This window comes from Pseudomonas sp. RC2C2, assembly GCF_018390435.1.
Lineage (GTDB): Bacteria > Pseudomonadota > Gammaproteobacteria > Pseudomonadales > Pseudomonadaceae > Aquipseudomonas > Aquipseudomonas donghuensis.
The window spans coordinates 3,341,390-3,456,732 of the sequence record NZ_JAHBAX010000001.1 but is presented as its reverse complement, the minus strand read 5'-3'; the positions used below and the strand labels follow the sequence as shown (position 1 = coordinate 3,456,732).

The 115,343-nt window shown below is 63.3% G+C and carries 96 protein-coding genes and 1 pseudogene (2 of these 97 running past the window's edge); 48 read left to right on the top strand and 49 right to left on the bottom strand.

From position 1 onward, the window contains the following. The 6 genes in view from gspG to KHO53_RS15880 are tightly spaced (at most 14 nt apart) and all read right to left on the bottom strand, a layout consistent with a single transcriptional unit that may run on beyond the window. Positions 1-32, bottom strand: partial view of a type II secretion system major pseudopilin GspG gene (gspG, locus tag KHO53_RS15905; protein ID WP_010220266.1) — the 5' end (the start) only. 403 nt of this gene lie to the left of the window's left edge; only the first 32 of its 435 coding nucleotides appear in the window; its start codon is at positions 30-32; its stop codon lies off the left edge, out of view. Between the two features lie 14 nt (positions 33-46). Continuing rightward, a complete protein-coding gene (gspF, locus tag KHO53_RS15900) occupies positions 47-1,249 on the bottom strand; it encodes a type II secretion system inner membrane protein GspF (protein ID WP_010220267.1) in 1,203 nt (400 codons plus the stop codon). A gap of 3 nt (positions 1,250-1,252) precedes the next feature. Continuing rightward, positions 1,253-2,701: a GspE/PulE family protein gene (locus KHO53_RS15895; protein ID WP_026001142.1), complete on the bottom strand. Its 1,449-nt coding sequence runs from the start codon at positions 2,699-2,701 to the stop codon at positions 1,253-1,255. A 5-nt stretch (positions 2,702-2,706) separates the two neighbouring features. Then, positions 2,707-4,659 carry a type II secretion system secretin GspD gene (gene gspD, locus KHO53_RS15890; protein ID WP_010220270.1) on the bottom strand — a complete coding sequence of 651 codons (1,953 nt, stop codon included), beginning with the start codon at positions 4,657-4,659 and terminating at the stop codon, positions 2,707-2,709. A 3-nt stretch (positions 4,660-4,662) separates the two neighbouring features. Next, entirely contained in the window at positions 4,663-5,088 is a 426-nt protein-coding gene (locus KHO53_RS15885; protein WP_010220271.1) for a pilus assembly protein PilZ, read from the bottom strand. After that, a complete protein-coding gene (locus tag KHO53_RS15880) occupies positions 5,085-6,716 on the bottom strand; it encodes a bifunctional UDP-sugar hydrolase/5'-nucleotidase (RefSeq protein WP_159388173.1) in 1,632 nt (543 codons plus the stop codon). The genes KHO53_RS15885 and KHO53_RS15880 overlap by 4 nt, the downstream gene beginning before the upstream one ends. Before the next feature lie 236 nt (positions 6,717-6,952). Between KHO53_RS15880 and KHO53_RS15875 the strand changes: the two genes are divergently transcribed. Further along, positions 6,953-9,001, top strand: coding sequence for a PhoX family protein (locus KHO53_RS15875; protein WP_010220274.1), 2,049 nt, complete (start codon positions 6,953-6,955; stop codon positions 8,999-9,001). A 39-nt stretch (positions 9,002-9,040) separates the two neighbouring features. Here the strand turns inward: KHO53_RS15875 and gspK are convergent, their stop codons facing one another. Further along, positions 9,041-10,006 carry a type II secretion system minor pseudopilin GspK gene (gene gspK, locus KHO53_RS15870; RefSeq protein WP_213570500.1) on the bottom strand — a complete coding sequence of 322 codons (966 nt, stop codon included), beginning with the start codon at positions 10,004-10,006 and terminating at the stop codon, positions 9,041-9,043. A gap of 143 nt (positions 10,007-10,149) precedes the next feature. Between gspK and tatA the strand changes: the two genes are divergently transcribed. The 9 genes from tatA (at position 10,150) to KHO53_RS15825 (ending at position 20,786) form a co-directional block, all read left to right on the top strand. Next, positions 10,150-10,374 carry a twin-arginine translocase TatA/TatE family subunit gene (gene tatA, locus KHO53_RS15865; protein WP_010220276.1) on the top strand — a complete coding sequence of 75 codons (225 nt, stop codon included), beginning with the start codon at positions 10,150-10,152 and terminating at the stop codon, positions 10,372-10,374. Beyond that, positions 10,374-10,652, top strand: a complete 279-nt coding sequence (gene tatB / locus KHO53_RS15860) for a Sec-independent protein translocase protein TatB (RefSeq protein ID WP_036994011.1) — start codon at positions 10,374-10,376, stop codon at positions 10,650-10,652. Before tatA ends, tatB begins: the two co-directional genes overlap by 1 nt. Continuing rightward, entirely contained in the window at positions 10,652-11,407 is a 756-nt protein-coding gene (gene tatC, locus KHO53_RS15855; protein WP_213570499.1) for a twin-arginine translocase subunit TatC, read from the top strand. The genes tatB and tatC overlap by 1 nt, the downstream gene beginning before the upstream one ends. 70 nt (positions 11,408-11,477) lie before the next feature. Then, complete coding sequence (locus KHO53_RS15850) at positions 11,478-12,209, top strand: GntR family transcriptional regulator (protein ID WP_010220279.1); 732 nt, start codon at positions 11,478-11,480, stop codon at positions 12,207-12,209. Positions 12,210-12,219: 10 nt separating this feature from the next. Then, positions 12,220-13,317 carry an N-acetylglucosamine-6-phosphate deacetylase gene (nagA, locus tag KHO53_RS15845; protein WP_036994008.1) on the top strand — a complete coding sequence of 366 codons (1,098 nt, stop codon included), beginning with the start codon at positions 12,220-12,222 and terminating at the stop codon, positions 13,315-13,317. Beyond that, positions 13,307-14,329 carry an SIS domain-containing protein gene (locus KHO53_RS15840; protein ID WP_213570498.1) on the top strand — a complete coding sequence of 341 codons (1,023 nt, stop codon included), beginning with the start codon at positions 13,307-13,309 and terminating at the stop codon, positions 14,327-14,329. Before nagA ends, KHO53_RS15840 begins: the two co-directional genes overlap by 11 nt. Positions 14,330-14,348: 19 nt before the next feature. Then, positions 14,349-16,889, top strand: a complete 2,541-nt coding sequence (gene ptsP, locus KHO53_RS15835; protein WP_213570497.1) for a phosphoenolpyruvate--protein phosphotransferase — start codon at positions 14,349-14,351, stop codon at positions 16,887-16,889. Positions 16,890-16,901: 12 nt separating this feature from the next. Continuing rightward, positions 16,902-18,569: an N-acetylglucosamine-specific PTS transporter subunit IIBC gene (nagE, locus tag KHO53_RS15830; RefSeq protein WP_213570496.1), complete on the top strand. Its 1,668-nt coding sequence runs from the start codon at positions 16,902-16,904 to the stop codon at positions 18,567-18,569. A 192-nt stretch (positions 18,570-18,761) separates the two neighbouring features. Beyond that, a complete protein-coding gene (locus KHO53_RS15825) occupies positions 18,762-20,786 on the top strand; it encodes an HET-C-related protein (RefSeq protein WP_213570495.1) in 2,025 nt (674 codons plus the stop codon). 76 nt (positions 20,787-20,862) lie between these two features. Here KHO53_RS15825 and KHO53_RS15820 read toward each other — a convergent pair whose 3' ends face one another. Both KHO53_RS15820 and purL read right to left on the bottom strand, forming a co-directional pair. Continuing rightward, entirely contained in the window at positions 20,863-21,174 is a 312-nt protein-coding gene (locus tag KHO53_RS15820; protein ID WP_213570630.1) for a YqfO family protein, read from the bottom strand. Between the two features lie 2 nt (positions 21,175-21,176). After that, entirely contained in the window at positions 21,177-25,076 is a 3,900-nt protein-coding gene (gene purL / locus KHO53_RS15815) for a phosphoribosylformylglycinamidine synthase (RefSeq protein WP_213570494.1), read from the bottom strand. A 246-nt stretch (positions 25,077-25,322) separates the two neighbouring features. Here purL and mltF point away from each other — a divergent pair, with 246 nt between their 5' ends. Beyond that, positions 25,323-26,783, top strand: coding sequence for a membrane-bound lytic murein transglycosylase MltF (gene mltF / locus KHO53_RS15810; protein ID WP_213570493.1), 1,461 nt, complete (start codon positions 25,323-25,325; stop codon positions 26,781-26,783). 86 nt (positions 26,784-26,869) lie between these two features. On the opposite strand, the gene tadA is transcribed toward mltF, so the two are convergent. The 3 genes from tadA to KHO53_RS15795 all read right to left on the bottom strand — a co-directional run bounded on the left by tadA (position 26,870) and on the right by KHO53_RS15795 (position 31,482). Beyond that, on the bottom strand, positions 26,870-27,352 hold the full coding sequence (gene tadA, locus KHO53_RS15805; protein ID WP_213570492.1) for a tRNA adenosine(34) deaminase TadA: 483 nt from the start codon (positions 27,350-27,352) through the stop codon (positions 26,870-26,872). Continuing rightward, positions 27,352-28,728, bottom strand: coding sequence for a multicopper oxidase family protein (locus KHO53_RS15800; protein WP_010220146.1), 1,377 nt, complete (start codon positions 28,726-28,728; stop codon positions 27,352-27,354). Before KHO53_RS15800 ends, tadA begins: the two co-directional genes overlap by 1 nt. 132 nt (positions 28,729-28,860) lie before the next feature. Beyond that, entirely contained in the window at positions 28,861-31,482 is a 2,622-nt protein-coding gene (locus KHO53_RS15795; RefSeq protein WP_213570491.1) for a membrane-targeted effector domain-containing toxin, read from the bottom strand. A gap of 210 nt (positions 31,483-31,692) precedes the next feature. On the opposite strand from KHO53_RS15795, the gene KHO53_RS15790 reads away from it, so the two are divergent. After that, the gene (locus KHO53_RS15790; RefSeq protein WP_213570490.1) at positions 31,693-34,623 is read left to right on the top strand and encodes a membrane-targeted effector domain-containing toxin; all 2,931 of its coding nucleotides are present in this window, start codon (positions 31,693-31,695) and stop codon (positions 34,621-34,623) included. 65 nt (positions 34,624-34,688) lie between these two features. On the opposite strand, the gene guaA is transcribed toward KHO53_RS15790, so the two are convergent. From guaA to KHO53_RS15770, 4 genes are all read right to left on the bottom strand, one after another. Continuing rightward, positions 34,689-36,266 carry a glutamine-hydrolyzing GMP synthase gene (gene guaA, locus KHO53_RS15785; RefSeq protein ID WP_010220149.1) on the bottom strand — a complete coding sequence of 526 codons (1,578 nt, stop codon included), beginning with the start codon at positions 36,264-36,266 and terminating at the stop codon, positions 34,689-34,691. 126 nt (positions 36,267-36,392) lie between these two features. Further along, positions 36,393-37,862, bottom strand: coding sequence for an IMP dehydrogenase (gene guaB / locus KHO53_RS15780; protein WP_010220150.1), 1,470 nt, complete (start codon positions 37,860-37,862; stop codon positions 36,393-36,395). 85 nt (positions 37,863-37,947) lie between these two features. Beyond that, positions 37,948-38,505 (bottom strand): hypothetical protein, encoded by a 558-nt coding sequence (locus tag KHO53_RS15775; RefSeq protein WP_026001132.1) that lies wholly within the window; start codon positions 38,503-38,505, stop codon positions 37,948-37,950. Between the two features lie 18 nt (positions 38,506-38,523). Continuing rightward, positions 38,524-39,294 carry a sulfite exporter TauE/SafE family protein gene (locus tag KHO53_RS15770; RefSeq protein ID WP_213570629.1) on the bottom strand — a complete coding sequence of 257 codons (771 nt, stop codon included), beginning with the start codon at positions 39,292-39,294 and terminating at the stop codon, positions 38,524-38,526. A 114-nt stretch (positions 39,295-39,408) separates the two neighbouring features. On the opposite strand from KHO53_RS15770, the gene KHO53_RS15765 reads away from it, so the two are divergent. From KHO53_RS15765 to KHO53_RS15735, 7 genes are all read left to right on the top strand, one after another. Further along, positions 39,409-40,290, top strand: a complete 882-nt coding sequence (locus KHO53_RS15765; protein ID WP_213570489.1) for a LysR family transcriptional regulator — start codon at positions 39,409-39,411, stop codon at positions 40,288-40,290. Positions 40,291-40,375: 85 nt separating this feature from the next. After that, a complete protein-coding gene (gene xseA / locus KHO53_RS15760) occupies positions 40,376-41,755 on the top strand; it encodes an exodeoxyribonuclease VII large subunit (protein ID WP_213570488.1) in 1,380 nt (459 codons plus the stop codon). A 3-nt stretch (positions 41,756-41,758) separates the two neighbouring features. Beyond that, positions 41,759-42,583, top strand: coding sequence for a peptidoglycan DD-metalloendopeptidase family protein (locus tag KHO53_RS15755; RefSeq protein WP_213570487.1), 825 nt, complete (start codon positions 41,759-41,761; stop codon positions 42,581-42,583). Between the two features lie 311 nt (positions 42,584-42,894). Beyond that, a complete protein-coding gene (leuA, locus tag KHO53_RS15750) occupies positions 42,895-44,568 on the top strand; it encodes a 2-isopropylmalate synthase (RefSeq protein WP_010220156.1) in 1,674 nt (557 codons plus the stop codon). A 165-nt stretch (positions 44,569-44,733) separates the two neighbouring features. Beyond that, positions 44,734-45,873, top strand: coding sequence for a hypothetical protein (locus KHO53_RS15745; protein WP_010220157.1), 1,140 nt, complete (start codon positions 44,734-44,736; stop codon positions 45,871-45,873). Beyond that, positions 45,873-47,312, top strand: a complete 1,440-nt coding sequence (locus KHO53_RS25620; protein WP_249684319.1) for a DUF6384 family protein — start codon at positions 45,873-45,875, stop codon at positions 47,310-47,312. Before KHO53_RS15745 ends, KHO53_RS25620 begins: the two co-directional genes overlap by 1 nt. A gap of 4 nt (positions 47,313-47,316) precedes the next feature. After that, positions 47,317-48,663, top strand: coding sequence for a coiled-coil domain-containing protein (locus tag KHO53_RS15735; RefSeq protein ID WP_036993989.1), 1,347 nt, complete (start codon positions 47,317-47,319; stop codon positions 48,661-48,663). Between the two features lie 66 nt (positions 48,664-48,729). Here KHO53_RS15735 and KHO53_RS15730 read toward each other — a convergent pair whose 3' ends face one another. The 5 genes from KHO53_RS15730 to zwf all read right to left on the bottom strand — a co-directional run bounded on the left by KHO53_RS15730 (position 48,730) and on the right by zwf (position 53,268). Further along, positions 48,730-49,440: a monalysin family beta-barrel pore-forming toxin gene (locus tag KHO53_RS15730; RefSeq protein WP_213570486.1), complete on the bottom strand. Its 711-nt coding sequence runs from the start codon at positions 49,438-49,440 to the stop codon at positions 48,730-48,732. Between the two features lie 56 nt (positions 49,441-49,496). Continuing rightward, positions 49,497-50,231 carry a monalysin family beta-barrel pore-forming toxin gene (locus KHO53_RS15725; RefSeq protein ID WP_036993986.1) on the bottom strand — a complete coding sequence of 245 codons (735 nt, stop codon included), beginning with the start codon at positions 50,229-50,231 and terminating at the stop codon, positions 49,497-49,499. 175 nt (positions 50,232-50,406) lie between these two features. Continuing rightward, positions 50,407-51,081, bottom strand: a complete 675-nt coding sequence (locus KHO53_RS15720) for a bifunctional 4-hydroxy-2-oxoglutarate aldolase/2-dehydro-3-deoxy-phosphogluconate aldolase (RefSeq protein WP_010220162.1) — start codon at positions 51,079-51,081, stop codon at positions 50,407-50,409. A gap of 17 nt (positions 51,082-51,098) precedes the next feature. Continuing rightward, positions 51,099-51,812 (bottom strand): 6-phosphogluconolactonase, encoded by a 714-nt coding sequence (gene pgl / locus KHO53_RS15715; protein WP_010220163.1) that lies wholly within the window; start codon positions 51,810-51,812, stop codon positions 51,099-51,101. Further along, positions 51,799-53,268, bottom strand: coding sequence for a glucose-6-phosphate dehydrogenase (gene zwf, locus KHO53_RS15710; protein WP_010220164.1), 1,470 nt, complete (start codon positions 53,266-53,268; stop codon positions 51,799-51,801). Before zwf ends, pgl begins: the two co-directional genes overlap by 14 nt. Before the next feature lie 213 nt (positions 53,269-53,481). Between zwf and hexR the strand changes: the two genes are divergently transcribed. Next, a complete protein-coding gene (gene hexR, locus KHO53_RS15705; RefSeq protein WP_174242320.1) occupies positions 53,482-54,342 on the top strand; it encodes a DNA-binding transcriptional regulator HexR in 861 nt (286 codons plus the stop codon). On the opposite strand, the gene KHO53_RS15700 is transcribed toward hexR, so the two are convergent. From KHO53_RS15700 to edd, 10 genes are all read right to left on the bottom strand, one after another. After that, positions 54,335-55,189 carry a D-hexose-6-phosphate mutarotase gene (locus tag KHO53_RS15700; RefSeq protein WP_010220167.1) on the bottom strand — a complete coding sequence of 285 codons (855 nt, stop codon included), beginning with the start codon at positions 55,187-55,189 and terminating at the stop codon, positions 54,335-54,337. The genes hexR and KHO53_RS15700 overlap by 8 nt on opposite strands. A 143-nt stretch (positions 55,190-55,332) precedes the next feature. Further along, positions 55,333-56,679, bottom strand: coding sequence for a carbohydrate porin (locus KHO53_RS15695; protein ID WP_010220169.1), 1,347 nt, complete (start codon positions 56,677-56,679; stop codon positions 55,333-55,335). A gap of 54 nt (positions 56,680-56,733) precedes the next feature. Continuing rightward, positions 56,734-57,894: an ABC transporter ATP-binding protein gene (locus tag KHO53_RS15690; RefSeq protein ID WP_010220170.1), complete on the bottom strand. Its 1,161-nt coding sequence runs from the start codon at positions 57,892-57,894 to the stop codon at positions 56,734-56,736. 5 nt (positions 57,895-57,899) lie between these two features. Beyond that, positions 57,900-58,745 carry a carbohydrate ABC transporter permease gene (locus KHO53_RS15685; protein ID WP_100781976.1) on the bottom strand — a complete coding sequence of 282 codons (846 nt, stop codon included), beginning with the start codon at positions 58,743-58,745 and terminating at the stop codon, positions 57,900-57,902. Continuing rightward, positions 58,738-59,646, bottom strand: a complete 909-nt coding sequence (locus KHO53_RS15680) for a carbohydrate ABC transporter permease (RefSeq protein WP_010220172.1) — start codon at positions 59,644-59,646, stop codon at positions 58,738-58,740. The genes KHO53_RS15685 and KHO53_RS15680 overlap by 8 nt, the downstream gene beginning before the upstream one ends. Before the next feature lie 121 nt (positions 59,647-59,767). Next, on the bottom strand, positions 59,768-61,030 hold the full coding sequence (locus KHO53_RS15675; RefSeq protein ID WP_213570485.1) for an ABC transporter substrate-binding protein: 1,263 nt from the start codon (positions 61,028-61,030) through the stop codon (positions 59,768-59,770). Positions 61,031-61,164: 134 nt separating this feature from the next. Next, positions 61,165-62,559 (bottom strand): ATP-binding protein, encoded by a 1,395-nt coding sequence (locus KHO53_RS15670; protein ID WP_269467562.1) that lies wholly within the window; start codon positions 62,557-62,559, stop codon positions 61,165-61,167. 43 nt (positions 62,560-62,602) lie between these two features. Then, positions 62,603-63,301 carry a response regulator gene (locus KHO53_RS15665; protein ID WP_036994276.1) on the bottom strand — a complete coding sequence of 233 codons (699 nt, stop codon included), beginning with the start codon at positions 63,299-63,301 and terminating at the stop codon, positions 62,603-62,605. A 75-nt stretch (positions 63,302-63,376) separates the two neighbouring features. Continuing rightward, complete coding sequence (locus KHO53_RS15660; RefSeq protein WP_036993980.1) at positions 63,377-64,330, bottom strand: glucokinase; 954 nt, start codon at positions 64,328-64,330, stop codon at positions 63,377-63,379. Then, positions 64,327-66,153, bottom strand: a complete 1,827-nt coding sequence (gene edd / locus KHO53_RS15655; protein WP_213570484.1) for a phosphogluconate dehydratase — start codon at positions 66,151-66,153, stop codon at positions 64,327-64,329. The genes KHO53_RS15660 and edd overlap by 4 nt, the downstream gene beginning before the upstream one ends. 269 nt (positions 66,154-66,422) lie before the next feature. Here edd and gap point away from each other — a divergent pair, with 269 nt between their 5' ends. From gap to KHO53_RS15615, 9 genes and pseudogenes are all read left to right on the top strand, one after another. Then, the gene (gap, locus tag KHO53_RS15650; RefSeq protein ID WP_010220178.1) at positions 66,423-67,424 is read left to right on the top strand and encodes a type I glyceraldehyde-3-phosphate dehydrogenase; all 1,002 of its coding nucleotides are present in this window, start codon (positions 66,423-66,425) and stop codon (positions 67,422-67,424) included. A gap of 126 nt (positions 67,425-67,550) precedes the next feature. After that, entirely contained in the window at positions 67,551-68,063 is a 513-nt protein-coding gene (locus KHO53_RS15645) for an RNA polymerase sigma factor (RefSeq protein WP_010220179.1), read from the top strand. Between the two features lie 93 nt (positions 68,064-68,156). After that, positions 68,157-69,119: a FecR family protein gene (locus KHO53_RS15640; RefSeq protein ID WP_026001135.1), complete on the top strand. Its 963-nt coding sequence runs from the start codon at positions 68,157-68,159 to the stop codon at positions 69,117-69,119. A gap of 119 nt (positions 69,120-69,238) precedes the next feature. After that, a complete protein-coding gene (locus KHO53_RS15635; protein ID WP_249684318.1) occupies positions 69,239-71,833 on the top strand; it encodes a TonB-dependent receptor in 2,595 nt (864 codons plus the stop codon). A 132-nt stretch (positions 71,834-71,965) separates the two neighbouring features. Continuing rightward, a complete protein-coding gene (locus tag KHO53_RS15630) occupies positions 71,966-72,580 on the top strand; it encodes a biliverdin-producing heme oxygenase (protein ID WP_010220183.1) in 615 nt (204 codons plus the stop codon). Positions 72,581-72,640: 60 nt separating this feature from the next. Next, positions 72,641-73,066: a YbaN family protein gene (locus KHO53_RS15625; RefSeq protein WP_213570483.1), complete on the top strand. Its 426-nt coding sequence runs from the start codon at positions 72,641-72,643 to the stop codon at positions 73,064-73,066. 31 nt (positions 73,067-73,097) lie between these two features. Next, positions 73,098-74,435 (top strand): annotated as a pseudogene (locus KHO53_RS26035) (methyl-accepting chemotaxis protein); the annotation flags it as partial. A 102-nt stretch (positions 74,436-74,537) separates the two neighbouring features. Further along, positions 74,538-75,293, top strand: a complete 756-nt coding sequence (locus KHO53_RS26030) for a methyl-accepting chemotaxis protein (RefSeq protein WP_371128687.1) — start codon at positions 74,538-74,540, stop codon at positions 75,291-75,293. Between the two features lie 49 nt (positions 75,294-75,342). Then, a complete protein-coding gene (locus KHO53_RS15615) occupies positions 75,343-76,701 on the top strand; it encodes a CoA transferase (RefSeq protein WP_213570481.1) in 1,359 nt (452 codons plus the stop codon). Between the two features lie 105 nt (positions 76,702-76,806). On the opposite strand, the gene arcD (KHO53_RS15610) is transcribed toward KHO53_RS15615, so the two are convergent. Then, positions 76,807-78,234, bottom strand: a complete 1,428-nt coding sequence (gene arcD / locus KHO53_RS15610; protein ID WP_036993970.1) for an arginine-ornithine antiporter — start codon at positions 78,232-78,234, stop codon at positions 76,807-76,809. A 443-nt stretch (positions 78,235-78,677) separates the two neighbouring features. Here arcD (KHO53_RS15610) and arcD (KHO53_RS15605) point away from each other — a divergent pair, with 443 nt between their 5' ends. From arcD (KHO53_RS15605) to KHO53_RS15550, 12 genes are all read left to right on the top strand, one after another. Next, positions 78,678-80,105 carry an arginine-ornithine antiporter gene (gene arcD, locus KHO53_RS15605; protein WP_036993969.1) on the top strand — a complete coding sequence of 476 codons (1,428 nt, stop codon included), beginning with the start codon at positions 78,678-78,680 and terminating at the stop codon, positions 80,103-80,105. 33 nt (positions 80,106-80,138) lie between these two features. Next, the gene (gene arcA, locus KHO53_RS15600) at positions 80,139-81,395 is read left to right on the top strand and encodes an arginine deiminase (RefSeq protein WP_213570480.1); all 1,257 of its coding nucleotides are present in this window, start codon (positions 80,139-80,141) and stop codon (positions 81,393-81,395) included. An 80-nt stretch (positions 81,396-81,475) separates the two neighbouring features. Next, a complete protein-coding gene (locus KHO53_RS15595) occupies positions 81,476-82,486 on the top strand; it encodes an ornithine carbamoyltransferase (RefSeq protein ID WP_010220190.1) in 1,011 nt (336 codons plus the stop codon). A 131-nt stretch (positions 82,487-82,617) separates the two neighbouring features. Then, entirely contained in the window at positions 82,618-83,547 is a 930-nt protein-coding gene (arcC, locus tag KHO53_RS15590; protein ID WP_010220191.1) for a carbamate kinase, read from the top strand. 55 nt (positions 83,548-83,602) lie between these two features. Then, positions 83,603-83,971 (top strand): DUF5064 family protein, encoded by a 369-nt coding sequence (locus tag KHO53_RS15585; protein ID WP_010220192.1) that lies wholly within the window; start codon positions 83,603-83,605, stop codon positions 83,969-83,971. Between the two features lie 143 nt (positions 83,972-84,114). Next, positions 84,115-85,623, top strand: coding sequence for a transcriptional regulator GcsR (gene gcsR / locus KHO53_RS15580; protein WP_213570479.1), 1,509 nt, complete (start codon positions 84,115-84,117; stop codon positions 85,621-85,623). 274 nt (positions 85,624-85,897) lie between these two features. Beyond that, positions 85,898-86,281: a glycine cleavage system protein GcvH gene (gcvH, locus tag KHO53_RS15575; RefSeq protein WP_010220195.1), complete on the top strand. Its 384-nt coding sequence runs from the start codon at positions 85,898-85,900 to the stop codon at positions 86,279-86,281. A 9-nt stretch (positions 86,282-86,290) separates the two neighbouring features. Next, positions 86,291-89,146, top strand: coding sequence for an aminomethyl-transferring glycine dehydrogenase (gene gcvP, locus KHO53_RS15570; RefSeq protein WP_213570478.1), 2,856 nt, complete (start codon positions 86,291-86,293; stop codon positions 89,144-89,146). 120 nt (positions 89,147-89,266) lie between these two features. After that, on the top strand, positions 89,267-90,643 hold the full coding sequence (locus KHO53_RS15565) for an L-serine ammonia-lyase (RefSeq protein WP_036993965.1): 1,377 nt from the start codon (positions 89,267-89,269) through the stop codon (positions 90,641-90,643). A 28-nt stretch (positions 90,644-90,671) separates the two neighbouring features. Then, on the top strand, positions 90,672-91,796 hold the full coding sequence (gene gcvT, locus KHO53_RS15560) for a glycine cleavage system aminomethyltransferase GcvT (RefSeq protein ID WP_010220198.1): 1,125 nt from the start codon (positions 90,672-90,674) through the stop codon (positions 91,794-91,796). Between the two features lie 348 nt (positions 91,797-92,144). Beyond that, on the top strand, positions 92,145-92,357 hold the full coding sequence (locus KHO53_RS15555; protein WP_010220199.1) for a cold-shock protein: 213 nt from the start codon (positions 92,145-92,147) through the stop codon (positions 92,355-92,357). Between the two features lie 149 nt (positions 92,358-92,506). Then, positions 92,507-92,995 carry an RDD family protein gene (locus tag KHO53_RS15550; RefSeq protein ID WP_010220200.1) on the top strand — a complete coding sequence of 163 codons (489 nt, stop codon included), beginning with the start codon at positions 92,507-92,509 and terminating at the stop codon, positions 92,993-92,995. A 51-nt stretch (positions 92,996-93,046) separates the two neighbouring features. Here KHO53_RS15550 and lptG read toward each other — a convergent pair whose 3' ends face one another. Both lptG and lptF read right to left on the bottom strand, forming a co-directional pair. Next, positions 93,047-94,108 (bottom strand): LPS export ABC transporter permease LptG, encoded by a 1,062-nt coding sequence (gene lptG, locus KHO53_RS15545; protein WP_010220201.1) that lies wholly within the window; start codon positions 94,106-94,108, stop codon positions 93,047-93,049. Further along, on the bottom strand, positions 94,101-95,216 hold the full coding sequence (gene lptF, locus KHO53_RS15540; protein ID WP_010220204.1) for an LPS export ABC transporter permease LptF: 1,116 nt from the start codon (positions 95,214-95,216) through the stop codon (positions 94,101-94,103). Before lptF ends, lptG begins: the two co-directional genes overlap by 8 nt. Positions 95,217-95,502: 286 nt before the next feature. Here lptF and KHO53_RS15535 point away from each other — a divergent pair, with 286 nt between their 5' ends. From KHO53_RS15535 to rlmF, 5 genes are all read left to right on the top strand, one after another. Continuing rightward, positions 95,503-96,996 carry a leucyl aminopeptidase gene (locus tag KHO53_RS15535; RefSeq protein ID WP_213570477.1) on the top strand — a complete coding sequence of 498 codons (1,494 nt, stop codon included), beginning with the start codon at positions 95,503-95,505 and terminating at the stop codon, positions 96,994-96,996. A gap of 51 nt (positions 96,997-97,047) precedes the next feature. Then, positions 97,048-97,476, top strand: a complete 429-nt coding sequence (locus tag KHO53_RS15530) for a DNA polymerase III subunit chi (RefSeq protein WP_010220206.1) — start codon at positions 97,048-97,050, stop codon at positions 97,474-97,476. A gap of 5 nt (positions 97,477-97,481) precedes the next feature. Beyond that, positions 97,482-97,829 carry a hypothetical protein gene (locus tag KHO53_RS15525; RefSeq protein ID WP_010220207.1) on the top strand — a complete coding sequence of 116 codons (348 nt, stop codon included), beginning with the start codon at positions 97,482-97,484 and terminating at the stop codon, positions 97,827-97,829. A gap of 135 nt (positions 97,830-97,964) precedes the next feature. Continuing rightward, positions 97,965-100,811, top strand: a complete 2,847-nt coding sequence (locus KHO53_RS15520; RefSeq protein WP_010220208.1) for a valine--tRNA ligase — start codon at positions 97,965-97,967, stop codon at positions 100,809-100,811. A gap of 99 nt (positions 100,812-100,910) precedes the next feature. Next, positions 100,911-101,873 (top strand): 23S rRNA (adenine(1618)-N(6))-methyltransferase RlmF, encoded by a 963-nt coding sequence (gene rlmF / locus KHO53_RS15515; RefSeq protein WP_010220210.1) that lies wholly within the window; start codon positions 100,911-100,913, stop codon positions 101,871-101,873. 50 nt (positions 101,874-101,923) lie between these two features. Here rlmF and KHO53_RS15510 read toward each other — a convergent pair whose 3' ends face one another. Next, positions 101,924-102,205, bottom strand: a complete 282-nt coding sequence (locus tag KHO53_RS15510; protein ID WP_009398256.1) for an HU family DNA-binding protein — start codon at positions 102,203-102,205, stop codon at positions 101,924-101,926. Between the two features lie 408 nt (positions 102,206-102,613). Between KHO53_RS15510 and yejK the strand changes: the two genes are divergently transcribed. Beyond that, positions 102,614-103,621 carry a nucleoid-associated protein YejK gene (gene yejK / locus KHO53_RS15505; protein WP_010220565.1) on the top strand — a complete coding sequence of 336 codons (1,008 nt, stop codon included), beginning with the start codon at positions 102,614-102,616 and terminating at the stop codon, positions 103,619-103,621. Here the strand turns inward: yejK and KHO53_RS15500 are convergent. From KHO53_RS15500 to KHO53_RS15435, 14 genes are all read right to left on the bottom strand, one after another. Then, on the bottom strand, positions 103,602-103,901 hold the full coding sequence (locus tag KHO53_RS15500) for a GIY-YIG nuclease family protein (RefSeq protein ID WP_010220564.1): 300 nt from the start codon (positions 103,899-103,901) through the stop codon (positions 103,602-103,604). The two genes, yejK and KHO53_RS15500, sit on opposite strands and share 20 nt — an antisense overlap. Before the next feature lie 39 nt (positions 103,902-103,940). After that, positions 103,941-104,411 (bottom strand): nuclear transport factor 2 family protein, encoded by a 471-nt coding sequence (locus KHO53_RS15495; protein WP_036993960.1) that lies wholly within the window; start codon positions 104,409-104,411, stop codon positions 103,941-103,943. A 197-nt stretch (positions 104,412-104,608) separates the two neighbouring features. Beyond that, a complete protein-coding gene (locus tag KHO53_RS15490; protein ID WP_010220562.1) occupies positions 104,609-105,892 on the bottom strand; it encodes a CynX/NimT family MFS transporter in 1,284 nt (427 codons plus the stop codon). A 15-nt stretch (positions 105,893-105,907) separates the two neighbouring features. After that, positions 105,908-106,558 carry a FadR/GntR family transcriptional regulator gene (locus KHO53_RS15485; RefSeq protein ID WP_010220561.1) on the bottom strand — a complete coding sequence of 217 codons (651 nt, stop codon included), beginning with the start codon at positions 106,556-106,558 and terminating at the stop codon, positions 105,908-105,910. Between the two features lie 115 nt (positions 106,559-106,673). Then, positions 106,674-107,720: a histidinol-phosphate transaminase gene (gene hisC, locus KHO53_RS15480; protein ID WP_010223369.1), complete on the bottom strand. Its 1,047-nt coding sequence runs from the start codon at positions 107,718-107,720 to the stop codon at positions 106,674-106,676. A gap of 2 nt (positions 107,721-107,722) precedes the next feature. Then, positions 107,723-109,051 (bottom strand): histidinol dehydrogenase, encoded by a 1,329-nt coding sequence (hisD, locus tag KHO53_RS15475; protein ID WP_213570476.1) that lies wholly within the window; start codon positions 109,049-109,051, stop codon positions 107,723-107,725. Positions 109,052-109,187: 136 nt separating this feature from the next. Further along, positions 109,188-109,823: an ATP phosphoribosyltransferase gene (hisG, locus tag KHO53_RS15470; protein WP_010223371.1), complete on the bottom strand. Its 636-nt coding sequence runs from the start codon at positions 109,821-109,823 to the stop codon at positions 109,188-109,190. A gap of 107 nt (positions 109,824-109,930) precedes the next feature. Beyond that, positions 109,931-111,196, bottom strand: a complete 1,266-nt coding sequence (murA, locus tag KHO53_RS15465; RefSeq protein WP_010223372.1) for a UDP-N-acetylglucosamine 1-carboxyvinyltransferase — start codon at positions 111,194-111,196, stop codon at positions 109,931-109,933. Between the two features lie 23 nt (positions 111,197-111,219). Beyond that, complete coding sequence (locus KHO53_RS15460) at positions 111,220-111,459, bottom strand: BolA family protein (protein WP_010223373.1); 240 nt, start codon at positions 111,457-111,459, stop codon at positions 111,220-111,222. Between the two features lie 115 nt (positions 111,460-111,574). Further along, entirely contained in the window at positions 111,575-111,880 is a 306-nt protein-coding gene (locus KHO53_RS15455; RefSeq protein ID WP_010223374.1) for an STAS domain-containing protein, read from the bottom strand. Further along, positions 111,877-112,527 carry an MlaC/ttg2D family ABC transporter substrate-binding protein gene (locus tag KHO53_RS15450; RefSeq protein WP_036993958.1) on the bottom strand — a complete coding sequence of 217 codons (651 nt, stop codon included), beginning with the start codon at positions 112,525-112,527 and terminating at the stop codon, positions 111,877-111,879. Before KHO53_RS15450 ends, KHO53_RS15455 begins: the two co-directional genes overlap by 4 nt. Before the next feature lie 9 nt (positions 112,528-112,536). Beyond that, positions 112,537-113,004: an outer membrane lipid asymmetry maintenance protein MlaD gene (gene mlaD, locus KHO53_RS15445; protein WP_010223376.1), complete on the bottom strand. Its 468-nt coding sequence runs from the start codon at positions 113,002-113,004 to the stop codon at positions 112,537-112,539. Further along, positions 113,004-113,801, bottom strand: coding sequence for a lipid asymmetry maintenance ABC transporter permease subunit MlaE (gene mlaE, locus KHO53_RS15440; RefSeq protein WP_010223377.1), 798 nt, complete (start codon positions 113,799-113,801; stop codon positions 113,004-113,006). The genes mlaD and mlaE overlap by 1 nt, the downstream gene beginning before the upstream one ends. Continuing rightward, a complete protein-coding gene (locus KHO53_RS15435; protein WP_010223378.1) occupies positions 113,801-114,610 on the bottom strand; it encodes an ATP-binding cassette domain-containing protein in 810 nt (269 codons plus the stop codon). Before KHO53_RS15435 ends, mlaE begins: the two co-directional genes overlap by 1 nt. A gap of 244 nt (positions 114,611-114,854) precedes the next feature. Here KHO53_RS15435 and KHO53_RS15430 point away from each other — a divergent pair, with 244 nt between their 5' ends. Beyond that, on the top strand, positions 114,855-115,343 hold the 5' portion of the coding sequence (locus tag KHO53_RS15430) for a KpsF/GutQ family sugar-phosphate isomerase (protein WP_010223379.1). It continues 486 nt past the right edge of the window; the window shows 489 of its 975 coding nt (coding positions 1-489); its start codon is at positions 114,855-114,857; its stop codon lies off the right edge, out of view.

Here is a 115,343-nt window from a genome sequence, read left to right as displayed (position 1 = left end):
AAACCGCGCTGACGCGCGCGTGGGCTGTGCATGGTCTTGCTCCTTTTCAAAGTGTCAGGCCCTGGTTGAGCTGCATGATCGGCAACAGCACGGCGAGGACGATGAACAACACCACCGCGCCCATGACCAGAATCATCAGCGGTTCGAACAGCGCCATGGCGCTGTCCACCTGGCGGGCGAAGCCGCGCTCCTGGTTGTCGGCGACCCGTTCGAGCATGTCCGGTAGCGTGCCGCTGGCCTCGCCACTGGCGACCATGTTCAGCAGCAACGGCGGGAAGTGGCCGCTGGCATCCAGCGCCCGGTGCAGGCTGACCCCGCCCTGCACATCAGTGCTGACCCGTTGCAGGGCCAGGTGAATGCGCCGGTTGTTGACCGTGGCCGTGGCCACTTGCAGGGCTTCGAGCAACGGTACGCCGCTGCCGGCCAGAATCGCCAGGCTGCGCGACAGGCGCGCGCTCTCCAGCACCGCCAGCAGGTTGCCGATCCGTGGCAGGCGCAGCAGCAGGTCGTCGCGGCGCAAACGCCAGTGCGGGCGGCGCAACAGCCAGGCGCCGAGCAGGGCCGCCAGCGCCCCGCCGATCAGCAACCACGGGCCGAGCAGCACCAGCAGGTCGCTGATGCCGATCAGCAGCGAGGTGATCCACGGCAGGCTCTGCCCCGAGTGGGCAAACTGTTCAGTGAGCTTGGGCACCACGAAAGTCATCAGGCCAACCACCACCGCCAGCGACACGCCCATCAGCACACAGGGGTAGATCAGTGCCGTACGTGCCTTGTGCTGCTGGCGCTGGACCTGCTCCAGGTGTTCGGCCAGCCGTTCCAGCACCTGGGCCAGGCGCCCGGAGCGCTCGCCAGCCTCGACCAGCGCGCAATACAACCCGGAAAACAAGCCCCCCTGGCGCGCCAGGCTGCGGGCCAGGCTAAGGCCTTCGGCGAGCGAACCGCGCACCGCTACCAGCACGTTGCGCAAGGCCGGCTCCACCAGTTGCCGCTCCAGGGTCGCCAGGGCATCCACCAGGGGAATGCCGGCGCCGGTCAGGGTCGCCAGTTGCCGGGTCAGTTCACACAACTGGGCGCGGTTGACGCGCTGGCGTCGCGGCTGGGCGTTGCCGGTTTCGTGGCGTTGCAACTGCCGGGTGAACAGCCCCTGCTCACGCAGTAACTGGCGGGCATGGCGCTCGCTGTCGGCCTGGATACTGGCCTTGTGCGCCCGCCCGCTGAGGTCCACTGCCTGGTAGCGAAAAGTCGGCATGGCTCAGCCCTGCACCGCGCGCAGCACTTCGGCGAGGCTGGTGTCGCCGCGGCGCAGGCACTCGCTGGCCATGCCGGCCAGGCTCTGCCGACGCCCGGCCAGGTGTTCGTGCATGGCCACTTCGCTGGCGCCGTCGTAGAGCAAGGCGATCAAGCCGGCGTCCAGTTCGATGAATTCATAAAGGCCGAGCCGACCACGATAGCCCGTGCCCTGGCACTGCTCGCAACCCACGGCATGAAATGTCTCACTCAACTCGGCCAGCTCCGGCCACAGCTGCCGCTCGGCCGCCTGTAAGGGCTGCGCTCGGGCACACGGGCACAGACGCCGGACCAGACGCTGGGCCATGACCCCGCGCAGGCACGAGGCAATCAGGAACGGCTCGATGCCCATGTCGCGCAGACGCGTCACCGCGCCGACGGCGCTGTTGGTGTGCAGGGTCGAAAGTACCAGGTGGCCGGTAAGGCTGGCCTGCACGGCGATCTGCGCGGTCTCGCGGTCGCGGATCTCGCCGAGCATGATCACGTCCGGGTCCTGGCGCAGGATCGCCCGCAGGCCGGTGGCAAAGGTCAGCCCGGCACGCGGGTTGATTGCGGTCTGGCCGATACCGGCAATGGCGTATTCGACCGGGTCCTCGACGGTGAGGATATTGCGGCTGCCGTCGTTGAGGCTGTTGAGGCTGGCGTAGAGGGTGGTGGTTTTACCCGAGCCGGTCGGCCCGGTGCTCAGGACGATGCCATTGGGCCGCGCCAGGCAAGCGCGCAAGCCCTGCTCCACGGCCTGCGGCATACCGAGGTTGGCCAGCGCCAGCAAGCTGGCCTGCTTGTCGAGCACACGCATCACCACCCGCTCGCCATGGATGCCCGGCAGGGTCGACACCCGCACGTCCACTTCACGCCCAGCCGAGCGCAGGGTGATACGGCCATCCTGGGGCTGGCGCTTCTCGGCGATGTCCAGCCGGGCCATGACCTTGATCCGCGACACCAGCATCGCCGACAGCGCTCGCGGTGGGCGCAGCACTTCGCGCAAATGACCGTCGACGCGCAGGCGCACCACCAGGCTCTGCTCGAAGGTCTCGATATGAATGTCCGATGCCTGCAAGCGCAGGGCCTGGGCGAACAGGCCATTGATCAGGCGGATTACCGGCGCTTCGTCATCGCTTTCGAGCAGGTCTTCAATGCGCGGCATTTCGCTCATCAGGCCGTCGAGGTCGACCTGCTCGCCGATGCCTTCGATCAGCGCTGCGGTGGCGCCTTCGCCGGCCTGGTACAACTGCCCCAGCTGGCTGTCGAAACTGGCGCTGTCCAGGTGGCAGACCTGATCCGGTTGGCCCTGTACGCGCAGCAGTTCCTGCAATTGATCGCTATCGGCATCACTGCGCAGCCACAAGCTCCAGCCAGTCGCCGAAGGCGCCACGGCAAGGCCGGCCTGGCGGGCCAGGCGATAGGGCAACAGTTCCATCACCAGACACCCTCGTCCAGGCGCTGGCGGCTGGCCGGGAAGGCCTGCAACAGCTTGCCGTCGTCACTGATGGCCGGCAGCTTGAGGGCGGTGTCCTGTTGCAGGTTGCGGTACTTCTCGGTGCTCAGGCTGGCCAGGCTCGGGCCGTCACGCAGGATCCGCGGGCGAATGAACACCATCAGGTTCTGTTTCACGCCCTGGTGCCCGGAGGAGCTGAACAGCCGCCCCAGCCAGGGAATATCGCCGAGCAACGGCACCTTCTGTTTGCTCGACGTGACCTCGTCACTGATCAGGCCGCCGAGGATCACCAGGCCGTTGTCCTCGACCATGACCTTGGTCTTGATCTCGCGCTTGTTGGTAATCACGTCGCTGGCCGAGGCGTTGTCGGCAATCGAGGAGACCTCCTGGACAATATCCAGGCGCACGGTGTTGTCGATGTTGATCTGTGGCTTGATGCGCAGCTTGACCCCGACCTCCTTGCGCTCGATGGTCTGGTAGGGGTTGGTGTTGTCCTGGGTCACGGAGCCGGTGACGAAGGGCACCTCCTGGCCAACCAGGATCGATGCCTCGGCGTTGTCCAGGGTCAGCAAGGTGGGGGTCGACAGCAGGTTGAAACCGCTTTTGCTTTTCAGCGCGTTGACCAGCACGGCGAAGTTGAAGCCGCCGCCGAAGTTGCCAAAGCCTGCGGTCAGGCCGTTGGTCCCGGACAGCAGCTTGCCCAGTGCGGCATTGTCCTTGGCTGCGGCGGCGCCCGCGATGGCGGCGATACTCGCGCCGCCGGTGCCGAAATTGACCGTGCCGGCGCCGAAGTGCTCATCGGCGAACAGCCACTGCACGCCCAGCTCTTCGGCGCGTGAATCCGAGACTTCGGCAATGATCGCCTCGACCACCACCTGCGCCCGGCGCACATCCAGTTGCTCGACGATGTTGCGATAGGCCGCCAGCTCACTGTCGGGGCCGACCATGACCACGGCGTTGGTGCCTTCTTCGTACTCCAGGCGGATACCCGAGCTGCTCACTGGCGGCGGCGCCTTGTCATCCTTGCCACCTTCGCCCGTTCCGGCTGGCAGGCTGTCCTGGCTGAGGCTACGCAGCACCTTGACCACTTCGCTGGCGTTGGCGTGGCGCAGGTAGATCACCTGGGTGTTGGAACTGCGCAGGTTATCGCCGGGGCGATCCAGTTGCGCGAGCAAGGCCCGCACCCGCTCACGGCTGTCGGCACTGCCGCGCACCAGCAAGGCATTGCTGCGCGGATCGGCCACCACCTGGGCGCTGTCGGCGCCCTGCTCGCGGGCCAGCAACTGGCTGATCAACTTGCTGGTGTCGTTGGCGCTGGCATGTTGCAGCGGCATCACCTGCATCGGTTCGTCACTGACCTGGTCGAGCTGCAGCAACAGGCTGTCGATGCGCTCCAGGTTGCTGCGCCAGTCGGTGATCACCAACAGATTGGCCGCCGGATACGGAGTGATCACCCCAACCCGTGGATCGATCAGCGGCTTGAGAATCCCCAGCAGTTGCTCGCTGGCGGCATTGCGCACATTGAACACCCGGGTGGCGACACCGTCGCTGCCTTGCGCCGATTTGCCCGCGCGCTCCACCGGTACCGGCTCAAGCCGTGCAGCCTGGTCGGGGACGATCTTGACGCTGCCGTTGGGCAGGTCGACGGCGGCAAAACCCTGGGCCCGCAGCTGGGCCAGGAAAATGTCGTAGATCGCTTCGCTGTCGTGACGATCGACGGTGCGCACAGTGACCTTGCCCTTGACCCGCGGATCGACGATGAAGGTGGTGCCGGTGATCTGCGAAACACTGTCGATGAACTCGCTCAGTTCGGTGTCGACGAAATTGACTTCGTACAACGGCGTCTCGTTGTCATCCAGCGCCACCGGCTCTTCGGCCCATGCCAGGTTGAGGCCCAGGCTCAGCACGCTGGCCAGGCAGAGTCTTGCGATCATCATTCATCCTTGGCGCTTGAAGCCGGTCACGGCGGGCCGTGGCGGCCAGGGCAGGCGTTCGCGCCGCCCCTGGTTGTCGAAAATCAGGCCCTGGTCGTCGATGCTCTCAAGGACGATGCCCGGGGCCAGGCGCTGGCCACGGCGCACGGTGCGCGTGGCCTGGCCGTAACGCAGCACCACCACGGTGGCGCTCAGCGGCACGGCCCTGAGGCCGCCCAGGTACTGCAGCGGTAAACGGGTCAGCGGCACGCCGCCGCTGTCGGCCTCGGCCTGCCAGTGGCCGAGCATCAGGCCCGGCAATGGCGTAGCGTCCTGTACCTGGGCCACTGCCGGCACAGGTGCCCGGCTGAGCTGCAGCACGCACTGGGCGGCGAGCCAGGCGGCCAGGGTCAGCAGTGCGCCGCTGAACAGGCGCGAGACGCTGATCACGCGTTCAACTCACGCGGATGCCAGCCGGGATGGCCCTGGACATAGCGCAGCTGCGGCAATTGCAATGCCGGCAGTTGCCAGTCGGCTGGCTGTTTCGACAGCCAGGCTTCGACCCGTTGCCACAGTGGCTCGCCGCTGCTGGAGGCGTACTGCAGGCCGAAGGTACGGCACTGTCCTTGCACTTCGCTGAAACCGGACACGCGCTTGCCGCTCGGGCTGTAGCTGAGCTGCCAGGGCTGGCCCAGCCAGCGCGGCAGGTCCTGGCTGTTGTCGAGTAACAGCGGGTCGCCAAACAGTTGCTCGGCGGCGTTTTCCAATACCTGTTCGACTTGCCGGGCGGGCGCTTCGACCACCGGCGCCGGGTAGCTGCCGGTCAGGCTGATCAGGTGTTCGCGAGTGATGGCCTGGCCGGCGGCCAGGGGGCTGTCGTAACGCAGGCCTGGCAACAGCACCGGGTAGTCGCTGTCGGCCGACAGCGCTTGATGCAGCACGCGGTCCCAACTGCCGCCACGCGTATCGCGGCGCCACAGTGCCTGCGGTGCCCGGGCCAGGGGTTGATCGAGCCAGGCGGCGTGACCGGCGCGTTGCTGCGCCAACAGCCCACGCAACTGCGCCGCACGGGCCTGGGCGGTGGGCGTCAGGCTGCTGTCGAAAGCTGGGTGAAAGTGAGCGCTGAACTGCCATTGCCCGCCAGCGCGTTGGCAGCGGACTTGAAAGGCGCCGCTGGCCCGGCTGCCGGCAAACAGCACTGGCACCCGTTTGCCACTGGCTTGCAGCACGCTGACCGGTTCGGGCCAGAAGTCCTGGCCACGGGCGCAGAGCAACAGGTCGGCGTCGCTCAAACGCTCGGCCAGCCACAAGCCCGGGCCGGTGCCGACATCGGCCAGGGCGATCACCAGTTCGGCTTGGCCGCGGGCCTGCTCGAAGGCCGGCAACAGCGATTGGTACCACTGTTTGAGCGAGGCTTTCTGGTCCTGGGCATAGGGGTCGGTGATGCCGACCACTGCAACCCGTACCCCGCCACGGCGAATGACCGTCAACGGCGTAACACCCAGCGCAGCGGACTGCTCCGGGGCAAGACCTGCGCCCAGCACAGCCTGCCCATATTGCCGATAAAGCCCGCTGCAACGCTGCGGCCAGAGCACCCGCTCATCGCTGCTGACGCGCACGTCGCTGGCCAGCAATTGGCTGCCTTCAACACCACTGCCACCCTGGGTCAGGTAGGCCAGGCCACTGCCGTTCCAGCCCTGGCCGTTCTCCAGGGTCAGGCAGTTCCCGGCCCCGGCGGTTTGGCGCAGTTGCTCCAGCACAGCCGCCAGCACCGCATAGCCACCGGTGCGCACGCCATCGGCCAGGTTGGCATCGAGCAGCGGGTTGAGTTCGGCTCGCGCCTGGCGGGCGCTGGCGCCGGTCATCCAGGGTGCCTGGCCCAGGTGGGTCACCGGCCCCAGGCGCGTGGCCGGGACCACCGGTTTGCCCGCCTGGCGGGCGTCGAGGGTGTCGGCGAAATACAGCACATCCAGCCAAGCATCGTTGCCGGTCGACGTCCCGCCCAGACCCGCACAGGCCGTGAGCAGCGGCGCCGCAGCGCCAACGCCAATCCAGTTCAACACTTCCCGTCTGTGCATGTTCAGCCTGTCCCGTCGCCTTCGCGCTTGTTGGTTGTCGGGCCGGGATATTGGGGCGCCTGGATTACAGTTTGATGGCAGTTAATCGACAGCCCAGGCAAAACCTCAGGCAAATCAGGTGGTAACGATTTATTTCTTCAACGCCTTTTAACAAAACTGCCAATCAATCATCACACTTGCTCACTAAAGTCCCGGTTTCTTTCACGCCGCATCATTGAACAAAAGGAACTGAACTGATGAGTCGAGACACCGGCGACAACCTGAACCGCAACCCAAGTGGCAACCTGCCCATGGACAGCGTTCTGGAGTCTTACCTGAGCCGCCGCAGCGTGGTACGCGGTGGCCTGGGCGCCGCGATCGCGATGATTGCCGGGACTGGCCTGACGGGCTGCTTTGACAGCAGTGATTCGGATGACGACGATCCGGTGGTCGAGCCGCCAACCCCGCCGAAACTGAAACTGGGCTTTACCTCCATCCCCGGCTCGCGCACTGACGCCTGCGTGGTCGCCGCCGGTTACACCGCCTATGTCCTGGCGCCCTGGGGCACACCGCTGAACACCAGCGCCAACCCGTGGAAAGCCGACGGCAGCAACACCGCCGCCGACCAGGCCAACTCGGTGGGCATGCACCATGACGGCATGCATTTCTTCCCCATCAACGGCAGCTCCGAAGACGGTCTGCTGGCGATCAACCACGAGTACATCGACGCCGACGCCCTGCACCCCAACGGCCCGACCAGCGACGGCAGCGGCAAGCGTCCGGTCGAGGAAGTACGCAAGGAGATCAACGCCCACGGCGCCGGGGTGATCCGCCTGAAGAAAGTCAGCGGCCGCTGGCAGGTGGTCGACAATGACCCACTGAACCGCCGCTTCACTACCGCCACGGTGATGAACATCGCCGGCCCCCTGCGCGGCAGCGACCACGTCAAGACGCGCTTCTCGAAGAGCGGCACCCAGGCCCGCGGCACCAACAACAACTGCGGCAACGGCTACACCCCGTGGGGCACCTACCTGACCTGCGAAGAGAACTGGCCGGGGATTTTCGTCAACACCAGCACCACCCTGCCGGCCGACCAGAAGCGCATCGGCGTAAGCACCAAGGCCGGTAACTACAAGTGGGAAAGCGTGGCGGGCGATCCGACCGAAGTGGATGGCGAGTTCAGCCGCTTCAACGTCACCCCGAGCGGCGCCAGCGCCACCGACGACTTCCGTAACGAGGCCAGCACCTACGGCTACATTGTCGAGATCGACCCGTACAACGCCAGCACCCTGGCGGTGAAACGCACGGCGCTCGGCCGTTTCCGCCATGAAGGCTGCTGCCCGGGCCTGCCGGTAGTGGGCAAGCCGCTGGTCTGGTACATGGGCGACGACTCGAACAACGAATATTTGTACAAGTTCGTCTCCACCGCGCTGTGGGAAGCGGCCGATGCCACCCCGGCCGACCGCCTGGCCACCGGCAACAAGTACATGGACCAGGGCAAGCTGTATGTCGCCCGCTTCAATGCCGACGGCTCAGGGGTGTGGTTGCTGCTCGACGTCAACACCCCGACCAGCAGCGGCAAGACCCTGGGTTCGATCTACGGCGACCTGCCGGGCATTATCCTCAACACCCGCGGCGCTGCCGACGCGCTGGGCGCAACGCCGATGGACCGCCCGGAATGGACCACGGTCAACCCGCTCAATGGCGACGTCTACCTGACCCTGACCAACAACAGCGCGCGCACCGCCGCCAAGGTCGATGCCGCCAACCCGCGCGGGCCGAACCGCCATGGTCATATCATCCGCTGGCACGACAGCGACAATCACCTGAGTTTCACCTGGGACATCTTCGTGTTTGGTGCCAACGCCGCCGGTACCGCCGACATCAACCGCTCGGGCCTGACCGAACTCAACCAGTTCGCCAGCCCCGACGGCATGAGTTTCGATAGCCGCGGCATCCTCTGGTTCCAGACCGACAACGGCGAAAAAACCCTGACCGACTACACCAACGACCAGATGCTGGCGGTGATCCCTACCGACCTGGTGAATGCCGCTGGCAAGCAGGTCCCGGTCAACGCCCAGAACCAGGTCGACCTGCGTCGCTTCTTCGTCGGCCCCAACGGCTGCGAAGTCACCGGCATTGCCTTCACGCCGGACAACAAGTCGATCTTCGTCAACATCCAGCACCCGGACAACTGGCCGTCCACCGATGTTGCCACCACCGTTACCCCGGCCGGCACCAAGGTGCGCCCACGGGCATCGACCGTGGTGATCCAGCGTGCCGATGGCGGTGAGATCGGCGTGTAACTCCAGAGCGGGTAACCTAAGCGTTGCGCAGCGCAGCCCTTACCAAGGCTGCGCTGTACGGCTGATCACCTGCACCTGCTGGGCCGGCACCAGCGCGTGCCATTGCACGATCCCTCGTGCCCGCAGCTGAAACTCGCTGCGCATCTTCTGCCCGTCCTGTTCGAACTCCAGTTGCAAGGCAAAGTCACCGCTGTTAAGCAACAAGCCTTCACTCAACCGCGCGAATGTTGCGTCGTCCATCGCCCCCAGTGCCTGGCGCAACGCCCCTGCATCGTGATAACCGCCAGCAGGCCGGCCAGTGATAATCCGGGTCAGCAGCGAACGCGACACCTCGCCTTCGTACAGCGCTTCAAGCAATGGCAACTGCTCCAGACTCAAGGCATTGGCGTTAAGGCGCCAGCCGCTGGTCTGAGGCAAGACGCACAACTGCGGATAGCGTTGCTGCCGGCTGGCATCGGGCTCAAGCAAAAGGTTCAGTTCACTCATGTCGACCATCATCTGGTTGGCCGCCAGGCGCGCAGGTGACTGGCGCAGGTACTGGTCGCTCTCGGCGCCGCTGAGTCGGGCTTGCCCGTCGCTGTCGATCCAGTCGGCCAGGGCATCGGTCAAGCGTTGCGCGGCCATGTCATCGCCAAGCAGGTAGCGCAATTGCCGCGCGGCACGTTCGCTCTCTTCGCCAATCAGCGCGTTGACGTTGAAGCAGCTGTGCAGGTCGCGGATGCGCAAGGCCGCCGAACCGCCGGCAAAGGCATAGGCCAACGGCTGCCCGCGCAGCGCTTGCCAGAACAGCGGGCTGGCGCGCCAGGCCGGGTCTTTCAGCGCCTGCTCGGCAAAGGCCAGGCCGGCGGTTTCCATGGCCCTGGCCTGCACCCGTTGCTGCACCAGGCGCACGCTGTCGATCTGCTGACGGCCGTCCTGCACCAGCCAGGTCAGGCCGCCTGCGAGCATCGCCAGCACCACCAGCACCATCAACAGCGCCGCCCCTTGTTGCCGCTTCGCACTCATGAACTGCACATCCCGAACCAATGAGCCGTCAGTCAACACAACGGATGTTGCAGGCACATGGCAAATACATCTGCACGTCACTTTTGCGTCACAAAGCGCAGGCAGGATAAGGCCTTCTTTTTCATGAGCTTGGAGCGTTTTTCATGGGTGGTATCGGGATCTGGCAGTTGCTCATCGTTTTGGTGATCGTGTTCATGCTGTTCGGCACCAAGCGCCTCAAGGGCCTGGGTGCGGACGTCGGTGATGCGATCCAGGGTTTTCGCAAATCCATGGGCAACGGCCCGGCCACGGACGAAGCCGTAAGCCCGGTCAAACCCCAGGCGCCGCTGCAGGCCGACAGCGTGCAGCACACGGAACGCCAGCGCTGATGTTCGAAGTCGGTTTTACCGAGCTGCTGCTGGTGGGCATCGTCGCTTTACTGGTGCTCGGCCCCGAGCGCCTGCCGACGGCGGCGCGCACCCTGGGCCGCGGCCTGGGCCAGGCCAAGCGCACCATGGCCGCGATCAAGGCCCAGGTCGACCGCGAACTGGACACCCAGGCCTTGAGCCAGGAACTCGATGCCGTGGCGTTGCAGCGCCTTGAGCAGGACCTGCGCCGCGGCGTCAGCCTGCAGCCGGACCACAGCCCAACCAGCGGAAACCCCTGATGAACACAGCAAGCCAAGACCCGGGCATGCCGCTCACCGCTCACCTGCGCGAACTGCGCAGGCGCCTGGTGCGCTGCCTGCTGGCCATCGCCGTGGTATTCCTCGGCCTGTTCCCGTTTGCCCAGACCCTGTATACCCAGGTCTCGGAACCGCTGCGCCATTACCTGCCCGAAGGCGCGAGCATGATCGCCACCAGCGTCACCTCGCCGTTTCTCGCGCCGTTCAAACTGACTCTGATGGCGGCGCTGTTCGTGGCCATGCCGGTGCTGTTGCACCAGGCCTGGAGCTTCATTGCCCCGGCGATGTACCGCCAGGAACGGCGCATCGCCCTGCCGTTGCTGGTGTCGAGCATCGTGCTGTTCTACTCGGGCATGGCCTTCGCCTTCTTCGTGGTCTTCCCGATGATGTTCGGCTTCTTTGCCAGCGTCACCCCGGATGGCGTGGCGATGATGACCGACATCGGCCTGTACCTGGACTTCATCCTCGCCCTGTTCCTGGCCTTCGGCCTGGCGTTCGAAATCCCGGTGGCGACTTTTATCATCGTCTGGGCCGGGGTCACCGACGTCGGTACCCTGCGCAAAAGCCGCCCCTATGTGATCGTCGGTTGTTTCGTGGTTGGCATGCTGCTGACCCCGCCGGATGTGTTCTCGCAAACCCTATTGGCGGTGCCGATGTGGATATTGTTTGAAGTCGGATTACTGGCCTGTGCTGCGGTCGAGCGCAAGGGCAACCGGGAAATCGCCTGCAACAACTGACAAGTGGTATTGACGTGGTATTCAAGTGGTATTAAATTTTTAATACCACTCGCCACCTGAAGCCACCGCCATGCCTCCGTTGACCGCCCTGCGCCCCGACGACACCCTGGCCACCCCGCTTTACCTTCAGTTGGCGCGCAATCTGGAACAGGCCATCCACGCCGGGCAGTGGAAAGCCGAACAGGCCCTGCCTTCGGAAAGAAGCCTCAGCGAAGCCCTGGACATCTCCCGGGTTACCGCGCGCAAGGCCCTGGAAGTGCTGCTCGAACAAGGCTTGATCCGCCGCATCCAGGGCTCTGGTACGTTCATCACCCCGCGCCTGGAACAACCGCTCTCACGCCTGTCGAGCTTCAGCGAAATGCTCCGCCTGAAGGGCTTTACCCCAAGCTCGCAGTGGCTGGAGCGCAGCGTCGACGCGCCGTCGGCCGATGAGCTGGTGCGCCTGGGCCTGTCGCCCAACGAACAGGTGGTACACCTCAAGCGCCTGCGCAAGGCCGATGACATCGTCATGGCCGTCGAATACAGCACCCTGCCCGCGCACTTGCTGGGCAACCCGGAAGCTATCGGCGATTCGCTGTACCAGTACCTCGACCAGATCGGCAAGCCGGTGGTGCGCGCCCTGCAACACATTCGCGCGATCAATGCCAGCGCCGAGCTGGCGGCGCGGGTCGGCATCGAGCCCGGCACCGCCATGCTGCTGATGACCCGGGTCGGCTACCTCGACGACAACACCCCCATCGAACTGACCGACACCTACTGCCGGGACGACTACTACGACTTTGTCGCCGAGCTGCGACGCTAGCGGAGCCCCCATGAGCGAACACAACATACTCACCCCGACGGGCTGGGTACGCGGACGCCTGTTGCTGCGTGACGGCCGCGTCGCCGCCATCGACGGCCAGCCGTGCGACCCGCAGAGCAACGATCTGCCCTACCTGCTGCCGGGTTTCATCGACTTGCACGTGCACGGCGGCGGTGGCAGCGACATCATGGAAGGCGCCGCGGCGTTCGCCACCATCGCCCGTACCCACGTGCGCTTCGGCACCACGTCGTTGCTGGCCACCACCATGACCGCGCCGAAGGAAGAGCTGACCCAGGTGCTCGCTGCCCTCGGTGAGTACGTTCGCCAGCCGCGCAGCGACGGCGCCCGGGTCCTCGGCGTGCATCTGGAAGGCCCGTACATCAACCCCGGCAAACTCGGCGCGCAGCCGAACTTCGCTCACCTGGGGCTGCTCGAAGAGGTCGACGCCTATATGGCCCTGGCTCCGATCAAGGTCATCACCATCGCCCCGGAAGTCGCCGGCCACCTGCCGTTGATCCGCACCTTGAGCGAACGCGGCGTGCGCCTGCAGATCGGCCACACCCTGGGCAGCTACGAAGAAGGCGTGGCGGCCCTGGAAGCCGGCGCCACCAGTTTTACCCACCTGTATAACGCCATGAGCCCGCTGCACCATCGCGAACCAGGCATCGTCGGCGCAGCCCTGGCTCACGCACGCTTTGCCGAGCTGATTCCCGACCTGCTGCATGTGCACCCCGGCGCCATCCGTGTGGCCCTGCGCTCGATCCCCTGCCTGTACTGCGTAACCGACTCCACCGCCGCCGCGGGCATGCCCGATGGCGAGTACAAGCTTGGCAGCCACACCGTGACCAAATGCCTGGGCGGCGTGCGCTTGCCCGACGGCACCCTGGCCGGCAGCACCCTGACCATGGACCAGGCCCTGCGCAACCTGGTGAAGATCGGCCTGCCCCTGGCCGAAGCCTCCCAGCGCCTGTCGCAGTTTCCCGCCGACTACCTCGGCCTGCAAGCGCGCGGGCGCCTGCAGCCCGGTAGCTGGGCCGACGCCGTGACCCTGGATCGCAACCTCAACCTGATCGGCGTAATGGTCGAAGGAGAACACCTTGAGCTCTAAGATGCTTGCCGAAGCCCTGGCCTCTGCCACCGTTGTGCAGACCCAGTTGCAGCGCTGCGACGCGCGTATTGCCAGCGTCGCCGAACAGCTGCGTAGCCTCGCGCCGCAGGTAGCCCTGACGGTCGCCCGTGGCAGCTCGGACCACGCCGCCAGTTACTTTGCCTACCTGACCATGCAGCAGCTTGGCCTGCCGGTGGCCTCGCTGCCGATGTCGGTGGTGACCTTGCAGAACTCGCCCCTGCAGGTGCGCGGCCAAGTGGCCCTGGGCTTCTCCCAGTCGGGCCAGAGCCCGGACCTGGTCAACAGCCTGCGCACCCTGCGCGAACGCGGCGCCACCACCCTGGCGCTGGTTAACGCCGAGGACTCACCACTAGAGCATGCCTGCCAGTACCACCTGCCGCTGTGTGCCGGCCCCGAGTTGAGCGTTGCCGCGACCAAGAGCTTTATCGCCACCCTCAGCGCCAGCGCCCGTCTGATCGCCCACTGGCAGCAAGACCCGGCGCTGCTCGAAGCCGGCCTCGCCCTGCCCGGGCAACTGCGTGAAGCGGCAGAACAGGACTGGAGCCTGGCCATCGAGCGACTGCGCGATTGCCAGCGGCTGATGGTCATCGGCCGGGGCGCCGGGTTTGCCGTCGCCCAGGAAGCAGCGCTCAAGTTCAAGGAAACCTCGGCAATCCAGGCCGAAGCCTTCAGCAGCGCCGAAGTGCGTCACGGCCCGATGGCACTGATCGATGCCCATTACCCGTTGCTGGTATTGGCGCCTCGTGGCGTGGAGCAGGCGGGCCTGTTGCAACTGGCCGAAGACATGCGCCAGCGCGGCGCCACGGTGCTGCTGGCGGCGCCGGCGGACGTCCCCCAGCGCAACCTGACCTTGAGCAGCGCCGCCCACCCGGGCCTTGATCCGTTGCTGGCGATCCAGAGCTTCTATGTCATGGCTGCAGGCCTGGCCGAGGCACGTGGCATGGACCCGGATCAGCCCCGTCACTTGAGCAAAGTGACCCGAACTCACTGAGGCACCGAGGACCTTGCGCATGCCCAACAACAAGAACATCACCCTCCATGCCCCCCTCGAAGGCCCGCTGTTGCCACTGGACCAGGTGCCAGACCCGGTGTTCGCTGGCGGCACCCTGGGCAACGGCATCGCCATCGACCCGCTCAACGACTGCTTGCAGGCCCCCTGCGCCGGCACCGTCATCCACCTGGCGAAAACCCTGCACGCGCTGACCCTACGTGCCGACAACGGCGCCGAGATCCTTATGCACATCGGCCTTGATACCGTGCAGTTGCAGGGCCGCGGCTTCGAAGCGCTGGTGGCCAATGGCGAGCGCGTCGAACGGGCTCAGCCGCTGATTCGTTTTGACCTGGACCTGGTCGCACAACACTGCACCAGCCTGATCACCGTCATAATCCTGAGCAATAGCAGCGAATACCGATTGCTGCCGCGCACGACCCGTTCGGTGGCCCTGGGTGCGCCATTGCTGGATGTCATTCCCAACGCTGGCGTCGGCGCAGTCAAAGCTGCCAGCGCAGGTGAGACAGTGCGCGGTAGCACCAAGGTAGCCCATCACGGCGGCCTGCATGCGCGCCCTGCAGCATTACTGCGCCAGACCGCCCAAGGTTTCGCCAGCCACGCCGAACTGCACTTCAACGGCCAGGTCGCCGCGCTCAACAGCCTGGTGGCGATCATGGGACTGGGGGTGGGTGAGCAGGATGAAGTCGAAATCGTCTGCAGCGGTGCCGACAGTACGCCAGCCTTGCACGCCTTGTTGGCGGCAGTCGCCACAGCGACCGTCGGTGAACAGCATGCCGGCCCTGCCGTCAGCGTCCAGGCCAAACCCGTCGCCAACCTGGAGCCCGGCATTCTCAATGGTGTATGCGCATCACCTGGCCTGGCCAGCGGTCCGTTGGCGCGCCTGGATGCCATTCGCCTGCCGCACGACTCCGGCGGCCATCAACCCGGCCCGCAGCATCAAGCCCTGAACGCCGCGCTAGCCAGCGTCAAGGCCGCCATTGAAGCTGACCTGCAGCACCTGCAACAGGGCGATGCCGCGGCCATCTTCGAAGCGCACCTGGCACTGCTCGACGATCCGTCGCTGATCGACGCTGCGCGCCAGTGCATCGACCAGGGCAGCGCTGCCAGCCACGCCTGGAGCCAGGCCATCGACGCCCAGTGCGCAATCCTCAAGGCACTCGACAAGCCGCTGCTGGCCGAGCGCGCCAACGACCTGCAGGATTTGCAGCAACGGGTATTGCGCGACCTGCTCGGCGAAACCCGAGAGCTGAACCTGCCACCTTCGGCAATTGTCGTCGCCCATGAACTGACGCCCTCGGACCTGCTGCTGCTCGACAAGCACGCGGTAGCCGGGCTGTGCATGGTCGCCGGGGGCGCCACTTCGCACGTTGCCATCCTCGCCCGCGCCCGTGGCCTGCCGTGCCTGGTTGCCCTGGGCCCGGAGCTGCTGAACCTGCAAGCCGGCCAGGTTCTGGTGGTGGACGGCGAGCAGGCCCGACTGGAAACCGCACCGGATGCCGAACGCCTGGCCGAAGTCGCGCAGCTTCGCCAGCACCAGCAGCAACGCCGCCAACAGCAACAAGCCGCCGCCCAGGGCAGCGCCCAGACCCGTGACGGGCGCCTGATCGAAGTCGCCGCCAATGTCGCCTCGGCGGCCGAAGCTGCCCAGGCCCTGAGCCTGGGCGCTGACGGCGTCGGCCTGTTACGCACCGAGTTCCTCTTCGTCGACCGTCACACCGCCCCGGATGAACAAGAGCAGCGCGGCGCCTATCAGGCCGTGCTGGATGCCATGGGCGATCGTCCGGTAATCATCCGTACCATCGATGTCGGCGGCGACAAGCAACTGGACTACTTGCCCCTGCCCCACGAAACCAACCCGGTGCTCGGTCTGCGCGGCATTCGCCTGGGCCAAGTGCGCCCCGAACTGCTCGACCTGCAATTGCGTGCCCTGCTGCAGGTCAGCCCGCAGCGCCGCTGCCGGATCATGCTGCCGATGGTCAGCGAGGTCGATGAGCTGCTGGAAATCCGCCAGCGCCTGGACCACCTGACCAGCGAACTGGGCATCAACCAGCGCGCCGAACTTGGGGTGATGATCGAAGTTCCGGCCGCCGCCCTGCTCGCCGAGCGCCTGGCCGAACACGCCGATTTTTTCTCGATCGGCACCAACGACCTGTCCCAATACACCCTGGCCATGGACCGTGACCACGCGGGCCTGGCCGCCCGCGTCGACGCCCTGCACCCGGCGCTGCTGCGCCTGATTGACCTGACCTGCCAGGGCGCCGCCCGCCATGGCCGCTGGGTCGGGGTGTGCGGCGCCCTGGCCTCCGAGCCGCTGGCCACCGCAGTGCTGGTTGGCCTCGGGGTCAGCGAGCTGTCGGTCAGCGCCCCGCAGGTCGGCGAGATCAAGGAGCGCGTGCGCCAGCTCGACAGCAGCGAATGCCGCACCTTCAGCCAGCAGCTGCTGGGCCTGTCCAGCGCCCGCGCCGTGCGCCAGGCCTGCCGCGATTTCGCCGCACGCCCGCTACACCACCGCCACTCCCCACTTAGCACAGAACAATAACCGGAGAGCACCATGTACCAGCACTTCATCCAGGGCCTGCAACGGCTCGGCCGCGCCCTCATGTTGCCCATCGCCATCCTGCCGATTGCCGGCCTGCTGCTGCGCCTGGGCGATACCGACCTGTTGAACATCGCCCTGATCCACGATGCCGGCAACGCGATCTTCGCCAACCTGGCGCTGATTTTCGCCATCGGCATCGCCGTCGGCTTTGCCCGCGACAACAACGGTACGGCGGGCCTGGCCGGAGCCATCGGTTACCTGGTACTGGTCTCGACCCTCAAGGTCATCGACCCGCACATCGACATGGGCATGCTCGCCGGGATTATCGTAGGACTGCTGGGTGGTGCGCTGTACAACCGTTTCAAGGACATCAAACTGCCCGAGTACCTGGCCTTCTTCGGTGGCCGGCGTTTCGTGCCGATTGCCACCGGCTTGTCGGCGGTGGGCCTGGGCCTGCTGTTCGGTTTGATCTGGCCGCATGTGCAGGATGGCATCAATAGCCTGGGCAAGCTGATGCTCGACAGCGGCAGCATCGGCGCGTTCTTCTTCGGCGTGCTCAACCGCCTGCTGATCGTCACTGGCCTGCACCATATCCTCAACAACCTGGTGTGGTTCGTGTTCGGCAGCTTCCAGGGCGCCAACGGCTTGGTTGTAACCGGTGACCTGACCCGCTACTTCGCCGGCGATCCGCAAGCCGGGCAGTTCATGGCCGGGATGTTCCCGATGATGATCTTCGGCCTGCCTGCCGCTTGCCTGGCCATGTACCGTCATGCCCTGCCGGGGCGGCGCAAACTGATTGGCGGCATCCTCCTGTCGATGGCCCTGACCTCGGCCCTGACCGGCGTTACCGAGCCGATCGAATTCGCCTTCATGTTCCTCGCGCCCTTGCTGTTCCTGATCCATGCCGTGCTCACCGGGCTGTCCATGGCCCTGTGCGACCTGCTCAATATCCGTCTGGGCTTTACCTTCTCCGGTGGCGCCATCGACATGGCCCTGGGCTGGGGCCGCTCGACCAACGGCTGGATGGTGCTCCCGGTAGGGCTTTTGTATGCGCTGGTGTACTACTTCGTTTTCGACTTCTGTATCCGCCGCTTCAACCTGAAAACCCCGGGCCGCGAAGACCAGCCCAGCGAAGAAGCTCCAGTCCAGGACGCTAGCGCACCACGCGGCACACGCTACATCGATGCCCTCGGCGGTGCCGGCAACCTGCTGTCGGTGGACGCCTGCACCACGCGCCTGCGCCTGCTGCTCAAGGACCGTGGCCTGGCTCAGGACGGCGTGCTGAAAACCCTCGGCGCCATGGCCGTGGTGCGTCCGGGTTCAGGTGGCAGCCTGCAGGTAGTGGTCGGGCCGCTGGCCGACACCATTGCCGACGAGATCCGCAACCAGTTGCCCCATGCCCTGGCGAATGTCGTCGAGCAACCGCAGGTGAAAGCCGAGACGAGCGAAAGCATGGCTGCTGAAGACTGGCTGAGTGCATTGGGTGGCAAGGACAACTTGTTGAAAGTGGATTGCGTGGCTCTGACCCGGGTGCGGGTCGAGCTCAAGGATGCGCGCAAGGTGGCGCGCGAGCGCCTGCTGGCGTTGGGGTGCCAGGGGGTCAGTCCGCTGGCGGACGGGACCTGGCATTTGCTGCTGGGCAAGCGTGCTGCTGCCTTGAGCCAGGCGTTGCAGGGCTGAAAAGCATCGCGGGGCAAGACGGTGCTAACCGGTGACGGCCCGCTGCGGCTGGGTATTCCCCGAGACCGGGATGGCAGGCCGTTATCGGCCCACCCACACAAAATCTGACAGCCCCAGCGGGAGGCGTTGCCCGCTCCAACAGGAGCGTGAGCGCTAGCATGCTGGGGGCTCCATCCTCGATGAGCCCCCGCCATGACCTCTTCATCCGCGACCCTGACAACCACCTTCGCGCTGGATCGACTGACCGAAATTGCCGAGTCGCTTTCACCGCAAGCCTTGCGCTCGATGCTCGCCCCGGTATTCGGAGACGACCTGCCAGAGACCTGCTACCAAAGATTGCACGACGCACTGCGCGACGGCGCGCTGGCCAGCCCTGACCACCAGATCGGCCCACAGGCGTTAGGCAAAGCCAGCTACGACAATGCCACCCGCATCATCCACCTGCACCCCGAGGTGATCGAGAACGCGCTGCGACAACCGCAGGCCGCCTGCGAGCTGGCCACCATCCTGCTGCACGAGTTCGGCCACCACCTGGACAACGTCCTGCGCCAGGACTTCGCACCTCGCCTGGCCGATGGCCGTGCCAGCGTCGCCGAAGACGCCCAGGGCGAAGAGGGTGCCCGCTTTGCCTACCTGTTCTGCAACGTCGCGCCCCTCGAGCCGGGCAAGCTGACAGTCGCCAGGCTGTGCGCGGGTGTTCGAGATACCCACTTGCAGGTGGACCACCCTGCGCTACGACGCTTCATCCGCCTGAGCCAGGGCGAGGATGCCCAACGCGCCGATAGCCACAACGCCCGCCACGAAGGCTTTTCTGCGGGGGGCGGTGACAAGCGGCATCCCGAGCGGTCCTGGGGCCACGGGTCGATCGAGGAGGATCTCAAGTACGCAGGCTTCAACGAACAGCAACGCAAGGCGATCTATTTTGGCAACTGGTTGCGCGACTATTCGCAGTTGCTCGACCCCAAGCTGGTCCGCGCACCCGACGCGCCGAAAGACTTCCCCGCCAAGTTTTCAAGGGAGGTCCTGACACAGCTCGTCGACCTGCTGGCGCTGAAGACCTTCCCCAGCCTGCAAGGCACACCGCAGGAGCGCAGCCACTATGTGGTCGCCCCGCAGATGCTTGGGGTGTATCGGCCGAGCGAACACATCGACAACCCCTACAACCCTAGCGCATCGACCTTCGACCCACGCACCATCGACCCGGATTTCGAAGCGCCAGTCGCCCACGACGACCCGCTGCTTCAGGTCGACCCGAAAACCTCCATGAAGCGCCACATCTTCACCTCGGTCGACTACATGTGCGAGCGCCTGCGCGATGCCATGGCAACGGGCCCCACCCCCAAAGGCCTGCGCGAGTTTGGCGCGGCCCTGCACGTGCTGGAGGATTACTTCGCTCACTCCAACTACGCCGAACTCAGCCTGCGCAAACAGGGGCACAAGGCGGTGTTGCCATGGACCGGGAAAACCGATTGCAGGCACGCTTGGCCCGTCGTCACGGGCATGTTCGCCGGCACCGACGTGATCGCCAGCCTGGCCGAGCCGATGGCGAAGGTGTTGTTCAAGACTTCCGGCAGTTTCGAGAGCATCACACCCGGGCAGCGCGCGGACTCGGAGCTCGCCCTGCTGATCCTGCTACGCGACCATCCCGACCCGAAGTGGCAGGCGTATCTGCAGACGTCTCTGGAAGTGCGCGACGCCCTGGCGGACATTCCCGGGTTCAATGGGCTGAGGCGGGTCTCCTGGATCAGCAGCTCGCCCATTCGCCATACGCAGGACCTGATGAAGATGGGCTACCAGGCCGTCCTCAACCTGATCGGCAACACCGTCGACGACCTGCAAACCCTGCGTAAAGACAACCCCAATACATCCGGTTCGACCAACCCGACCCATTCCCAGCTCGCCAAGGACCATGACGTCCACCCCTTGCATACCCTGGCCAGTCTGATGGCGCGCGTTGCGGTACGGAACGTGGGCCTTGCCATGTACAAGCACTGGGAAGGCGGGCGGCTCCTCGACCCGGTAAAGGTCGCACGCAGTTACTTCACCCACCCCAACGACAGCGACTGGCAGGACGAACTGGTCAGCGTATGGGCAAGCGAGCACAGCGCAGAGATAAAGCGGGCCGGCAAAGCCTCCGTGTTCGACACGCCGCACGGGCATGAGCACCCGGACATCGACACCAGCGTCTGGGAGCGCATCCGTGGGTTGTTCAGATAAGCGCCTGTAAAAACGACAAGCCCCGGCAGGAGGCTGCCGGGGCTTGTCGTTTTGTAGCAGCGAGGCGTCAAGGCCCTCAGAAGTCAGCCAGCGGCCAGACCTCGTACGCCGGGGTCTCGTAGGGGTGGCTCTGCTTCAATGCAGTGACGACCTGCCCAACCAGCCCATCGGCCACTACCAGTTCGACCTTCCACTCCTCCACCACCTCGACCTGGCCGGCCTGCCCGAGAAGCGGCTGGCTGCCGTCCAGCGGGCGGAACTGGCCCTGGCCCAGCACCTGCCAGGCGCAGCAGTCATAGTCGCCGATGCGCCCGCCGCCGGCGGCGAACACTGCGGCCTTGACCACCTCCACATGGCTTGGCGGGACGAAGAAGGCGAGCTTGTACACCCTTAGTTCACCCACGCCCGAGCGTTGCGGAACATGCGCATCCACGCCGCGTCTTCGTTCCAGTCATCCGGACGCCAGGAGTTCTGCACGGCACGGAAGACCCGCTCAGGGTGCGGCATCATGATGGTGACGCGACCGTCGCGGCTGGTCAGGCCGGTGATCCCGCGCGGCGAGCCGTTCGGGTTGGCCGGGTAGCTCTCGGTGACCTTGCCGTGGTTGTCGACGAAGCGCAGGGCTACGCAACCGGACAGGTCAGCTTCGAGCAGGGCTTCTTCGCTGGCGAACTCGGCATGGCCTTCACCGTGGGCGATGGCGATCGGCATGCGCGAACCGGCCATGCCCTGCAGGAAGATCGAGTTCGACTTCTGCACCTCGACCATGGCCACACGGGCCTCGAACTGCTCGGAACGGTTACGCACGAAGTGCGGCCAGAACTCGCTGCCCGGAATCAGTTCGTGCAGGTTGGACATCATCTGGCAACCGTTGCACACACCCAGGGTGAAGCTGTCGGTACGCTCGAAGAAGCCCTGGAACGCATCACGGGCACGGGCGTTGAACAGCGCCGACTTGGCCCAGCCCTCACCGGCGCCGAGCACGTCACCGTAGGAGAAGCCGCCACAGGCCACCAGGCCCTTGAAGTCGTTGAGGTCAACGCGACCGGCAAGGATATCGCTCATGTGCACGTCGATGGCGTTGAAGCCGGCACGGTCGAAGGCTGCCGCCATTTCGACCTGGCCGTTGACGCCCTGCTCGCGCAGCACTGCCACCTGCGGGCGCACGCCCTTCTTGATGTAGGGCGCGGCGATGTCCTGATTGACGTCGAAGCCGAGCTTGACGCTCAGGCCGGGATTGTCTTCTTCCAGCAGCACGTCGAACTCTTGGTCGGCGCAGTCGGCGTTGTCGCGCAGACGCTGGATCTGGTAGCTGGTCTCGGCCCACTGGCGTTGCAGCAGGCGACGGTCGCCCTTGAACAGCTCTTCACCGGCCAGCTTGATCAGCACTTCGCCGTTGTTGATCGGCTGGCCGATCACCGCGACGCAGTCTTCGCCAAGGCCAGCAGCGCTGAACTGGGCCAGCACGTCCGGGGTGGCGTCCTGACGCACCTGGATCACCGCACCCAGCTCTTCGTTGAAGAGGATGGCGGCGATTTTCTCGCGCTTGCTGGTCAGGGTGTCCAGTTCCAGGTCCAGGCCGCAGTGGCCGGCGAAGGCCATCTCCAGCGCGGTGGTCAGCAGGCCGCCGTCGGAACGGTCGTGGTAGGCCAGCAGGTGACCGTCGGCGTTCAGGCCCTGGATCACGGCGAAGAAGGCCTTGAGGTCTTCGGCATCGTCGACGTCCGGCGCTACGGCGGCCAGCTTGCCGTGGGTCTGGGCCAGGATCGAGGCGCCCATGCGGTTCTTGCCGCGGCCCAGGTCGATCAGGATCAGGTCGGTCTCGCCCTTGTCCATGCGCAGTTGCGGGGTCAGGGTCTTGCGCACGTCGAGGACCGGGGCGAAGCCGCTGACGATCAGCGACATCGGCGAGGTGACGCTCTTCTCCGCGCCCTCTTCGCTCCACTTGGTCTTCATCGACATCGAGTCCTTGCCCACCGGAATGGTCAGGCCCAGCTCAGGGCACAGTTCCATGCCGACAGCCTTGACGGTGTCGTACAGGCGGGCATCTTCACCCGGGTGGCCGGCAGCGGACATCCAGTTGGCCGACAGTTTGATGTCGGACAGCTTGCCGATGTGCGCGGCGGCCAGGTTGGTCAGGGTCTCGCCGATGGCCATGCGCCCGGACGCCGGGGCGTCGAGCAGGGCCAGCGGGGTGCGCTCGCCCATGGCCATGGCTTCGCCGGTGTAGACGTCGAAGCTGGTGGCGGTGACGGCGCAGTCGGCCACCGGTACCTGCCACGGGCCAACCATCTGGTCACGGGCAACCAGGCCGGTAATGGTGCGGTCGCCGATGGTGATCAGGAAGCTCTTGCTGGCAACGGCCGGGTGACGCAGGACGCGCTCGACCGAGTCGTTCAGTTCCAGGGTGCTTGGGTCGAAATCATCGCCCAGCTCCGCTTCGCGGGTCACCGAACGGTGCATGCGCGGCGGCTTGCCCAGCAGCACGTCGAGCGGCATGTCCACCGGGGTGTTGCCGAAGTGGCTGTCGGTCACGGTCAGGTGCGGCTCGGCAGTGGCCTCGCCAACGACCGCGAACGGGCAGCGCTCGCGCTCGCAGATGGCCTGGAAGCGCTCGAAGTCGCCGGCGCTGACCGCCAGCACGTAACGTTCCTGGGATTCGTTGCTCCAGATCTCGTGCGGGGCCATGCCCGGCTCGTCGTTGGGCACGTTGCGCAGCTCGAAGCGGCCACCGCGGCCACCGTCGTTGACCAGTTCCGGGAAGGCGTTGGAGATACCGCCGGCGCCGACGTCATGGATGAAGGCGATCGGGTTGTTGTCACCCAGTTGCCAGCAACGGTCGATAACCTCCTGGCAACGGCGCTCCATTTCCGGGTTCTCGCGCTGCACCGAGGCGAAATCGAGGTCGGCGGAGCTGGCGCCGGTATCCACCGACGAAGCCGCGCCGCCACCCAGACCGATGAGCATGGCCGGGCCACCGAGCACGATCAGCTTGGCGCCGACGGTGATCTCGCCCTTTTGCACGTGGTCTTCGCGGATGTTGCCCAGGCCACCGGCCAACATGATCGGCTTGTGGTAACCGCGTACTTCTTCACCGTGCGGGGTGTTGATCGACTGCTCGAAAGTACGGAAGTAGCCAGTCAGGGCCGGACGACCGAATTCGTTGTTGAACGCGGCGCCGCCCAGCGGGCCTTCGACCATGATGTCGAGGGCGGTGACAATGCGGTCCGGCTTGCCGTAGGCCTGCTCCCATGGCTGTTCGAAGCCCGGGATGCGCAGGTTGGAGACGGTGAAACCGGTCAGGCCAGCCTTGGGCTTGGCACCGCGACCGGTAGCGCCCTCGTCACGGATTTCGCCACCGGAACCTGTGGAAGCACCGGAGAACGGCGAGATGGCGGTCGGGTGGTTGTGGGTCTCGACCTTCATCAGGATGTGCACCGGCTCCTGCACCGCGCCGTACTGGCGGGTTTCAGGGTTCGGGAAGAAGCGCCCGGCCACGGAACCGACGATCACCGAAGCGTTGTCCTTGTAAGCCGACAGCACGCCTTCGTTGTGCATCTGGTAGGTGTTCTTGATCATGCCGAACAGGCTTTTTTCCTGGCTCTGGCCGTCGATGTCCCAACTAGCGTTGAAGATCTTGTGGCGGCAGTGTTCGGAGTTGGCCTGGGCGAACATCATCAGTTCGATGTCGTGCGGGTTGCGCTTGAGGCCCTGGAAGCTGGTGACCAGGTAGTCGATCTCGTCTTCGGCCAGGGCCAGGCCCAGCTCGACGTTGGCTTTTTCCAGGGCGGCGCGGCCACCACCGAGGATGTCGACGGCGGTCAGTGGCTTGGGCTGGGCGTGGCTGAACAGGCTGGCGGCCTCTTCAAGCTTGGTCAGCACCAGCTGGGTCATGCGGTCGTGGAGGATGTCGGCAACGACGGCGGCGTCGGCGTCGCTCAGCTCACCGCTGACGTAGTAGGCAATGCCCCGCTCCAGGCGCTGGATGTTTTCCAGGCCGCAGTTGTGGGCGATGTCGCTGGCCTTGCTCGACCAGGGCGAGATGGTGCCGAAACGCGGAACCACCAGGAACAAGCGCCCGCTTGGCTCCTGGACCGGTACGCTCGGGCCGTACTTGAGCAGGCGCGCGAGCACTTGCTGTTGGTCGGCACTCAGATCGCCGTCAACCTCGGCGAAATGCGTGAATTCAGCATACAAACCACTAACAGCGGGGACTTTCTGGCTCAGTTGCTCGATTAACTTACCGTGGCGAAAGGCAGAAAGGGCAGGAGCGCCGCGCAGGATCAACATCGTCGGGACAGCCTCAGGAAGGGGGTGTGCTTAGAGGCCGTGCATTCTAGCCTAATTCCAGCGCTTCCGGCACCCGAAACACAGCATTGCGACACCTGGACATGTCGGCCCGGCAAAGCGGACTCAGGGGTCAAAAAAAACCGCCTGTTTCGACCTGCATTTTGCCTTTAACGCAAAGATCGCTAGCAGACAAGCAAACCGTTGTCGAGATATGGCACAACCGGTCCTTTGCGTATACTGCAACCTATGTTCGCCCAAACCGCTTTGCGCCAGCGGTGCGCCAGATGGCTCATCGCAACCGGACTCCTCCTGATGCTCGGTGCCTGTGTTGAAAAACCCAGCACCCTCGAGCGCGTCAAGGAGGATGGCGTGCTGCGCGTGATTACCCGCAACAGCCCGGCCACCTACTTCCAGGACCGCAACGGCGAAACCGGCTTCGAGTACGAGCTGGTCAAGCGTTTCGCCGACGATCTGGGCGTGGAGCTGAAGATCGAGACCGCCGACAACCTCGACGACCTCTTCAACCAGCTCGGCCAGCCTTCCGGCCCGGTGCTCGCGGCAGCGGGCCTGGTCAGCAGCGAGCAGCGCAAATCGCAGGTGCGCTTTTCCCACCCGTACCTGGAAGTCACCCCGCAAATCATCTACCGCAACGGCCGCCCACGGCCCACTGACGCCAAGGACCTGGTCGGCAAGAAGATCATGGTGCTCAAGGGCAGTACCCATGCCGAGCAGATGGCCGAGCTGAAAAAGCAGTATCCGGCGCTCGAATACGAAGAATCTGACGCCGTTGAAGTGGTCGACCTGCTGCGCATGGTCGACGAAGGGCAGATTGACCTGACCCTGGTCGACTCCAACGAACTGGCGATGAACCAGGTGTATTTCCCCAAGGTACGGGTGGCCTTCGACCTTGGTGACGCCCGCGACCAACGCTGGGCCGTGGCCGCAGGCGAAGACAACAGCTTGCTCAACGAGATCAACGAATTTCTCGACAAGGTGCAGAAGAATGGCACCTTGCAGCGTCTGAAAGATCGCTATTACGGGCACGTCGATGTACTGGGCTACGTAGGCGCTTATACCTTTGCCCAGCACCTGCAGCAGCGCCTGCCGCGCTACGAGAAGGCCTTCCAGGCCTCGGCCAAGAAGGAGCAGGTCGACTGGCGCCTGTTGGCTGCGATCGGCTACCAGGAATCCATGTGGCAGGCCGAGGTCACCTCCAAGACCGGTGTGCGCGGCCTGATGATGCTGACCCAGCGCACCGCCCAGGCCATGGGCGTGTCCAACCGCCTGGACCCGGTGCAGAGCATCCGCGGCGGCGCCAAATACTTCATGTATGTCAAATCCGAGCTGGATGACAGCATCAAGGAGCCGGACCGCACCTGGTTTGCCTTGGCCGCCTACAACGTCGGCAGCGGTCACCTGGACGACGCGCGCAAGCTGGCCAAGCGCGAGGGCCTGAACCCTGACAAGTGGCTGGACGTAAAGAAGATGCTGCCGCGCCTGTCGCAGAAGCAGTGGTACAGCAAGACCCGCTACGGTTATGCCCGCGGCGGCGAGCCAGTGCACTTCGTCGCCAACATCCGCCGCTACTACGACATCCTCACCTGGGTGACCCAGCCGCAGCTTGAAGGCAGCCAGGTGGCCGAGAGCAACCTGCATGTGCCGGGCGTGAACAAGACCAAGCCAACCGAGCAGACCCCGCCACTCTGAACTGTTTCGCGGGGCAAGCCCGCTCCTACAGGCTCCTGTGGGAGCGGCGGTGCGGCGACCCGACTTGCCCCGCGATCAAGGCCACCTCAGGCCTTCGCCCGCCGCGCCTTGAAGAACTCGGACAGAATCGTCCCGCACTCCTGCGCCAGCACGCCCCCCTCGAATAGCACCCGGTGATTGAGAAACCCCTGGGTAAAGAACTGCCCCTGGCTTTGCACCACGCCCGCCTTGGGCTCCAGCGCGCCATACACCACCCGGCTGATCCGCGAATGGACAATCAGCCCGGCGCACATGCTGCACGGCTCCAGGGTCACATAGAGCGTACTACCCGGCAGGCGGTAGTTGCTCGCTGCCTGGGCGGCGGCACGAATGGCGACCATCTCGGCGTGGGCGCTGGGATCGCTGCCGCTGATCGGGCAGTTGAAGCCACGGCCAATCACCTGACCGTGCTGAACCACTACCGCGCCCACCGGCACTTCGCCCATGGCCGCGCCTTGCGCTGCCAACTCCAGCGCCAGGCGCATGAATTGCTGATCGCGGCTGCGATCGATGATCTGCGGCTGGCGCATCACGCCACCTCGATCGCGGCCATCAGGCCGGTTTCCATATGGTCGATCACGTGGCAGTGGAACATCCAGGTACCCGGGTTATCGGCCACCAGCGCCACCCGTGCGCGCTCGTTCTTGCCCAGCAGGTAGGTGTCGGTGTAGTACGGTTCGATCTTGCGCTTGTTCGAGCCGATCACCTTGAAACTCATGCCGTGCAGGTGAATCGGGTGTTGGTACTGGGTCATGTTCTTCAGCTCGAAGATGTAGCTCTTGCCCTTTTGCAGCGTGGCGATCGGCCGATCGGCACAGGTCTTGTCGGTGATGTCCCAGGCCTTGCCGTTGATCTGCCACAAGCTTGGCGGCTTGCCGTTCTCGGTGTTCACCGAGACCGAGCCGACCCACTCGAAATTGAAGTTGAGCTTCTCGGCATTGGCCAGGTCCGGCTCGGCAATCGGATTGGCCGGCAGCGCCGGCGGCCAGTCGCCCGGCCCTTCGCTGCTGGCCACCGAGCGCAGGGTCCCCAGGCGCACCGGACCATCGCGCAACGACAGCTCTTCACCGGCCGGCGGCATCTTGATCGCCAGGCAGATACGCATGCCCGGGCCCAGCCAGTAGTCCTTGCCCAGCGGGCGCGGGGTGATGGGATTGCCGTCCAGCGCGTAGACCTTCGCCTCGAAGTTGCCCTTGAGGTTGATGCGATAGGTCAGGGTGTTGTCGAGGTTCAGCAAGCGCACCCGCACGATTTGTCCGGCAGGCATGTCGACCACGGCGTTGGCCTGGCCATTGATGGTGATCAGCCGGCCCGCAGTGCCGCCACGGGCGGCCTCGCGCGGGATGCTGAAGGGCAGGTACGCGCCCTGCTCGTCCACGTGCCAGTTCTTCAGGCTCAGGGTGCGTTCATGCTTGAAGCCGGTAGGCTCGCGCTCCTCGACAATCAGCGGGCCGACCAGGCCGCGGCCGAGTTCCTCGGAGCTGTTCACATGCGGGTGGTACCAGTAGCTGCCGGCATCCGGCACGCGGAACTTGTAGTCGAAGTACTCGCCCGGCAACACCGGCAGCTGCGAGACGTATGGCACACCGTCCATCTCCAGCGGCAGGCGGATGCCATGCCAGTGGATGGTGGTGGCCACCGGCAGGTGATTGATGAAACGTACCCGCAACCATTCGCCCTGGCGCACCCGCAGTTCGGTACCCGGCGCCGACGGACCGAAGGCCCAGGCCTCGGTCTTGAACCCGCAGACCAGCTCGACATCCAGCGGTGCGGCGATCAGCTCGTAGTCATGCCCGGCATTCGGATCGGTGCGCCCCAGCCAGTAACGGGACGCACCACCCGCGCCCAGGCCAATCGCCACCAGGCCGCTCAGGCCACCGAGAATTTGTCGCCGGGTAAAGGACATGCAGCAGGTACCTCGTAATGCCAGGAACAACATGCCGGCACCCGGCGAAAAAAGCGCCAAGGTACCGGCGATGAAGGGCGAATACGATACACCTGCAATTGAGAAATATTAAGTGAAGAGTTGCCGCAGGGCCTACTCACCTGGCCTTATCACGCCTGGCGGGGCAGTAATGGCGTCACGAAACGCAACGGGCTGATCCTGCGTCTGCAATGCCAGGCGCAAGTCACCCTGTACGATACCGTCGGGGTTGCCCATGCTCGGCAAGTAGTATTCACCCGCATCCAGGGTAATGCCGGTCGCCTGCCCCGGCCCGGCATCGACCAGGCGCAAGCCTGGCACCCCTTGCAGTTCCGCCAGCCCTGGTACGCGCTTGTACAGGTTGCTGTGGGTGTTGCCGACCAGCGCCACCCATTTGCCTGCGCCAGGCTCCGCTTGCCTGGCGGTAATAACCCGGTTGGCATAGTAGTTCATGACTTTCTGGCGCAGCGGATTGAACGGTTGCTCAACCTCAAGGCCCTCCAACTGATAGCTCGCCACACAATCCACAGCCTGTACCCTGATACGGTTGGCCCGGGCTTTTCTTACCAGTTCAAGGAAGGTGTAGCGGCCAGTGGGATCGGTACGATGCCCGACATCCAGCCGCTCCAGATAGCGCCGCAATTGCGCACTCATGCGCCCGCTGCGATGGAACAGGTCCAGGTCTGCCTGGTGCAGATCGGTCATCAGGTGCTCGAGATAAAGCGTGCGTACGCCTTTGGCATACATCGGCGTGAGGTTTTCCAGCAGCCAACGCTTGCTGGCGATCGAGGCGTGTGATTCGCCAATGACCACGCCGGCGTGCTCGTCGAACAATTCGATGAATGCCCGCTGCGGGCTGATCGAGGCCGCTGGCGGGTGAATCCTGAACCTGGGCAGGGTTATCCGGGTGAAGAAAGTCTCGGCATCGGTGCGCAATTGCTGCCGAATCTGCTCCAGGCTATCGCGCACTTCCATCAGCGGCGACTCCGGGTCGTAGTAATCACCGCCGATTGCCCGCCGGTTCCTCGCACTGAGCAGTTCCAGCACCGCAGGCCGGGCCGGTTCGGGGACTTCATAGCGGCCTGGAACGGCCTCGAAGGGCGAATAATCCACCATCGCGACCGCCGGCTCGGGCGTCAGCCCTCCCAGGCACTGGCCGCCCCCGCGCAAACAGGCGGACTCAAGCACGATCCACTGCCCCTGCTCGTCCAGGCGCACGGGTATTACACCATTGAAGGCAAACGGATTGTCTTCAGGAACAATCAACCAGGTACGCAAGGCCTGGTCATAGCGAACCCGGTAGGGCACCCCCTCGAGCTCGATGTACTGGGCGCCATCAGCCAGGCTACTGACACCTTGCAAGGGGCCGCTCGTGGCCGCTGGCACATCGATGATCACATTGCCTTCAAGCGGGCCCAGCTCTTGCGCCGCCCCCCGCCCCAGTGGCAGCAGAAACGGCAGGTTGAGCAGCAGATCGACACCGGCAAGGATGGCCCCAAGCAAGCCCGCCCGACGCTCTTCGGGGTTGTCGCCATCGACCGCCTGCTCGATGTTCAACGCAAGGCTGGCAGTACCTACAGCGACCGCCAGCAGTGCCAACGGCCAACCGGCAGGCGCCACGGCACCGAGCAGGCGCGAAGCCACGCCCAGGTAGCCCACCCACAACTGCGCACGCAGTTCGGCATTGGTGCGCAGGGCCGCATCGGTTTCAAGTTCCATGTGCTGCCGGGCGTTGTCGCGCATCCAGGTGAAGACCTCGCCGTTGATCGGCGCACGCTGCACCTGAGCGGCAAATGCCTCTACCGAGCCTTGCGCCCAGGAGGCGAGTTGATCACGCAACCCCTGCACCTGCTGCGGAGCGCTGGAGAAATAAGCCAACAATTGCTCGCGGCTGGCGGCCACCTGCAGCCAGCCAAACAGCCATTCGAACAGTTCCCGCTGGCTACTGAAAGCCTGGAACGACGGCACCGCACCGGGCATGTAGAGCACATGCTGTGGCTGTGCCCCCGGCCCCTGCAACCACACCAGCGCCGACGACACCTGCCCGGCCAGGCTCAAGGTCGCAAGCTGAATGCCGGCAGCAGGTTGCTGCACTTGTTCAAAATGCTGCAGATGCACAGCAACGCTGCTGTCGAAGCCGACAGCGTCGAACACCAGTTGCAACTGCTGCTCGTTCAGATGCCCACCGAGGCCTGCCTGCAACGCTTGCGCCAGGTAATTGAGCTTGCTGAGCGCGCGCACGTCAGCACCGTGCTCGACCCAGAACGCCGTACGCTGGCGCTGAAACCCGGCACCAAAGTCCATCTCCCACAAGGCGTTAAGGACTTTTTGCGGATCCAGACGCACTTCATTGCTTTCATCGAAACGCCGCGCCTCTGGCCCCTCGGTGTAGAAACCGCCGTACAACTGCAGAAGGTCGGCGTTGTCCTGGTCACTGACGCGAAAGCGGCGCATGACTAACTCGGTCAAGGTCCAAGACTGATAAGGCGTTCCATAGTGCTCCCAACCGGTGTAGCTGCGGTCGTTGCTGGCGGCGTGGGAAAAACGATTCCAGTAAATCTTGTCCGGATCCCCGTGCTGGTTGGTTTGTGTGACCAGCAGTTGCATCGCCGCCAAGCGAGCGCTGGCATGCAGGTCCGGGAAGGCATTGACCACCGTTTCGGCAAGCTGGCGCAGCGATGCACGCGCCGCCTCAAGGTGCAGGTTGGACTGATCAACAGACTGCAAATGTTCCATGACATGAGTTCCTTTGCATAAGAAGCCCTCAGCCTGGGTTATACGTCGATGTCATCAGTCCTAAATAAGTATCCCTGACAGCCATCAGCTAGACAGCGAAACGGCTCAGTGCAACGCCAGAAAAATCTATTTCGTTGTATCAACAAATACCTATGACAGCAGGTACGACGCAGACCTTCTCAATGGGCATTCGTCTACAAGGAGATGCACATGCCCTATCAATTAAATGTCCATTCCAATTCGCTGGCCTCCAGCCAAGCTCAGAAGCAAGCGCTCAACACGATCGCCACCACGCTGGTGACTAAATGCCCGGACATGTGGGAAATGGCCCGCGAGGTTGCCCGAAATCTGTTGCTCAAATTCACCGGAAAGACGCCGGAACCAGACACAATCTACTGGCACCGCTTCGCTGGCGCGGTGAGCAGCATCCGAAGTTTCACCGGCTGGGAACATTACGGCCCACCGCTTGAGTCGATGACCTTGCCGCAGTTGGTCATGCGCCGTTTCAACAGCCACGACCAGGACAACAGCGATCTGCTGCAACAGAACGGTGGCTTTTATCGGGCCGGGCCACACAGCCCGGTTTTCAACGAAACCAATGAAATACGTATGCTGGGCCAGGATGTCCTCAATGAATTCTGGCAGATCGACTTCAGTACGCTGTTCAACCACAAGCTCGATGCCTTCTGGCAAGCCCATGCCGATGATTTTCGCCTGATGGCCAAGGTCAACTTTCTCGCCAAAGCGTATGAGGATTATCAAAGCGGCACTCTGTACCCGCAGCACTGCCAGGCGATCTTCAAGGCAGTGGCAGGCGACTTGCGCGCCCCGATAACCCGCAAGCAACTGGCGGTTGAAGTGCAGGCGGCGCAAGGCTGGAGCGTTCGAACATTCGACATTGGCGGCTACCTGGCCAGCGATATCGTGCGTATTGTCTCCCCTGAAGGCCATCAGTTTGTCTATATGCCCGGGGAAACAACCAGCCTGCACAGCTTCGAAACCAACAACGACCTGCACATCTGGGTACTGCAACAGGCCTGTACCGACCTGGTCAGCCTCGCCCGCTTCGAATCGCATTTTCCATTGTCGGCCCACCCGCCACGGGGCTCGGGTGTCGGCCTGAACAGCCTTATCGAACTGTTAGTAACCAGTTACGGTCATGGTGACCATTCGTTGATCAACCAGCTCGACCGGCCAATCGCCGGAGATCTGTTCAGCTACCTGCGAGACCAGGCCCGCGAACGCATGTATGCCGACGCTGATACGGCACTGCGCTCGAACACCGAACTGCGCAAACAGATGTGGATCGGGTATCTCAATGCCTTTACCGACACCTTTGGTGTCATCGGTGCGATGTGCTGGCCAGTGGCATTGGCGGTGGTAGGCGCGGACCTGGCCAGCCTGGGCCTGAACATCGATCAGGCGGTTAACGGCGACACCACGGCGCAACGCAAGGCCGGTGTCACTGGCGCCATCGTCAGCGCGGTCAGTGCCGCCTTCGACGCCACCCTGGTATTCGGTGCCAGCCCCGCCGGCGAAGTCGCGGAAATCATCGACCCACTCGAAGCCGAACGCAGCGCCAGCGCTGCAGGCACACCTCGACCGCCCTTCGCCAGTGAAACCCGTCCACTGCCGCAGGTGCTGGACCTGCCCCTGGAGCGGCCGATCGCCAACGTCATTGTCGATGGGCAACACCCACAACTGGAGGGCAAGCTGCGCGGCACGTACCTGCTCAATAGGCAGACCTACATCACCCTCAACGGTGATCCTTATGCAGTTCGCTACGTTGGTGAAATGAAAACCTGGGTGATCGTCGATGAACAGAACCCGTACGCGTTCTACCGCAGTCAACCCGTGAGGCTCAACGCCAATGGCCAGTGGGAACTGCCACCCAGGCCCGGCCTGCGAGGGGGAGGCAAGTTCTGGAGCAAACATCCCTGGGGCTCGAGCCCCGTAGCGCCAACACCCGTCGTACTGCCCCCGTCGCCCTACGAAGTACCCGTCGAATTACGCGCAAAACTGCAAAACGCCGCCAACAAGCCGGGCGACCGGTTCCTCAGCGGCTACACAGACATGGATGATCGCGAGCTCAACGCAGCGGCCGCCTCTTTCACTCGGATACGCCAGCAGTTGGCTGAGGAAAGCCGTACGTACCTTCGTAGGGTGCAGGTGCCGCCCCGTGTAGAGATCCCGTCGCTACCGACAAACAGCACGCCCAAGTCAATTATCAAGGAGGCTTTTCAGCGCGCCGAAGGGCTGGTGATTGGTGAGCGTCACAGCTCGATTGCGAGCAAGAAGTTCCTGATCGAGAACATGGAGGTGCTTGCCAAGCAAAGAGTTCGCACGCTGTACATGGAGCATTTACTGACCGACTTCCATCAGGCCGACCTGGATACTTTCATGCGCACAGGGACGATGCCCCAAGGCCTGAACAAATACCTGGAGAGCCTTGATAGCGGGTTCGGAACCGACCCGTCAGGCCAGTTCACCTTTCTCAACCTGGTCAAGACCGCGCAGCGCAACCACCTGCGTATCCAGGCAATTGACTGCATGGCCAGCTACCGTCAGACGGGCCTGGTGGATCCGAAAGACACCCTGCGCATCGAAATGATGAATCGCTATGCCACTTCAATCATCAGTGCTGTAGAACAGCAAAGCCCGGGACGCTGGATTGCACTGGTAGGCGAAACCCACGCCAATACCTTCGAGCAGGTGCCAGGGCTCAGTGAGTTGAACCAGGCCATTGGCCTGCGGGTAGCCGATGCCGAGGCAGGAACCACTGTCGGCCTGTTTGTCGATGAAGGCAGGTTTGGCGAGCTGTCCAAAAACGGGCCACCACGCTTCATCAAGAACGACCTGGTCCTGCGAATGGTGACGCCGGGCTCGTGGGCTGCCGATGTAGTGGCTACCCACGAAGCTCGCCTGCCGCGGACCGGTATGTTCCTGATCGAACGCCAGGGCGACCAAACCCTGCTGTTCCATCGCAGCATCGACCGTTCGATCGTACGCACCGTTATTCGCGTTACCGAGGACCATGTCTCAATCGACCGACCCTCCTGGCCGCGCGTCCACAGGCGGCGCTTCAACGACCTGCGCGAACTGGCCGCGGCGCTCAAGCTCATGGGGATGACCGAGGCCTGAAAAAACAAACGCCCCGACATGTCGGGGCGTTTGCTTCACGCGCTACAGCGGTTCACGCAGCGGGATCATTCCCACTCGATGGTCGCTGGCGGCTTGCTCGACACGTCGTAGGTGACGCGGGAGATGCCTTCGATCTCGTTGATGATCCGGCCGCTGACGGTTTCCAGCAGCTCGTAAGGCAGGTGCGCCCAACGCGCGGTCATGAAGTCGATGGTCTCGACCGCACGCAGGGCCACGACCCAGGCGTAACGACGGCCGTCACCGACCACGCCCACCGATTTCACCGGCTGAAACACCACGAAGGCCTGGCTGACCTTGTGGTACCAGTCGGCCTTGCGCAGTTCTTCGATGAAGATGTGGTCGGCGCGACGCAGCAGGTCGGCGTATTCCTTCTTCACTTCACCGAGGATGCGCACACCCAGGCCCGGGCCCGGGAACGGATGACGGTAGACCATGTCGTACGGCAGGCCCAGCTCTAGGCCAAGGCGGCGAACCTCGTCCTTGAACAGCTCGCGCAGCGGCTCGACCAGCTTGAGGTTCATCTCTTCCGGCAGGCCACCGACGTTGTGGTGCGACTTGATCACGTGGGCCTTGCCGCTCTTGGCGCCAGCCGACTCGATCACGTCCGGGTAGATGGTGCCCTGGGCCAGGTACTTGATGTTGTGCAGCTTGTTCGACTCGGCATCGAACACGTCGATGAAGGTGCGACCGATGATCTTGCGCTTCTTCTCAGGGTCAGCCTCGCCGGCCAGGTTGGTCAGGAACTGCTCTTCGGCGTTGGCGCGGATTACCTTGACGCCCATGTTCTCGGCGAACATGGCCATCACTTGCTCGCCTTCATGCAGGCGCAGCAGGCCGTTGTCGACGAACACGCAGGTCAGCTGGTCGCCGATGGCCTTGTGCAGCAGGGCTGCGACCACCGAGGAGTCGACGCCGCCGGACAGGCCGAGCAGAACGTTGTCGCTGCCAACCTGGGCGCGGATCTGGGCGATGGCGTCTTCAGCGATGTGCGACGGCGTCCACAGTGCTTCGCAGCCGCAGATGTCGAGGATGAAGCGCGAGAGGATGCGACCGCCCTGCTTGGTGTGGGTCACTTCCGGGTGGAACTGCACGCCGTAGTAGCCACGGGTGTCGTCGGCCATGCCGGCGATCGGGCAGCTCGGGGTGCTGGCCAGGATGTGGAACTCTTCCGGGATGCGGGTGACCTTGTCACCGTGGCTCATCCACACGTCCAGGCCGAGGACGCCGTCGGCATCGACGTGGTCTTCGATGCCATCGAGCAGGCGGCTCTTGCCGACTACATCGACGCGGGCATAGCCGAACTCACGCAGCTCGGAGCCTTCAACCTTGCCGCCCAGCTGTTCGGCCATGGTCTGCATGCCGTAGCAGATACCGAACACCGGTACGCCCAGGTCCCAGACGGCCTGTGGCGCGCGCGGGCTGTCGGCTTCGTGCACGGACTCGGGGCCACCGGCGAGGATGATGCCGCGCGGGGCGAATTCGCGAATCGCTTCATCGTCCATGTCGAACGGGTGCAGTTCGCAATACACGCCGATTTCGCGCACGCGGCGGGCGATCAGCTGGGTGTACTGGGAACCGAAGTCGAGGATCAGGATGCGGTGAGCGTGAATGTCGAGGGCCATGACTCAATCTCTGATGCAGCTGCAAGCTTCAAGCTGCAAGCTGCAAGTTGTTCGGGAATTACGCGGTAGCCGCTGCAGAGCAACTACCGCTTGGAGCTAGAAGCTTGTCACTTGCCGCTGGAGGCGTTAGCCGACCCGATAGTTTGGCGCTTCTTTGGTGATCTGTACGTCATGCACGTGGGACTCGGCCATGCCGGCACCGGTGATGCGCACGAACTCAGGCTTGGTGCGCATCTCTTCGATGTTGGCACTGCCGGTGTAACCCATCGAGGAGCGCAGGCCGCCCATCAGCTGGTGGATGATCGCGGTCAGGGTGCCCTTGTACGGCACGCGGCCTTCGATACCTTCCGGTACCAGCTTCTCGGCGCCGGCCGAGGAGTCCTGGAAGTAACGGTCGGAGGAACCCTGGGCCTGGGACATGGCGCCCAGCGAACCCATGCCGCGATAAGCCTTGTAGGAGCGACCCTGGAACAGTTCGATCTCGCCCGGAGCCTCTTCGGTACCGGCGAACATCGAGCCCATCATCACGGCCGAAGCACCGGCAACGATGGCCTTGGACAGGTCACCGGAGAAGCGGATGCCACCGTCGGCGATCAACGGGATGCCAGTGCCTTCAAGGGCCGCAGCGACGTTGGCGATGGCGCTGATCTGCGGCACACCGACACCGGCGACGATACGGGTGGTGCAGATCGAGCCCGGGCCGATACCGACCTTGACCGCGTCAGCGCCGGCTTCGGCCAGGGCCTTGGCGGCAGCGCCGGTGGCGATGTTGCCGCCGATGACCTGAACCTGCGGGAAGTTCTCTTTGACCCAGCGAACGCGATCGATCACGCCCTTGGAGTGACCGTGCGCAGTGTCGACCACCACCACGTCAACGCCAGCGGCAACCAGCGCCGCAACGCGGTCACCGGTGTCTTTGCCGGTACCGACCGCAGCACCGACGCGCAGGCGACCCTGGTCGTCCTTGCTGGCCAGCGGGTAGGCCTTGGCTTTTTCGATGTCGTTGACGGTCATCATGCCCTTGAGGGCGAAGTTGTCGTCGACGATCAGCACGCGCTCGATGCGGTGCTTGTGCAGCAGCTCGCGGGCTTCGTTCTTGTCGGCGCCTTCCTTGACCGTGACCAGGCGCTCTTTAGGCGTCATCACTTCACGGACGGTGGCATCCAGACGGTTTTCGAAGCGCACGTCACGGGAGGTGACGATGCCGACCAGGTCGCCATCGTGCAGCACCGGTACGCCGGAGATGTTGTTCAGCCGGGTCAGGTCGAACAGGTCACGTACCGTGGCGTCGGCCTCGATGGTGATCGGGTCCTTGACCACGCCAGCCTCGAACTTCTTGACCTTGCGCACTTCGGCAGCTTGCTGCTCGATGGTCATGTTCTTGTGAATGATGCCGATGCCGCCTTCCTGGGCCATGGCAATGGCCAGACGGGCTTCGGTCACGGTATCCATGGCGGCGGAAACCAACGGAATATTCAGCTCGATGCCACGGGTCAAACGGGTCTTGAGACTGACTTCATTGGGTAGCACCTCTGAATAACCAGGCACTAGGAGAATGTCGTCGAAGGTCAGGGCTTCTTGGCTGATACGCAGCATCGCGGGGGCTCCCGGGCGGGAAAAATGGAAGCGCGCCATTATACTCATCCAGTGCCCTTCGCTCAATGCAAAGATGGGCCTTCGGTCAGTTGCCTGCGCGAGTTACCTGCACCACGGCTACCGGGTGGTCCAGCCAATCGGCGAAGTTATCCAGAAAAGCCTGCTTGAACCCCGCTGCGCTCCAGTTATTGAAGATGAAACCGAGATTGGAAAATGCGCACGGTTGCAGGAACAGAAAGCCGTTGATGTCGTCTTCATGACCACACAATGGGCAGATGAAGTTTTCCGTTCGCCCGGGCATCCAGTCCTCCAGGCTTTCGAACAGCGCCACGCCGACTTCCTTGCGGCACTCGGCGCAGCCGGCTTCTTCGAGAAACCCTTCGGTCGGGGTATAGATGCAGCGCTTGGTAATGACCTCAAGGCCATTGACCGGCTGACCATACGGCAGCAACTCGGGATGCTCGACCACTTTGCGCGCACCTTCGGCGATGGCGTAGGCCATGCGGTTGCCGGTGCTGCCGCAGGTGCTCAGTTGCTCCTCGACGACCTTCTCGCGCACCAGCCAGCGCAGGATTGCCCGGGCGCGGGCCTCATGCACGGGGACGGTGGAAATCTTCGGGACAATAATGCTCTGGGTTGTCATGACAGCGGCCAAACAGGTTCAAAGGTACCAGTTTACCGCACTCAGGTAGCGGCCGATCAGGGCAATGCCGCTGGCCAGCACCAGCCAGGTGACCAGGCGTACGAAGGTGTCGCGCGACATGTTCAGGGTCAGGCGCCGGCCCAGGTACACCCCGAACGCCATCATCGGCAACAAGCACAGCGCCAGCAGCAACAGCGGCCGGTCGGCATACACACCGGCAATCAGGAACAGGCTCAGGCGCACCACCGTGCTGCAACTGATCAACGCGCTCTGGGTTGCCCGCGCCTGTTCCTTGGAAGGCAGGCGGGCATTGAGGTAGAGGGCGTATAGAAAGCCACCGCTGCCGAACAAGGCACCGAACAGGCCGCCTGCCGTCCCCATCGGCACCGACCAGGCGGCAGACAACTGCGCCGGCTTGACCTTCACCGCCAGGCTGTACAGGGCATAGGCGCTGACGAACAAACCCATCAGCAACAGCAACAGGTCGGACTTGAGGTTGAGCAAAAACACCACGCCCAGGGTGCAGCCCAACGCCATGCACGGCAGCAGGCGCATCAGTTCCGGGCGCGCCACCGCTTTGCGCGCCGGCAGCCAGTTACCGAAGGCGGCGACAAAGTCCAGCAACACCAGCAAAGGGATGATCCGCGACAGCGGCATGAAGTTGATCAGCACGGGGCCGGCCACCAACGCGGTGCCGAAACCGGCGATGCCGAAGACGACATAGGCTGCGGCCACGCCGAGCAGGATCGGCAGCCAGTCGAGGGAGGTAAAGGGCAATTGGGCAAACAGGGTCGGGATCATGGCGGCTTTCATCAGAGGAGGTCGGGAAACTTTAGCCAGAGGCAAGCCATGCCGACTAATATGCAATTACCTGATCAGCCATCTTGAAACGGCATAGCACCAATGATTTCTACCCGTCAGTTGCGTTACTTCGTCGAAATCGCCGAAAGCGGTAGCTTCAGCGCTGCGGCCGAACGCCTGTTCATCGCCCAGTCGGCCCTGAGCCGGCAGGTCAAGGAGCTGGAATCGCAGCTCGACACCCTGCTGTTCGAGCGCACCGCCCGCCAGCCGCGCCTCACCGCAGCGGGCCAGGCCTTTTTGCCCAGGGCGCGGACCTTGCTGGTGGACCTGGAAAAAGCCGAACGCCTGGCCCGTGAGGTTGGCCAGGGCGTGCGTGGCAGCCTGCGCCTCAACCATTCCAGCACCGTACCATTGACCGGGCAGTTGCTGGCACGGCTCAGCGGCTATCTGCACGACAACCCGGGCGTGTCCATGGAAATCGCCCAACAGTCGTCCGAGGCGCAGTTGGTGGAATTGGCTGAAGGTCGCCTGGAAGTCGGCCTGCTGCGCTTGCCGGTCCTGCGTCAACATGAAGGCCTGTGCGTGCAACCGCTGTTCGAAGAGCCGTTGCTGCTGGCGGTCGCCGAGGATCATCCATTGGCGCGGGAAACCAGCGTGCGCCTGGCGCAGTTGCGTGAGCAGGCGTTTATTTCCATCCCCCATCGCCAGCGTGGCGGCCTGAGTTACCTGTCAGCCGAACTGTGCATGCGTGAAGGGTTCTTTCCCAGGGCAGCGCGGGTGGTATCGCGCAAGACCACCCAGTTGCAGTTGATCCAGGCAGGCTTTGGGGTGGCCTTGCTGCCGCAATGCATGGCGCAGATTGCCCCGCCTTCGCTGCGCTTCATTGCGCTGGCCGATGAGGGTTGCCGCAGCACGGTGGCGATGGCCTATCGGCGCGATGCAGGGGCTTTGGTTGAGCAGTTTGTGAGTCATATTCAAGGCTAAGGGCCCCAATCGCTGGCAAGCCAGCGATGCAGACACCACTGCCCCCACTGACACCCCCAAGCCACAATCCTTTATGATGCAGCCCATGATCAAAGACCCCTTCGAAAGACTCGGCCTGGACCGCGAAGTCCTGACCGTCAGCCAACTCAACGGCCGCGCCCGGGTGCTGCTGGAAGACGTGTTCCGCAATGTCTGGGTCGAAGGCGAGATTTCCAACCTCGCCCGCCCGGCCTCCGGTCATGTCTACTTCACCCTCAAGGACAGCGGCGCCCAGGTGCGCTGCGCACTGTTCCGCCAGAACGCCGCTCGAGTCCGCCAGGCCCTGCGCGACGGCCTGGCGGTCAAGGTGCGCGGCAAGGTCTCGCTGTTCGAAGGCCGTGGCGACTACCAACTGATCCTCGACACCGTCGAGCCGGCAGGCGACGGTGCCCTGCGTCTGGCCTTCGAAGCGCTGAAGGAAAAGCTCGGCGGCGAAGGCCTGTTCAGTGCTGAAAACAAGCTCGCCCTGCCCGCTCACCCGCAGCGCATCGGCATCGTCAGCTCGCCCACCGGCGCGGTGATCCGCGACATCATCAGCGTGTTCCGACGCCGTGCGCCGCAAGTCGAGCTGACCCTGATCCCCACCGCCGTGCAGGGCCGCGAAGCCATCAGCCAGATCGTCCGCGCCCTGCAACTGGCCGACAGCCGCGGCTTCGACGCACTGATCCTGGCCCGCGGCGGCGGCTCGCTGGAAGACCTCTGGTGCTTCAACGAAGAGGCCGTGGCCCGCGCCATCGCCGCCTGCAAGACCCCCATCGTCAGCGCTATCGGGCATGAAACCGATGTCTCGATCAGTGACTTCGTCGCCGACGTCCGCGCCCCGACGCCATCTGCCGCCGCCGAGCTGCTGGCGCCGGACAGCAGCGACCTGCAACGGCGCATCGACAGCCTCAAGCGCCGCCTGCTGCTACGCATCCAGAGCCGCCTGCTGCACGAGCGCCTGCGCCTGGACAGCCTGACCCGGCGCCTGCGTCATCCGGGCGAACGCCTGCGCCAGCAGGCCCAGCGCCTGGACGATCTGGACATGCGCCTGCGCCGCGCCTTCGCGCAGCGCCTGAACCAGCGTCGCGAGCACCTCGCGCGCCTGGACACACGCCTGGCCGCGCAACACCCCGGGCGCACCCTGGCCCTGCTCAAGCAGCGTCTGGACAGCCTCGCCGAACGCCTGCCGCGGGCCATGCGCGAGACGCTCAAGGATCGTCGCCAACGCCTGCAAGCGCAGGCCCAGACCCTGCACGTGGTCAGTCCCCTGGCGACCCTGGGCCGTGGCTACAGCATCCTGCTCGATGAGCGTGGCCAGGCCATCCGCACTGCCACCCAGACCCACAATGGCCAGCGCCTGACCGCCCGCCTGGGCGAAGGCGAACTGCAGGTGCGGGTCGAAGACAACCACCTGACTCCGGTCACGCTCTCTTTACTGGACTGAATCATGCGCCGTCTGTTTGCCCCACTGTTACTGCTATGCCTGATGTTCGCCAGCAGCGCCCAGGCCAGCTACATCACCCGCCAACTGAACAAGCCGGTACCCGGCGGCGTCGCCGTGATCGACCTGGGCCCGGCCGCCACGGCACCCAGCGCCCGCTTCGATGGCAAGCCGGTGCTGGTGGTCAGGGAACAGGACACCTGGCTGGCCATCGTCGGCCTGCCGCTGACGCAAAAGCCCGGCACTGCACAGCTCACCCTGGGCAGCCGCACCCTTAGCTTCACCGTGGGCAGCAAGAAGTACCCGGAGCAGCGCATCACCCTGAAGAACAAACGCCAGGTCAATCCCGACCCGGCCGACCTCAAGCGCATCGATGCCGAGCTTGCCGAGCAGATCAAGGCCTATCGCAGCTTCAGCCCCACCCTGCCGAGCAACCTGATCCTCGACAAACCAGTCAATGGCCCGCTGTCGAGCAAGTTCGGCGTGCGCCGCTTCTTCAATGGTGAAGAGCGCAACCCGCACGCCGGCCTGGACTTCGCCGTACCCGCCGGCACGCCGATCAAGACTCCGGCCAACGGCAAGGTGATCCTGATCGGCAACTACTTCTTCAACGGCAACACGGTGTTCGTCGACCATGGCCAGGGCTTCATCAGCATGTTCTGCCACATGTCCAGGATCGACGTGAAGCCCGGCCAGCAGCTCAGCCGCGGCGCCGTGGTTGGCCGCGTCGGCGCGACCGGCCGCGCCACCGGTCCGCACATACACTGGAACGTCAGCCTCAACGATGCGCGGGTCGATCCGGCGATCTTCATCGGTGCCTTCCAGCCCTGATGCCTGGTTTGCGCCATTCAAAAAGACCGCGCAACTGGCGCGGTCTTTTCATAAATTACCCGCCATAAAATCTCGACAATCTGCATTTTTTAAGCATTTATCTCAATCTTTTTGCAAGGCTTGCCATCTTTAACCCCACTGGTTAGGGTTGAAGCCATGAAAACCTTTCAGACCCTCATCCTGCTTCGTCAACACCGCAGCCTCTGCCTGGTCAGTGCACGACTACCAAGCTGAATCGCGTCGCCTCGCCTTTTCATCTCGTTTTCGTTCGGCGGGCCCCTTTCAAGGCCGCACATTCAAGGATTGCCTTCATGACCATGCTCAAAGACCCTTCGAAAAAATACAGCGCCTTCGCGACCGTCAACTTGCCGGACCGCACCTGGCCTTCGAAGACCATCACCCAGGCGCCGATCTGGTGCAGCTCGGACCTGCGTGATGGCAACCAGTCGTTGATCGAACCGATGGATGCGGTGAAGAAGCTGCGCTTCTGGAAGACCTTGGTCAGCGTTGGCGTCAAGGAAATCGAAGCCTCGTTCCCGTCCGCGTCGCAAACCGATTTCGACTTCGTGCGCACCCTGATTGAAGATGGCCACATCCCGGATGACACCACCATCCAGGTGCTGACCCAGGCCCGTGAAGACCTGATCGCGCGCACCTTCGAATCCCTGCGCGGGGCGAAAAAGGCCATCGTTCACCTGTACAACGCCACCAGCCCGTCGTTCCGCCGCATTGTCTTCAACCAGGACAAACAAGGCGTGAAAGACATCGCGGTGAACGCGGCAAAATTGTTCGTCAAATACGCCGCCCAGCAGCCGGAAACCCAGTGGACCTTCCAGTACTCTCCGGAGACTTTCAGCGCCACCGAGCTTGAGTTCGCCAAGGAAGTCTGCGACGCAGTGATCGAGGTGTGGAACCCGACCCCTGAGCACAAGATCATCCTCAACCTGCCGGCCACCGTCGAAGTCTCGACGCCGAACATCTATGCCGACCAGATCGAATGGTTCGGCCGCAACGTCAACCGCCGCGACAGCGTGATCATCAGCCTGCACACCCACAACGACCGTGGCACTGGCGTAGCCGCCACCGAGCTGGGCCTGATGGCTGGCGCCGACCGTGTCGAAGGCTGCCTGTTCGGTAACGGCGAGCGTACCGGCAACGTCGACCTGGTGACCCTGGCGTTGAACCTCTACACCCAGGGCATCGACCCTGAGCTGGATTTCTCCGACATCGACGGCGTGCGCAAGGTGGTCGAGGAGTGCAACCAGATCCCCGTGCACCCACGTCATCCGTACGTCGGTGACCTGGTGCACACCGCGTTCTCCGGCTCGCACCAGGACGCCATCCGCAAAGGCTTCACCCAGCAGAAAGAAGACGCCAAGTGGGAAGTGCCGTACCTGCCGATCGACCCGGCTGACATCGGCCGCAGCTACGAAGCTGTGATTCGCGTCAACAGCCAGTCGGGCAAGGGCGGCATCACCTACCTGCTCGAACAGGAATACGGCATCAGCCTGCCACGGCGCATGCAGATCGAGTTCAGCCAGGTGGTGCAGGGCGAAACCGACCGCCTGGGCCTGGAAATGACCGCCCAGCAGATCCACTCGCTGTTGCACCGCGAGTACCTGCAGGCCAACTCGCCATACGCCCTGGTCAGCCATCGCCTGCAGGAAGAGAACGGCCACAGCGCGGTGGAGGTGGAAGTCGCCGCAGAGGGCGAAACCACCCTGCACTGGCGCGGCAAGGGCAACGGCGCCCTCGAAGCCCTGGTGGCCGGCTTGCCGATCGCCGTGGAGATCATGGACTACAACGAGCACGCCATTGGTGCCGGCACCAACGCCAAGGCGGCGGCCTACATCGAACTGCGCGTCGCTGGTGGCCGCCCAGTGCACGGCGTGGGTATCGATGAAAACATCACCACGGCCAGCTTCAAGGCACTGTTCAGTGCCCTGAACCGCTCGCTGAGCCAACAAGCAGCCAAGGCCGCCTGAGCCACAGCCTGAGCTGTACGCTGTAACTGAAGTGCCCGCCTCCTTCCCGAGGCGGGCACTTTCGTTTGCGCCTGTGAAAATCGTCGGTCAGCTTACCGACAAGCCCCGGTATACTCCCCTCCTCGCTTTACCTTGCGCTGCGCGCACATCATGAAAGGACACTCGATGAGCAACTACCTCGAGCGGGCACTGAGCGGCCTGCGCACCATCGGCATCAACCTCGTTCGCCCCGTTCAGGACGCGCCTGTCCTGGTGTTGCTGGACCGCGTTGCACAATACGACACCACCAAGGTCACCTCCATCGCCACGGTTCTGCAGCAGTCCACCGCCTTCAACGGCATGGTTCGCGAGCAGATCGAGGGCATGGACATCTCCACCCGCTTCATGGACATCACCCAGAGCTTCACCTCGATCCGTGAAGACGCTGCCGCCATGGCCGGCTGGATGGACGACGGGCGCCTGGACAGCATGGAAAAACTCAAGCTGGCCTGGATGAACATGCGCCGCGGCTCGATCCCCAGCCGCTTCAACGACATTCGCGACAACTACCTGCAGGTGTGCAAGTCGGCCAACGACCAGATCAGCCGCGAGACGGTGATCCTCGAATCCTATATGGACTTTCGCATGGCCATGAAAGCCGCCGAGGTCGAAGCCCAGCAGGTGCTGGCCATTGCCGGCCAGGCCCTGGAACAGCGCACCGCCGAACTGAATGAGGCCAACCAGCAGGTCGCCGCCGCCGAATCGGCCGAGCCGGCCCAACGCGCGGCCCTGGAACTGCGCCGCGACGAAGCCGTACGCGCCCTGCAGGATGAAGACAAGCGCTACCAGATCGTCAAGGACATCGCCGATGACCTCAAGGTCGGCTACAACACTGCCGAGATGGTCTTCGCCCGGATCAACCAGGTGCACGTGATCAAGGAGCGCCAGTACCAGCGCATGGTCTCGTTCTTCTCGACCAACGAAGTGGTACTCACCGGCCTGGCCGTGTCGTTCACCGCCAACAGCGGCCTGGCCGAGGCCACCCATACCCTCAACGCCACCACTGACGGTATCAGCAAGGGCCTCGAAGCCCTGGGCAGCACCGGCAACCAGCAGCTTGAAGCCGCGGTCAAGGCCAGCTACGGCTCGACCATCAAGGTCGATTCGGTGCGCGCCCTGGCCGATGCCACGCTGTCGTTCCAGACCGACATGAACAGCCTCACCGAAACCTACCGGGCAGAATCGAGCAACGCTTCGCGCGACATCGCCGCCGCGGTCGAGGATGCCAAACGTAAATTCGCCGCGCTGCTCAGCAAGGCGGCCTGATGAGTAGCATTCCACTCTCCGAACAGCTCGGAGCGATGGCGTTCGTCGACGAATTGCGCCACCAGCAGATGCAGCTCCAGGAACACCTGAACCTGCCCAAGCGCCGCGCCGAAGTCGCGGCGCGTATTCGTGACTACTACCAGAGCCACAACATCGCCTTCGACGAGGCGCTGATCGACCAGGGCGTGCGCGAGTTCTTCGCCCGTCGGCTGATGTTCGAAGCCCCGCCGCTGAGCGGGTGGCAAAGGCTGCTGAGCAAGGCATCAATGGCGCGCAGCCAGCTCTACAAGCTATTTCTGGCGCTCATTGCCGCGGCGCTGATCACCCAGTGCACACGCATCGCCCATGACACCGGCGTGACGGTGGAAGTCCAGAACAGTGCCCGTGAGCTGCTTCGTCGTGATCAAGACCTGCGCAGCAACATCCAGCAGCAGCACGAGAAGCTTGAGCAATTGCAGCAAAAGGCTGTGGCACAGCCCGATGCCGCTGTCAGCCGCCTGCTCGAGTACGTCCGGCAAACCTTGCCGCCACTGGATCAGAGCTTTGCCAGCGATGTGCCGGATTTCATCCACAAGACCAACCGCGACAGCGTCAAGGCGCTGGTCGAGCAGCGTGAGGCGCAGCTCGAGCAGGCCCGCGACAACCTGTACGAGAGCCGGTACGCCTTAGCCACGGTCGAGGGCATCTACAAACAGCGCGATGAGCTGGCCAGCCTGTTGGCCACACCGACCTACCTGGAAGGCATCAAGCGGTTTGCCAAGCTCAAGGAGCTTGCCAGCTTGGCCGACCAGCAACTGCTGCAGGTCAAGGACGATAAAACGCTGAAAACAGCCACCCGGCAGGTCAACGAACTGGCTGAGCAGATCCTTTATACCAGCAGCTTGCTGGAGCAGCTCACCCTGCGCGAGCAACTGCTGCAGCGCTTCAAGGCGATGCCCCTGGCCGCTGGCGATCGTGCGCAACTGCAAGCGCTGTTCGCGCAAGCCAGCAACAGCCTGGACACCCAGGACACCTTCCAGGCCCAAGGTCAGCTTAAGCATCTTGAGCAGATGCTCGACTTCGCGGCCGTTGCGCTGACGATCCAGGTCGTGGACCGCACCGGGATCAAGTCCGGGGTCGAGCGTTGCTACGACGCCGCCGGTTGCAACCGCGGCGAGGCCACCGACAAAGGCAAGAGCTGGTTCCTGGTGGTCGAGGCCACCGACCCGGCTGGCATCAGCGCCAATGTCCCGGTCACCAGCTCTGAAACCGGCAAACAACGCTGGACCCGCTTGTTCGGCGTGCGCGTCAGCCAGGCCGAATACCTCAAGGTCAAGCAGGACAAGCTCGACGACGGCCATGTCGATGAGCGCATGATGGGCAGCAAGGCTGCCAATTCGCTGACCCTGCGCTTCAACCAGCGCACCACGAGCAACCCTGACATGATCCTGGACTGGTGAACACATGACGCCTAGTACCCTCACCAGCACCGTGGCACAGAACGCCCGCAGCAGCGAGGCCTTGCTGCGCAGCGCCGAGCAGATGTTGTCGGCCCTGAGCGATCAGGAAGCACGCCTGGAGCAGGACATCCTCACGCGCCTGAGCAATATCGTCACGCTCAAGCTTGAACATCGCCCGGCCCTCGACCAGGACACCTTGCTGCAACTGCAGGCACGCCAGGAGGCCGAAGTGCAACTGCGCGCGGAACTTGCCCAGGTCGAAAGCGATATTGCCGCCTCGCTGACCAGCCAGCACACCGTGCGCGAGCGCATTGAAAGCATCGAGCGCCAGGTGAAGGAGCAACTGGCGCTCGAACCTGCCTGGTGCGAGCTGGAGGAGCAGCTGCTCGCCGCGCAAGAGGCCAATCGCGAAGCGATTACCGGCTACGCCGAGATCCGCCAGGAGTGCGTCGACAAGCTGCCCTCCTACAGTGCCAACCCGATCTATTACCACCTGCTCAAACGTGATTACGGCACCGACCAGTACCGCTACAACTTTCTGCACCGCTGGCTCGACAACAAGCTGGCCAAGCGCGTCAACTACCAGGGTAACCGCAGCAACGAGCTGATCCTGCGCGCCATGCAGACGCGCAACGAAGAACAGCAAGGCGAGCGCCTGGCCCTGATTGCCACGCGGCAAGCCGCGGTTGACCAGCACCTGGCCCAGGCGCGAACGGCGGCGGGCATGGACCCTTTGACCTGCGAAGACACCACGCTGAACAAACATATCGCCGCTGCCAAGGCGCGGGCCAACGAGCAGCACCAGCAATTGGCCGCTTTTGCCGGCAAGCAGGACCCGCACTACCTGCGGATCCGCCAGAACATCACCGAGCGCCTGCAGGCGCAAACGATCGAACAACTGCTGGTCGAAGTGCAAAAAACCCCGGACAGCAACGATGACAAGATCGCCGCCCAGCTCAAGGAACTGTACCCGCGCCTGCAGGATGTACAGGCGCGCTTGCCGGACCTGCGCGACCAGCATGACCGCGCCCTGCGTGACTACGAACGAGCCAAGGAACTGGAGCGGGCACTGCGCACCGATTACTACCGAGACAGCGATTACAGCTATAACACCAGCTTGAGCTTCGACCGCTTGCTGGCCGACTACATGACGCGCGATCTCAGCCTGCACGCCCTGGAAACCCTGCTGCAAAGTGGCCGGCGCCTGGTGCCGCGCAGCTCGTCATCCAGCGGCTCTTCGTCGAGCAGTTGGTCGAGCTCCGGCTCCAGTAGTTCAAGTTCGAGCAGTAGCGGTTTTTCCAGCTCCAGCAGCAGCGGTGGTGGGGGCTTCAGCACCAGCGACAGCTTTTGAGTACCCAGCCAGCCACGCCCGGATTTCAGGCGTGGCTGGCGTACAGGCCATCAGCCTCTGAGGTGGTCAAAAACCCCAGAATCCGATATCGCCCTGCTCTTCGTTATAGTGCTGGTAGCCCTCAAACAGGACCGCTTTTTTGATCTGCTCCCAGCTGAAGGGATTGATGGATGCGTCGCTGGGCAACATGACAATTTTCTGCGTAGCAAACGACGTGAGAAAGACCAGGTCTTCTCGAACCACGCGATTATATTCATCAACGACCAGGTCGACGAGATTGTTATCCGCCGCCTGTTTAAGCTTGCCGCCCGCCAGCATCTTGTGCGCATAGACCATGTTGACTTGATAAACATAGTTCGTCGCATGGGCCGGAACAGACAATGAACACTCGTCAGTGCTGGACTCGGAAAAGGCCTCGCCGTAGACGCTGGCCTCAGTGATCTCCGCACCTATTTTGATCGCCCCCAGCTTTACCCCAGCGCCGTAGGTTTTCGAGACGGCGGTCGCATAACTTTTGCTCATCCCCTGCTGGGTAGTGACTTTAAAGGTCTGTTCAACACTGAGCTTGTTGACCAACGGCCTGAGGTACTCAAGGTAAGCAAAGATGGGTCGTGTCTGAACGTTCCAAGAAGAACCCAGGTAGCTGACACCACCTTCTACTGTCAGGCCCTCTACCCAGCATCCATAACTGGATGCGCCTTCTGCAAACAAGTAGCGATCAATTTCATAGGCGCCTTCTTTAAAAGGCAAGTCGCGTATTGCCGGTTGCTGATTCATCGGTGAACTCCTTGTCAAAACGGGTAACGTCGGTAATGTCCAGGCACGCCTGCTGATCAGTAGCGTTTACGCGGATCGTTAAGCGCGTCCATATCAAAACTCCAGGCGCCGGCATTGACAGCCGCGGAGTACTTGTCGAGCAATATCAATTTGAACAGATCGTCTCTGGACAGAGGCTGTTCCACCTCTCGATCCAGTTCGCGGGCGCAAAGCCGATTGGTTGTCACCGAGGAAAGGAACAACAAGTCCTTTCGCCCCTCAGTCCGCGTGACGCAGGTATGATTGGAGCTGAACAGGCTGCCGATAGTGTCAGCAGCACCGAATGCGCGATGGGCATAGACCAGGGCCACCTGATAAACCAGGTAGGTCTCGCCACCCGGGACGAGTAACGATTGTTTTTGCGGCCGTGCGGGTGCCCAGGCCTGCTCGGAATTCATCCCGGTTTGAAGGTTTGAAAACGCATTGACTTGATCAATCGCCGGCGCCACGGAACAGTCTTTGGCCGTGCCCTTGAAGAACCAAAGGTGATGCCCCTGAGCAGCGGTGACTTCCATGGTCTGATTGCCAGTACCCTGTATCACCCGCGTATCAACATAAGCCAGATAGGCAAAAACCGGCCGGCTGATGGTCGGCCATTTGCGCTCCTTGAAGTTGACGTCGCCGTAGATTGACTGCCCGTCAAGCCAGCAGCCCCGGGTGAAGTTCTGATCACCGATCAAATAGCGTTCAATTTCGTATGACCCGCACTTGAGCGGGAACCCGACTGCCTCATGTACTTCTTCGTCTTGCATAACGCACCTCAGTTAAAAGTCGTTCAGCCTTTTAACCGTACGGCGCGGTCGATCATCTCGACAGCCGGACATGCTTCCCTTGAGCGTCAACACCCTCGACAAAATCACAGGCAAAAAAAAAAGGTGCGCCGACCAAGCGCACCTCAAAGCCGTGTAGCACACAACGAATTCGGTTTCAGTCCAGCAGGGCCAGGGCCTCGGCGCTGCAAGCCTGGATGCGGGCCCAGTCGCGGTTGTTGATCCAGCTGCTGTCGAGCATCCAGGTACCGCCCACGCACATCACATTGGCCAGGGCCATGTACTGTTTCACATTGCCCGGATTGACCCCACCGGTGGGGCAGAAGCGCACGTCGCCGAACGGGCCGCCATAGGCCTTGATCGCCGCCACGCCGCCGCTGATCTCGGCCGGGAACAGCTTGAAGCGCCGGTAGCCGAGGGCGTAGCCCATCATGATTTCCGACGGCGTGCTGATGCCGGGCAGCAGCGGAATGTCGCTGTCGACGCCCGCTTCGAGCAAGTCCTGGGTGATGCCCGGGGTGACCACGAACTGCGCGCCGGCCGCTTGCACGGCGGCAAACATGTTGCGGTCCAGTACCGTGCCCGCCCCGATACACAGCTGCGGGCGCTGCTCACGCAGCACCTGGATGGCCTTGAGGCCGTGGGCGGAGCGCAAGGTCACTTCCAGGGTCTTGATGCCACCGGCGGCCAGAGCGTCGGCCAGGGGCAGAATGTCCTCTTCGCGAGCGATGGTGATCACCGGCAAAATGCGCGCCTGGGTGCAGATCTGATCGATCCGGGCAATCTTGTCGGCCATGGAAGCTCCCGGCTGTTTCAGTTCATGCGTGGTCATAACGGCAGATCCTTGGCTCATGGGCACCAGTAAATATCCAGAGGGTCTTGTAAGAAGGCGCGAATCGGCATTTGCGCCGAGTCGTCGCCGGCCAGCGCGGCGCGCAGGGTAGCGAGTTTGCCCGCACCTTGCACCGACAAGGCGGTAAAGCCGGCACGGGCCAGCAGTGCGCGGGTCATGCTCAAGCGCTGATGCGGCACCGCCGGCGCCCGCATCGCCAGGCAGCGACGCGGGCTGCTTGGGTCAAGGCCTTCGGCAAGGTTCGGGCTGTTGGGGAACAGCGAGGCGGTATGGCCATCGTCGCCCATGCCCAGCACCAGTACGTCGATCCCTGGCAGTTCGGCCAGGGCCTGATCGGCTTCCTGCGCAGCGGCCTCAAGACTGCCTGCGGCGCGATAGAGGCTGAGGAAACGCGCCTTGGCAGCAGGACCGGTCAACAAATGGCGCTTGAGCAGGCCGGCATTGCTGTCAGCATGCTCGACCGGCACCCAGCGCTCGTCAGCCAGGGTCACCAGCACCTTCGACCAGTCCAGCGGCTGCTTGAGCAGCGCCGCAAAGAAAGCCACCGGGCTGCGTCCACCGGACACTACCAGGGTGGCCTGGCCTTTAGCTGCAATGGCCATATTCAGGCGCCCGGCCACGTCCTTGGCCAGCCCTTCGGCCAATTGCGGCGCGGTGTTGAAATCATGTGCCGTGACGGTTGCCGGCAGTTGCAGTTCAGATATCGCCATACCAGGACCTCCCATCGCGGGTAATCAGTGCAATCGAGCTCATCGGCCCCCAGGAACCGGCGGCATAGGGCTTGGGCGCGTCGCCCGACTGTTTCCAGCCGGCGATCAGCTGATCGCACCACTTCCACGCGTATTCGATTTCATCCTTGCGCACAAACAGGTTCTGATTGCCGCGCATCACTTCCAGCAACAACCGCTCGTAGGCATCGGGGATCCGCGCGCTACGCCAGGTATCCGAGAAATTCAGCTGCAATGGCCCGCTGCGCAGTTGCATGCCTTTGTCCAGGCCCTGCTCCTTGGTCATCACCCGCAGCGAGATACCTTCGTCCGGTTGCAGGCGGATGATCAGCTTGTTGCCAATCTGCAAACGCTGTTCCGGGGCGAAGATGTAGTGCGGGGTTTCCTTGAAGTGGATGACGATCTGCGACAGCTTCTGCGGCATGCGCTTGCCGGTGCGCAGGTAGAACGGCACCCCGGCCCAGCGCCAGTTGCGGATATCGGCACGCAGAGCGACGAAGGTTTCGGTGTCGCTCTGGGCGTTGGCGTTGTCTTCTTCCAGGTAACCGGGCACCGGCTTGCCTTCGCTGTAGCCGGCAATGTACTGGCCGCGCACCACTTGCGTGCTCAAGCCCTCGCCCTTGATCGGCGCCAGGGCCTTGAGCACCTTGACCTTCTCGTCACGGATACTGTCGGCCGAGAGATCGCTGGGCGGGTCCATCGCAATCAGGCAGAGCAGTTGCAGCAGGTGGTTCTGGATCATGTCGCGCAGTTGCCCGGCCTTGTCGAAATAGCCCCAGCGCCCTTCGATACCGACCTTTTCGGCGACAGTGATTTCCACGTGGGAAATCGAGTTCTGGTTCCACTGGGTTTCGAACAGGCTGTTGGCAAAACGCAGGGCAATGAGGTTCTGCACCGTCTCCTTGCCCAGGTAATGGTCGATGCGGTAGACGCGGTTTTCTGGAAAGTACTGGGCCACGGCGTCGTTGACCCGCCGTGAGGATTCCAGGTCATGGCCGATGGGTTTTTCCAGCACCACCCGGGTACGGGCACTGAGGCCAACCTTGTCGAGGTTCTCGCAGATGCCGCCATACACCGCCGCCGGGGTGGCGAAGTAGGCGATCAACTGGCTGTCGCTGCCAACCTGCTCGGCCAGGGCCTGATAGTCATCGGCCTGGAGAAAATCCACGTGCAGGTAGCTCAGGCGGGCCAGGAAGCGCTGCAACACCGGCGCCTCGATCTGCCCGGCGGGCACGAACTCCCGCAGATGCGCTTCTATCGACGCCAGGTGTTGTTCAACGCTGCCCGCCTCGCGGGCCAGGGCCAGCACGCGGGTGTCGGCGTGCAGCAAATCGGCCCGGTCGAGCTGATAAAGCGCCGGAAATAGCTTGCGCAAGGCCAGGTCGCCAAGGGCGCCAAACAGGGCAAAGGTGCAGGGTTCAACGCTGATCGAAGCCATGATGTTGGTTCTTTTATCAAGTTGACGTAGAAATACCGTTTTCAATCGCAGTTTTCAAGGAATAATGTAGTAAAAACCACAACATTTCACCCAGTGGACAGATTCAAGTGGTGTGCCACCCATGCCATCAGTACGATAGGCCACCGTGTCAAAAGCCCGCAGCTGTCACCAGCCGGGTGCCTCATCGACCCAAGGAAAACACCCATGGACCGCGTGCGAAACCTCCTGGAGCAGATCCAGGGCCGCCTCGAAGAGCTGAACAAGGCTGAGCGTAAAGTCGCCGAAGTCATCCTGCTCAACCCCCAGCAAGCCACCCGTTTCAGCATTGCCGCCCTGGCCCAGGCCGCCAAGGTCAGCGAGCCGACGGTCAATCGCTTTTGCCGCTCGTTCGGCGTCAGCGGCTACCCCGAACTGAAGCTGCAACTGGCGCAGAGCCTGGCCAGCGGCGCTGCCTACGTCAGCCGGGCAGTGGAAGCCGACGATGATCCGGCGTCCTACACCCAGAAAATCTTCGGCAGCGCCATCGCCTCGCTGGACAGTGCCTGCCAGCAACTGGATCCGCAGCTGATCAGCCGCGCCGTCGACATGCTGATCCAGGCCCGGCAGATCCACTTCTTCGGCCTCGGCGCCTCGGCCCCGGTGGCGCTGGATGCCCAGCACAAGTTCTTCCGCTTCAACCTGGCGGTGTCGGCCCACGCCGATGTGCTGATGCAACGCATGCTGGCCTCAGTGGCCCACACCGGCGAGCTGTTCGTGATCATCTCCTACACCGGGCGCACCCGCGAGCTGGTTGAAGTCGCGCGCCTGGCCCGGGAAAACGGCGCCTCGGTACTCGGCCTGACCGCCGCCGACTCGCCATTGGCCAAGGCCAGCAGCCTGAGCCTGAACATCCCGCTGCCGGAAGACACCGACATCTATATGCCGATGACCTCGCGAATCATCCAGCTGACCGTGCTCGACGTGCTGGCCACCGGCATGACCTTGCGCCGCGGCGTCGACTTCCAGCCGCACCTGCGCAAAATCAAGGAAAGCCTCAACGCCAGCCGTTACCCGATCGACGACGAACTCAACTGAGCAGGTGCGCCTGCAAACGCAGGTGTGCTTGCTCCCCTGGCGCCAGGCTCAGGCTGTCACTGCTGCCACTGGCCGCCTCGACACAGACGAAGCCCAGGGTTTCGCTGCCACTGACACCCATCAACGGCCGACTGCCGGGGTGCCAGACCACGGTATCCTCGCTGTCACCGGTATCGATGCACAGCTGGCGCTGCCAAGCCGGATCGTGCAACTGCAGGGTCGCCGCATTGGGAAACACCCGCTGGCAACCGCCGTGGACCTTCAAAGCGCCCTTCTGGCGACAGGATTGACGGTTCAAACGGTCGTAACCTTCAATGTTTTCCAGCCCAGATAGCGCTATCTCAGAAACGTCACTAATACGCCAGTAAGCCAGCAGAGCATGACTCAACTGACAAGGCTGGCTGTCCTGGTGTTCGGTACTCAACTGCAGCTCCATGCGTTTACCCAGCCTGGCCAACAGGTCGACCTGCCAGTCGCACAGTTGCAGGCGCCATTTGAGGGTCACGCCGTGTTCATCTTCGCTGCTGTCGATCAGCTTCCAGTCGAGCAAGCGCGCCCAGCCGTGGGCCGGCCACATGTCCTCGCTGGGATGACGGCCATACCAGGGCCAGCACACCGGCACGCCGCCACGGATGGCGCCAACTTGCGGCCACTGCGCCGCACACCACAGCCACGGGCGCTCGCCCTGCGGTTGGAAGTGCAACAATTGCGCACCCTGACGGCTGAACACCGCCTGGCATTGCGGGTGATCGATGATCAGCACATCGCGCTGCTGGTAACGCTCCCACTCGAAGGTCGGCCGCGGCCTCTGCGAGGTGAAGAAACGTTGTAGCGGGTGCTCTGGCATGGCTGGGAACTCTTGTTATTCAGTGGGAACGCTATCGCTGGCAAGCCAGCTCCCACAGGATCTGCGCAACCCATGTGGGAGCTGGCTTGCCAGCGATCGACCGCACAGCGGTCACAATATGCGTAAATTTACAACATATCACCTCAGAACGACGACTGAATCTTCAACCCGGCGACCAGCGCGTTATCCACCTCATCGACCCCGCCCGGGCTCTTGATGTACTGCAGGTTCGGCCGCACGGTCAGCCAGTTGGTGACGTGGAAGCCGTAGTACAGCTCGGCGTTGTATTCGGTCTTCTGGATCGGCACGAAACCGGCGTCGTTGTAATCCTCGATGCCGCTTTGCTGATTGAGCAGTTGCGCGCGATCCTTCACATCATCGTTGACGTGAATGCGCGCCACGCCAAAGCCGATGTCATCCTTGGGCCGGCCATCGAAGGCACCCTTGTAGACCATGCCCACCTGCTGGTAGTTGTCCACCACGTTGGTGGCCTTGTCGTGCACGGTGAAGTTGGCGAACAGGCTCAGGCCGCGGTTGGCATCGCCGTTGTGCGCGGTGACCTGCTGCTGGGCCACCACCCACCAGCCATGCTTGCTCGAATGCGACTTGAAGGCGGCGCCGGTCAGCGCCTGGGGCTGGCCATTGACATCGTCATACAGGTCATCGGCCTTGGCCGTGCTGTAGTAGTAACCCAGGCGGTACTCGCCCGGCAGGCCATTGACCTGCGGCGACCAGACCAGTTCCACCGGCAGGATCATGCCCTTGGTGCCGCTGCCGCTGAGCTTGAAGCCGTTGCCGGTCTCGAGGTTGGAGGGGTTCTGCTCATACACGCCGACCTGGGCGAAGAACTCCGGGGTGATGTTGTACTTGACCCGCATCGCCCATTGGCTGACCGGCCAGTTGTACCAGATGCCACCCACCCAGTTGCCCACTTGCGAGCCGCAGAACGCCAGGTTCTGGAAGTCGCAGGGGAAGCTGTTGAAGTCCTCGCCTTCGCCAAAGCGCCCGACCTTCACGTCCAGGGCGCCGTCGAAGTACTTCTGTTTGACCCACATCTGCGTCAGGCGCCAGGTCTGGCCGCGGCCCCAGACCTCCTGAACCGAACTGAACTGCCCGGCGCGCGGGTCGCTGATACGGTCGTTGGACAGGTTGCGACCGCTACGCTCGGTGATCGCCAGCTTGAACTCGGCATCCTGCCAACCGAAGATCTTCTCCAGGTCCAGGTGCGCGCCGAGGGCGAACTGGTCACTGTAGCGGGCAGTCTTGTCGTCGTTGTAGCCACCGTTGAGGTTGCCGGCCACCTCACCGACGTAATCGAGGGTGAAGTCGTAGCCCTTCTCCAGCAATTCGGTACGGGTACCGCCCCAATCGCCGCTCATCCATTTCGACTCCGGGGCAAAGGCGCCGGCCGCCTGCACCCCGCAACTGACGCCCAGGGCCGCCAGCAGGGTCAATGGCGCCAGTGGCTTGATACGCTTGAAGTGATCCATCCCTTGTTTCCTCGTTTTATTGTTCTCGATGGGTTTCTACGTTCTCTAACGAATTCAGCGGCCCTTGAATTGGGCGACATTATCCTTGCCCGCCTGGGCCAGTACCGGCGCAGCGACGCCCAGGCGCTCGCCAGTGGCGGCATCGAACAGCAGCACCCGCGCCGGGTCGAACTGCAGGTTCAGGGTGTCGCCCACCTGGGTCGGTACATCCGGGGCCAGGCGGCAGCAGACTTTGGTCTGGTTCAAGGTAACGAACACCAGCAGGTCCGGGCCGGTGGGTTCGGTGACCTGCACCTCGGCACGAATACTCGGCAAACCATTGGCCTGGGCCGGGGCCAGGGCGATCTGTTCCGGGCGAATGCCGAGGATCACTTCACGGTCCTCCAGGCCCGCCGTCTCGATACCCAAGGGTAGCTCGCAGCGCGCCTGGCCACTGTCGAGCAGCGCCAGCAGGCGGCCGTCCTGGCGTTGCAGGCGCAGGGGAATGAAGTTCATCGGTGGCGAACCGATGAAGCTGGCGACGAACAGGTTGGCCGGATCGTTGTAGATCTGCTGCGGGGTGCCGAACTGCTGGATCAGCCCGTCCTTCATCACCGCCACCTTGTCGCCCAGGGTCATGGCCTCGATCTGATCGTGGGTGACGTACACCGTGGTGGTCTTCAGGCGTTGATGCATCAGCTTGATTTCAGTGCGCATCTCCACCCGCAACTTGGCGTCGAGGTTGGACAGCGGCTCATCGAACAGGTAGATCTTCGGTCGCCGCGCCAAGGCCCGGCCCATGGCCACGCGCTGCTGCTGCCCCCCGGACAGCTGACCGGGCTTGCGCGTCAGCAGATGCTCGATCTGCAGCAGTTTGGCCACCCGTGCCACCTCTTCATCGATGGCGGCGGCGGGCATCTTGCGCATCTTCAGGCCGAAAGCGATGTTGTCGCGCACGTTCATGGTCGGGTACAGCGCGTAAGACTGAAACACCATGGCGATGTCGCGATCCTTGGGGCTCATCCCGCTGATGTCGGCATCGTCCACCAGGATCGCCCCGCCGCTGATCTGTTCGAGGCCGGCGATGCAGTTCATCAGGGTCGATTTACCACAACCGGACGGGCCGACCAGGATCAGGAACTCGCCGGAGTCGATCGACAGTTCGATGTTTTTCAAGGTGTCCGGCAGGCCGCTGCCGTAGCTCTTGTTGACGTTGCGCAGTTCAAGCGTTGCCATTGTGTTTACCCCTTGACCGCGCCGGCCGTGAGCCCGCGCAGGAAATACTTGCCAGCCAGCACATAGACCAACAGGGTCGGTAACCCGGCGATCATCGCCGCCGCCATGTCGACGTTGTATTCCTTGACCCCGGTGCTGGTATTGACCAGGTTGTTCAGGGCCACGGTGATCGGTTGTGCGTCGCCGCTGGCGAACACCACGCCGAAGAGAAAGTCGTTCCAGATCTGGGTGAACTGCCAGATCAGGCAGACCATGATGATCGGCACCGACATCGGCAGCAGGATGCGCCCGAAGATGGTGAAGAACCCCGCGCCATCGAGCCGCGCCGCCCGCACCAGGGCATCCGGCACGCTGCAGTAGTAGTTGCGGAAAAACAGCGTGGTAAAGGCCAGGCCATAGACGATGTGTACCAGCACCAGGCCGCTGGTGGTGCTTGCCAGGCCAAGCTTGCCGAGGGTGAACGAGGCCGGCAGCAGCACGGTCTGGAACGGCAGGAAGCAACCGAACAGCAGCAGCCCGAAGAACAGCTGCGAGCCCCTGAAGCGCCACATCGACAGCACATAGCCATTGAGCGCACCGAGCAGGGTCGAGATCAGCACCGCCGGCACGGTGATCTTCACCGAGTTCCAGAAGTAGCCACCCACCGTGTCCCAGGCCTTGATCCAGCCAATGCCGGTGATCACCTCGGGCCAGCTCAGCAGATTGCCGGTACGGATATCTTCCGGCGACTTGAAGCTGGTCAGCAGCATCACGATCAGCGGGATCAGGTACAGCGCGCAGGCCAGGATCAGGGTCGAATAGATGGCCAGGCGGCTGAGGCTCAATGAGCGGGGAGCGAGGGACCTAGTCATGGCGCTTGTTCCTCAGTTCCGAATACAGGTAAGGCACCAGGATCGACAGGATCGCGCCGAGCATCAGGATCGCACTGGCCGAGCCCATGCCCATCTGCCCGCGGCTGAAGGTGAAGGAGTACATGAACATCGCCGGCAGGTCCGAGGCATAGCCCGGGCCGCCCGCGGTCATCGCCGCGACCAGGTCGAAGCTCTTGATCGCGATGTGCGCAAGGATCATCAACGCACTGAAAAATACCGGACGCAGGCTCGGCAGGACGATACGCAGGTAGATGCTCGGCAGGCTGGCGCCATCGACTTGCGCGGCGCGAATGATCGATTGATCGACGCCGCGCAGGCCGGCCAGGAACAGCGCCATGACAAAGCCCGAGGCCTGCCACACGGCGGCGATCACCAGGCAGTAGACGACCCGGTCGGGGTCCACCAGCCAGTCCAGGCGAAAGCCTTCCCAGCCCCAGTCGCGGAGCATCTTGTCCAGGCCCAGGCCGGGGTTGAGCAGCCATTTCCAGGCGGTGCCGGTGACGATCATCGACAGCGCCATCGGGTACAGGTAAATGGTGCGAATGAACCCTTCGCGGCGGATGCGCTGGTCGAGCAGCACCGCCAGCAGCACGCCGATCACCAGGCTGATGGCGATGAACATACCGCCGAACAGCAGCAGGTTCTTGCTCGCCACCCACCAGCGGTCGTTCTCCATCAGCCGCGCGTACTGCGCCAGGCCCACCCACTTGTAGCTGGGCATGAAGCTTGAGTTGGTGAAGGACAGGACGAAGGTCCAGAGGATGTAGCCGTAAAAGCCCACCAGGACGATCAGCATGCTCGGCGCCAGTACCAGTTTCGGTAGCCAGCGCTGCAGGGCGTCCAGGGGTGAGGCCTTGTTGATTGTGGCAACAGTGCTCATCAGGATGATCTCGTGTGGAGGCTATCGCGGGGCAAGCCCGCTCCTACAGGGATGCGTTGCTGTTGTGGGAGCGGGCTTGCCCCGCGAAGGGTCCGAAAGCCCGCCCCCGCACATCAGCCCATCACTTGGCCGACTTGATCGCCGAATTCAGCTGTTTGACCGCCGTCGCCGGGTCGGCTTTCGGGTCGTTGAAGAAGTTGGTGACAACATCGAAGATCGCCCCTTGCACCGCCAGGGAGGTCGCCATGTTGTGGGCCATGCTCGGTTGCAGGCCGTCACCTTTTTCCGCTTCCTTGAAGTCCGCCGCCGACTTCTGCGTACAGGCGTCGAACTGGCTCATGTCCATGTCCTGGCGCACCGGCAGGGAGCCCTTGTTCTGGTTGAACACGGTCTGGAACCGCGGCTCCAGGGCGACCTTGGCCAGGTCGTTCTGGGCCTTGATGTCGTTCGCGTTCTTGAGCTTGAACATCGCCAGCGAATCGATGTTGTAGGCGAAGCTGCCCTGGGTGCCGGGGAAGGCCACGCACTGGTAGTCCTTGCCCGCGACCTTGCCGGCGGCAGTCCATTCGCTCTTGGCCCAGTCGCCCATGATCTGCATGCCGGCCTTGCCGTTGATGACCTCGCCAGCGGCAATGTTCCAGTCACGTCCGGCGCGGTTAGGGTCCATGTAGGTGCCCAGGCGTTGCAGGGTCTTGAACACCTCGATCATTTTTTCGCCGGTCAGGGTGTCTTCGTCCAGTTCGACAAAGGCTTGGTGATAGCCCTGGGGCCCGAGGATGCTCAGCACCAGGTCTTCGAACACGGTGCTGTCCTGCCACGGCTGGCCACCATGGGCCAGCGGGGTGAAGCCGGCAGCCTTGAGCTTGTCGGCGGCAGCGAACAGTTCGTCGAGGGTGGTCGGCACCTTGGCACCGGCCTTGTCGAACACCTGCGGATTGATCCACAACCAGTTGACCCGGTGGATGTTCACCGGCACCGCTACATAGTGGCCGTCGTACTGCATGAGCTGCGCAACTTTCTTTGGCAGCAGGGCATCCCAGTTGTTGGCTTTGGCGACATCATCAAGCTCAGTGAGCAGGCCCAGCGCGCCCCATTCCTGGATATCCGGCCCCTTGATCTGGGCGGCGCCCGGCGGGTTGCCGGCGACCGCGCGGCTTTTCAGCACGGTCATGGCCGCGGCGCCACCGCCACCGGCGACGGCATTGTCCTTCCAGGTGAAGCCGTCTTTCTCGACTTGTTCCTTGAGGGTTTTCACCGCCGCGGCTTCACCGCCGGAGGTCCACCAGTGGGTGACTTCGACCGTACCGTTAGCGGCAGCAACAGCACTCAAGGGCAACAAGGAGGCGAGAGAAATGACAGCAGCGAGGCGACTGATCGCATTCATCGAGAGGAACCTTTTCTTGTTGTTATGCAGGTGCAAGTCGTGGTGCTTGCGCTTGCATCAGAGTCTAACCAGCGGCACCTATGCCGGAGGTAACGAAGGGATGCGCGAATGTCACAGGCTGGTGACATTCGCTTTCAGTCACTGCTGCGCGGCAGGCTCAGGGTCACCCGCAAGCCGCCCTCACGCAGGTTGCGCAGGCTCACTTCACCGCCATGGCTGTGCGCGATGTTGCGCGCGATACCCAGCCCCAGACCGTAACCCTGCTGCTGCCCGGCCAGGCGAAAGTGCGGCTCGAACACCTGTTCCTGACGCTGCTCAGGCACACCCGGGCCCTCGTCGTCGACCTGCAAAACGAAGTCACTGTCGCTGTCGAGGATGCGCAGGTGAGCACGCTCGCCATACTTCAGGGCGTTGTCGATCAGGTTGCCGATGCAGCGCTTGAGCGCCAGTGGCTTGCCGGGATACGGCGCCAGCGCGCGGCCTTCAAGCGTGATCTGGCCGCTGCCCAGGTACGGCTCGACCAGGCATTCGAGCACCTGGTTGAGGTCGATACGCTCGATGTTCTCGTGGATGTCGGTGTCTTTCACGCATTGCAGTGCGCCCTTGACCAACATCTCCAGCTCATCCAGGTCGCGGCCGAACTTGGCCTGCAACGGCTCGTCATCCAGCAGCTCGACCCGCAGGCGCAAACGCGTGATCGGCGTGCGCAGGTCGTGGGAGATGGCGCTGAACAACTGGCTGCGTTCGGTCAGGTAGCGGCTGATGCGCTCGCGCATGGCATTGAAGGCCCGGCCCACCTCCTCCACTTCGCTGCCACCGCCTTCCGTCACCGGCTCGACATCGGCCCCCAGTGACATTTCCCTGGCAGCCAGGGCCAGGCGCTTGAGCGGGCGGCTCTGCCAGTGCACCAGCAAACCGATGAACAACAGCAGGAACGAGCTGGTGAGCACGATGAACCACAACTGCTGACTCGGCAGGCCCTGTTCTTCGAGGCTGGTGTAGGGCTCGGGCAGCAACGAGGCGATGTACAGCCATTCGTCTTCATCCAGGCGGATCTGGGTCACCAGCACTGGCGGGTTGATCGGCTCCAGGGTCAACGCATAGTGCGCCCAGGAGCGCGGCAGCTCATCGAGTTTCAGGCCGCTGTTGAAGATCCGCAGATCCTGCGGGCTGACGAACTGGATGGAGATTTCCAGCTGCGCGCCAAGGCGCTGGTGCAGCACGTCGCCGACGGCATCGATCACCGCTTGCTTGCGCGGCGTGGCCGCCAGCACCTGCATGCCCAGGGGTTTGTCATTGAGGGAAACGACAAAACGGGTGCCGCCCATGCTGCGCAACTGGTCGAGCACCATCGGCCGGTACGCCACCGGCAGCGAACGAAAGTAACTGACGCTGGCACTCATCGAATGGGCCAGGCTGCGCGCGCTGGCGACCAGGCCCTCCATCTGGCTGGCGCGCAGTTGCGACAGCCAGATCAGGCTCGACAGGCCCTGCGCCAGCAACACCACCAGCAGGGTCAACAGCAGCATCCGCCCCAGCAGCGAGCGCGGCAGCGGCAGTCGCCAGCGCCCTTCAGTGCGCAGGCGCAACGTTGGCCGCCAGCAGGTAACCACTGCCGCGTACGGTACGAATCAAACGCGGCGGTTTGTCTGTGTCGCGCAGGCGTTGGCGCAGGCGGCTGACCGCCATGTCGACGATACGGTCCAGGGGCATCGGCTCGCGACCGCGGGTGGCATTGCCGATGGTGTCGCGGTCGAGGATCTGTTGCGGGTGATCGAGGAACAGTTTGAGCAAGGCAAAGTCGGCGCCGGAAAGGATCACCTCTTCACCATCGCGGTGGAACAAGCGGTGGCTGATGGTATCCAGGCGCCAGTCATCGAAGGCCAGCACATCACCGCCATTGCGCTCCTGGCCAAAACCGGCACGGCGCAACAGGGCTTTGATCCGCGCCTGCAGTTCACGCGGACTGAAGGGTTTACCCAGGTAATCATCGGCGCCCAGCTCCAGGCCGATGACCCGGTCGGCCTCGTCGGAGCTGGCAGTGAGCATGATGATCGGCACCTGCGCCAGGCGCGGATGCTGACGCACCCAGCGGCACAAGCTGAAACCGTCTTCGTCGGGCAGCATCACATCGAGGATCACCAGGTCGCAATCGCTGGCATCCAGAGCCTGGCGAAAGCCGCGCCCGTCGGCCACCGCCTGGACGCTGAAACCGGCACGGCTCAGGTAGGTTTGCAACAGCTCACGGATGTCCTGGTCGTCGTCGACCATCAGTATCGACTTGCTCACGCATCACTCCTTGTCTATCAGGGAGAGGGCCTCGCGGGGCAAGCCCGCCCCCAGATATCAGCCGGCTTGTTGCAAAGCTACGCCAGCCCCGAGTAAACCGGAGAACTCAGCGGTTACCAACCATACCGGGACATCCTTGAAGTAGCCACTCATGCAGCCCTTGTCGGCAAAGCTGGCGCCAAAGCCGCTGCGCAGGAACAGTTCGGCAAAGCGCGGAATCACGCCGCCGACGATATACACCCCGGCGCGTGCGCCGAGAGTCAGGACATCATTGCCCGCTACTCGGCCCAGGAAGCAGCAGAACTGCTCGATCACCGCCAGGGCAACAGGCTCACCGGCCAGCGCCGCATCGGTGATCGCCGCCGGGCTCTGCAGCGGTGCGGGCTGGCCGTCCAGCGCGCAGATGGCCTGGTACAAACGCAACAGGCCGCCGCCGCTGAGGACGGATTCGGCGCTGACATGACCGATTTCGTTCTCGATCTGCTGACGAATCTGCGCTTCGCGGGCATTGCCCACCGGCAGGTCGACATGCCCGCCCTCGCCGGGCAAGGCCATCCAGCGGTCCTCTCCCAGGCTCAGCAAGGTGCCGACGCCAAGACCCGTGCCCGGGCCGATCACCAGGGCCGGGCGGCCGGCATCGGGCGTGCCGTCGCAAACGGTACGGTACTCGCCCGCCTGCAGACGGGTCATGCCCAGGGCCATGGCGGTGAAGTCGTTGATCAGCAGCAAGCGCTCGACCTGCAAGGTCTTGCAGAACGCCTGACGGCTGAGGCGCCAGTGGTTGTTGGTAAAGCGGAACTCATCGCCATCGACCGGCCCGGCCACCGCCAGGCACACCGCGCCCAGCTCACCGCGGGCCAGGCCATGATCGGCCAGATAGGCGCCGATGGCCTGTTCCGGGCTGGTGTAGTCGGCCGTGGCAAAGACCTGCACCGCGTGCATGCGGTTGTCTTCCCAGAGGGCAAAGCGCGCGTTGGTGCCGCCGATATCGCCGACCAGTGCGCGCTTCACTTGAGCGTCTCCAGTGCCGAGGTGAAGGCGCTGGCGCCCTTCTCCGCCGGGCTCAGGGCGGTACGCAGGAAGCCAAACAGCTCGCGGCCGCAGCCCAGGTCATTGCCGCTCGGCGCCGCCGGCAGTTCACGATCAGCCAGTTCGGCCGCACTGAGCTTCACGGTCAAGGTGCCGGCCATACCGTCGACGCGGACGATATCACCATCGCGCAGGCGTGCCAGCGGGCCGCCATCGAAGGCTTCAGGGCAAACATGAATGGCCGCGGGGATTTTCCCCGAAGCGCCGGACATACGCCCGTCGGTTACCAGTGCCACCTTGAAGCCACGATCCTGCAGCACGCCGAGGAACGGGGTCATCTTGTGCAACTCGGGCATACCGTTGCAGCGCGGGCCCTGAAATCGCATCACCGCGACAAAATCGCGCTCCAGCTCGCCGGCCTGGAACGCATCGGCCAGCGCCTGCTGGTCATGGAAGACCCGCGCCGGGGCTTCGACCACCTGATGTTCGGGAGCGACGGCGGAGACTTTCATCACCCCGCGCCCGAGGTTGCCTTCCATCACCCGCAGGCCGCCTTCGGGCGAGAACGGCCGCGCGACCGGACGCAGGATTGCCTCGTCCAGGCTCGCCTTTGGGCCTTCGCGCCAGACCAGCTTGCCACCCTCGAGGAACGGCTCCTGGGTGTAACGGCGCAGACCGTGGCCAGCGACGGTGTTGACGTCTTCGTGGAGCAAACCGGCATCGAGCAGTTCGCGAATCAGCAAGGCCATGCCGCCGGCGGCCTGGAAGTGGTTGATGTCGGCCTTGCCGTTCGGGTAGACGTGAGACAGGGTCGGCACCACCTCCGAAAGCTCGGCCATGTCCTGCCAGGTCAGCTGGATGCCCGCCGCCTGGGCAATCGCCGGCATGTGCAGGGTATGGTTGGTCGAGCCGCCGGTGGCGTGCAAGGCAACGATGGAGTTGACCAGGGCTTTCTCGTCGACGATCTCGCCCAGGGGCATGAAGTTACCGCTGGCCTTGGTCATGCGCGTGACCTGTTGGGCGGCCTCGGCGGTGAGGGCATCGCGCAGCGGCGTGTACGGGTTGACGAACGAGGCGCCCGGCAGGTGCAGGCCCATCACTTCCATCAGCAACTGGTTGGTGTTGGCGGTGCCGTAGAAGGTGCAGGTGCCGGGGCTGTGATAGGACTTCATCTCCGACTCCAGCAGCTCCTCGCGGCTGGCCTTGCCTTCGGCGTAACGCTGGCGCACATCGGCTTTCTCCTTGTTGGAGATGCCCGACGGCATTGGCCCGCCTGGGACGAACAGGGTCGGCAGATGGCCGAAGCGCAACGCGCCCATTAGCAGGCCGGGGACGATCTTGTCGCAGATACCGAGCATCAGCGCCGCGTCGAACATGTTGTGCGACAGGGCAATGGCGGTCGACATGGCGATCACTTCGCGGCTGGCGATGCCCAGCTCCATGCCTGGCTCACCCTGGGTGACCCCGTCGCACATGGCCGGCACGCCACCGGCGAACTGGCCGACCGAGCCAATCTCGCGCAGCGCCTGTTTGATCTGTTCGGGGTAATGCTCATAGGGCTGATGCGCCGAGAGCATGTCGTTGTAGGCGGAGACGATGGCGACGTTGGCCGCGTTCATCATTCGCAGGCTCTGTTTGTCCTGGCTGCCACAGCCGGCGACACCGTGAGCGAAGTTGGCGCATTGCAGCTTGGCGCGCATCGGCCCGTCGCTGGCGGCCCCGCGAATCAGTTCAAGGTAGCGTTCACGGGTGGGGCGACTGCGGGCGATCAGCCGTTGGGTGACCTCAAGAATGCGCGGATGCATGTACTGGACTCCAGGCTATCGGTGGTTGCGACCTCTGCGGCGGTTTCCCTTATCAACGATCGCGGCCTAGGCTCAAAAACAGGGGCGATGCGTTGCGGGAGGAACGGCTTGGCCGATCGCTCGTTGTAGATTGAACAAAATACTGCCAGCAAAAAGGCTTGTTTTCTATTTTTTTACGAATAATCTTGTAATTCCAACAACAAAAACAGATGCAGTGAAGCAAAACTTCAATTGCCACGGGCTTCACCCGGTCTGCCAGAGGTAGCTCCATGACCCTTCGTATCGCAATCAATGGCTTTGGCCGCATCGGCCGCAACATCCTTCGCGCACTCTATACCCAAGGCTACCGCCAGGACCTGCAGGTCGTCGCCATCAACGACCTGGGCGACAGTGCGATCAATGCCCATCTGCTCAAACACGACAGCGTCCACGGCAGCTTTGCTGCCACGGTTGAATCCGATCACGAGAGCATTACTGTCAACGGCGACCGCATTGCCGTCAGCGCCATCCGCAATCCGGCGGAGTTGCCATGGAAAGCCGAAGCCATCGATGTGGTGTTCGAATGCACCGGCTTGTTCACCGAACGCGCCAAGGCGGCCGCCCATCTTACTGCCGGGGCTGGCAAAGTCATTATCTCGGCACCGGCCAAGGGTGCTGATGCCACCGTGGTGTATGGGGTCAACCATGACATCCTGCGCCCTTCGCACCAGATCATCTCCAGTGCTTCGTGCACCACCAACTGCCTGGCGCCGCTGGCCCAGGTACTGCACCGCGAGTACGGTATCGAACAAGGCTTGATGACCACCATCCACGCCTACACCAATGACCAGAACCTGACCGATGTCTACCACAGCGACCCGTTCCGTGCCCGCTCGGCGACCCAGTCGATGATCCCGAGCAAGACCGGCGCGGCCGAAGCGGTGGGCCTGGTGCTGCCGGAGCTGGCCGGCAAGCTCACCGGCATGGCCGTGCGGGTGCCGGTGATCAACGTGTCGCTGGTCGACCTTACCGTCAACCTTGAGCGCGAGGCCACGGCCACGGCAGTCAATGAGTTGTTCAAGGAAGCCAGCCGGCATTCCAAGGTGCTGGGCTACAACAGCCTGCCGCTGGTGTCCTGTGATTTCAACCATAACCCGCTGTCGTCGATTTTCGATGCCAATCACACCCGCACCAACGGGCGCATGCTCAAGGTGCTGGCCTGGTACGACAACGAATGGGGCTTCTCCAATCGCATGCTGGATAACTGCCTGGCGCTGTGCAACGCCCGTTGACGATCGCTGTGGGAGCTGGCAAGCCAGTTCCCACAGGTCCAGTGTCGCAGGTTAAAAAACGCCAATACTTGACCAAGGCGTTGATGATAAGCATTATCATTCGCCACGCCATGGTCGGGTACCGCTGTGAGTCAGTCCCAGTTCAACGCCGTTTTCCTCGCGCAGCGCGTCAGCCTGCTGCGTACCCTGCAGCGCATGGTGGATAACCCCAGCACTGCCGAGGACCTGTTGCAGGAGACCTACCTGCGGGTGACCCGCGCCCTTGGCGAACGCCCCATCGAACACCTTGAACCCTTCGTGTTCCAGACTGCGCGCAACCTCGCCCTCGATCACTTGCGCGCACGCCGGGCGCAGTCGCGCAACCTGGTCGACGATGTACCCGAGCAGATCCTGCACAACGTCGCCGCGCCCAGCAGCAGCGCCGAAGACGCCGCCCACGCCGAACAATTGCTCAAGCGCCTGAGCGTCAGCCTCGCGCAATTGACCGAGCGCCAACAACGGATCTTCATCCTCAGCCGCCTGCATGGCGCCAGCTACCTGGAAATCGCCGAGCAGTTGAACGTCTCGGCAAGCACGGTTCAGAAGGAACTGAAACTGATCATGGCCATCTGTGTGGGGGTAGCCGACCGGCTGCAGTAAACAGCCTGTCGTCGATCGCAGCTAAACCCTTGCCATCCCCATGGATACCCCCGATCATTCGCGCAAAAGCGCCAACCCGCCAAGGACCCACCCGTGACCGACCGTCCCGCCCCTCGCCCCTCGCCACCTGGCCAAGGTGCCAGTGATCAGGCCATGGACCAGGCTCTGGACTGGCTGATTCGCCTGCAATGCGCGTCGGAACAAGATACCCAGGCCTTCGAAGCCTGGCTGGAAGCCGATCCGGCCAATGCCCGGGCCTACGTCGAGGCCGAAGCGATCTGGAACGGCGCGCCGTTGCGTCAGGTTGCCAGCCAGTTGCAACAGGGGCAGCGCCGCACGCTACGCTCACGCATCCGCCCGCACTACAAGCCCCTGGCCGCAGCCGCCGTGCTGCTGGTAGGGATTTTCACCCTTGGCAACCTGCCGCTGCGCCTGCAGGCCGACCACCTGACCGTGGTGGGTGAACGCCAGCGGCTACAGCTGGACGACGGCTCCAGGGTGTTGCTCAACACCAATTCGGCCTTTGCCAGCGACCTGCGCGACAACCGTCAGGTGGCCCGGCTGCTGCAGGGCGAGGCCTACTTCGAAGTGCCCGCCGGTACCCAACCGCCCCTGGAGCTGCAGGCCGGCCCGTTGCGGGCCAGCGTGCGCGACACCGATTTTGCCGTGCGCTACCTCAACGGCGAAGCCCAGGTGCGGGTGCAACGCGGTGACGTCGACCTGCAGGCCAGCAGCGACCAGCGCATTCGCCTGTCGGCGGGGGACAGTATCAGCGTCGGGCCCAACGGTTTCAGCCAACGCGGGCGCCTGGACGCGCAGAAGGACCTGGCCTGGGTCCAGGGCCGCCTGGTATTCGAAAATTGTCCGTTGAGCCAGGTGCTGGCCGAACTGCGCCGCTACTACCCCGGCTGGATCATCAACGGTAATGAGCACCTGGCAAACGTCGCGGTCACTGGCAACTACCGCCTCGACCAACCCCTGGAAACCCTGCGCGCCCTTGCCCACATCACCTCGGCGCAGCTGCACGAATACCCGGCACTGGTCATTCTCAACTGACGCAAAAGTTTTTTTACGCGATCCCTGAAGCTGTTACGTCTCGTTATAGCCAATGCAACTGATTCTTATTTTTGAGTCAGCCAGCACCTATAACATTTGCGCGACAGGGAGCGCTTTCGATGCCCACTGGTTTCACTCGTCGGTCTTCAGCCACTTCACCTACCCCCGGCCTGCAGCGTTGCACGTTCTCCCTGCTGACCCTGGCCCTGCTCGCCAGCGGCGCCTGCAGCCTGCCGGCGCTGGCCGCGGAACCGGCCCAGGCCAGTGCCCCGCGGATGGGCGACTACCGCTTCGCCATCAGCCAGCAACCACTGGTGTCGGCGCTCAATGCCTTTACTGTGGTGACCGGCTGGCAAGTGGGCTTCTCCGCTGAACTGGCCGAAGGCGTGGCCTCCCCGGGGGCGCAGGGTTCGCTGAAGCCGGAAGCCGCGTTACAGCAACTGCTGGCCGGCACCGGCTTGAGCTACCGCACCCTCGGCAGCGGCAACGTGGTGATTGAACGCAGCGCCAGCAAGGCCATCGCCCTGCAGCAGATCACCGTCAGTGCCACCCGCAGCGCCCAGGACATCAGCCAGGTGCCGAGCACCGTCAGCGTGCAGACCCGTGAGCAGCTCGACCGGCAGAACGTCAACAGCATCAAGGACCTGGTCCGTTACGAGCCGGGTGTGTCGGTCAGCGGCACCGGGCAGCGCAGCGGCCTGAACGGTTACAACATCCGTGGTATCGACGGTGAACGGGTACTGACCCAGATCGACGGCGTGTCGATCCCCGACAGCTTCTTCTTCGGCCCCTACGCCCAGACCCAGCGCAACTACGTCGACCCTGAGATCGTCAAGCGCGTGGAGATCCTCCGTGGCCCGGCCTCGGTGCTGTACGGCAGCAACGCCATCGGCGGCGCGGTCAGCTACTTCACCCTCGACCCCGACGACATCATCAAGCCTGGCCAGGACCTCGGCGCACGCCTGAAGACCGGCTACAGCTCGGCAGATGAGAGCTGGCTGAACTCGGCCACCGTCGCCGGCCGCCAGGGGGAATTCGACGGCCTGCTGCACCTGAGCCAGCGCAACGGCCATGAAATCGAGTCCTACAGCAGCCACGGCGGCACAGGCCTGGCGCGTACCGCCGCCAACCCCGAAGACGTACGCACCACCAACATCCTCGCCAAGGCCGGCTGGAACTACGCTGACGACGCGCGCCTGGCCTTCACCTACGAAAGCTACAAGGACGACCGCGACCTGAAGCAGAAGAGCGCCGTGGGCGGGCCGTTCATTCCAGGCTTTGGCGCCATGAACTCGTACCGCGACCGCACCGGTAACGACACCGTGACCCGCGAGCGTTTCGGTATCAACCACGAATTCGCCCTGGGCAGCGTACTGGCCGACAACATGAAGTGGAGCCTGAACTACCAGATCGGCAAGACCGACCAGCGCACCGAAGAGCTCTACTTCGCATCGGGCCGCCAGGTGTTCCGTGACCGCCAGACCACCTACAAGGATCGCCAGTGGCTGTTCGACGCGCAACTGGACAAAGCCTTCAGCGTCGGCGCCACCGAGCACCTGCTGACCTACGGCACCACCCTCAAGCACCAGAAGGTCACCGGCTCGCGCAGCGGCACCGGCACCTGCCTGAACGTTGGTGGCGACTGTCAATTCATCGGCCAGGCCAGTGCCAAAGACAGCCAGGCCCTGGTCAGCGATTTCCCCGATCCGACCGTCAACACCTACAGCCTGTTCGCCCAGGACGAGATCCGCTGGAACCAGTGGACCTTCCTGCCGGGTGTGCGCTACGACTACACCGAACTCAAACCGCACATGACCGACGAGTTCCTCCGCGGGGTTGGCGCCAGCGCCACCGACCCTGTCGATGACGACGCCAAGAAATGGCACCGGGTCTCGCCCAAGTTCGGCCTGACTTACGTCTTCAACGACAACTACACCTGGTACGGCCAGTACGCCGAAGGCTTCCGCACGCCAACCGCCAAGGCGCTGTACGGCCGCTTCGAGAACCCGGGGCTGGGCTACAGCGTGCGTGGCAACTCCAACCTCGAACCGGAAAAGAGCAAGAGCTACGAAACCGGTCTGCGCGGCAACTTCGAAGCGGGTAACTTCGATGTTGCGGTGTTCTACAACAAGTACCGCGACTTCATCAACGAAGACGCCGTGCAGGGCAGCAACCTGGGCCAGACCTTCGAAGCCAACAACATCAAGCACGCGACCATCAAGGGTGCCGAGTTCAAGGGCCGCCTGAACCTCGACGCCTTCGGTGCTCCGCACGGCGTGTACACCCAGGGCTCGCTGGCCTACGCCCACGGCCGCAACGACGACAGCGGCCAGCCACTCAACAGCGTCAACCCGCTGACCGCGGTGATGGGCCTGGGCTATGAGCAGGAACAATACGGCGCGCTGCTGAGCTGGACCCTGGTCAAGCGCAAGGACCGCGTCGACGACACCACCTTCTTTGCCCCCGACGGCACCAGCAAGCAGTTCCGCACCCCCGGCTACGGCGTGCTCGACCTGACCGGTTTCTACAAGGTCACTGACGACATCAGCGTCAACGCCGGTCTCTACAACCTGACCGACAAAAAGTACTGGCAGTGGGATGACGTGCGCGGCTACGACGGCCTCGGTGAAGCGGCAGTGACCGCCCCGGCCAACCTCGACCGCCTGACCATGCCGGGCCGCAACGTCGCCATCAACCTGGTCTGGGACATCTGACCGAGAACCTGTGGGAGCGGGCTCGACCCGCGATGGGCTGCAAATGCAGCCCCCGCAGGTGAGGTTTTTTTACTGTCACGCGTCTTCTCATTCGTCTAGTCATCAGGCACGCCCATTTCGCAAGGAATCACCATGACCGCCGCTACCACCGCCGAACGCGCCAGCCTGCGTTCGCAACGCTTGAACCAGCTGACCCACGCCCCGCACAGCGAACTGGACGCCCTGGTCAAATCCCACGCGCCGTTCGAAACCCGCGAGAGTTTCGCCCGCTTCGTGGTTGCCCAGTACCTGTTCCAGTCCGAGCTCAAAGCGCTGTACACCGATCCGGCACTGATCGCCATCGTCCCGGATCTGGCCGAACGCTGCCGCGCCGAACAGGCCGGCCTGGACCTGGCGGACCTGAACACCGAGATCCCGGCCGACTTCGCCGGCGCCCTGCAGAACCCAAGCCTGGGTGAAGCCATGGGCTGGATCTTCGTTTCCGAAGGTTCCAAGCTTGGCGCCGCGTTCCTGATCAAGCGTGCCGTAGGCCTGGGCCTGTCGGACAGCTTCGGTGCCCGTCACCTGGGCGAACCGGCCGGTGGCCGCGCCGAAGGCTGGAAACAGTTCACCCGCATCCTCGACGGCCTGCAACTGAGCGCCGAAGAAGAAGCCAAGGCCGAGCAAGGCGCCGTGGCCGCCTTCGAGCGCTTCACCGAACTGCTCAAACACGCCTATGCAACTGCGCCTAAAGCCGAACTGGCCTGATGCGTCGTACCCGGTTACCCTCGCGGTAACCGGGCCTTGCCCGTGCACACCGACAAGCCCATGACCCGCCCAGCCGCTTCAAAACTCTCACGCCTGCTGTTTGGCCTGCTGGCTTACGTCAGCCTCGGCATCGGCCTGGTGGCGATCATGATTCCCGGCCTGCCCACCACCGAATTCATCCTCCTTGCCGCTTGGGCCGCCACCCGCAGTTCGCCGCGCCTGAGCGCCTGGCTGGAAAACCATCGCTTGTTCGGGCCGATCCTGAGCAACTGGCGCAACGGCAAGGTGATCCAGCGCCGGGCCAAGGTCAGCGCCACGCTCAGCATGCTGCTGTGCGCCAGCCTCATGCTGGTGTTCCTCGACCATCGCTGGCCGGTATTTCTCGCCATTGCCGGCATGACCCTGGGCAACCTGTGGATCTGGTCGCGGCCAGAAGCCGCGCCCTTGAGCCTTGACGACCGTTCATCGGCACACACTCATGGCTAAGGCTATAAGGCCGATGAACTGTTATCGCTAAATGGATGTAGCGAATCGAGCCCGTACGGTGGCTCGGTCCCTGCCGGCCTGCCTTTTAGCGAGTACGTCCATGTTCGACACGCTCTCGATCCGCCTGAAAATCGTCCTGCTCTCCGGCCTCTGCCTGCTTGGCGTGGTCGCACTTGTCGTCGGTATCAACCTGTATCAATCGCACCAGAGCGATGAACTGGTCGCTGACGCCAGCACCACCATGCTCACCCGCAACGTCCAGGCCCTGCTGCAGGCCCGCGCGGGCGAGAAAGCCGAGATGCTGCGGCGCACCTTCAGCGACAGCCAGACCGTCATCACCGCCCTCGCCGACCAGGTCCAGGACGTGCAGCAACTGGCCCGTGACCGCGGCCTGAGCGGCGGCGACCTGCGCGAAGCGATCAACCAGAGCCTGGCCACCAGCTTCAAGCGCAACCCCGACGTGCTCGGCATCTGGCTGGCCTTCGAGGCCGATGGCCTGGAGGGCGGCGACAGTGCTTTTGCCAACGACGCCAAGCGCCTGAGCAACGAAAGCGGGCGCTTTGCCAGTTACTGGAGCCGCGCCCAGGGCCAGGCCCTGAACACGGTGATCAGCGATGTCGACCTGAACAAGACCGAGATCAACCTCAGCGGCACGCCCTACAACGTCTGGTACACCTGCTCGCGCAACAGCGCCCGGGCGTGCCTGCTCGAACCCTACTCCGACACCGTCGGCGGCAAGCAGATGCTGATGACCAGTATCACCATGCCGCTGCTGCACAACGGCAAGGTGATCGCCGTGGCCGGCGTGGACATCTCCCTCGATGCCCTGCAATCCGCTGCCGCCAAAGCCCAGCAGGAGCTGTTCAACGGCGCCGGGCGCTTGATGATCGTCGCCCCCAGCGGCCTGCTGGCCGCCAACAGCAACGATGCCGGCAAGGTCGGCAAACCCATCGACCAGGACGGCCAGCAAGCACTGCAAAAGCTCGCCGCCAACCAGCCGCTGATCCTTGAGCAAGGCCAGACCATCCGTGCCGTCAACCCGGTGCAACCGATTGCCGACAGCAAACCCTGGGGCATTCTGATCGACCTGCCCAAGCAGGTACTGCTGGCCGACGCCACCAGCCTTCAGGCTACCCTCGAGGACGCCCGCACCAGCGGCACCGTCAAGGTGCTGCTGTTCGCCACCCTCGCCGGCCTCGGCGGCCTGCTGCTGATGTGGCTGACCGCCACCGGCGTGACCCGCCCGCTGAACAGCGTGGCGAGCATGCTCGAAGACATCGCCAGCGGCGACGGCGACCTGACCCAGCGCCTGCGCTACGCGCGCAAGGACGAACTGGGCCGGCTGACCGGCGGCTTCAACCGCTTCCTCGACAAGCTGCAGCCGACCATCGCCCAGATCAAGCAGAGCATCACCCAGGCCCGAGCCACCGCCGACCAGTCCTCGGCGATTGCCCAGCGCACCAGCGAAGGCATGCAGGTGCAGTTTCGCGAGATCGACCAGGTGGCCACCGCCTCCAACGAGATGAGCGCCACCGCCCATGACGTCGCCAACAGCGCCGCCAGTGCCGCCGATGCCGCCCGAGGGGCCGACCGCTCGGCCAAGGACGGCATGGCAATCATCGAGCGCAGCACCCGCGACATTACCGTGCTTGCCGAACAGGTCAGCAAGGCCGTCGGCGAAGTGGAAACCCTGGCGCAGAACAGCGAGCAGATCGGCTCGGTGCTGGAAGTGATCCGCAGCATCGCCGAACAGACCAACCTGCTGGCCCTCAACGCCGCGATCGAAGCGGCCCGCGCCGGCGAAAGCGGCCGTGGCTTTGCCGTGGTGGCCGATGAAGTGCGCAATCTGGCACGGCGCACCCAGGACTCGGTGGAAGAGATCCGCCAGGTGATCGAGCGCATCCAGAGCAACACCCGCGAGGTGGTCGCGACCATGCATTCGAGCCACGGCAAGGCCCAGGAAAACGCCGGGCAGATCCACCAGGCGGTGCAAGCGCTGGACAAAATCAGCGAGGCGGTCACGGTGATCAGCGACATGAACCTGCAGATCGCCAGTGCCGCCGAGCAGCAAAGCGCCGTGGCCGAAGAGGTCAACCGCAACGTCTCGGCGATCCGTGGCGTGACCGAAACCCTGACCGGCCAGGCCGCCGAATCGGCGCAGGTGAGCAGCCAGCTCAACACCCTGTCGTCGCAGCAGATGGCCCTGATGGATCAGTTCAGGGTTTGACCTGGCGCCGCTGATGGTCTGCAATGGCCCTTCTGCTGGAGGGCCATTGATGACCGCGCTACTCGACACCCTTGTCGCCGAACTGCAGCTGCCAACGGCACTGCGCAATACCCTGCGCTTTCACGGCAACGGCGCCCTGCCTTCGACTTTCGCCGTCACCGCGCTTGCCAGCAGCAGCGTTGCCGCCTGTGGCCTGGCAATCGCCGAACTGCTGCGGCGCCAGCTTGAGCAACAGCCTGCCGTTGAAGTTGACCGCCGCCTGAGCTCGTTCTGGTTCGCCACCAGCCTGCGCCCGCAAGGCTGGAGCACACCGCCCTTGTGGGACCCGATTGCCGGTGACTACCGCGCCGAGGATGGCTGGATTCGCCTGCATACCAACGCAGCTCATCATCGCGCCGCCGCCGAGAAGGTAGTGGGCCGTGCGGCTGATCGCGCACAAATGGCTGACCTGGTTGCGCGCTGGCGCGCAAGCGAGCTGGAAAGCGCGATAGTCACCGCTGGCGGTTGCGCCGCGCAAATGCACAGCGGGTCCGAATGGTCGGCCCATCCTCAGGGCCTGGCAGTGAATGCCGAGCCGTTGATTCACCGCCAACTGGCTCCAGCCTTTACAAGCAGACGCTGGAGCGGTAACGCCGTCCGACCTCTGGCCGGGGTCAAGGTGCTGGACCTGACCCGCATCCTCGCCGGCCCCACAGCCAGCCGCCTGCTGGCTGGCTTCGGCGCTGAGGTACTGCGGATCGACCCGCCAGGCTGGGAGGAACCGGCGGTGGTTGCCGAGGTGACCCTGGGTAAACGTTGTGCGCACCTGGACTTGCACGATGGGGATGATCGACGGGTGTTTGAACGCCTGCTCAGTGAAGCCGATATTCTCCTGCATGGTTACCGCGCCGATGCCCTCGAACGACTGGGGTATGCCGGCGAACAGCGCCGCCAGCTCAACCCCGGGCTCATCGATGTGAGCCTCAACGCCTACGGCTGGAGCGGCCCCTGGCAGCAGCGGCGGGGCTTCGACAGCCTGGTGCAGATGAGTTGCGGCATCGCTTGCGAAGGCATGCGCTGGCAACAGGCCGACCAGCCCGTGCCGCTGCCGGTGCAGGCGCTGGACCATGGCACCGGCTACCTGATGGCGGCTGCGGCGATCAAGGCGTACAGCGATCGCCTGGGCAGCGGTTGCGGGGCAACCTTGCGCCTGTCGCTGGCGCGCACGGCGAAGTTGTTGATCGATCAGGGCACCGTGGTAGCGGATGTGCCGTTGCAGGTAGAGACGGCGGCGGATCTGAACCCGCTACTGGAGCAGACGCCCTGGGGGACGGCGCGACGGCTAAAAGCGCCGCTGCGGGTTGCAGGGGCGCCGCTGGTTTGGGAACGGGGGGCTTGTGAGCTGGGTTCTGCTGCTGCCTGTTGGTGAATGCGAGGGCCTCTCGCGGGCAAAGCCAGCCCCCACAGAGTGTGCTGCACACCGGTCTACTGTGGGAGCCGGCCTTGCCGGCGATGGGCTGCGCCGCAGCCCTGATTAAAGGCTCAACACCCCACTGTACAAGCCATAAGCCGCCAACCCCGCGCCCACCAGCACCGCGGCAAAGATCAGCTTCTCCCAGGTGGTAAACAGCGCCTGCCCCTGCTCATGCTTGGCCCTGGCGAACAGGATCACCCCCGGCGCGTACAGCAGCGCCGACAACAACAGGTACTTGAGCCCGCCGGCGTACAACAGCCAAATCGCATACACCAGGGCGATACCGGCAATCACCAAGTCCTTGCGTCGCGCCCCCGGGTGCCCTTCGTACGATTCCCCGCGCACCGCCAGCAATACCGCATAAGCCGCCGACCACAGATAGGGCACCAGGATCATCGACGACGCCAGGTAGATCAGGCTGGTGTAGGTCCCGGCAGAGAACAGCGTGATCAGCAGGAACAGCTGAATCATCACGTTGGTCAGCCACAGCGCATTGGAGGGAACGTGGTTGGCGTTTTCCCTGGCCAGAAAGCGCGGCATGGTCTGGTCGCGAGCGGTGGCAAAGAGAATCTCGGCACACAGCAAGGCCCACGACAGCAAGGCGCCGAGCAGCGACACCGCCAGGCCGATACTGATCAGCAAGGCCCCCCAGGGCCCGACAATATGTTCAAGCACCGAGGCCAGCGACGGGTTCTGCAAGGCCGCCAGTTCCGGCTGGGTCATCACCCCGAGCGACAGCACGTTGACCAGCACCAGCAGGGCCAGCACGCCAAGAAATCCGACCACCGTGGCCTTGCCGACGTCCGAGCGCTTTGCCGCGCGCCCCGAATAGACGCTGGCACCCTCGATACCGATGAACACGAACACCGTCACCAGCATCATGTTGCGTACCTGGTCCAGCACCCCGCCGAACTTCGGGTTGCTCATGCCCCAGATATCACGAGTGAAGATGTCGGCGCGAAACGCCACGGCGGCAATGACGATGAACATCACCAGCGGCACGATCTTGGCCACGGTGGTGACCTGGTTGATGAACGCCGCCTCCTTGATTCCGCGCAGCACCAGAAAGTGCACCGCCCACAGCAGCAACGAGGCACAGGCAATGGCAATCGGCGTATTGCCCTCACCGAACACCGGAAAGTAGAAACCCAGGGTGCTGAACAGCAGCACGAAGTAGCCGACGTTGCCCAGCCAGGCGCTGATCCAGTAGCCCCAGGCCGAAGAAAAGCCCATGTAATCGCCAAAGCCGGCCTTGGCGTAGGCATACACCCCGGAGTCGAGCTCAGGTTTGCGGTTGGCCAGGGTCTGGAACACGAAGGCCAGCGCCAACATGCCCACCGCCGTAATCCCCCAGCCGATCAGTACCGCGCCGACGTCAGCACGTGCGGCCATGTTTTGCGGCAGCGAAAAAATCCCACCGCCGATCATCGAGCCGACCACCAAGGCGATCAACGCACCCAGGCGCAATTTCTGTCCAGGTTCGGACATGCAGATCCCCTTCTGTCTCGTGTTTGTAACGCCAGAGGTACACCCTGAGTTAAATACAAGCTCAGTCTTAGCGTCTATATATATTAAACCACTAAGCGCCCCCTGCTCATAACTAGTGCGTCTATGCCTGACGAACTAAACGGTGAGTTTTGGGCACAATTTCCGCCTCTTCAAGCTAATAAGAAATTTTCTCAGGGAAAATTTGCGATTCCCCCAAAACGGACTAGCTTCAATTCTCGCAGCCCCCGCAAGAGCGATTGCTCTAAAACGCCATAGAGGTGCCGGTGGACAAGGCTTGCAGCACTGTGGTCGGCGTACTCCGGGAAGCTGTTTCAGTCATTGATTTGCAATGGAATGTCCTCATGAACTGACCTGAATCAGCTAATGAATTCGCCGCTGGATTTATTCTAGCGCCATCTCTTCTCCTGGTACGGAGTTATTCAATGTCAGACGCTCCCGGAAAACTACGACTTGGTGCGCTGGTTGCACTTGTTGTCGGCTCGATGATCGGCGGCGGGATCTTTTCGCTGCCGCAAAACATGGCCGCAAGTGCCGATGTAGGCGCTGTTCTGATCGGCTGGGGCATCACTGCCATCGGCATGCTGACCCTGGCTTTCGTATTCCAGACATTGGCCAATCGCAAGCCTGACCTGGACGGCGGGGTGTACGCCTACGCCAAGGCCGGTTTCGGCGATTACATGGGCTTTTCTTCGGCCTGGGGCTACTGGATCAGTGCCTGGCTCGGCAACGTCGGCTACTTCGTGTTGCTGTTCAGCACGCTTGGCTACTTCTTCCCGATCTTTGGCGAGGGCAACACCCCGGCGGCGGTCATTGGCGCCTCGGTACTGCTCTGGGCCGTGCATTTCCTGGTGCTGCGCGGCATCAAGGAAGCGGCCTTCATCAACCTGGTCACCACCGTGGCCAAGGTCGTGCCGCTGGCGCTGTTCGTGCTGATCGCGCTGTTCGCCTTCAAGCTGGACATCTTCACCGCTGACATCTGGGGTTCGATGAACCCGGACCTGGGCAGCGTGATGAACCAGGTGCGCAACATGATGCTGGTCACCGTCTGGGTGTTCATCGGCATCGAAGGCGCGAGCATCTTCTCGGCCCGGGCGGAAAAACGCTCGGACGTGGGCAAGGCCACGGTCATCGGCTTCATCACCGTGCTGCTGTTCCTGGTGCTGGTCAACGTGCTGTCGCTGGGCATCATGACTCAACCGGAACTGGCCAAGCTGCAGAACCCGTCGATGGCTGCCGTGCTTGAGCACGTGGTCGGTCACTGGGGCGCGGTCCTGATCAGCGTCGGCCTGATCATCTCGCTGCTCGGCGCGCTGCTGTCCTGGGTGCTGCTGTGCGCCGAGATCATGTTCGCCGCCGCCAAAGACCACACCATGCCGGAGTTCCTGCGCCGCGAGAACGCCAACCACGTACCGGCCAATGCCTTGTGGCTGACCAACGCCATGGTGCAGATCTTCCTGGTCATCACCCTGTTCTCGGCCAGTACCTACCTGTCACTGATCTACCTCGCCACCTCGATGATCCTGGTGCCTTACCTGTGGTCGGCAGCCTATGCCTTCCTGCTCGCCCTGCGCAGTGAAACCTACGAACAGGCCCTGGCCGAACGCAAGAAAGACCTGATCATCGGCGCCATCGCCCTGCTCTACGCGGTCTGGCTGCTGTATGCCGGCGGCGTCAAATACCTGCTGCTCTCGGCCCTGCTCTATGCCCCTGGCGTGATCCTGTTCGCCAAGGCCAAGCGCGAGGTCGGCCAACCGATTTTTACCAACGTGGAGAAGCTGATCTTCGCCGCCGTGGTCCTTGGCGCCCTGGTGGCGGCCTACGGCCTGTACGACGGCTTCCTGACTCTGTAACCACCCGTTTTCGCAACTTGGAGGAAATGAACCATGTCCACGGATAAAGTTAAGTACGGCGTACATTCCGAAGCCGGCAAACTGCGCAAAGTGATGGTCTGCTCCCCTGGCCTGGCGCACCAGCGCCTGACCCCGAGCAACTGCGACGAACTGCTGTTCGATGACGTCATCTGGGTCAACCAGGCCAAGCGCGACCACTTCGACTTCGTCACCAAAATGCGCGAGCGCGGCATCGAAGTGCTGGAAATGCACAACCTGCTGACCGAGACCGTACAGAACCCCGAAGCACTGAAATGGATCCTCGACCGCAAGATCACCCCGGACACCGTCGGAGTCGGCCTGACCAACGAAGTGCGCAGCTGGCTCGAAGGCCTGGAGCCACGCAAGCTCGCTGAGTTCCTGATCGGCGGCGTGGCCGGTGAAGACCTGCCCGACAGCGAAGGCGCCAGCGTCATCAAGATGTACCGCGACTACCTGGGCCACTCCAGCTTCCTGCTCGACCCACTGCCCAACACCCAGTTCACCCGCGACACCACCTGCTGGATCTACGGCGGCGTGACCCTCAACCCGATGTACTGGCCGGCGCGACGTCAGGAAACCCTGCTGACCACCGCCATCTACAAGTTCCACCCCGAGTTCAGCGGTGCCGACTTTGAAGTCTGGTACGGCGACCCGGACCATGACCACGGCAAAGCCACCCTCGAAGGCGGCGACGTCATGCCGATCGGCAATGGCGTGGTCCTGATCGGCATGGGCGAGCGCACCTCGCGCCAGGCCATCGGTCAACTGGCGCAATCGCTGTTTGCCAAAGGCGCGGTCGAGAAGGTCGTGGTGGCCGGCTTGCCGAAATCCCGCGCAGCGATGCACCTGGACACCGTGTTCAGCTTCTGCGACCGCGACCTGGTCACGATCTTCCCGGAAGTGGTCAAGGAAATCGTCCCGTTCGTCATCCGTCCGGACAGCAGCAAGCCGTACGGCATGGACGTGCGCCGCGAGAACAAGTCGTTCCTCGACGTGGTCGCCGAGTCCCTCAACCTCAAGCAGCTGCGCGTAGTGGAAACCGGCGGCAACAGCTTCGCCGCCGAACGCGAGCAATGGGATGACGGCAACAACGTGGTGGCGGTCGAGCCTGGCGTGGTCATCGGCTACGACCGCAACACCTACACCAACACCCTGCTGCGCAAGGCCGGTGTCGAAGTCATCACCATCAGCGCCGGCGAACTGGGCCGCGGTCGCGGCGGCGGTCACTGCATGACCTGCCCGATCCTGCGTGACCCTATCGACTACTAAAACGACCATCCAACCGTCTGCACCCACGGGTGCAGACGGGCCGATCACCGCTTTCCGTTCACACGAACAGGAGAATCATCATGGCGTTCAACATCCACAACCGTAACCTGCTGAGCCTGGAACACCACACCCCTCGCGAGTTGCGCTACCTGCTGGACCTGTCCCGCGACCTGAAACGTGCCAAGTACACCGGCACCGAGCAGCAGCACCTCAAAGGCAACAACATTGCGCTGATCTTCGAGAAAACCTCGACCCGCACCCGTTGCGCCTTTGAAGTGGCTGCCTACGACCAGGGCGCCAACGTCACCTACATCGACCCTAACTCCTCGCAGATCGGCCACAAGGAAAGCATGAAGGACACCGCCCGGGTGCTTGGGCGCATGTATGACGCCATCGAATACCGTGGCTTCAAGCAGGAAATCGTCGAAGAGCTGGCCAAGTTCGCCGGCGTCCCGGTGTTCAACGGCCTGACCGACGAATACCACCCGACCCAGATGATCGCCGACGTGCTGACCATGCGTGAACACGCCGACAAGCCGATCCACGACATCAGCTACGCCTACCTGGGCGATGCCCGCAACAACATGGGCAACTCGCTGCTGCTGGTCGGCGCCAAACTTGGCATGGACGTGCGCATCTGCGCGCCCAAAGCCCTGTGGCCGCACGACGACCTGGTCGCCCGTTGCAAGAAATACGCGGAAGAAAGCGGCGCACGCATCACCCTCACCGAAGACCCGAAAGCGGCGGTCAAGGGCGTCGATTTCATCCACACCGACGTCTGGGTATCGATGGGCGAGCCGGTTGAAGCCTGGGGCGAACGCATCCAGCAACTGCTGCCGTACCAGGTCAACGCCGAGCTGATGAAAGCCACCGGCAACCCGCGGACCAAGTTCATGCACTGCCTGCCAGCGTTCCACAACTCCGACACCAAGGTCGGCAAACAGATCGCCGAGCAGTACCCGAACCTGGCCAACGGTATCGAAGTGACCGACGACGTGTTCGAGTCGCCTGCCTGCATCGCCTTCGAGCAAGCGGAAAACCGCATGCACACCATCAAGGCGATCCTGGTCTCGACCCTGGCTGACCTGTAATCCAGCTGCCAATCTCTGTGGGAGCGGGCTTGCCCCGCGATAGCGTCACCGCGGTGCAGCAGATGCACCGCCATCGCGGGGCAAGCCCGCTCCTACAGGGTGGCATCTCCCTTTCCTAGAAGGACATCATCATGCGTATCGTTGTTGCATTGGGCGGCAACGCCCTGCTGCGCCGTGGCGAACCCATGACTGCAGACAATCAGCGCGCCAATATCCGCATCGCCGCCGAGCAGATCGCCAAGATCCATCCGGGCAACGAGCTGGTCATCGCCCACGGCAACGGCCCGCAAGTCGGTCTGCTGTCGTTGCAGGCGCAATCCTACAAGCCGGACGAAGCCTACCCATTGGACGTGCTCGGCGCTGAAACCGAAGGCATGATCGGTTACATCATCGAACAGGAGTTGGGTAACCTGCTGGACTTCGAAGTGCCGTTCGCCACCCTCCTGACCCAGGTGGAAGTGGACGCCAACGACCCGGCCTTCAAGGACCCGACCAAGTTCATCGGCCCGGTCTACAGCAAGGAAGACGCCGAGCGTCTGGCCAAGGAGAAAGGCTGGGTGGTCAAGGCCGACGGCGATAAATACCGCCGAGTGGTGGCCAGCCCCAAACCCAAGCGCATCTTCGAGATTCGCCCGATCAAATGGCTGCTGGAAAAGAGCAGCATCGTCATCTGCGCGGGCGGCGGCGGCATTCCGACCATGTATGACGCCGAGCGCAAGCTCAAGGGCATCGAAGCGGTAATCGACAAGGACCTGTGCTCGGCGCTGCTGGCCGAACAGCTCGAAGCCGACCTGCTGGTAATCGCCACCGACGTCAATGCCGCATTCATCGACTACGGCAAGCCGAGCCAGAAGGCCATTGCCCAGGCGCATCCGGACGAGCTCGAACGCCTCGGTTTCGCCGCCGGCTCCATGGGCCCGAAAGTCCAGGCCGCTTGCGACTTCGCCCGCCATACCGGCAAAGTGGCGGTCATCGGTTCGCTGGCTGACATCGAGGATATCGTCAAGGGGACCGCCGGTACCCGGGTGAGCACCTCGAAGCCTGGAATCAGCTACCGTTGAATGCAGTGGGCGGGCTTGAGGGCCCGCCATTTTCAACCTTCCGGAGGATTGCACCATGGCCCAGTTTCAACCTGGTCACGTCCATATCGAGCGCACCGCACTGAACCAGAATGATCACAGCTACGACCTGAACATCAATTACGAAGTGGCGCAGGACCCCAGGGAAGGTCGAGGCATTCAGTTCCACATGCATGGCAACATCGAAGGCAAGCCGGTGGACGAAAAATTCTTCCTGGCCAAAGATCAGGTCCTCCCCAGTTTTCTCAGCCTTACCACACGCAAGGCCCAGAGCTACCTGCCAGCGCCGAAGAAGTTCGAGAGCCTCGGGTCGCCACACAAGATCTATGACCTGATGTTCGAAGATATTCGGACTCAGCTGAATATGAAGTCTGGCGACTCGGTCAAGCCAGAACATCTGGAATAACCTTCGGGCCTCATCGCTGGCAAGCCAGCTCCCACAGGGAAATGCATGCGCCGATCCTGTGGGAGCTGGCTTGCCGGCGATTCGACCGCAAAGCGGTCGCAAGGCATACTTGGTGCCTTCGGCAGCCTTGAACCCCTCCCCCCATGCGCATCCACGTCAGTTTCATCGACCGCGTCGGCATCACCCAGGAAGTGCTGGCCCTGCTCGGCGCCCGCAACCTCAACCTGGACGCTGTGGAGATGGTGCCGCCGAACGTCTACATCGACGCCCCGACCCTCAGCCCCCACGTGCTCGAAGAGCTGCACGACGCGCTGTTCAACGTGCAGGGCGTGCAAACCGTACAAGTGGTCGACATCCTCCCCGGCCAGCGTCGCCACCTGCAGCTCGATGCCTTGCTGGCGGCCATGAGCGACCCGGTGCTGGCCCTCGACAGCGCCGGCCACGTGTTGCTGGCCAACCCGGCGTTGGTGGCACTGTGCGGGCAGGAACCGTCCGACCGTTCGGTGGCCGACCTGTTTGGCGACCCCGGTTTGCTCGACGCCTTGATCGAACAGGGCTTTCATCTGCCCTTGCGCGAAGTGACCCTCAACGGCCAGACCCTGCTGCTCGATGCCACGCCGATCACCAACGCCGGCGCCCTGCTGACCCTGTACCAGCCCAACCGCATCGGTGAACGGTTGTCGGCGCTGCACCATGATCACGCCGAAGGTTTCGATGCGCTGCTGGGTGATTCGCCGCCGATCCGCACCCTCAAGGCCCGCGCCCTGCGCGTCGCAGCCCTGGATGCGCCGCTGCTGATTCACGGCGAAACCGGAACCGGCAAAGAGCTGGTGGCGCGCGCCTGCCACGCCATCAGCAGCCGTCACAACGCGCCCTTCCTGGCGCTCAACTGCGCGGCGCTGCCGGAGAACCTGGCCGAAAGCGAGCTGTTCGGCTACGCCCCCGGCGCCTTTACCGGCGCACAACGGGGCGGCAAGCCGGGGCTGATGGAGCTGGCCAACCAGGGCACGGTGTTTCTCGACGAGATCGGCGAAATGTCGCCGTACCTGCAAGCCAAGCTGCTGCGTTTTCTCAACGATGGCAGCTTTCGCCGGGTCGGCGGCGACCGTGAAGTGAAGGTCAACGTACGGATCCTCAGCGCCACCCACCGCGACCTGGAAAAGATGGTCGCCGAAGGCACCTTTCGCGAAGACCTGTTCTACCGCCTGAACGTACTCAACCTGCAGGTGCCGCCACTGCGCGAGCGCGGCCAGGACATCCTCCTGCTGGCGCGCTACTTCATGCAACAGGCCTGCACCCAGATCCAGCGCCCGCTGTGCCGCCTGGCCCCGGCCACTTACCCTGCGCTGCTGGGTAACCGCTGGCCGGGCAACGTGCGCCAGTTGCAGAACGTGATCTTCCGTGCCGCGGCCATCAGTGAAAGCAGCCTGGTGGACATCGGCGACCTGGACATCGCCGGCACCTCGGTGGCCCGCGGGCATGACGCTGAAGTCGATAGCCTGGAACAGGCAGTGGAAGACTTCGAACGCAACCTGCTGACCAAGCTCTATATCAGTTACCCCTCAACCCGCCAGTTGGCCAGCCGCCTGCAAACCTCGCACACCGCCATTGCCCATCGCCTGCGCAAATACGGCATTCCGGCAAAGCCCTGACCACCCGTATCGAAATCACTACACCGTAACGATATCAATACATCACAGTTTCAGGGCCGCAGTGCAAGGTTCTGATCCACTTGCGCTTTTTTTCCCGCCTTCTGGTGTAGCGATTTCGCTACAGCCAACCGAAACGCTCGCCCTTACAAATACATAACTTATTGTTTTATAACGATATTTAATAGATGGCCGCAATATTGCTATGGCATTACTCATCCCTGGGCTCATTTGAGCCACGCCCACAGCCGTCCCCTGCGGCCCTTGAGGAGTTTCTATGAGCGAGTTGCGTTTTACCGAAGATCACGAATGGCTGCGTAGCGAAGCTGACGGCAGCGTCACCGTCGGGATTACCGCCTTCGCCCAGAACGCCCTGGGCGATGTGGTCTACGTGCAACTGCCGGAGCTGCAACGCTACGAGCAAGGTGCCGAAGCCTCGACCGTCGAATCGGTCAAGGCCGCCAGCGGCGTGTACATGCCCCTGACCGGCGAAGTGGTAGCGGTCAATGACCAGCTCGAAGGCAACCCCGAGCTGGTCAACGAAGACCCGCTGGGTGAAGGCTGGTTCTTCCGTTTCATCCCGGCCGACGCCGGTGCCGTCGCGCAACTGCTCGACCAGGACGCCTACGACCGCCTGATCAAAGCCAACGCTGACGCCTGAGGAACCGCCATGACCATCAACCTCGGCACTGCCAACGAATTCATCGCCCGCCACATCGGCCCACGCCAGCGCGATGAGCAGCACATGCTCGCCACCCTCGGTTTCGACTCGCTGGAGGCCATGAGCGCTGCGGTCATTCCTGACAGCATCAAGGGCACCAGCGTCCTTGAGCTGGGCGCAGGGCAAAGCGAAGCCGACGCCCTGGCCTCGCTCAAGGCCATCGCCGGCAACAACCAGTTGTTCAAGAGCTTCATCGGCCAGGGTTACTACAACTGCCACACCCCGGCACCGATCCTGCGCAACCTGCTGGAAAACCCGGCCTGGTACACCGCCTACACCCCGTACCAGCCAGAGATTTCCCAGGGCCGCCTGGAAGCGCTGCTGAATTTCCAGACCCTGATCAGCGACCTCACCGGGCTGCCGATCGCCAACGCATCCTTGCTCGACGAAGCCACCGCCGCCGCCGAAGCCATGACCTTCTGCAAGCGCCTGAGCAAGAACAAGGGCAGCCACGCCTTCTTCGCTTCCGTGCATTGCCACCCGCAGACCCTCGACGTACTGCGCACCCGTGCCGAACCACTGGGTATCGAGGTAGTGGTGGGTGATGAGCGTGAATTGAGCGATGTCAGCGCCTTCTTTGGTGCCCTGCTGCAATACCCGGCCAGCAACGGTGAAGTGTTCGATTACCGGGAGCTGGTCGAGCGCTTGCACGCAGCCAATGCCCTGGTCGCCGTGGCTGCCGACCTGCTGGCCCTGACTCTGCTGACCCCACCGGGCGAATTCGGCGCCGACGTGGCCATCGGCAGCGCCCAGCGCTTTGGTGTACCGCTGGGCTTCGGTGGCCCGCATGCGGCGTACTTCTCGACCCGCGACGCGTTCAAGCGCGACATGCCGGGCCGTCTGGTCGGCGTGTCGATCGACCGCTTCGGCAAGACCGCCCTGCGCCTGGCCATGCAGACCCGTGAGCAGCATATCCGCCGCGAGAAGGCCACCAGCAACATCTGCACCGCCCAGGTGCTGCTGGCCAACATCGCCAGCATGTACGCCGTGTACCACGGCCCGCAGGGCCTGAAGCAGATCGCCGAACGCACCCACGCACTGACCGCGATCCTCAAGGCCGGCCTGCAGCAGTTGGGCGTGAAGGTCGAAGTCGAGCACTTCTTCGACACCCTGACCCTGGCCACCGGCAGCGCCACCGCCGCCCTCCATGACCAGGCTCGTGCCCAGCGCCTGAACCTGCGCCAGATCGACGCCCAGCGCCTGGGCCTGTCGCTGGATGAAACCAGCACCCAGGCCGACGTCGAAGCGCTGTGGCAGCTGTTCGCCGATGCTAAGGCCACGCCAGACTTCGCCGCCCTCGCGGCCCGCGCTCAGGTGCAATTGCCTGCAGCCCTGCTGCGCCAGTCGGCGATTCTCGAGCACCCGGTGTTCAACCGCTACCACAGCGAAACCGAGCTGATGCGCTACCTGCGCCGCCTGGCCGACAAGGACCTGGCCCTGGACCGCACCATGATTCCGCTGGGCTCGTGCACAATGAAGCTCAACGCTGCCAGCGAAATGATTCCGGTGACCTGGGCCGAGTTCGGCAACCTGCACCCGTTCGCACCGGCCGAGCAGAGCCAGGGCTACCAGCAACTGACCAGCGAACTGGAAGCCATGCTCTGCGCCGCCACCGGCTATGACGCCGTGTCGCTGCAGCCCAACGCCGGTTCCCAGGGCGAGTACGCAGGCCTGCTGGCGATCCGCGCCTACCACCAGAGCCGTGGCGAAGCGCGCCGCGACATCTGCCTGATCCCCTCCTCGGCCCACGGCACCAACCCGGCTACCGCGCACATGGCCGGTATGCGCGTGGTGGTCACTGCCTGTGACGCCCGTGGCAACGTCGACATCGACGACCTGCGCGCCAAGGCCATCGAGCACCGCGAACACCTCGCTGCGCTGATGATCACCTACCCCTCGACCCACGGCGTGTTCGAAGAAGCCATCGGCGAGATCTGCGCGATCATCCACGACAGCGGCGGCCAGGTGTACATCGACGGCGCCAACATGAACGCCATGGTCGGCCTCTGCGCACCGGGCAAGTTCGGTGGCGACGTTTCGCACCTGAACCTGCACAAGACCTTCTGCATCCCTCACGGCGGTGGCGGCCCGGGCGTCGGCCCGATCGGCGTCAAATCGCACCTGGCGCCGTTCCTGCCCGGCCATGCGCACATGGACAACAAGCAGGGCGCGGTCTGCGCCGCACCGTTCGGCAGCGCCAGTATCCTGCCGATCACCTGGATGTACATTCGTATGATGGGAGGTGCCGGGCTCAAGCGCGCTTCGCAGATGGCCATCCTCAACGCCAACTACATCGCCCGCCGCCTGGAAGAGCACTATCCTGTGTTGTACACCGGCAGCAACGGCCTGGTGGCGCACGAGTGCATCCTCGATTTGCGCCCCCTCAAGGACAGCAGCGGGATCAGCGTCGATGACGTCGCCAAGCGCCTGATCGACTTCGGCTTCCATGCCCCGACCATGTCCTTCCCGGTGGCCGGCACGCTGATGATCGAACCGACCGAAAGCGAGTCTAAAGAAGAACTGGACCGCTTCTGCGAGGCGATGATCCGCATCCGCGAAGAGATTCGCGCGGTGGAAAGCGGTAGCCTGGACAAGGACGACAACCCGCTGAAGAACGCCCCGCACACCGCCGCGGAAATCGCCGGTGAATGGAGCCACCCGTACAGCCGCGAGCAGGCGGTGTATCCGCTGGCGTCGCTGGTGGAAGGCAAGTACTGGCCACCGGTTGGCCGGGTCGACAACGTCTTCGGCGACCGCAACCTGGTCTGCGCCTGCCCGTCGATCGAGAGCTATCAGGACGTCTGAGTCCGGCCTGATGGCCTAATCGCTGGCAAAGCCAGCTCCCACAGGTTCTGGAAATACCAAAGAACCCTGTGGGAGCCGGCCTTGCCGGCGATGCTTCTCCCCAACAATGAGGGTACGACCATGTCACTAAGCGTCTTCGACCTGTTCAAGATCGGCATCGGCCCCTCCAGCTCCCATACCGTTGGCCCGATGCGCGCCGCCGCGCGCTTTGCCGAAGGCCTGCGCCGCGACGACCTGCTGGCCGTCACGGCGTGCGTCAAGGTCGAGCTCTACGGCTCGCTCGGCGCCACCGGCAAGGGCCACGGCAGCGACAAGGCCGTGCTGCTTGGCCTGGAAGGCGAGCATCCGGACACGGTCGATACCGAAAGCATTCCCGCCCGCCTGCAGGCCATCCGCAGCAGCGGCCGGCTCACGCTGCTCGGCGAGCACGCGATCGACTTCGTCGAAAAACAGCACCTGGCGATGATCCGCAAACCCCTGGCCTTTCACCCCAACGGCATGATCTTCCGTGCCTTCGACGCCGCCGGTTTGCAGATTCGAAGCCGCGAATACTACTCGGTGGGCGGTGGCTTTGTAGTCGATGAGGACGCAGCCGGCGCCGATCGCATCGTCGAAGACAGCACCGTGCTGCCCTACCCGTTCAAGACCGCCAAAGAGCTGCTCGGCCATTGCACCGCACAGAACCTGTCGATCAGCCAGATCATGCTCGCCAACGAGGCGGCCTGGCGCCCGGAAAGCGAAACCCGCAGCGGCCTGCTGCACATCTGGCAAGTGATGCAGGACTGCGTGTCCGCCGGTTGCCGCAACGAAGGCATCCTGCCCGGCGGGCTCAAGGTCAAGCGCCGGGCCGCAGCGCTGTACCGCCAGCTGTGCAGCAACCCGGAGGCGAGCCTGCGCGACGCGCTGTCGGTGCTCGACTGGGTCAACCTGTATGCCCTGGCCGTCAATGAAGAAAACGCCTTTGGCGGACGCGTGGTCACCGCGCCGACCAATGGCGCCGCCGGTATCGTCCCGGCAGTGCTGCACTACTACATGCGCTTTATCCCGGGCGCCAACGACGACGGCGTGGTGCGCTTTCTGCTCACGGCCGCCGCCATCGGCATCCTCTATAAAGAGAACGCCTCGATCTCCGGTGCCGAAGTCGGTTGCCAGGGCGAGGTCGGCGTCGCCTGCTCGATGGCCGCCGGCGCCCTCTGCGAAGTCATGGGCGGCAGTGTGCAGCAGGTCGAGAACGCCGCCGAGATCGGCATGGAACACAACCTGGGCCTGACCTGCGACCCGATCGGCGGCTTGGTCCAGGTGCCCTGCATCGAACGCAACGCCATGGGCTCGGTCAAGGCGATCAATGCGGTGCGCATGGCCCTGCGCGGTGACGGGCAGCACTTCGTCTCGCTGGACAAAGTCATCCGCACCATGCGCCAGACCGGCGCCGACATGAAAAGCAAATACAAGGAGACCGCCCGCGGCGGTCTGGCCGTCAACATCATCGAATGCTGACACCCTCTCAAGCCCCAAGGAGTCATCAATGTCCACCGAAACACTGCTCAAGACCCCGCTGCACGCCCTGCACCTGGAACTGGGCGCCCGCATGGTGCCTTTCGCCGGTTACGACATGCCGGTTCAGTACCCGTTGGGGGTGATGAAAGAACACCTGCACAGCCGTGAACAGGCCGGCCTGTTCGACGTTTCGCACATGGGCCAGATCCGCCTGAGCGGCGCCGGTGCCGCCAAGGCCCTGGAGAGCCTGGTGCCGGTCGACATCATCGACCTGCCAGTGGGCATGCAGCGCTATGCCATGTTCACCAACGAACACGGCGGCATCCTCGACGACCTGATGGTTGCCAACCTGGGCAACAACGAACTGTTCCTGGTGGTCAACGCCGCCTGCAAGGAGCAGGACCTGGCGCACCTGCGCAAGCACATCGGCGACCAGTGCCAGATCCAGCCTCTGTTTGAAGAGCGCGCCCTGCTGGCCCTGCAGGGCCCGGCAGCGGTCAAGGTGCTGGAACGCCTGGCGCCAGAAGTGGCAAAAATGACCTTCATGCAGTTCCAGCCGGTACAACTGCTGGGCAGCGACTGCTTCGTCAGCCGTTCGGGCTACACCGGTGAAGACGGTTTCGAGATTTCCGTGCCGGCCGAAAACGCCGAAGCACTGGCCCGCCGCCTGCTGGCCGAAGCGGAGGTCGCCGCCATTGGCCTGGGCGCACGCGATTCGCTGCGCCTGGAAGCCGGCCTGTGCCTGTACGGCCACGACATGAACAGCCAGACCACGCCAATCGAAGCCAGCCTGCTCTGGGCCATTTCCAAGGTGCGCCGGGCCGATGGCGAACGTGCCGGTGGTTTCCCCGGTGCCGAGGCGATCTTCGCCCAGCAGCAAAGCGGCGTTGCCCGTAAACGCGTGGGCCTGCTGCCGCAGGAACGCACCCCGGTCCGTGAAGGTGCTGAAATCGTCGATGAAGCGGGCACGGTAATCGGTAGCGTCTGCAGTGGCGGCTTTGGTCCGTCATTGAATGCGCCGGTGGCCATGGGCTACCTGGATGCGGCCCATATCGCCCTGGAAACTCCGCTGTGGGCCATTGTTCGCGGCAAGCGCGTAGCGATGAAAGTCAGCAAGATGCCGTTTGTTGCCCAGCGTTACTATCGCGGCTGAATCGTTACTTGAAACTGGGTGTCATGACGCGTTCGGATTTTCGAATCCGAACGTGGTTTATAACTTTCGAAAAGCCTTGCAACACCGCTTGGAATGAGCCGGAAGCAATCGACCGAACGGCCGCTAAAAGGCACAGCCGCAGCGGTCTGCAGGGCTTGTTTTTGTCTTCAAAGTTAGCGTATTGTCTGTGCACTGTGTTTGCATGGGTCGCTATGGTTCGTGACCTGGGCAGTAGCTCTGATGTTTGCTACACCCGTTCGACGTCTCTTACTTTCCTGCAACCCAGCCCAGTACTCTTTCATTTGGAAGAAGCTGTTACTAATTCTAAGTTTCAAAGGAAATAAGACAATGTCCCAACGTCAGAGCGGTACCGTCAAGTGGTTTAACGACGAGAAAGGTTTTGGTTTCATCACTCCAGAAAGCGGTCCGGATCTGTTCGTACACTTCCGCGCTATTCAGGGCAACGGCTTCAAGAGCCTGAAAGAAGGCCAGAAAGTCACCTTCATCGCCGTGCAGGGCCAGAAAGGCATGCAGGCTGACGAAGTTATCGCGGAAGCCTGATTTCCCGATAGAAAAGCCCCTGCTGGCAACAGCAGGGGCTTTTTTGTGCGCGCTCGCTGAGTGCGGCCTGATGCGTAAACCGTGTCGCAGGGCAACGCATTGTGCGCGCAATTTCGTAGAATGGCGGTTTTGCCCAAGGAGGGCCATGTATGCCCAAGCAGTTGTTGCAGCCCCAGGGTGATTTCCCCCCGGTCGACCTGGGCCGCCGCCTGGCCGCCATGTTCTACGATTTTCTGCTGTGCACCGCGCTGCTGATCGTCACTGCCGGCGCCTACAAGATGATCCAGATGGCCATTATCGGCGAGGCGCGCATGCGCGAGCTGACCGAGGCTGGCGCGCTGGATGGCGATCCGCTGCTGTCGACCATCCTGCTGTTCGCCCTGTTCGGCTTCTTCGCCAAGTTCTGGACCCACGGCGGCCAGACCCTGGGGATGCAAGTGTGGGGTATTCGTGTACAGAACGCCGATGGCAGTGCCATCAGCCTGTGGCAGGCCCTGCTGCGTTTCGTCGTCGCCATCGCCTCCTGGCTGTGCCTGGGCCTGGGGTTTATCTGGGCCCTGTTCGACAAGCGCAAGCGCAGCTGGCACGACATCTATTCCGATACCCAGCTGGTGCGGATCCCCAAGCGCAAGAAATAGCAGGCAGAAAAAAGCCGACCCAAGGGTCGGCTTTTTCTTGTCTGCCGCGGCCTATCCAGCGCGCCGCAACAACCACAACCCCGCCACCGCACAGATCGCCGCCGGCAGCACCACCGCCAGCAACGGCGGGAAGCCGAACACCTGGCTCGAAGGCCCGAGCAAGTCCTGGGCGATACGGAACACAAAGCCCACCAGCACCCCGGTAAATACCCGCTGGCCGAGGGTAACCGAACGCAGTGGGCCGAAGATGAAGGAGATGGCCATCAGCACCAGCGCGGCGGTGACCATCGGCTGCAGCACCTTGGTCCAGAACGCCAGCCAGTAACGGGCGTTGTTCAGGCCCTGGTCGGACAGGTAGTGGATGTAGTCCCAGAGCCCGGTAATCGACAGCGACTCTGGCGCTACGACCACGGTATTGAGCAGTTGCGGAGTGACGGATACGTCCCAGCGCTCTTCAGGGGTTTTGACCACTTCGGTGTGGTCTCCACGGAAATACGTGGTGGTGACGTCGCTGAGCAGCCAGTGATCGTCCTTGTACTGGGCGCGGCGGGCAAAGCTTGAGGTCTGCATGTGCCGCTCGTTGTCGAAACGGTAGCGGGTCACGCCGTACAGCAAGCCGTTGGGCTGCACCGAGTTGATGTGCACGAACTCGTCACCCTGACGGTGCCACATACCGCGCTTGGAGCTCTGCGCCTCACCACCGCCCTGGGCCAGGGAACGCTCGGCCTGGGCCTTGTTCTCGGTGACCGGGGCCAGGTACTCGCCAATCAGGATACCGGCCAGCATCAGCACCAGCATCGGTTTCATTACCGCCCAGACGATCCGGCCAATGGACACGCCCGCGGCGCGCATGATGGTCAGTTCGCTGCTGCTGGCCAGGCTGCCCAGGCCGATCAGGCAGCCGATCAGCGCGGCCATCGGCAGCATGTCGTAGAGGCGCCGCGGCGCGGTGAGCAAGACGAAGTTGCCAGCGTCCATCAACGTATAGGTATCGGTGACGTCACCCATTTCATCGATGAAGGCAAACAGCGAGGCCAGGCCGAGAATGATCCCGAGTACGGCCAGAATGGCCACCAGCACGCTTTTGCCGATGTAACTATCGAGCTTAACCATGGGCCACCTCCGCACGGCGAGCAGCGCGCTTGAGGCGCAGCGGCTCCCAGTACATCAGCCCCAGGCCGATCAGCAGGAACAGGCCATGGACCCACCAGATGCCCAGGCCGATCGGCAGTTTGCCTTTCTCCAGGGCGCCACGCACGGCAATCAGCATTGTCAGGTACGCCATATACAGAAGAATCGCCGGCAGCAGCTTGAGGAAACGGCCCTGGCGTGGGTTGACCCGCGACAGCGGCACTGCCAGCAGGGTCACGATGAACACCAGCAACGGCAGCGACAGACGCCATTGCAGCTCGGCGCGCTCGCGCAAGCCGTCGCTGCCGATCAGTTGCGAGGTCGGGATGGCTTCGCGCTCGGTGACTTCTTCACTGACCTCGGGCTTGGGCAACAGCACGCCGTAAGTGTCGTACTTGATTGCCCGGTAATCGGCCTGGCCAGGGTTGCCGTCATAGCGATAGCCGTTTTCCAGGATCAGGTAACGGTTGCCATCGGGGTTGACCTGCTGGTGGCCTTTTTCGGCAACCAGTACCGACGGGCCACGATCCTTGGTCTTGTCCTGGCTGAAGCGCTTCTCGGAGATGAACACGCCGGCAAGGTTGGCGCGGTCTTCCGACAGTTGTTCGGTGTAGGTCACCCGCGAACCATCGCGCAGGGTCTGGAAGCGCCCCGGCACCAGGGTGTCGAACTCGGTCAGGGCATCCTGCTGGTTGATGATCTGCGCCACCTGGGTGACGCCCTGAGGCGCCAGCCCCAGGCTCAGCCAGGCGACCAGGACGGCGACCAGCGCAGCCGGGGCCATGGTCATGCCCAGCAGGCGCTGCTGGCTCATGCCGGTGGCCGAGAGCACGGTCATCTCGCTTTCCAGGTACAACCGGCCATAGGCCAGGAGGATGCCGAGGAACAGGCCCAGGGGCAGGATCAGTTGCAGGAAGCCCGGCAGGCGATACCCCATGATCAGGAACAGTACGCTCGGATCGAGCACGCCCTGGGCAGCCTGCGCCAGGTATTTGATGAAGCGCCCACTCATGATGATGACCAGCAGCACGGCGCTGACGGCACTCAAGGTCACCAGGACCTCGCGGGACAGATAACGAAAGACGATCAAACCAGACACTCCTGGGTTGTCAGGCTCGGACAGCCGAACAAGGAATCCATAACAGCCAAGATAGTAGCCCGCTCGCCAGAGCGGACCCGGGTAAAAGTTGGCGCATTATCCTGTGATTGACCGTGCCTGTCACTTGGCGCCGCACAATGCTTCATCTCGGGGTTGTCAGGGCGGGCGAAGCAGGCTCAAACTGGGGGCTTTATCACTGGTACGCGACCACGCGGCCAGGAGCCTTGGCGCGCCGGCATACCGTGTGCGCACTGACAGATCATTCGGGGAACCTGACATGGAACTGGTTGTAAAAAGCGTAGCCGCTGCATCCTTGAAAACCGCCACGCTGGTGCTGCCCGTGGCTGAAGGCGGCAAACTCGACGCCACCGCCAAGGCCATCGACGAGGCTACCGGCGGCGCCCTGGCCAGCGTGCTCAAGCGCGGCGACCTGACCGGCAAGGTCGGCCAGACCCTGCTGCTGCACAGCCTGCCCAACCTCAAGGCCGAGCGCGTGCTGCTGGTCGGTACCGGCAAGGATGCCGAACTGGGTGATCGCAACTGGCGTAAAGTGGTCGCCAGCGTTCTGGCGGTGCTCAAGGGCCTGAACGGCAGCGATGCGGTGCTGGCCCTGGACGACGTCGCCGTCACCGGCCGCGAGGCCTCTTATGGCAAGACCCGCCTGCTGGCCGAAACCCTGCTCGATGGCCAGTACGTTTTCGACCAGTTCAAGAGCAAGAAGGCCGACCCCCGCGCCCTGAAGAAAATCACCCTGCTCAGCGCCAAGGCTGGCGTCAGCGACGTCGAGCGCGCAGTCAAGCACGCTGTCGCCATCGCCAACGGCATGGGCTTCACCCGCGACCTGGGCAACCTGCCACCGAACGTCTGCCACCCGAGCTACCTGGCCGAACAGGCCAAGGCCCTGGGCAAGGAATTCAAAGGCCTGAAGGTCGAGGTGCTGGATGAGAAGAAAATCAAGGACCTGGGCATGGGCGCGTTCTACGCCGTGGGCCAGGGCAGCGACCAGCCACCACGGCTGATCGTGCTCAACTACCAGGGCGGCAAAAAGAGCGAGAAGCCTTTCGTGCTGGTGGGCAAGGGCATCACTTTCGACACCGGCGGCATCAGCCTCAAGCCCGGCGCCGGCATGGATGAAATGAAATTCGACATGGGCGGTGCCGCCAGCGTCTTCGGCACCCTGCGCGCCGTGCTCGAACTGCAACTGCCGATCAACCTGGTGTGCCTGCTGGCCTGCGCCGAGAACATGCCAAGCGGCGGTGCCACCCGTCCGGGCGACATCGTCACGACCATGAGCGGGCAGACCGTCGAGATTCTCAACACCGACGCCGAAGGCCGCCTGGTGCTGTGCGATACCCTGACCTACGCCGAGCGCTTCAAGCCGCAGGCGGTGATCGACATCGCCACCCTGACCGGCGCCTGCATCGTCGCCCTGGGCAGCCACACGTCCGGCCTGATGGGCAACAACGACGCGCTGGTCGGGCAACTGCTCGATGCCGGCAAGCGCGCCGACGATCGCGCCTGGCAGTTGCCGCTGTTCGATGAATACCAGGAGCAGCTCGACAGCCCGTTCGCCGACATCGCCAACATCGGCGGGCCGAAAGCCGGCACCATCACCGCCGGTTGCTTCCTCTCGCGCTTTACCAAGGCCTATGACTGGGCCCACTTGGACATCGCCGGCACCGCCTGGATCAGCGGCGGCAAGGACAAGGGCGCCACGGGCCGTCCGGTACCGCTGCTGACCCAGTACCTGCTCGACCGCGCCAACGCCTGAGATGACGCTGGCCGCCTGCGCCTTCGGGCGTAGCCGACCGGCAGGCCGATCATGACCAAAGTCGATTTCTACATATTGCCCAGCGCCGCGCCCTCGGCGCGCCTGGATTTCGCCTGCAAGCTGTGCGAAAAGGCCTGGCGCCTCGGGCACCGGGTTTACCTGCATTGCAGCGACGCCGCCCAGCGCGATGAACTGGACGCACGCCTGTGGGCGTTCAAGGGCGAGGCCTTCGTGCCCCACAGCCCGGCTGAAGATGACCCGCAGGCCAGCGTGGCCCTTGGCCTTGGCGATGACGCCGGCAGCCATCAGGACCTGCTGATCAACCTGGACCTAAAGGTACCGCCCTTCGCTGCCGGTTTTGCCCGGATCGCCGAGATCGTGGTCGAAGAGCCGGCGATTCGTCTGGCGGCCCGAGAGAGTTTCCGTTTCTACCGCGAACAGGGCTATGCTCTGCAAGATCACCGCTTACAGCGACTCTGAAGACGATGGACAAATCCACTCCCCTGCCCCAATCCGCGCACCTGCTGGACGACCTGGAGTCGATCCGTCAGTTGCTTGGCGATGCATCCCTCGAGCCACCGCTGTTGACCGACACCGTCGAGGAGCAGATCCCGCTGCTGCTCGAAGAGGCCGAAGTGCCGCCAGCGCCCGTGCCTGAAGCCCCTGCCGACCCACAGGCCAAGCGCCAGGAAACCCTGCTGCACCTGGACGCCGAGCTGCGCGCAGCCGCGCAATTGATCATGCAAGACGTGATCAACGATTTCGCCCCGCATATCGAGAGCGAGATCAAGCGCCGGCTCGATGCCCGCCTCGAGCGCCTGCTTAACCAATAAAAAGCAGTTACAAGCTTCAAGCGACAAGCTGCAAGAGCCGTGCGGCGCTCTGAGCTTGTCGCTTGTCGCTTGAAGCTTGCCGCTTCGTTATACTCTCCGGCTTTCCTGAATAAATGCCTAAGGGTCCCGCCGCGCATGGATAAGACCTACCAGCCGCACGCTATTGAAACTTCCTGGTACAACACCTGGGAGTCCGAGAATTATTTCGCTCCGCAAGGCGCGGGCGATTCCTACACCATCATGATCCCGCCGCCGAACGTCACCGGCAGCCTGCACATGGGTCATGGCTTCAACAACGCGATCATGGACGCCCTGATCCGTTTCCGTCGCATGCAGGGCCGCAACACCCTGTGGCAGCCTGGCACCGACCACGCCGGTATCGCCACGCAGATGCTGGTCGAGCGCCAGCTTGAAGCCAAGGGCCAGAGCCGCCACGACCTGGGCCGCGAGAAATTCCTGGAAAAGGTCTGGGAATGGAAGGATCAGTCCGGTGGCAACATCAGCCGCCAGATTCGCCGCCTGGGCTCGTCAGTCGACTGGAGCCGCGAGCGCTTCACCATGGACGACGGCCTCTCTGAAGCCGTTAAAGAAGCTTTCGTGCGCCTGCATGAAGACGGCCTGATCTACCGCGGCAAGCGCCTGGTCAACTGGGATACCAAGCTGCACACGGCGATCTCCGACCTCGAAGTGGAAAACCACGACGAGAAGGGCCACCTGTGGAACCTGCGCTACCCGCTGGCTGATGGCGCCAAGACCGCCGACGGCAAGGACTACCTGATCGTCGCCACCACTCGTCCGGAAACCATGCTCGGCGACGCCGCCGTGGCCGTGAACCCGGAAGACGAGCGTTACAAAGCGCTGATCGGCAAGTTCGTCGAGCTGCCCCTGGTGGGTCGGCGCATCCCGATCATTGCCGACGACTACTGCGACCCTGAATTCGGCACCGGCTGCGTGAAGATCACCCCGGCCCACGACTTCAACGACTACGAAGTCGGCAAGCGCCACAACCTGCCGCTGCTGAACATCTTCGACAAGAACGCCTTCGTCCTGCCGGCCGCACAGGTGTTCAACCTCGACGGCAGCGTCAACGACAGCATCGACGCCACCCTGCCTGCCCAGTATGCCGGCCTGGACCGCTTCGTCGCGCGCAAGCAGATCGTTGCCGACTTCGACGCCGCGGGCCTGCTGGTCAGCGTCGACGACCACGCCCTGAAAGTACCGAAAGGCGATCGTTCAGGCACCGTCATCGAGCCGTGGCTGACCGACCAGTGGTACGTGTCGACCAAGCCGCTGGCGGAGCCGGCAATTGCTGCCGTTGAAGACGGCCGCATCCAGTTCGTGCCCAAGCAATACGAAAACATGTACTTCTCGTGGATGCGCGACATCCAGGACTGGTGCATCAGCCGTCAGCTGTGGTGGGGCCACCGTATTCCGGCCTGGTACGACGAGTCCGGCAAGGTCTATGTCGGGCGCAGCGAAGAAGAAGTGCGCAGCAAGCACAACCTCGGCGCAGACGTGGTCCTGAACCAGGACAACGATGTTCTCGATACCTGGTTCAGCTCGGGCCTGTGGACCTTCTCGACCCTGGGCTGGCCGCAGCAGACCGAATTCCTGAAGAAATTCCACTCCACCGACGTGCTGGTCACCGGCTTCGACATCATTTTCTTCTGGGTTGCCCGGATGATCATGCTGACCATGCACCTGGTGAAGAACGAGGACGGCACCCCGCAGGTACCGTTCAAGACCGTTTATGTTCACGGCCTGGTGCGCGATGGCCAGGGCCAGAAGATGTCCAAGTCCAAGGGCAACGTCCTTGACCCGCTGGACATCGTCGACGGCATCACCCTCGACGAACTGCTGGAAAAACGCACCAGCGGCATGATGCAGCCAAAACTTGCCGAGAAGATCGCCAAGCAGACCAAGGCCGAGTTCCCGGAGGGCATCGCCAGCTACGGCACCGACGCCCTGCGCTTCACCTTCTGCTCGCTGGCCTCCACCGGTCGCGACATCAAGTTCGACATGGGCCGCGTCGAAGGCTACCGCAACTTCTGCAACAAGATCTGGAACGCAGCCCGCTACGTGCTGGACAAGGGCGAGGACTGCGGCCAGAACGGCGAAGCCTGCGAACTGTCGCTGGCCGATCGCTGGATCATCTCGCAGTTGCAGCGCACCGAAGCCGAAGTCACCCGCCAGCTCGATCAGTTCCGCTTCGACCTCGCCGCCCAGGCGCTCTACGAGTTCATCTGGAACCAGTATTGCGACTGGTACCTGGAGCTGTCCAAGCCGGTCCTGTGGGACGAGAACGCGCCGGTCGAACGCGCCCGTGGCACTCGCCGCACCCTGGTGCGGGTACTGGAAGTGGCACTGCGCCTGGCCCATCCGTTCATGCCGTTCATCACCGAAGAAATCTGGCAGCGCCTGGCGCCGCTGGCCGGGGCCGAAGGCAAGACCATCATGCTGCAGCCATGGCCAGTGGCCAACGAAAGCCGCATCGACGCCGCTGCCGAAGGCGACATCGAGTGGCTCAAGGAGCTGATGCTCGGCGTGCGCAACATCCGTGGCGAAATGAACATCGGCCCGGGCAAGCCACTGCAACTGTTCCTGAAAAACGCCAGCGCCGAAGACCAGCGTCGCCTGCAGGAAAACGAAGCGCTGCTGAAGAAGCTGGCGAAGATCGAGTCCTTCACCGTGCTCGGCGAACAGGACGAAGCGCCACTGAGCGCCACCGCCCTGGTTGGCGATCTGCAGGTGCTGGTGCCGATGGCCGGCCTGATCGACAAGGATGCCGAACTGGCTCGCCTGAACAAGGAAATCCAGCGTCTGCAGGGTGAAGTCCAGCGCGTCGGCGGCAAGCTGTCCAATGCCGCCTTCGTCGACAAGGCACCGCCTGCGGTGATCGACAAGGAGCGCGCCAAGCTGGCTGAAGCCGAACAGGCCCTGGCCAACTTCACCGAGCAGCATGCGCGGATTGCCGCCTTGTAACACTCGCTGACCTCAGTGATGCTTTCGCGGGTCAAGCCCGCTCCTACACAACCCTGTAGGAGCGGGCTTGACCCGCGATGCTTTCCACCGGACATCAACATGACCACAGCCAACAAACCGACCCTGCACCCGCGCAACCGCCACCAGGGCCGCTACGACTTCCCCCAACTGATCAAGAGCAGCCCTGAGCTGGGCCGATTCATGATCACCAATCCCCATGGCAAGCCCAGCATCGACTTTGCCAACCCCGAGGCTGTGCGGGTCTTCAACCGCGCCTTGCTCAAGGCTCAGTACGGTATCCAGCACTGGGACATCCCGGCCGACTATCTATGCCCACCGATCCCTGGCCGGGCGGATTACGTGCATGTGCTGGCCGATTTGCTCGCGCAAGAAAACAACGGCGAAATCCCCCGGGGTGCGCACGTCCAGGCCCTGGATATCGGCGTCGGCGCCAACTGCATCTACCCGTTGCTGGGCCACAGCGATTACCGCTGGCGCTTTCTCGGCTCGGACATCGACGCCACGGCGCTGGCTGCGGCCGGTGCCATCGTCCAGGCCAACGGCCTGGGCAAGGCCATCAACCTGCGCCAGCAAGGCAACCGCAAGCACATCCTGCTGGGGCTGCTGAACAGTGACGAGCGCTTCGACCTGACCCTGTGCAACCCGCCCTTCCACGCCTCGCGCGAAGAAGCCACCCGTGGCAGCCAGCGCAAATGGCGAGCCCTGGGCAAGGCCGACCCCAAGCGCAAGCTGCCGGTGCTGAACTTTGGCGGGCAAAACAACGAACTGTGGTGCGAAGGCGGCGAGATCCGCTTTGTCAGCCAGTTGGTGACGGAGAGCGCCAGCCTTGGCCAGCAGGTGCTGTGGTTCACCAGCCTGGTGTCCAAAGCCTCCAACCTGCCCGGCATCCAGGCGGCGCTGAAAAAGGCCGGTGCGCTCGATCAGCGAGTGGTGGAGATGGGCCAGGGGCAGAAGCAGAGCCGCATGATCGCCTGGACCTTCCAGGATGCTGCAGCGCGCCAAGCCTGGCGCCAGCAGCGCTGGAGCAAAACCAAGGCATAAAAAAACCGCGTCCGGGCAACCCGGACGCGGTTTTTTCGAGCTGTTTACAATTACTTGTTTACAGCGTCGGTCAGCACTTTGGCTGGCACGAACTTGACGACTTTCTTGGCAGCGATTTCGATGGCAGCGCCAGTCGAAGGGTTGCGGCCGGTACGGGCAGGACGCTCGGTGATTTTCAGTTTGCCGATGCCTGGCAGGGTGATTTCGCTGCCATTTTCCAGCTGATCAGCAACGATCTGACCCAGTTGCTCCAGAGCGTTACGCGCGGTGGTTTTTGGCGCGTCGATAGCTTCAGCGATATCGGCGATCAGTTGGTCTTTGGTCAATGCCATGGTGGTGTTCCTTCCCTATCAAATTCAGTGAGTATGCAGAGTGCTACGTCAGTCATCGAGCCAGACCTGCGGGGGATCCGGCGGTCCGGTGTTACAGCCACGTCAATCGCGTATGTAGATACGTAAAACGACGTTTGGTTCGACGTGACGCGAGCGGTCTGCCAGCAATGCGCCACACACGGGGCGCAAGACCGGGCAAAACTACCACAGGAATAGATAAATATCCGCCTCCCTCAAGGCAAATGTGCAGGTTTTTCGGGGGTTTGCGCGAAAAAACGCAAAATTCTGAACAAAAAACGAACAACCGACATATCTGCCAACATCTGGCCACTGAATCACCCCTGGGCTGAGGTACACTTGGCGACTTTGCAACGCGGCCAGCACCGCCCATTTTCGACCGAGAATCCCATGCCGATCCGTCATTGCATCGTCCACCTGATCGACAAGAAACCCGATGGTAGCCCCGCCGTGCTGCACGCACGCGACTCGGAACTGGCCGAGTCCGGTGCCATCGAAAACCTCCTGGCCGACCTCAACGACAGCTACAACGCCAAACAGGGCAAGGCCTGGGGCTTCTTCCACGCAGAATCCGGCGCCCACCCGTTCAGCGGCTGGCTCAAGGAATACCTGGAGGAAGGCAGCACCTTTACCGCCTTCAGCCGGGTCGCCGTCGAACACCTGCAAAAACTGATGGAAGAGTCCAACCTGTCCGTCGGTGGCCACGTCTTGTTCGCCCACTACCAGCAAGGCATGACCGACTACCTGGCCATCGCCCTGCTGCACCACAGCGAAGGCGTGGCGGTGAACGCCGACCTCGACGTGACCCCGTCGCGCCACCTGGACCTGGGCCAGCTGCACCTGGCTGCACGCATCAACCTCTCCGAGTGGCAGAACAACAAAGCCTCCAAGCAGTACATCTCGTTCATCAAGGGCAAGAACGGCAAGAAGGTCTCGGAGTACTTCCGCGACTTCATCGGCTGCCAGGAAGGTGTCGACGGCCCGGGCGAAACCCGTACCCTACTCAAGGCCTTCAGTGACTTCGTCGAAAGCGAGGACCTGCCCGAAGAAGCCGCTCGCGAGAAAACCCAGACCCTGGTCGACTACGCCACCAGCCAGACCAAGGCCGGCGAGCCGGTGACCCTTGAGGAGCTTTCGGGGCTGATCGACGAAGACCGCCCTCGGGCCTTCTACGAGCACATCCGCAACAAGGACTACGGCCTGTCGCCGGAAATCCCGGCCGATAAACGCACCCTCAACCAGTTCCGCCGCTTCACCGGGCGCGCCGAGGGCCTGTCGATCAGCTTTGAAGCCCACCTGCTGGGCTCGAAGATCGAATACGACGAGGAAGCCGGTACCCTGATCATCAAGGGCCTGCCGACGCAACTGACCGATCAGCTCAAGCGTCGCAAGGACTGAGCCCCGACCAGGAGGCCACCAGCGCTTCCTTGGCACTTTTGCGCAGCTTCTTCACCAGCCGCTCCTGTTGCAGGGCCTTGGTCTTGTCCGGCCAGGCTTCGACATAGACCAAAGCCACTGCCGGGCTGGTACTGAAGTAGCGTGCGCCCTGGCCCTTCTGATGGGCCAGGAAGCGCCGTGCGGGGTTGTCACTGATCCCGCAATACAGCGAGCCATTGGCGGCGCGCACCAGGTAGACGTACCAGGGTTTGTTCAGGGGTTCGGGAGTGGGCTCGGACACGACGGCTACTATCAACGGCAAAGCGCACAGCTTAGCGCTTCAGCGCCCGGCCTGAAACGCCCGCAGGCCTTTCTGCGCCTGGGCACGCACCTTGCCCTGCACCAGTGGTGACCAGCCCAGCAACAACCCGCTGGTGCCCAATGCCTGGCGCGACCAGCCCCACAGGTCGAAGCTATCGTGGTGCTCGCAGATCTTGCCGTCCCGCAGGACGAAACGCGCCTGAATGTCGTTGACCACGGTACGGCCGGTCTGGCTGAACAGGTAGCGGGCGACCCAGTGCGCACTGGCGCTGCGTTCATCGGCACGCACGCTGTCGAAGGTCAGGGAAAAATCCTTGGCACGGGTGGTGAGCATGCGCCACATGTCACCCGCGTCCTTGCCGCGCAAGGTGCCGAAGGCCGGGTCGCTGAAGATGATATCGTCGCTGTAGCAGGCAACCATGGCTTCGGCATCCAGGCGCTGGAAGGCCTGGTAGAAGCGGGTGATCAAGGCAGTGTTGGCGTCGCTCATGGGCGGGTCCGTTTCGAAGGGAATAGACCTGAACGATAGTCCGCTGGAGTGGCAAAAAGCTATGGACATTTGCCTGGCGAATGTCTGCTTAAACCCGGGCCGCTTCGCAGCCATCGCCAGCAAGGCTGGCGCCCACAGGAGTGTGCAGCAGTTCCCCTGTGGGAGCCGGCCTTGCCGGCAATAGCCTCAACGCAATCTCAAACCCGCTCGCTGACCACCTGCACATGCAAGTTGCGCCCGGCCTTGAGGCCAAAACCAATGGCGCCAGCCCCCAGCACCGCAAAGATCCAGCCTACCGCACTCCAGCCGCCGGTCAAATCATGCACCAGGCCGACCGCGAATGGCCCCATCGAAGCCAGGGTATAGCCGATGCCTTGAGCCATGCTCGACAGGTTGGCCGCCACATGGGCGTCTTTGGAGCGCAGCACGATCAGGGTCAGGGCCAGGGCGAAAGTGCCGCCCTGCCCCAAGCCAAGCACGATTGCCCAGCCCCACAGGCCATCCAGGGGCGCATACAGGCAGCCGAACAAACCGGCCAGGGCCATGAGCATGACGATCACGATGGCCAGGCGCTGGTCCTTGCCGCGGGTCGCCAGCCAGGGGGCGCTGAGCGAGCTGATCAACTGCACGATGACTGAGCCGGAAAGCACCAACCCCGCCTGGGTCGGGCTCAGGCCGCGACCGATGAGAATCGACGGCAGCCAGCCAAAGACGATATAGGCCAGCGACGACTGCAGGCCCATGTACAAGGTCACCTGCCAGGCCAGCGGGTCGCGCAGCAGGCCACGCACCCGATAGGCGACGTGATGCGCACCGTGTCCCTCGCGCGCCTGGGGCAACCAGATCAGCGCGGCCAGCAATGCCGGGATCAACCAGAAACCCAGACCTAGCGACCAACTGTCACCCAGGCGCTCGCTCAGGGGGACGGTGGCGCCGGCCGCCATGGCCGCGCCCAGGCACAAAGCCATGGTGTAGACACCGGTCAGGGTCCCAGCGTGCTTGGGGAAATCACGTTTGACGATGCCAGGCAACAGTACGCCGATCACGCCGATGCTGGCCCCGGCCATGATGCTGCCGACGAACACGCCAGTACTGCCGAAGGCGCTACGCACGGCAATACCCGCTGCCAACACCAAAAGAATACCGAGGATCACCCGCTCGCTGCCAAAGCGCCGCGCCAGCAACGGTGCCAGCGGCGCGAACAGGCCCAGGCAAAGCACTGGCAAGGTCGTCAGCAAACCGGCCTGCGACGCTGTCAGGCCGAGGCTGTCGCAAACCTGGCTAAGCAGCGGCGCCATGCTCGACAACGCTGGCCGCAGGTTCAGCGCCACCAGCACCAGGCCGAGCAGCAACAGCCAGGGCCGCTTGAGCAGCACCGGCTGCTGTTGCACCTGTTCGTCGTCGGCCTCGGCGTCGATCAGCAGTTCTTCCAGCTCCGGCCCATTGGCTGGCGCCGCAGTTCGGGTTGTGTCATGGCCCATGGCAGTCTCGCAAGGTCAGGATTCGTTGATCAGGGTCCGGCTCAGGGCCTTGGCCCGGTCCGGATCGCGTTGTTCGATGGCATCGAGAATCTGCCCGTGCAGGTCGAAGACCAGCTGACAGCGGGGCGCGTGGGACAGGTTGTGGTGCAAGGTGGCGGCCACCACACCGGAAAAGTACCGATACAGCTCGCTCAGGGCCGGGTTGTGCGCGGCATCGACCAGGCGCTGGTGGAACACCAGATCGCAACGGATGTACTGCTCCAGGTCGGCATGAAAATGCGCGCCGCTGTGTTCGAGCGCTTCGCGAAGAGCGTGCAGGTCCGCGTCGGTACGGCGCAGCGCGGCCAGGCCAATGGCTTCGGCTTCAAGAATATGGCGAGTCTCGCGCGCCTGCTCCAGATCGCAGCGCGACAAGGCCTGTAGCGCCTGCAGCGGGTCGACGGCGCTGCGCAGGTAGCTGCCATCCCCCTGGCGGACTTCGACCAGGCCGCTGAACGCCAGCACGCGCATGGCTTCACGCACGGTGTTGCGACTGATGCCCAGTTCGCTGGCCAGTTCCGGTTCGGTGGGCAGGCGCTGGCCCACGGCCCAGGCACCGCTGGCCACGCGCTGGCGCAGTTGCTCGACGGCTTGTTCGACCAGGGAGCGTTTGATCAATAACGTCATGACATCCAATCATCGGATGAATTCAGAAGGGAAAGATTACCGGTAACAAGCATCGCGGGGCAAGCCCGCTCCCACAGTGGGAGCGGGCTTGCCCCGCGATAAGGACTGAGCAGTTTCAGTTCAGCGCATCAAGCAACGCCTGGTTCTGCTCCGGGGTACCGATGGTGATGCGCAGGAACTGGGCAATCCGCGCCTGCTTGAAGTGCCGCACGATCACCCCTTGCTCGCGCAGGCGGGCCGCAAGCTCGGCGGCATCCTGCTGCGGGTGGCGGGCAAAGATGAAGTTGGCCGCCGACGGCAGGACTTCAAAACCACGGGCGCTCAATTCCTTGACCAGCGACTCGCGGCTGTCGATCACTTTGCGGCAGGTTTCGTCGAAGTACGCGCGGTCGGCGAACGCTGCCGCCGCACCGACAATCGCCATGCGATCGAGCGGGTAGGAGTTGAAACTGTTCTTGATCCGCTCCAGGGCCTCGATCAGGTCCGGGTGGCCCACCGCCAGACCGACCCGCAGACCTGCCAGCGAGCGCGACTTGGACAGGGTCTGGGTGACCAGCAGGTTGTCGTAGCGATCCACCAGGCTGATGGCGGTCTGGCCGCCAAAGTCGATGTAGGCTTCATCGACCACCACCACCGAATCCGGGTTGGCCTTGAGCAGTTGCTCGATGGCCTCCAGGGCCAGCAGGCAACCGGTCGGTGCGTTGGGGTTGGGGAAGATGATCCCGCCATTGGCCTTGCGGTAATCGTCGACACGGATCTGGAACTGCTCATCCAGCGCCACCGCCTCGAACGGGATGCCGTACAGGCCGCAGTAGACCGGGTAGAAGCTGTAGCTAATGTCTGGGAACAACAGCGGCGCATCGTGCTGGAACAGGCCATGGAAGATGTGCGCCAGCACTTCGTCCGAACCGTTGCCGAGAAATACCTGGTTGCCCTGCACGCCGTAGTATTCGGCCACCGCCTGCTTGAGCAGGTCGCTGTTAGGGTCCGGGTACAGGCGCAGGTTGTCGTTCAACTCGCCACGCATGGCTTCCAGCGCCTTGGGCGATGGGCCGTAGGGGTTTTCATTGGTGTTGAGCTTGACCAGCTTGGCCAGCTTTGGCTGCTCGCCCGGCACGTAAGGCACCAGGTCCTTGACGAAGGGGCTCCAGAATTTACTCATGTTCAGTTCCCCTTTTTGTTATCGGCAAGGATGCGGTATTCGGCGCTGCGGGCGTGGGCGGTCAGCGATTCGCCACGGGCCAGTACCGAGGCGGTGTGGCCCAGCTCGGAAGCGCCCTGCTCGGAGCAGAAGATGATCGACGAACGCTTCTGGAAGTCGTACACCCCCAGCGGCGACGAGAAGCGCGCGGTGCCGGAGGTTGGCAGTACGTGGTTGGGGCCTGCGCAGTAATCGCCCAGGGCTTCGCTGGTGTGGCGGCCCATGAAGATCGCACCGGCATGGCGAATCTGCGGCAGCCAAGCTTGCGGATCGGCCACCGACAACTCCAAGTGCTCCGGCGCAATACGGTTGGCAACGTCCATCGCCTGCTGCATGTCGCGCACCTGGATCAGCGCACCACGGCCGTTGATCGAGGTCTTGATGATCTCGGCGCGTTCCATGGTCGGCAGCAGCTTGTCGATGCTGGCGGCAACCTTGTCGAGGAACGCGGCGTCAGGGCTGACCAGAATCGCCTGGGCATCTTCGTCGTGCTCGGCCTGGGAGAACAGGTCCATGGCGATCCAGTCCGGGTCGGTCTGGCCGTCGCATATCACGAGAATCTCCGACGGGCCGGCGATCATGTCGATACCTACCTGACCGAACACATGACGCTTGGCGGTGGCCACGTAGATGTTGCCCGGGCCAACCACCTTGTCGACCTGTGGCACGCTTTCGGTGCCATAGGCCAGGGCGGCAACCGCCTGGGCGCCACCGATGGTGAAGACCCGGTCGACACCGGCAATGCAGGCGGCGGCCAGGACCAGCTCGTTGACCTCGCCACGCGGGGTCGGCACCACCATGACCACTTCACCGACACCGGCGACCTTGGCCGGAATCGCGTTCATCAGTACCGACGAGGGGTACGACGCCTTGCCGCCTGGCACATACAGGCCGGCGCGGTCCAGTGGCGTGACCTTCTGGCCGAGCACGGTGCCGTCGGCTTCGGTGTAGCTCCAGGAATCCTGCTTCTGCCGTTCGTGGTAGCTGCGCACCCGCTCTGCGGCTTTTTCCAGCGCTTCACGCTGGGCCGGGGTGATGCGGGTCAGGGCCAGCTCCAGGCGCTCGCGACCGAGGATCAGGTCGTTGATCGAAGTGGCTTGCACGCCATCGAAACGCTGGGTGAACTCCACCAGCGCCGCATCGCCGCGCTCGCGCACGGCCTTGATGATGTCGAGCACGCGCTGGTTGACCGCGTCGTCAGAGACACTTTCCCAGCTCAGCAGATGATCCAGATGTCGGGCGAAATCCGGGTCAGCGGCATTGAGTCGGGCGATTGCAGTGGACGTGGTCATAGCGAGGGCCTCAATAAATGGCGAATGCTCAGGCGCCCTAAGCTACCAGTCCATCCGCGCGGGCACCCGAGAAAATTGGCTATGACGCGGATAGACGGGCGCGACAGCGAAGGCCGCGCGCAGGAGGTAGAAAGTCTTAGCCGCGGTGTCGCGATTCGACCGCTTCGCGCAGGGTGTCGATCAGGCTCTGGATGCGGGCGTGCTGCATCTTCATCGAAGCCTTGTTGACCACCAGCCGGGAGCTGATGGTGGCAATCAGTTCCTGGGGTTCCAGGCCGTTGGCACGCAGGGTATTGCCGGTGTCGACGACGTCGATGATCTTGTCGGCCAGGCCGATCAGCGGCGCCAGCTCCATCGAGCCATACAGCTTGATGATATCGACCTGACGGCCTTGTTCGGCGTAGTAGCGCTTGGCAACGTTGACGAACTTGGTGGCGATGCGCAAACGGCCTTTAGGCTCGGCAGCGCCGATCTTGCCGGCGGTCATCAGCTTGCACTGGGCAATCTGCAGGTCCAGCGGCTCGTACAGGCCCTGGCCACCGTACTCCATCAGCACGTCCTTGCCGGCCACGCCCAGATCGGCGGCACCATGCTCGACATAGGTCGGCACGTCGGTGGCGCGCACGATCAGCAGACGAACGTCTTCCTGAGTCGTAGGAATGATCAGCTTGCGGCTCTTGTCCGGGTTCTCGGTCGGAACGATACCGGCTTCCGCCAGCAGCGGCAGGGTGTCGTCGAGAATCCGACCTTTGGATAGCGCGATGGTCAACATGGGAAACGTCGGTCCTTATGCGGCTACAGCCGGCCGGGCACTCAACAGGCCCGACCGCATTAATTCGGTGCAGCAATTGGCTGGCGCGTCCCTGCGCCACTCACAGACTAGCCCGGTACGCGACGGATCTTGGCGCCGAGCATCTGCAGTTTTTCCTCGATGCACTCGTAACCACGGTCGATGTGGTAGATGCGGTCGATCAGCGTATCGCCTTCGGCAACCAGCGCCGACAGCACCAGGCTGGCCGAAGCCCGCAGGTCGGTGGCCATTACTGGAGCGCCTTTGAGGGTCTTGGTCCCGGTCACGATGGCAGTGTTGCCTTCGACCTGGATCAGGGCGCCCATGCGGTGCATTTCGTAGACGTGCATGAAGCGGTTTTCGAAGATCGTCTCGATCACCGCGCCGGTGCCTTCGGCAATGGCGTTGAGGGAGATGAACTGCGCCTGCATGTCGGTCGGGAACGCTGGGTACGGAGCGGTACGCAGGTTGACGGCTTTGGGCCGCTTGCCGTGCATGTCCAGCTCGATCCAGTCTTCACCGGTGGTGACTTCGGCACCAGCTTCCTTGAGTTTTTCAAGGACGGCTTCGAGGATGGTCGGATCGGTGTCCTTGACCTTGACGCGGCCGCCAGTAACGGCAGCAGCCACCAGGTAGGTACCGGTTTCGATACGGTCAGGCATGACGCGGTAGGTCGCCGAACCCAGACGCTCGACGCCGTCGATGGTGATGGTGTCGGTACCGGCGCCCTGAACCTTGGCGCCCATAGCGTTGAGGAAGTTGGCGAGGTCGACCACTTCCGGCTCGCGCGCGGCGTTTTGCAGCACGCTGCGGCCTTTGGCCAGGGCTGCGGCCATCATGATGTTCTCGGTACCGGTCACGCTGACGGTATCAAAGAAGAAGTGCGCGCCACGCAGGCCGCCTTCAGGGGCCTTGGCCTTGATGTAGCCGCCTTCGACCTCGATCTTCGCGCCCATGGCTTCCAGGCCACGGATGTGCAGGTCGACCGGACGCGAACCAATGGCGCAACCGCCAGGCAGGGCCACTTCGGCCTCGCCGAAACGGGCGACCATCGGGCCCAGCACCAGGATCGAGGCGCGCATGGTTTTCACCAGCTCGTACGGCGCGACCAGGGTCTTGATGGTGCGTGGGTCGATTTCGACCGAGAGCTTCTCGTCGATCACCGGCTCAATGCCCATGCGGCCGAACAGCTCGATCATCGTGGTGATGTCGTGCAGGTGTGGCAGGTTGCCCACGGTGACCGGGCCATCGCAGAGCAAGGTCGCCGCCAGAATCGGCAGGGCAGCGTTCTTTGCCCCGGAAATGCGGATTTCGCCATCGAGGCGAACGCCGCCAGTAATAATCAGTTTGTCCATTAGAGTCTCGCCGCCAAGTTGGCTCAGGTGCGCTCAGCCCAGGCTGCGCTGCTGAAAAATTTCATGGTTACCGCATGGATGCTGCCATCGGTGATCCACGGGTTAAGGTGAGCATAGATCTGCTGCTGACGCTTGACCGGGCTCAGGGCCGCCAATTCATCGCTGATCACGTTCAACTGGAAGTTGCAGCCTTCGCCTTCAACTTCGACCCGGGTTCCCGGCAACTTTTCTTCAAGGAAGTTCTTAACTTCTACGGCCTGCATGCTCAACCTCAATCGGCGCCCTGTGCGCGCGGGTCGGCCATCATACAAAAAAGCCCCTCGCCTGCGAACCCCGTAATCGGAGACTCTGACAGAGGGGCCAGTCGCTGGCTGGCGGTCATTGACCGGCCAGCACCTCATCGAGGTCATAAACTTCGGCGATTTCACGCATGTCCTGGGGCATGGAGCGGACCTGCACGGCCTTGCCCGCCGCCTTGCCATCGCGCATGAACGCCAGCAGCAGGGACAGGCCGACGCTGCTGGATTTCTCGACCTTCGAGCAATCCAGCACCAAAGCCTGGGCCTTGCACGCCGCGATCAGGGCCTTGCCTTCCTTGCGCAAGGCAGGCCCGCTGCGGTAATCCAGGACCCCGGCCAGGTTCAATACACCCGGCTCGCTCATGGTCACGGCGTTGTCGGTCATTGCGCTTGCTTCTCGGCCGCTTGCTCGGTGGACTCCTTGGCCTTGGCCACTTCGCCGGCCCAGCCGTCGATGGTCTTGTCCAGGTTGTTGCCGTTGCGCTGCATGGCGTCGGCGAACTGGTCACGGAACAGCTTGCCGATGTTGATGCCGTTGACGATGACGTTACGCACTTTCCACTCGCCATTGAGCTTGGTCAGGGTGTACTGCACCGGGTAAACGGCACCGTTGTTGCCCTTGACCGTCATGTCGACGCTGGCGCGCTCATCACCGTCCTGCTTGGCATTGCCGACAGTGATGCCCTGGTTGTTGTATTCGAGCAGGGCGTTGCCGTAGAACTGCATCAGGCTGCGCTTGAAGTTCTCCTGGAAGCGCTGCATCTGCGCCGGGCTGGCCTGGCGCGAATACTTGACGGTCATGATGCTTTTCGAGATGCCGTCGGCATCGACGACCGGGCCCAGGTTGGCATTGAGCGCATCGTAGAACGCACTCGGGTTGGCCTTGTACTGTTCTTTGTTGGTCTTGAGGTCAGACAGCAACTGGCTGGTGGTCTTCTCGATCACCTCTTTGGGGGACTGAGCAGCCGCGCCGGCCATCAGTGGCAGCGCTGCCAGCAACACCAGCAAGCCGCGTCGCAGGATAGAAATCATGGAAACTCCTTATTTAGCTTCTTTGCCAACGGTATTGAGCAGGAACTTGCCAATCAGATCTTCCAGTACCAGCGCCGACTGGGTGTCGTGAATGGTTGCACCATCCTTGAGCACCGCATCTTCTCCGCCCACGCTGATACCGATGTACTTCTCGCCGAGCAGCCCTGCGGTGAGGATAGATGCAGTGGAGTCGACCGGCAGATTGTCTACCCGTTTTTCCAGCTGCAGCGTCACCCGACCGGTAAAGGTGTCACGATCCAGATCGATGGCGGTGACCTTGCCGATGGTCACACCGGCCATGGTCACTTTAGCTCTGACAGTCAAACCGGCGATATTGTCGAAATTGGCATAAAGTTTATAGGTATCGCTGCTCGGGCTCGCCGACAGGCCGCTGACACGCAGGGCCAGCAGGATCAGCGCCAGGATCCCGGCCAGAAGAAACAGGCCGACACCGATTTCCAGGGTGCGGTTTTGCATCAGAAATCTCCAAACATCAAGGCGGTCAGAATAAAGTCCAGACCCAGGACTGCCAATGAGGCATAGACCACGGTCTTGGTAGTGGCACGACTGATCCCCTCTGAAGTGGGCTCGCAGTCATAGCCCTGGAATACGGCAATCCAGGTCACGACGAAGGCAAAAACCAGGCTCTTGATCACCCCGTTGAGCACATCGTCGGTAAAGGAAACACTGTTCTGCATGTTGGCCCAGAACGAGCCTTCGTAGACGCCCAGCCAGTCCACGGCAACCCAGGAGCCACCCCAGATGCCGACCACGCTGAAGATCAGCGCCAGCAACGGCAGGGAGATGAAACCGGCCCACAACCGAGGGGCAACGATGTACTTGAGCGGGTCGACACCGATCATTTCCAGGCTGGACAACTGCTCGGTGGACTTCATGTTGCCGATCTCGGCGGTCAGCGCCGAGCCTGCACGGCCGGCAAACAGCAAGGCGGTAACCACCGGCCCGAGTTCACGCAGCAAGGTCAGGGCAACCATCTGCCCCACCGCCTGTTCCGAGCCGTACTTGGTCAGGATGCTGAACCCCTGCAGGGCCAGCACCATGCCGATGAACACCCCGGAAACGACAATGATCGCCAGCGACAGCACGCCAACCGAATACAGCTGCCGGACCAGCAGCTGGAAGCCGCCGCCGGTGCCGCTGCGCCCTACCAGCGAATGCAGCAGGAACAAAAAGGAGCGGCCGAGTACGGCCAGCACGTCGATGGCCGAACGGCCAAAACGACGAATACGTTCGAGCATGGATTTTTTGCGCATCAACGCTTCCCCAGAAGATCGGCGCGGTAATCCGGCGCAGGAAAGTGAAAGGGCACCGGACCATCCGGATCGCCTTTCATGAATTGACGAATGCGCGGGTTATCGGAGCCCATCAGTTCCTCTGGCGTGCCCTGCCCCAGGACCTGACCATCACCCACCACGTAGATGTAGTCGGCAATGCTGGCGGTTTCGGCCAGATCATGGGAAACCACGATACTGGTGATGCCCAGGGCGTCGTTGAGCAGGCGGATCAGCCGTACCAGCACCCCCATGGCAATCGGATCCTGGCCGACGAACGGCTCGTCGTACATGAGGATCTGCGGGTCCAGAGCGATGGCCCTGGCCAGGGCGACGCGACGCTTCATGCCTCCGGACAACTCGTCGGGCATCAGCTCGATGGCGCCGCGCAGGCCAACGGCCTGGAGCTTCATCAGGACGATGTCGCGAATCATCTCGTCGGACAGCTGGGTATGTACCCGCAACGGGAAGGCGACGTTCTCGAACACATCGAGATCGGTGAACAGCGCGCCGCTCTGGAACAGCACGCCCATTTGCTTGCGGGCATCGAACAGGTCACTGCGCGACAGGGTCGGCAGATTCTGCCCTGCCACCCAGACTTCGCCGCTGGCCGGACGCAACTGTGCGCCCATCAGCCTCAGCAGCGTGGTCTTGCCGCACCCGGAAGGCCCCATGATACCGGTAACCTTGCCGCGCGGAATGCGTATGTCGACATTATTGAAGATGCTGCGCGAACCGCGCTTGAAGGTTACGCCCTTCAATTCGACCGCGTAGGCGTTATCAACGCTCATCTAGACTCCTTGCGATGCAGCCTTCTCACTCAGACGCGCGCCCCCTTCGTGGAGGCACGCCCGCACCGAGCGGGCCGAACAGCAGCGAACTATAGCACCGCTGATAGGGCCGCCCCAAGGCCGCCACGGTGCTTGTTCAGGTATGGTTAAGCTAAGTGGACGACTGTATGACAATCACAAGGTGAGGCTTTTGCCCTTTACCGCTATAATCGCCGCCTTTTCATCAGGCAATCCGATTTTCGACATGAGCCAATCCAGCGACCTGATCCAATCCGCGCAGCGCACCATCCGTTTCGAACTCGAGGCGGTTGAGGGCCTGCTGGCCCACATCGACGCCGATTTCGTCAAGGCATGCGAGCTGATCCTGGCCAGCAAAGGCCGGGTAGTGGTGGTCGGCATGGGCAAGTCGGGGCACATCGGCAACAAGATCGCCGCCACCCTGGCCAGCACCGGTACGCCGGCGTTTTTCGTCCACCCGGCCGAAGCCAGCCATGGCGACATGGGCATGATTACCCGTGATGACGTGATCCTGGCCCTGTCCAACTCGGGCTCGACGGCCGAGATCGTCACCCTGTTGCCGCTGATCAAGCGCCTGGGCATCCAGTTGATCAGCCTCACCGGCAACCCCGACTCGCCGCTGGCCAAGGCCGCCGAAGTCAACCTCGACGCCCGCGTCGCCCAGGAAGCCTGCCCGCTCAACCTGGCACCGACCTCCTCGACCACCGCAGCACTG

Excerpts from the sequence above, each read along its gene's own strand:
- gspF (WP_010220267.1), bottom strand. The coding sequence starts at position 1,249 with ATGCCGACTTTTCGCTACCAGGCAGTGGACCTCAGCGGGCGGGCGCAC.
- gspD (WP_010220270.1), bottom strand. The coding sequence starts at position 4,659 with ATGATCGCAAGACTCTGCCTGGCCAGCGTGCTGAGCCTGGGCCTCAAC.
- KHO53_RS15880 (WP_159388173.1), bottom strand. The coding sequence starts at position 6,716 with ATGCACAGACGGGAAGTGTTGAACTGGATTGGCGTTGGCGCTGCGGCG.
- KHO53_RS15875 (WP_010220274.1), top strand. The coding sequence starts at position 6,953 with ATGAGTCGAGACACCGGCGACAACCTGAACCGCAACCCAAGTGGCAAC.
- gspK (WP_213570500.1), bottom strand. The coding sequence starts at position 10,006 with ATGAGTGCGAAGCGGCAACAAGGGGCGGCGCTGTTGATGGTGCTGGTG.
- tatA (WP_010220276.1), top strand. The coding sequence starts at position 10,150 with ATGGGTGGTATCGGGATCTGGCAGTTGCTCATCGTTTTGGTGATCGTG.
- tatB (WP_036994011.1), top strand. The coding sequence starts at position 10,374 with ATGTTCGAAGTCGGTTTTACCGAGCTGCTGCTGGTGGGCATCGTCGCT.
- tatC (WP_213570499.1), top strand. The coding sequence starts at position 10,652 with ATGAACACAGCAAGCCAAGACCCGGGCATGCCGCTCACCGCTCACCTG.
- KHO53_RS15850 (WP_010220279.1), top strand. The coding sequence starts at position 11,478 with ATGCCTCCGTTGACCGCCCTGCGCCCCGACGACACCCTGGCCACCCCG.
- nagA (WP_036994008.1), top strand. The coding sequence starts at position 12,220 with ATGAGCGAACACAACATACTCACCCCGACGGGCTGGGTACGCGGACGC.
- ptsP (WP_213570497.1), top strand. The coding sequence starts at position 14,349 with ATGCCCAACAACAAGAACATCACCCTCCATGCCCCCCTCGAAGGCCCG.
- nagE (WP_213570496.1), top strand. The coding sequence starts at position 16,902 with ATGTACCAGCACTTCATCCAGGGCCTGCAACGGCTCGGCCGCGCCCTC.
- KHO53_RS15825 (WP_213570495.1), top strand. The coding sequence starts at position 18,762 with ATGACCTCTTCATCCGCGACCCTGACAACCACCTTCGCGCTGGATCGA.
- purL (WP_213570494.1), bottom strand. The coding sequence starts at position 25,076 with ATGTTGATCCTGCGCGGCGCTCCTGCCCTTTCTGCCTTTCGCCACGGT.
- mltF (WP_213570493.1), top strand. The coding sequence starts at position 25,323 with ATGTTCGCCCAAACCGCTTTGCGCCAGCGGTGCGCCAGATGGCTCATC.
- tadA (WP_213570492.1), bottom strand. The coding sequence starts at position 27,352 with ATGCGCCAGCCGCAGATCATCGATCGCAGCCGCGATCAGCAATTCATG.
- KHO53_RS15800 (WP_010220146.1), bottom strand. The coding sequence starts at position 28,728 with ATGTCCTTTACCCGGCGACAAATTCTCGGTGGCCTGAGCGGCCTGGTG.
- KHO53_RS15795 (WP_213570491.1), bottom strand. The coding sequence starts at position 31,482 with ATGGAACATTTGCAGTCTGTTGATCAGTCCAACCTGCACCTTGAGGCG.
- KHO53_RS15790 (WP_213570490.1), top strand. The coding sequence starts at position 31,693 with ATGCCCTATCAATTAAATGTCCATTCCAATTCGCTGGCCTCCAGCCAA.
- guaA (WP_010220149.1), bottom strand. The coding sequence starts at position 36,266 with ATGGCCCTCGACATTCACGCTCACCGCATCCTGATCCTCGACTTCGGT.
- guaB (WP_010220150.1), bottom strand. The coding sequence starts at position 37,862 with ATGCTGCGTATCAGCCAAGAAGCCCTGACCTTCGACGACATTCTCCTA.
- KHO53_RS15775 (WP_026001132.1), bottom strand. The coding sequence starts at position 38,505 with ATGACAACCCAGAGCATTATTGTCCCGAAGATTTCCACCGTCCCCGTG.
- KHO53_RS15765 (WP_213570489.1), top strand. The coding sequence starts at position 39,409 with ATGATTTCTACCCGTCAGTTGCGTTACTTCGTCGAAATCGCCGAAAGC.
- xseA (WP_213570488.1), top strand. The coding sequence starts at position 40,376 with ATGATCAAAGACCCCTTCGAAAGACTCGGCCTGGACCGCGAAGTCCTG.
- KHO53_RS15755 (WP_213570487.1), top strand. The coding sequence starts at position 41,759 with ATGCGCCGTCTGTTTGCCCCACTGTTACTGCTATGCCTGATGTTCGCC.
- leuA (WP_010220156.1), top strand. The coding sequence starts at position 42,895 with ATGACCATGCTCAAAGACCCTTCGAAAAAATACAGCGCCTTCGCGACC.
- KHO53_RS15745 (WP_010220157.1), top strand. The coding sequence starts at position 44,734 with ATGAGCAACTACCTCGAGCGGGCACTGAGCGGCCTGCGCACCATCGGC.
- KHO53_RS25620 (WP_249684319.1), top strand. The coding sequence starts at position 45,873 with ATGAGTAGCATTCCACTCTCCGAACAGCTCGGAGCGATGGCGTTCGTC.
- KHO53_RS15735 (WP_036993989.1), top strand. The coding sequence starts at position 47,317 with ATGACGCCTAGTACCCTCACCAGCACCGTGGCACAGAACGCCCGCAGC.
- KHO53_RS15730 (WP_213570486.1), bottom strand. The coding sequence starts at position 49,440 with ATGAATCAGCAACCGGCAATACGCGACTTGCCTTTTAAAGAAGGCGCC.
- KHO53_RS15725 (WP_036993986.1), bottom strand. The coding sequence starts at position 50,231 with ATGCAAGACGAAGAAGTACATGAGGCAGTCGGGTTCCCGCTCAAGTGC.
- KHO53_RS15720 (WP_010220162.1), bottom strand. The coding sequence starts at position 51,081 with ATGACCACGCATGAACTGAAACAGCCGGGAGCTTCCATGGCCGACAAG.
- pgl (WP_010220163.1), bottom strand. The coding sequence starts at position 51,812 with ATGGCGATATCTGAACTGCAACTGCCGGCAACCGTCACGGCACATGAT.
- zwf (WP_010220164.1), bottom strand. The coding sequence starts at position 53,268 with ATGGCTTCGATCAGCGTTGAACCCTGCACCTTTGCCCTGTTTGGCGCC.
- KHO53_RS15700 (WP_010220167.1), bottom strand. The coding sequence starts at position 55,189 with ATGCCAGAGCACCCGCTACAACGTTTCTTCACCTCGCAGAGGCCGCGG.
- KHO53_RS15695 (WP_010220169.1), bottom strand. The coding sequence starts at position 56,679 with ATGGATCACTTCAAGCGTATCAAGCCACTGGCGCCATTGACCCTGCTG.
- KHO53_RS15690 (WP_010220170.1), bottom strand. The coding sequence starts at position 57,894 with ATGGCAACGCTTGAACTGCGCAACGTCAACAAGAGCTACGGCAGCGGC.
- KHO53_RS15685 (WP_100781976.1), bottom strand. The coding sequence starts at position 58,745 with ATGACTAGGTCCCTCGCTCCCCGCTCATTGAGCCTCAGCCGCCTGGCC.
- KHO53_RS15680 (WP_010220172.1), bottom strand. The coding sequence starts at position 59,646 with ATGAGCACTGTTGCCACAATCAACAAGGCCTCACCCCTGGACGCCCTG.
- KHO53_RS15675 (WP_213570485.1), bottom strand. The coding sequence starts at position 61,030 with ATGAATGCGATCAGTCGCCTCGCTGCTGTCATTTCTCTCGCCTCCTTG.
- KHO53_RS15670 (WP_269467562.1), bottom strand. The coding sequence starts at position 62,559 with ATGCTGCTGTTGACCCTGCTGGTGGTGTTGCTGGCGCAGGGCCTGTCG.
- KHO53_RS15665 (WP_036994276.1), bottom strand. The coding sequence starts at position 63,301 with ATGGTCGACGACGACCAGGACATCCGTGAGCTGTTGCAAACCTACCTG.
- edd (WP_213570484.1), bottom strand. The coding sequence starts at position 66,153 with ATGCATCCGCGCATTCTTGAGGTCACCCAACGGCTGATCGCCCGCAGT.
- gap (WP_010220178.1), top strand. The coding sequence starts at position 66,423 with ATGACCCTTCGTATCGCAATCAATGGCTTTGGCCGCATCGGCCGCAAC.
- KHO53_RS15635 (WP_249684318.1), top strand. The coding sequence starts at position 69,239 with ATGCCCACTGGTTTCACTCGTCGGTCTTCAGCCACTTCACCTACCCCC.
- KHO53_RS15630 (WP_010220183.1), top strand. The coding sequence starts at position 71,966 with ATGACCGCCGCTACCACCGCCGAACGCGCCAGCCTGCGTTCGCAACGC.
- KHO53_RS15625 (WP_213570483.1), top strand. The coding sequence starts at position 72,641 with ATGACCCGCCCAGCCGCTTCAAAACTCTCACGCCTGCTGTTTGGCCTG.
- KHO53_RS26030 (WP_371128687.1), top strand. The coding sequence starts at position 74,538 with ATGCAGGTGCAGTTTCGCGAGATCGACCAGGTGGCCACCGCCTCCAAC.
- KHO53_RS15615 (WP_213570481.1), top strand. The coding sequence starts at position 75,343 with ATGACCGCGCTACTCGACACCCTTGTCGCCGAACTGCAGCTGCCAACG.
- arcD (WP_036993970.1), bottom strand. The coding sequence starts at position 78,234 with ATGTCCGAACCTGGACAGAAATTGCGCCTGGGTGCGTTGATCGCCTTG.
- arcD (WP_036993969.1), top strand. The coding sequence starts at position 78,678 with ATGTCAGACGCTCCCGGAAAACTACGACTTGGTGCGCTGGTTGCACTT.
- arcA (WP_213570480.1), top strand. The coding sequence starts at position 80,139 with ATGTCCACGGATAAAGTTAAGTACGGCGTACATTCCGAAGCCGGCAAA.
- KHO53_RS15595 (WP_010220190.1), top strand. The coding sequence starts at position 81,476 with ATGGCGTTCAACATCCACAACCGTAACCTGCTGAGCCTGGAACACCAC.
- arcC (WP_010220191.1), top strand. The coding sequence starts at position 82,618 with ATGCGTATCGTTGTTGCATTGGGCGGCAACGCCCTGCTGCGCCGTGGC.
- KHO53_RS15585 (WP_010220192.1), top strand. The coding sequence starts at position 83,603 with ATGGCCCAGTTTCAACCTGGTCACGTCCATATCGAGCGCACCGCACTG.
- gcsR (WP_213570479.1), top strand. The coding sequence starts at position 84,115 with ATGCGCATCCACGTCAGTTTCATCGACCGCGTCGGCATCACCCAGGAA.
- gcvH (WP_010220195.1), top strand. The coding sequence starts at position 85,898 with ATGAGCGAGTTGCGTTTTACCGAAGATCACGAATGGCTGCGTAGCGAA.
- gcvP (WP_213570478.1), top strand. The coding sequence starts at position 86,291 with ATGACCATCAACCTCGGCACTGCCAACGAATTCATCGCCCGCCACATC.
- KHO53_RS15565 (WP_036993965.1), top strand. The coding sequence starts at position 89,267 with ATGTCACTAAGCGTCTTCGACCTGTTCAAGATCGGCATCGGCCCCTCC.
- gcvT (WP_010220198.1), top strand. The coding sequence starts at position 90,672 with ATGTCCACCGAAACACTGCTCAAGACCCCGCTGCACGCCCTGCACCTG.
- KHO53_RS15555 (WP_010220199.1), top strand. The coding sequence starts at position 92,145 with ATGTCCCAACGTCAGAGCGGTACCGTCAAGTGGTTTAACGACGAGAAA.
- KHO53_RS15550 (WP_010220200.1), top strand. The coding sequence starts at position 92,507 with ATGCCCAAGCAGTTGTTGCAGCCCCAGGGTGATTTCCCCCCGGTCGAC.
- lptG (WP_010220201.1), bottom strand. The coding sequence starts at position 94,108 with ATGGTTAAGCTCGATAGTTACATCGGCAAAAGCGTGCTGGTGGCCATT.
- KHO53_RS15535 (WP_213570477.1), top strand. The coding sequence starts at position 95,503 with ATGGAACTGGTTGTAAAAAGCGTAGCCGCTGCATCCTTGAAAACCGCC.
- KHO53_RS15530 (WP_010220206.1), top strand. The coding sequence starts at position 97,048 with ATGACCAAAGTCGATTTCTACATATTGCCCAGCGCCGCGCCCTCGGCG.
- KHO53_RS15525 (WP_010220207.1), top strand. The coding sequence starts at position 97,482 with ATGGACAAATCCACTCCCCTGCCCCAATCCGCGCACCTGCTGGACGAC.
- KHO53_RS15520 (WP_010220208.1), top strand. The coding sequence starts at position 97,965 with ATGGATAAGACCTACCAGCCGCACGCTATTGAAACTTCCTGGTACAAC.
- rlmF (WP_010220210.1), top strand. The coding sequence starts at position 100,911 with ATGACCACAGCCAACAAACCGACCCTGCACCCGCGCAACCGCCACCAG.
- KHO53_RS15510 (WP_009398256.1), bottom strand. The coding sequence starts at position 102,205 with ATGGCATTGACCAAAGACCAACTGATCGCCGATATCGCTGAAGCTATC.
- yejK (WP_010220565.1), top strand. The coding sequence starts at position 102,614 with ATGCCGATCCGTCATTGCATCGTCCACCTGATCGACAAGAAACCCGAT.
- KHO53_RS15495 (WP_036993960.1), bottom strand. The coding sequence starts at position 104,411 with ATGAGCGACGCCAACACTGCCTTGATCACCCGCTTCTACCAGGCCTTC.
- KHO53_RS15490 (WP_010220562.1), bottom strand. The coding sequence starts at position 105,892 with ATGGGCCATGACACAACCCGAACTGCGGCGCCAGCCAATGGGCCGGAG.
- KHO53_RS15485 (WP_010220561.1), bottom strand. The coding sequence starts at position 106,558 with ATGACGTTATTGATCAAACGCTCCCTGGTCGAACAAGCCGTCGAGCAA.
- hisC (WP_010223369.1), bottom strand. The coding sequence starts at position 107,720 with ATGAGTAAATTCTGGAGCCCCTTCGTCAAGGACCTGGTGCCTTACGTG.
- hisD (WP_213570476.1), bottom strand. The coding sequence starts at position 109,051 with ATGACCACGTCCACTGCAATCGCCCGACTCAATGCCGCTGACCCGGAT.
- hisG (WP_010223371.1), bottom strand. The coding sequence starts at position 109,823 with ATGTTGACCATCGCGCTATCCAAAGGTCGGATTCTCGACGACACCCTG.
- murA (WP_010223372.1), bottom strand. The coding sequence starts at position 111,196 with ATGGACAAACTGATTATTACTGGCGGCGTTCGCCTCGATGGCGAAATC.
- KHO53_RS15460 (WP_010223373.1), bottom strand. The coding sequence starts at position 111,459 with ATGCAGGCCGTAGAAGTTAAGAACTTCCTTGAAGAAAAGTTGCCGGGA.
- KHO53_RS15455 (WP_010223374.1), bottom strand. The coding sequence starts at position 111,880 with ATGACCGACAACGCCGTGACCATGAGCGAGCCGGGTGTATTGAACCTG.
- KHO53_RS15450 (WP_036993958.1), bottom strand. The coding sequence starts at position 112,527 with ATGATTTCTATCCTGCGACGCGGCTTGCTGGTGTTGCTGGCAGCGCTG.
- mlaD (WP_010223376.1), bottom strand. The coding sequence starts at position 113,004 with ATGCAAAACCGCACCCTGGAAATCGGTGTCGGCCTGTTTCTTCTGGCC.
- mlaE (WP_010223377.1), bottom strand. The coding sequence starts at position 113,801 with ATGCGCAAAAAATCCATGCTCGAACGTATTCGTCGTTTTGGCCGTTCG.
- KHO53_RS15435 (WP_010223378.1), bottom strand. The coding sequence starts at position 114,610 with ATGAGCGTTGATAACGCCTACGCGGTCGAATTGAAGGGCGTAACCTTC.